The organism is Devosia sp. LjRoot16, assembly GCF_964252795.1.
Taxonomy (GTDB): domain Bacteria; phylum Pseudomonadota; class Alphaproteobacteria; order Rhizobiales; family Devosiaceae; genus Devosia_A.
This window is the reverse complement of sequence record NZ_CAXUPH020000004.1, coordinates 112625-225207: the sequence shown is the minus strand read 5'-3', so window position 1 is coordinate 225207 and position 112583 is coordinate 112625. Positions and strand designations below refer to the sequence as shown.

At 65.1% G+C, this 112583-nt stretch carries 110 protein-coding genes and 1 pseudogene (2 of these 111 running past the window's edge); 61 read left to right on the top strand and 50 right to left on the bottom strand.

Annotation, left to right across the window (positions count from 1 at the left end; all coding sequences use genetic code 11):
- Positions 1 to 587 carry the 5' end (the start) of an aminopeptidase N gene (gene pepN, locus ACSQ23_RS19035; RefSeq protein ID WP_436091542.1) on the bottom strand. It extends 2053 nt beyond the left edge of the window, so 587 of the gene's 2640 nt are visible here — the first part of the coding sequence; it begins with the start codon at positions 585 to 587; its stop codon lies beyond the left edge, outside the window.
- Positions 588 to 910: 323 nt separating this feature from the next.
- Between pepN and ACSQ23_RS19030 the strand changes: the two genes are divergently transcribed.
- From ACSQ23_RS19030 to ACSQ23_RS19015, 4 genes are all read left to right on the top strand, one after another.
- On the top strand, positions 911 to 2761 hold the full coding sequence (locus ACSQ23_RS19030; protein WP_055879959.1) for an ABC transporter ATP-binding protein: 1851 nt from the start codon (positions 911 to 913) through the stop codon (positions 2759 to 2761).
- A 187-nt stretch (positions 2762 to 2948) separates the two neighbouring features.
- Positions 2949 to 4817: an ABC transporter ATP-binding protein gene (locus tag ACSQ23_RS19025; protein ID WP_436091541.1), complete on the top strand. Its 1869-nt coding sequence runs from the start codon at positions 2949 to 2951 to the stop codon at positions 4815 to 4817.
- 126 nt (positions 4818 to 4943) lie between these two features.
- Complete coding sequence (locus tag ACSQ23_RS19020) at positions 4944 to 5357, top strand: cupin domain-containing protein (protein WP_055879702.1); 414 nt, start codon at positions 4944 to 4946, stop codon at positions 5355 to 5357.
- Positions 5358 to 5478: 121 nt separating this feature from the next.
- A complete protein-coding gene (locus ACSQ23_RS19015; RefSeq protein ID WP_436091540.1) occupies positions 5479 to 7347 on the top strand; it encodes an ABC transporter ATP-binding protein in 1869 nt (622 codons plus the stop codon).
- Positions 7348 to 7351: 4 nt separating this feature from the next.
- Here the strand turns inward: ACSQ23_RS19015 and ACSQ23_RS19010 are convergent, their stop codons facing one another.
- From ACSQ23_RS19010 to ACSQ23_RS18995, 4 genes are all read right to left on the bottom strand, one after another.
- Positions 7352 to 7957 carry a dihydrofolate reductase family protein gene (locus ACSQ23_RS19010; protein WP_436091539.1) on the bottom strand — a complete coding sequence of 202 codons (606 nt, stop codon included), beginning with the start codon at positions 7955 to 7957 and terminating at the stop codon, positions 7352 to 7354.
- Between the two features lie 77 nt (positions 7958 to 8034).
- On the bottom strand, positions 8035 to 8592 hold the full coding sequence (locus tag ACSQ23_RS19005) for a TetR/AcrR family transcriptional regulator (RefSeq protein ID WP_436091538.1): 558 nt from the start codon (positions 8590 to 8592) through the stop codon (positions 8035 to 8037).
- The gene (locus tag ACSQ23_RS19000) at positions 8576 to 8992 is read right to left on the bottom strand and encodes a DUF4260 domain-containing protein (RefSeq protein ID WP_436091537.1); all 417 of its coding nucleotides are present in this window, start codon (positions 8990 to 8992) and stop codon (positions 8576 to 8578) included. The genes ACSQ23_RS19005 and ACSQ23_RS19000 overlap by 17 nt, the downstream gene beginning before the upstream one ends.
- A 229-nt stretch (positions 8993 to 9221) precedes the next feature.
- Complete coding sequence (locus tag ACSQ23_RS18995) at positions 9222 to 9788, bottom strand: TetR/AcrR family transcriptional regulator (RefSeq protein WP_055879689.1); 567 nt, start codon at positions 9786 to 9788, stop codon at positions 9222 to 9224.
- 112 nt (positions 9789 to 9900) lie between these two features.
- Between ACSQ23_RS18995 and ACSQ23_RS18990 the strand changes: the two genes are divergently transcribed.
- Positions 9901 to 11073 carry an FAD-dependent monooxygenase gene (locus ACSQ23_RS18990; RefSeq protein ID WP_436091536.1) on the top strand — a complete coding sequence of 391 codons (1173 nt, stop codon included), beginning with the start codon at positions 9901 to 9903 and terminating at the stop codon, positions 11071 to 11073.
- A gap of 38 nt (positions 11074 to 11111) precedes the next feature.
- Here the strand turns inward: ACSQ23_RS18990 and ACSQ23_RS18985 are convergent, their stop codons facing one another.
- Both ACSQ23_RS18985 and ACSQ23_RS18980 read right to left on the bottom strand, forming a co-directional pair.
- Positions 11112 to 11420 (bottom strand): YciI family protein, encoded by a 309-nt coding sequence (locus ACSQ23_RS18985; protein WP_055879687.1) that lies wholly within the window; start codon positions 11418 to 11420, stop codon positions 11112 to 11114.
- Positions 11421 to 11453: 33 nt separating this feature from the next.
- Positions 11454 to 12200, bottom strand: a complete 747-nt coding sequence (locus ACSQ23_RS18980; RefSeq protein WP_055879684.1) for an ArsR/SmtB family transcription factor — start codon at positions 12198 to 12200, stop codon at positions 11454 to 11456.
- Positions 12201 to 12360: 160 nt separating this feature from the next.
- Here ACSQ23_RS18980 and ACSQ23_RS18975 point away from each other — a divergent pair, with 160 nt between their 5' ends.
- A complete protein-coding gene (locus tag ACSQ23_RS18975) occupies positions 12361 to 14853 on the top strand; it encodes a beta-mannosidase (RefSeq protein WP_436091535.1) in 2493 nt (830 codons plus the stop codon).
- 140 nt (positions 14854 to 14993) lie between these two features.
- Here the strand turns inward: ACSQ23_RS18975 and ACSQ23_RS18970 are convergent, their stop codons facing one another.
- Entirely contained in the window at positions 14994 to 15983 is a 990-nt protein-coding gene (locus tag ACSQ23_RS18970) for a quinone oxidoreductase family protein (protein WP_436091534.1), read from the bottom strand.
- A 105-nt stretch (positions 15984 to 16088) separates the two neighbouring features.
- On the opposite strand from ACSQ23_RS18970, the gene ACSQ23_RS18965 reads away from it, so the two are divergent.
- The 4 genes and pseudogenes from ACSQ23_RS18965 to ACSQ23_RS18950 all read left to right on the top strand — a co-directional run bounded on the left by ACSQ23_RS18965 (position 16089) and on the right by ACSQ23_RS18950 (position 18836).
- Positions 16089 to 16469: a winged helix-turn-helix transcriptional regulator gene (locus ACSQ23_RS18965; protein WP_436091533.1), complete on the top strand. Its 381-nt coding sequence runs from the start codon at positions 16089 to 16091 to the stop codon at positions 16467 to 16469.
- A gap of 26 nt (positions 16470 to 16495) precedes the next feature.
- A pseudogene (locus ACSQ23_RS18960) lies at positions 16496 to 16867 on the top strand (DUF6580 family putative transport protein); the annotation flags it as partial.
- A gap of 137 nt (positions 16868 to 17004) precedes the next feature.
- Positions 17005 to 17916, top strand: a complete 912-nt coding sequence (locus ACSQ23_RS18955; protein ID WP_436091532.1) for a DMT family transporter — start codon at positions 17005 to 17007, stop codon at positions 17914 to 17916.
- A 2-nt stretch (positions 17917 to 17918) separates the two neighbouring features.
- The gene (locus tag ACSQ23_RS18950; RefSeq protein ID WP_436091531.1) at positions 17919 to 18836 is read left to right on the top strand and encodes a DMT family transporter; all 918 of its coding nucleotides are present in this window, start codon (positions 17919 to 17921) and stop codon (positions 18834 to 18836) included.
- Here the strand turns inward: ACSQ23_RS18950 and ACSQ23_RS18945 are convergent.
- The 6 genes from ACSQ23_RS18945 to ACSQ23_RS18920 are packed head-to-tail and all read right to left on the bottom strand — an operon-like array spanning position 18833 to position 22871.
- Positions 18833 to 19126: a CcdB family protein gene (locus ACSQ23_RS18945; protein ID WP_436091530.1), complete on the bottom strand. Its 294-nt coding sequence runs from the start codon at positions 19124 to 19126 to the stop codon at positions 18833 to 18835. The two genes, ACSQ23_RS18950 and ACSQ23_RS18945, sit on opposite strands and share 4 nt — an antisense overlap.
- Complete coding sequence (locus tag ACSQ23_RS18940) at positions 19127 to 19306, bottom strand: type II toxin-antitoxin system CcdA family antitoxin (protein ID WP_436091529.1); 180 nt, start codon at positions 19304 to 19306, stop codon at positions 19127 to 19129.
- Between the two features lie 52 nt (positions 19307 to 19358).
- Positions 19359 to 20201: a metal ABC transporter permease gene (locus tag ACSQ23_RS18935; RefSeq protein ID WP_436091528.1), complete on the bottom strand. Its 843-nt coding sequence runs from the start codon at positions 20199 to 20201 to the stop codon at positions 19359 to 19361.
- Positions 20201 to 21058, bottom strand: a complete 858-nt coding sequence (locus tag ACSQ23_RS18930; RefSeq protein WP_436091527.1) for a metal ABC transporter permease — start codon at positions 21056 to 21058, stop codon at positions 20201 to 20203. Before ACSQ23_RS18930 ends, ACSQ23_RS18935 begins: the two co-directional genes overlap by 1 nt.
- On the bottom strand, positions 21055 to 21978 hold the full coding sequence (locus tag ACSQ23_RS18925) for a manganese/iron ABC transporter ATP-binding protein (protein ID WP_436091526.1): 924 nt from the start codon (positions 21976 to 21978) through the stop codon (positions 21055 to 21057). The genes ACSQ23_RS18930 and ACSQ23_RS18925 overlap by 4 nt, the downstream gene beginning before the upstream one ends.
- Positions 21975 to 22871 carry a metal ABC transporter substrate-binding protein gene (locus ACSQ23_RS18920; RefSeq protein WP_436091525.1) on the bottom strand — a complete coding sequence of 299 codons (897 nt, stop codon included), beginning with the start codon at positions 22869 to 22871 and terminating at the stop codon, positions 21975 to 21977. Before ACSQ23_RS18920 ends, ACSQ23_RS18925 begins: the two co-directional genes overlap by 4 nt.
- A 192-nt stretch (positions 22872 to 23063) precedes the next feature.
- Here ACSQ23_RS18920 and ACSQ23_RS18915 point away from each other — a divergent pair, with 192 nt between their 5' ends.
- Both ACSQ23_RS18915 and ACSQ23_RS18910 read left to right on the top strand, forming a co-directional pair.
- Entirely contained in the window at positions 23064 to 24452 is a 1389-nt protein-coding gene (locus tag ACSQ23_RS18915; RefSeq protein WP_436091524.1) for a M24 family metallopeptidase, read from the top strand.
- A gap of 194 nt (positions 24453 to 24646) precedes the next feature.
- Positions 24647 to 24856 carry a cold-shock protein gene (locus tag ACSQ23_RS18910; protein ID WP_055879654.1) on the top strand — a complete coding sequence of 70 codons (210 nt, stop codon included), beginning with the start codon at positions 24647 to 24649 and terminating at the stop codon, positions 24854 to 24856.
- Positions 24857 to 24914: 58 nt separating this feature from the next.
- On the opposite strand, the gene ACSQ23_RS18905 is transcribed toward ACSQ23_RS18910, so the two are convergent.
- The 7 genes from ACSQ23_RS18905 to ACSQ23_RS18875 all read right to left on the bottom strand — a co-directional run bounded on the left by ACSQ23_RS18905 (position 24915) and on the right by ACSQ23_RS18875 (position 31365).
- On the bottom strand, positions 24915 to 25325 hold the full coding sequence (locus ACSQ23_RS18905) for a VOC family protein (protein ID WP_436091523.1): 411 nt from the start codon (positions 25323 to 25325) through the stop codon (positions 24915 to 24917).
- 60 nt (positions 25326 to 25385) lie between these two features.
- On the bottom strand, positions 25386 to 26255 hold the full coding sequence (locus ACSQ23_RS18900) for a helix-turn-helix domain-containing protein (RefSeq protein WP_436091522.1): 870 nt from the start codon (positions 26253 to 26255) through the stop codon (positions 25386 to 25388).
- Positions 26256 to 26292: 37 nt separating this feature from the next.
- Positions 26293 to 27567, bottom strand: a complete 1275-nt coding sequence (locus ACSQ23_RS18895; RefSeq protein WP_436091521.1) for an NAD(P)/FAD-dependent oxidoreductase — start codon at positions 27565 to 27567, stop codon at positions 26293 to 26295.
- Between the two features lie 218 nt (positions 27568 to 27785).
- Entirely contained in the window at positions 27786 to 28133 is a 348-nt protein-coding gene (locus tag ACSQ23_RS18890; protein WP_055879643.1) for a winged helix-turn-helix transcriptional regulator, read from the bottom strand.
- Between the two features lie 58 nt (positions 28134 to 28191).
- Positions 28192 to 29745 carry a DHA2 family efflux MFS transporter permease subunit gene (locus ACSQ23_RS18885; protein ID WP_436091520.1) on the bottom strand — a complete coding sequence of 518 codons (1554 nt, stop codon included), beginning with the start codon at positions 29743 to 29745 and terminating at the stop codon, positions 28192 to 28194.
- A 1-nt stretch (position 29746) separates the two neighbouring features.
- Positions 29747 to 30898, bottom strand: coding sequence for an HlyD family secretion protein (locus tag ACSQ23_RS18880; protein ID WP_436091519.1), 1152 nt, complete (start codon positions 30896 to 30898; stop codon positions 29747 to 29749).
- 2 nt (positions 30899 to 30900) lie between these two features.
- A complete protein-coding gene (locus ACSQ23_RS18875; protein WP_162247929.1) occupies positions 30901 to 31365 on the bottom strand; it encodes a MarR family winged helix-turn-helix transcriptional regulator in 465 nt (154 codons plus the stop codon).
- Between the two features lie 91 nt (positions 31366 to 31456).
- On the opposite strand from ACSQ23_RS18875, the gene dusA reads away from it, so the two are divergent.
- Positions 31457 to 32473: a tRNA dihydrouridine(20/20a) synthase DusA gene (gene dusA / locus ACSQ23_RS18870; protein ID WP_436091518.1), complete on the top strand. Its 1017-nt coding sequence runs from the start codon at positions 31457 to 31459 to the stop codon at positions 32471 to 32473.
- 157 nt (positions 32474 to 32630) lie between these two features.
- Here the strand turns inward: dusA and ACSQ23_RS18865 are convergent, their stop codons facing one another.
- Genes ACSQ23_RS18865 through ACSQ23_RS18855 form a run of 3 tightly spaced genes read right to left on the bottom strand, consistent with a single transcriptional unit; the run spans position 32631 to position 34788 of the window.
- A complete protein-coding gene (locus ACSQ23_RS18865; protein WP_055997326.1) occupies positions 32631 to 33122 on the bottom strand; it encodes a nucleoside deaminase in 492 nt (163 codons plus the stop codon).
- A gap of 41 nt (positions 33123 to 33163) precedes the next feature.
- Positions 33164 to 33850 carry a retropepsin-like aspartic protease family protein gene (locus tag ACSQ23_RS18860; RefSeq protein ID WP_055879630.1) on the bottom strand — a complete coding sequence of 229 codons (687 nt, stop codon included), beginning with the start codon at positions 33848 to 33850 and terminating at the stop codon, positions 33164 to 33166.
- Positions 33851 to 33900: 50 nt separating this feature from the next.
- Positions 33901 to 34788 (bottom strand): LysR family transcriptional regulator, encoded by an 888-nt coding sequence (locus ACSQ23_RS18855; RefSeq protein WP_436091517.1) that lies wholly within the window; start codon positions 34786 to 34788, stop codon positions 33901 to 33903.
- Positions 34789 to 34906: 118 nt separating this feature from the next.
- Here ACSQ23_RS18855 and ACSQ23_RS18850 point away from each other — a divergent pair, with 118 nt between their 5' ends.
- On the top strand, positions 34907 to 35536 hold the full coding sequence (locus tag ACSQ23_RS18850) for a glutathione binding-like protein (RefSeq protein ID WP_436091516.1): 630 nt from the start codon (positions 34907 to 34909) through the stop codon (positions 35534 to 35536).
- 50 nt (positions 35537 to 35586) lie between these two features.
- Here the strand turns inward: ACSQ23_RS18850 and ACSQ23_RS18845 are convergent, their stop codons facing one another.
- A complete protein-coding gene (locus tag ACSQ23_RS18845) occupies positions 35587 to 36441 on the bottom strand; it encodes an adenosylcobinamide-GDP ribazoletransferase (RefSeq protein WP_436091515.1) in 855 nt (284 codons plus the stop codon).
- A gap of 61 nt (positions 36442 to 36502) precedes the next feature.
- Between ACSQ23_RS18845 and ACSQ23_RS18840 the strand changes: the two genes are divergently transcribed.
- Genes ACSQ23_RS18840 through ACSQ23_RS18830 form a run of 3 tightly spaced genes read left to right on the top strand, consistent with a single transcriptional unit; the run spans position 36503 to position 38904 of the window.
- Positions 36503 to 36967 (top strand): SRPBCC family protein, encoded by a 465-nt coding sequence (locus ACSQ23_RS18840; RefSeq protein ID WP_436091514.1) that lies wholly within the window; start codon positions 36503 to 36505, stop codon positions 36965 to 36967.
- Positions 36968 to 37025: 58 nt separating this feature from the next.
- Positions 37026 to 38066 carry a nicotinate-nucleotide--dimethylbenzimidazole phosphoribosyltransferase gene (gene cobT, locus ACSQ23_RS18835; protein WP_436091513.1) on the top strand — a complete coding sequence of 347 codons (1041 nt, stop codon included), beginning with the start codon at positions 37026 to 37028 and terminating at the stop codon, positions 38064 to 38066.
- A gap of 55 nt (positions 38067 to 38121) precedes the next feature.
- A complete protein-coding gene (locus ACSQ23_RS18830) occupies positions 38122 to 38904 on the top strand; it encodes an aminoglycoside adenylyltransferase domain-containing protein (RefSeq protein WP_436091512.1) in 783 nt (260 codons plus the stop codon).
- 69 nt (positions 38905 to 38973) lie between these two features.
- Here ACSQ23_RS18830 and ACSQ23_RS18825 read toward each other — a convergent pair whose 3' ends face one another.
- Entirely contained in the window at positions 38974 to 40506 is a 1533-nt protein-coding gene (locus tag ACSQ23_RS18825; protein ID WP_082528124.1) for a sensor histidine kinase, read from the bottom strand.
- Positions 40507 to 40614: 108 nt separating this feature from the next.
- Here ACSQ23_RS18825 and ACSQ23_RS18820 point away from each other — a divergent pair, with 108 nt between their 5' ends.
- The 3 genes from ACSQ23_RS18820 to ACSQ23_RS18810 all read left to right on the top strand — a co-directional run bounded on the left by ACSQ23_RS18820 (position 40615) and on the right by ACSQ23_RS18810 (position 42761).
- Positions 40615 to 41289: a thermonuclease family protein gene (locus ACSQ23_RS18820; protein WP_082528123.1), complete on the top strand. Its 675-nt coding sequence runs from the start codon at positions 40615 to 40617 to the stop codon at positions 41287 to 41289.
- 109 nt (positions 41290 to 41398) lie between these two features.
- On the top strand, positions 41399 to 41878 hold the full coding sequence (locus ACSQ23_RS18815; protein WP_055879605.1) for an Lrp/AsnC family transcriptional regulator: 480 nt from the start codon (positions 41399 to 41401) through the stop codon (positions 41876 to 41878).
- Between the two features lies 1 nt (position 41879).
- Positions 41880 to 42761 carry an alpha/beta hydrolase family protein gene (locus ACSQ23_RS18810; RefSeq protein WP_436091511.1) on the top strand — a complete coding sequence of 294 codons (882 nt, stop codon included), beginning with the start codon at positions 41880 to 41882 and terminating at the stop codon, positions 42759 to 42761.
- A 247-nt stretch (positions 42762 to 43008) separates the two neighbouring features.
- Here ACSQ23_RS18810 and ACSQ23_RS18805 read toward each other — a convergent pair whose 3' ends face one another.
- Positions 43009 to 43290 (bottom strand): helix-turn-helix domain-containing protein, encoded by a 282-nt coding sequence (locus tag ACSQ23_RS18805; RefSeq protein ID WP_156384565.1) that lies wholly within the window; start codon positions 43288 to 43290, stop codon positions 43009 to 43011.
- A 547-nt stretch (positions 43291 to 43837) separates the two neighbouring features.
- On the opposite strand from ACSQ23_RS18805, the gene ACSQ23_RS18800 reads away from it, so the two are divergent.
- Together ACSQ23_RS18800 and ACSQ23_RS18795 are read left to right on the top strand one after the other, a co-directional pair.
- Positions 43838 to 45484 carry a GMC family oxidoreductase gene (locus ACSQ23_RS18800; protein ID WP_055997349.1) on the top strand — a complete coding sequence of 549 codons (1647 nt, stop codon included), beginning with the start codon at positions 43838 to 43840 and terminating at the stop codon, positions 45482 to 45484.
- 72 nt (positions 45485 to 45556) lie between these two features.
- Entirely contained in the window at positions 45557 to 46324 is a 768-nt protein-coding gene (locus ACSQ23_RS18795) for an SDR family NAD(P)-dependent oxidoreductase (protein ID WP_055879593.1), read from the top strand.
- A 177-nt stretch (positions 46325 to 46501) separates the two neighbouring features.
- Here the strand turns inward: ACSQ23_RS18795 and moaA are convergent, their stop codons facing one another.
- Both moaA and ACSQ23_RS18785 read right to left on the bottom strand, forming a co-directional pair.
- The gene (moaA, locus tag ACSQ23_RS18790) at positions 46502 to 47542 is read right to left on the bottom strand and encodes a GTP 3',8-cyclase MoaA (RefSeq protein ID WP_436091510.1); all 1041 of its coding nucleotides are present in this window, start codon (positions 47540 to 47542) and stop codon (positions 46502 to 46504) included.
- Between the two features lie 91 nt (positions 47543 to 47633).
- On the bottom strand, positions 47634 to 48230 hold the full coding sequence (locus ACSQ23_RS18785; RefSeq protein WP_055879950.1) for a L,D-transpeptidase: 597 nt from the start codon (positions 48228 to 48230) through the stop codon (positions 47634 to 47636).
- A gap of 238 nt (positions 48231 to 48468) precedes the next feature.
- Between ACSQ23_RS18785 and rpiA the strand changes: the two genes are divergently transcribed.
- From rpiA to ACSQ23_RS18760, 5 genes are all read left to right on the top strand, one after another.
- Entirely contained in the window at positions 48469 to 49161 is a 693-nt protein-coding gene (rpiA, locus tag ACSQ23_RS18780; protein ID WP_436091509.1) for a ribose-5-phosphate isomerase RpiA, read from the top strand.
- 140 nt (positions 49162 to 49301) lie between these two features.
- Complete coding sequence (locus ACSQ23_RS18775; RefSeq protein WP_055879584.1) at positions 49302 to 49841, top strand: DUF2059 domain-containing protein; 540 nt, start codon at positions 49302 to 49304, stop codon at positions 49839 to 49841.
- A gap of 114 nt (positions 49842 to 49955) precedes the next feature.
- On the top strand, positions 49956 to 51329 hold the full coding sequence (gene gorA, locus ACSQ23_RS18770; RefSeq protein ID WP_055997357.1) for a glutathione-disulfide reductase: 1374 nt from the start codon (positions 49956 to 49958) through the stop codon (positions 51327 to 51329).
- 65 nt (positions 51330 to 51394) lie between these two features.
- Positions 51395 to 52777: a class II 3-deoxy-7-phosphoheptulonate synthase gene (locus tag ACSQ23_RS18765; RefSeq protein WP_055879580.1), complete on the top strand. Its 1383-nt coding sequence runs from the start codon at positions 51395 to 51397 to the stop codon at positions 52775 to 52777.
- Positions 52778 to 52935: 158 nt separating this feature from the next.
- A complete protein-coding gene (locus ACSQ23_RS18760) occupies positions 52936 to 54801 on the top strand; it encodes a PAS domain-containing sensor histidine kinase (protein ID WP_055879577.1) in 1866 nt (621 codons plus the stop codon).
- On the opposite strand, the gene ACSQ23_RS18755 is transcribed toward ACSQ23_RS18760, so the two are convergent.
- Positions 54758 to 55186 (bottom strand): response regulator, encoded by a 429-nt coding sequence (locus ACSQ23_RS18755; RefSeq protein ID WP_055879573.1) that lies wholly within the window; start codon positions 55184 to 55186, stop codon positions 54758 to 54760. The genes ACSQ23_RS18760 and ACSQ23_RS18755 overlap by 44 nt on opposite strands.
- Positions 55187 to 55421: 235 nt before the next feature.
- Here ACSQ23_RS18755 and ACSQ23_RS18750 point away from each other — a divergent pair, with 235 nt between their 5' ends.
- From ACSQ23_RS18750 to gltX, 3 genes are all read left to right on the top strand, one after another.
- A complete protein-coding gene (locus tag ACSQ23_RS18750; protein WP_055997363.1) occupies positions 55422 to 56555 on the top strand; it encodes a hypothetical protein in 1134 nt (377 codons plus the stop codon).
- Positions 56556 to 56663: 108 nt separating this feature from the next.
- A complete protein-coding gene (locus ACSQ23_RS18745) occupies positions 56664 to 58388 on the top strand; it encodes an NAD+ synthase (protein ID WP_436091788.1) in 1725 nt (574 codons plus the stop codon).
- A gap of 157 nt (positions 58389 to 58545) precedes the next feature.
- Complete coding sequence (gene gltX / locus ACSQ23_RS18740; protein WP_436091508.1) at positions 58546 to 59871, top strand: glutamate--tRNA ligase; 1326 nt, start codon at positions 58546 to 58548, stop codon at positions 59869 to 59871.
- On the opposite strand, the gene ACSQ23_RS18735 is transcribed toward gltX, so the two are convergent.
- Entirely contained in the window at positions 59816 to 60979 is a 1164-nt protein-coding gene (locus ACSQ23_RS18735) for a DUF2865 domain-containing protein (RefSeq protein WP_055879562.1), read from the bottom strand. The two genes, gltX and ACSQ23_RS18735, sit on opposite strands and share 56 nt — an antisense overlap.
- A 407-nt stretch (positions 60980 to 61386) precedes the next feature.
- On the opposite strand from ACSQ23_RS18735, the gene ACSQ23_RS18730 reads away from it, so the two are divergent.
- The 17 genes from ACSQ23_RS18730 (at position 61387) to ACSQ23_RS18650 (ending at position 75853) form a co-directional block, all read left to right on the top strand.
- Positions 61387 to 61860 carry a cytochrome c gene (locus tag ACSQ23_RS18730; RefSeq protein WP_055997377.1) on the top strand — a complete coding sequence of 158 codons (474 nt, stop codon included), beginning with the start codon at positions 61387 to 61389 and terminating at the stop codon, positions 61858 to 61860.
- A 127-nt stretch (positions 61861 to 61987) separates the two neighbouring features.
- Positions 61988 to 62434, top strand: a complete 447-nt coding sequence (locus tag ACSQ23_RS18725) for a hypothetical protein (RefSeq protein WP_055879557.1) — start codon at positions 61988 to 61990, stop codon at positions 62432 to 62434.
- Between the two features lie 209 nt (positions 62435 to 62643).
- Positions 62644 to 64044, top strand: coding sequence for a cysteine--tRNA ligase (gene cysS / locus ACSQ23_RS18720; protein WP_436091507.1), 1401 nt, complete (start codon positions 62644 to 62646; stop codon positions 64042 to 64044).
- A gap of 149 nt (positions 64045 to 64193) precedes the next feature.
- Positions 64194 to 64646 (top strand): endonuclease domain-containing protein, encoded by a 453-nt coding sequence (locus ACSQ23_RS18715; RefSeq protein WP_349236241.1) that lies wholly within the window; start codon positions 64194 to 64196, stop codon positions 64644 to 64646.
- Positions 64647 to 64651: 5 nt separating this feature from the next.
- Positions 64652 to 65041, top strand: coding sequence for a VOC family protein (locus ACSQ23_RS18710; protein ID WP_436091787.1), 390 nt, complete (start codon positions 64652 to 64654; stop codon positions 65039 to 65041).
- Positions 65038 to 65421 carry a VOC family protein gene (locus ACSQ23_RS18705; RefSeq protein ID WP_069908490.1) on the top strand — a complete coding sequence of 128 codons (384 nt, stop codon included), beginning with the start codon at positions 65038 to 65040 and terminating at the stop codon, positions 65419 to 65421. The genes ACSQ23_RS18710 and ACSQ23_RS18705 overlap by 4 nt, the downstream gene beginning before the upstream one ends.
- Complete coding sequence (locus ACSQ23_RS18700; RefSeq protein ID WP_436091506.1) at positions 65408 to 65917, top strand: GFA family protein; 510 nt, start codon at positions 65408 to 65410, stop codon at positions 65915 to 65917. Before ACSQ23_RS18705 ends, ACSQ23_RS18700 begins: the two co-directional genes overlap by 14 nt.
- A complete protein-coding gene (pip, locus tag ACSQ23_RS18695; RefSeq protein WP_436091505.1) occupies positions 65887 to 66870 on the top strand; it encodes a prolyl aminopeptidase in 984 nt (327 codons plus the stop codon). The genes ACSQ23_RS18700 and pip overlap by 31 nt, the downstream gene beginning before the upstream one ends.
- The gene (locus ACSQ23_RS18690) at positions 66867 to 67379 is read left to right on the top strand and encodes a GFA family protein (RefSeq protein WP_055879547.1); all 513 of its coding nucleotides are present in this window, start codon (positions 66867 to 66869) and stop codon (positions 67377 to 67379) included. The genes pip and ACSQ23_RS18690 overlap by 4 nt, the downstream gene beginning before the upstream one ends.
- On the top strand, positions 67372 to 67860 hold the full coding sequence (locus ACSQ23_RS18685; protein ID WP_436091504.1) for a GFA family protein: 489 nt from the start codon (positions 67372 to 67374) through the stop codon (positions 67858 to 67860). Before ACSQ23_RS18690 ends, ACSQ23_RS18685 begins: the two co-directional genes overlap by 8 nt.
- Positions 67853 to 68341, top strand: coding sequence for a GFA family protein (locus ACSQ23_RS18680; RefSeq protein ID WP_436091503.1), 489 nt, complete (start codon positions 67853 to 67855; stop codon positions 68339 to 68341). The genes ACSQ23_RS18685 and ACSQ23_RS18680 overlap by 8 nt, the downstream gene beginning before the upstream one ends.
- Positions 68342 to 68351: 10 nt before the next feature.
- Complete coding sequence (gene cimA, locus ACSQ23_RS18675) at positions 68352 to 69959, top strand: citramalate synthase (protein ID WP_436091502.1); 1608 nt, start codon at positions 68352 to 68354, stop codon at positions 69957 to 69959.
- 23 nt (positions 69960 to 69982) lie between these two features.
- On the top strand, positions 69983 to 71836 hold the full coding sequence (locus ACSQ23_RS18670; RefSeq protein ID WP_436091501.1) for a LysM peptidoglycan-binding domain-containing protein: 1854 nt from the start codon (positions 69983 to 69985) through the stop codon (positions 71834 to 71836).
- 112 nt (positions 71837 to 71948) lie between these two features.
- Complete coding sequence (locus ACSQ23_RS18665; RefSeq protein WP_244488434.1) at positions 71949 to 72260, top strand: ArsR/SmtB family transcription factor; 312 nt, start codon at positions 71949 to 71951, stop codon at positions 72258 to 72260.
- Positions 72260 to 74158: an ABCB family ABC transporter ATP-binding protein/permease gene (locus tag ACSQ23_RS18660; RefSeq protein WP_436091500.1), complete on the top strand. Its 1899-nt coding sequence runs from the start codon at positions 72260 to 72262 to the stop codon at positions 74156 to 74158. Before ACSQ23_RS18665 ends, ACSQ23_RS18660 begins: the two co-directional genes overlap by 1 nt.
- 4 nt (positions 74159 to 74162) lie before the next feature.
- The gene (locus tag ACSQ23_RS18655; protein WP_436091499.1) at positions 74163 to 74630 is read left to right on the top strand and encodes a GNAT family N-acetyltransferase; all 468 of its coding nucleotides are present in this window, start codon (positions 74163 to 74165) and stop codon (positions 74628 to 74630) included.
- Positions 74631 to 74866: 236 nt separating this feature from the next.
- Positions 74867 to 75853: an acyltransferase family protein gene (locus ACSQ23_RS18650; RefSeq protein ID WP_436091498.1), complete on the top strand. Its 987-nt coding sequence runs from the start codon at positions 74867 to 74869 to the stop codon at positions 75851 to 75853.
- Positions 75854 to 76134: 281 nt separating this feature from the next.
- On the opposite strand, the gene ACSQ23_RS18645 is transcribed toward ACSQ23_RS18650, so the two are convergent.
- The 5 genes from ACSQ23_RS18645 to nadC all read right to left on the bottom strand — a co-directional run bounded on the left by ACSQ23_RS18645 (position 76135) and on the right by nadC (position 83086).
- The gene (locus ACSQ23_RS18645) at positions 76135 to 79488 is read right to left on the bottom strand and encodes an efflux RND transporter permease subunit (protein WP_436091497.1); all 3354 of its coding nucleotides are present in this window, start codon (positions 79486 to 79488) and stop codon (positions 76135 to 76137) included.
- Entirely contained in the window at positions 79485 to 80711 is a 1227-nt protein-coding gene (locus ACSQ23_RS18640) for an efflux RND transporter periplasmic adaptor subunit (RefSeq protein WP_436091496.1), read from the bottom strand. Before ACSQ23_RS18640 ends, ACSQ23_RS18645 begins: the two co-directional genes overlap by 4 nt.
- A gap of 11 nt (positions 80712 to 80722) precedes the next feature.
- Entirely contained in the window at positions 80723 to 81271 is a 549-nt protein-coding gene (locus ACSQ23_RS18635) for a PadR family transcriptional regulator (RefSeq protein WP_055997409.1), read from the bottom strand.
- A 142-nt stretch (positions 81272 to 81413) separates the two neighbouring features.
- The gene (cysQ, locus tag ACSQ23_RS18630; RefSeq protein WP_436091495.1) at positions 81414 to 82226 is read right to left on the bottom strand and encodes a 3'(2'),5'-bisphosphate nucleotidase CysQ; all 813 of its coding nucleotides are present in this window, start codon (positions 82224 to 82226) and stop codon (positions 81414 to 81416) included.
- On the bottom strand, positions 82223 to 83086 hold the full coding sequence (gene nadC / locus ACSQ23_RS18625; protein WP_055879518.1) for a carboxylating nicotinate-nucleotide diphosphorylase: 864 nt from the start codon (positions 83084 to 83086) through the stop codon (positions 82223 to 82225). The genes cysQ and nadC overlap by 4 nt, the downstream gene beginning before the upstream one ends.
- Before the next feature lie 221 nt (positions 83087 to 83307).
- Here nadC and ACSQ23_RS18620 point away from each other — a divergent pair, with 221 nt between their 5' ends.
- The 4 genes from ACSQ23_RS18620 (at position 83308) to ACSQ23_RS18605 (ending at position 87277) form a co-directional block, all read left to right on the top strand.
- Complete coding sequence (locus ACSQ23_RS18620; protein ID WP_436091494.1) at positions 83308 to 85122, top strand: OmpA family protein; 1815 nt, start codon at positions 83308 to 83310, stop codon at positions 85120 to 85122.
- A 150-nt stretch (positions 85123 to 85272) separates the two neighbouring features.
- A complete protein-coding gene (locus ACSQ23_RS18615; protein ID WP_436091493.1) occupies positions 85273 to 85878 on the top strand; it encodes a TetR/AcrR family transcriptional regulator in 606 nt (201 codons plus the stop codon).
- A 409-nt stretch (positions 85879 to 86287) separates the two neighbouring features.
- Positions 86288 to 86968, top strand: a complete 681-nt coding sequence (locus ACSQ23_RS18610) for a PspA/IM30 family protein (RefSeq protein WP_436091492.1) — start codon at positions 86288 to 86290, stop codon at positions 86966 to 86968.
- A 42-nt stretch (positions 86969 to 87010) separates the two neighbouring features.
- On the top strand, positions 87011 to 87277 hold the full coding sequence (locus ACSQ23_RS18605; RefSeq protein WP_436091491.1) for a YiaA/YiaB family inner membrane protein: 267 nt from the start codon (positions 87011 to 87013) through the stop codon (positions 87275 to 87277).
- 216 nt (positions 87278 to 87493) lie between these two features.
- Here ACSQ23_RS18605 and ACSQ23_RS18600 read toward each other — a convergent pair whose 3' ends face one another.
- A complete protein-coding gene (locus tag ACSQ23_RS18600; protein WP_436091490.1) occupies positions 87494 to 88900 on the bottom strand; it encodes a helix-turn-helix domain-containing protein in 1407 nt (468 codons plus the stop codon).
- Between the two features lie 119 nt (positions 88901 to 89019).
- Between ACSQ23_RS18600 and ACSQ23_RS18595 the strand changes: the two genes are divergently transcribed.
- The 5 genes from ACSQ23_RS18595 (at position 89020) to mce (ending at position 95782) form a co-directional block, all read left to right on the top strand.
- Positions 89020 to 90552 (top strand): acyl-CoA carboxylase subunit beta, encoded by a 1533-nt coding sequence (locus ACSQ23_RS18595; protein ID WP_436091489.1) that lies wholly within the window; start codon positions 89020 to 89022, stop codon positions 90550 to 90552.
- A gap of 112 nt (positions 90553 to 90664) precedes the next feature.
- Positions 90665 to 91108, top strand: coding sequence for an endonuclease domain-containing protein (locus tag ACSQ23_RS18590; RefSeq protein WP_436091488.1), 444 nt, complete (start codon positions 90665 to 90667; stop codon positions 91106 to 91108).
- Complete coding sequence (locus ACSQ23_RS18585; protein ID WP_436091487.1) at positions 91109 to 93085, top strand: acetyl-CoA carboxylase biotin carboxylase subunit; 1977 nt, start codon at positions 91109 to 91111, stop codon at positions 93083 to 93085.
- 145 nt (positions 93086 to 93230) lie between these two features.
- Complete coding sequence (gene scpA / locus ACSQ23_RS18580) at positions 93231 to 95360, top strand: methylmalonyl-CoA mutase (RefSeq protein ID WP_436091486.1); 2130 nt, start codon at positions 93231 to 93233, stop codon at positions 95358 to 95360.
- A complete protein-coding gene (mce, locus tag ACSQ23_RS18575) occupies positions 95357 to 95782 on the top strand; it encodes a methylmalonyl-CoA epimerase (protein ID WP_055879493.1) in 426 nt (141 codons plus the stop codon). Before scpA ends, mce begins: the two co-directional genes overlap by 4 nt.
- A gap of 21 nt (positions 95783 to 95803) precedes the next feature.
- Here the strand turns inward: mce and rfbC are convergent, their stop codons facing one another.
- The 4 genes from rfbC to rfbB are packed head-to-tail and all read right to left on the bottom strand — an operon-like array spanning position 95804 to position 99181.
- Positions 95804 to 96352 carry a dTDP-4-dehydrorhamnose 3,5-epimerase gene (gene rfbC, locus ACSQ23_RS18570; protein ID WP_436091485.1) on the bottom strand — a complete coding sequence of 183 codons (549 nt, stop codon included), beginning with the start codon at positions 96350 to 96352 and terminating at the stop codon, positions 95804 to 95806.
- Positions 96352 to 97233, bottom strand: a complete 882-nt coding sequence (gene rfbA, locus ACSQ23_RS18565) for a glucose-1-phosphate thymidylyltransferase RfbA (protein ID WP_055879487.1) — start codon at positions 97231 to 97233, stop codon at positions 96352 to 96354. Before rfbA ends, rfbC begins: the two co-directional genes overlap by 1 nt.
- The gene (rfbD, locus tag ACSQ23_RS18560; protein WP_436091484.1) at positions 97230 to 98126 is read right to left on the bottom strand and encodes a dTDP-4-dehydrorhamnose reductase; all 897 of its coding nucleotides are present in this window, start codon (positions 98124 to 98126) and stop codon (positions 97230 to 97232) included. The genes rfbA and rfbD overlap by 4 nt, the downstream gene beginning before the upstream one ends.
- Positions 98123 to 99181, bottom strand: a complete 1059-nt coding sequence (gene rfbB, locus ACSQ23_RS18555; protein ID WP_436091483.1) for a dTDP-glucose 4,6-dehydratase — start codon at positions 99179 to 99181, stop codon at positions 98123 to 98125. The genes rfbD and rfbB overlap by 4 nt, the downstream gene beginning before the upstream one ends.
- Positions 99182 to 99327: 146 nt before the next feature.
- Here rfbB and ACSQ23_RS18550 point away from each other — a divergent pair, with 146 nt between their 5' ends.
- From ACSQ23_RS18550 to ACSQ23_RS18535, 4 genes are all read left to right on the top strand, one after another.
- A complete protein-coding gene (locus ACSQ23_RS18550; protein ID WP_055997456.1) occupies positions 99328 to 99780 on the top strand; it encodes an RbsD/FucU family protein in 453 nt (150 codons plus the stop codon).
- Between the two features lie 455 nt (positions 99781 to 100235).
- A complete protein-coding gene (locus tag ACSQ23_RS18545) occupies positions 100236 to 101813 on the top strand; it encodes an extracellular solute-binding protein (RefSeq protein ID WP_407065066.1) in 1578 nt (525 codons plus the stop codon).
- A gap of 91 nt (positions 101814 to 101904) precedes the next feature.
- Positions 101905 to 102999: a carbohydrate ABC transporter permease gene (locus tag ACSQ23_RS18540; RefSeq protein WP_055879474.1), complete on the top strand. Its 1095-nt coding sequence runs from the start codon at positions 101905 to 101907 to the stop codon at positions 102997 to 102999.
- A complete protein-coding gene (locus ACSQ23_RS18535; protein WP_055879472.1) occupies positions 102999 to 103934 on the top strand; it encodes a carbohydrate ABC transporter permease in 936 nt (311 codons plus the stop codon). Before ACSQ23_RS18540 ends, ACSQ23_RS18535 begins: the two co-directional genes overlap by 1 nt.
- Before the next feature lie 198 nt (positions 103935 to 104132).
- Here ACSQ23_RS18535 and ACSQ23_RS18530 read toward each other — a convergent pair whose 3' ends face one another.
- The 3 genes from ACSQ23_RS18530 to ACSQ23_RS18520 are packed head-to-tail and all read right to left on the bottom strand — an operon-like array spanning position 104133 to position 107529.
- Positions 104133 to 105623: an FGGY-family carbohydrate kinase gene (locus ACSQ23_RS18530; protein WP_436091482.1), complete on the bottom strand. Its 1491-nt coding sequence runs from the start codon at positions 105621 to 105623 to the stop codon at positions 104133 to 104135.
- Positions 105620 to 106717: a M42 family metallopeptidase gene (locus ACSQ23_RS18525; protein ID WP_436091481.1), complete on the bottom strand. Its 1098-nt coding sequence runs from the start codon at positions 106715 to 106717 to the stop codon at positions 105620 to 105622. The genes ACSQ23_RS18530 and ACSQ23_RS18525 overlap by 4 nt, the downstream gene beginning before the upstream one ends.
- Positions 106717 to 107529, bottom strand: a complete 813-nt coding sequence (locus ACSQ23_RS18520) for a BtpA/SgcQ family protein (protein WP_055879463.1) — start codon at positions 107527 to 107529, stop codon at positions 106717 to 106719. Before ACSQ23_RS18520 ends, ACSQ23_RS18525 begins: the two co-directional genes overlap by 1 nt.
- A 129-nt stretch (positions 107530 to 107658) precedes the next feature.
- On the opposite strand from ACSQ23_RS18520, the gene ACSQ23_RS18515 reads away from it, so the two are divergent.
- On the top strand, positions 107659 to 107937 hold the full coding sequence (locus ACSQ23_RS18515; protein ID WP_156387325.1) for a hypothetical protein: 279 nt from the start codon (positions 107659 to 107661) through the stop codon (positions 107935 to 107937).
- A 182-nt stretch (positions 107938 to 108119) separates the two neighbouring features.
- Here ACSQ23_RS18515 and nagA read toward each other — a convergent pair whose 3' ends face one another.
- The 6 genes in view from nagA to ACSQ23_RS18485 are tightly spaced (at most 52 nt apart) and all read right to left on the bottom strand, a layout consistent with a single transcriptional unit that may run on beyond the window.
- Positions 108120 to 109247, bottom strand: coding sequence for an N-acetylglucosamine-6-phosphate deacetylase (gene nagA, locus ACSQ23_RS18510; RefSeq protein WP_436091480.1), 1128 nt, complete (start codon positions 109245 to 109247; stop codon positions 108120 to 108122).
- Between the two features lie 52 nt (positions 109248 to 109299).
- Entirely contained in the window at positions 109300 to 110094 is a 795-nt protein-coding gene (locus ACSQ23_RS18505) for a sugar isomerase domain-containing protein (RefSeq protein ID WP_436091479.1), read from the bottom strand.
- Between the two features lie 24 nt (positions 110095 to 110118).
- On the bottom strand, positions 110119 to 110865 hold the full coding sequence (locus ACSQ23_RS18500) for a GntR family transcriptional regulator (protein WP_436091478.1): 747 nt from the start codon (positions 110863 to 110865) through the stop codon (positions 110119 to 110121).
- Positions 110858 to 111739 (bottom strand): ROK family protein, encoded by an 882-nt coding sequence (locus ACSQ23_RS18495; RefSeq protein WP_436091477.1) that lies wholly within the window; start codon positions 111737 to 111739, stop codon positions 110858 to 110860. Before ACSQ23_RS18495 ends, ACSQ23_RS18500 begins: the two co-directional genes overlap by 8 nt.
- Positions 111736 to 112473 (bottom strand): PIG-L deacetylase family protein, encoded by a 738-nt coding sequence (locus ACSQ23_RS18490; RefSeq protein ID WP_436091476.1) that lies wholly within the window; start codon positions 112471 to 112473, stop codon positions 111736 to 111738. Before ACSQ23_RS18490 ends, ACSQ23_RS18495 begins: the two co-directional genes overlap by 4 nt.
- A protein-coding gene (locus ACSQ23_RS18485; RefSeq protein WP_436091475.1) for a carbohydrate ABC transporter permease crosses the window boundary here: on the bottom strand, positions 112470 to 112583 show its final stretch. 717 nt of this gene lie beyond the right edge of the window; the window shows 114 of its 831 coding nt (coding positions 718-831); the start codon falls outside the window, past its right edge; the stop codon is at positions 112470 to 112472. Before ACSQ23_RS18485 ends, ACSQ23_RS18490 begins: the two co-directional genes overlap by 4 nt.

Below are 112583 nucleotides of genomic sequence, written 5' to 3'. Positions count from 1 at the left end.
ACCATGGCGAAGAGGTAGGCCGGCTTCGGAAACGGATCCTCCCACACCGCGAAATGCTTGCCGTCGGGCAGGGCGCCCTTCTCGACCAGATTACCGTTGGAGAGCAGGATCGGCGCCAGCACCTGGTCGGCGGTCATCCGCACCTTGAAGGGCGCCAGCACGTCGGGGCGATCGAGATAATAGGTGATGCGGCGGAAGCCCTCGGGCTCGCACTGCGTGCACCAGGTGCCGCTGGAGCGGTAAAAGCCCATCAGCCGAATGTTCTTTTCCGGCTCGACCGCCACCTCGGTCTCAAGCACGAAGCGCTTGTTCGGTGGCTGGTGGATGGTGAGCCCCGTGGCAGTCGCCTCATAGGCGGTGAGCGCCTGCGGCAGCCCGTCGATGGCGACGCTGCGCAGCGTCAGTTCCTCGCCATCCAGCACCAGCGGCGTGCCGGGCGCGGTGTTGGGACGCGGCACCAGCGTCAGCAGGGCACGGATCACCGAGGTGTCGGGGGCGATCCGGACGTCCAGTTCGACCTTCTCGATGGCGTAGGGGGTCTCGGCATAATCCTTGAGGAAGACCGTCTCTTCGTTCTCGCCGCGCATTAAATTCTCCGCAACATCAACTCGTTAACCAACTGTGGCGCAGGCGCAACAGCCGAATCCCATGGTTAGTGTATTCTATGCGGCTGACAACCAGCCAATTTGGACACGATCCTTGCCGATTCCGGCGGTATTGGGATTGGCGCTTGGCTGGCCCGCCAGCACGCACCTCCGTCACGCTATTGGCGTGGCGTGTGCGTAATCCAAAATACAGAAGAGGGCAAAGCCCTCGGATGGCAAGAGCCGCTTGACCTCAACCTATGTTGAGGTCGTAGCCGTGCCGCCATCCTGACGATGGGACGAGGGAGACGGCCGTGTTCGACAGAGTGTTCAAGTGGTTCGAGGATCGGCTCAACCCCTATCCGCTCGGTGAGCCGCAGCAGCCGCCCAAGGGGCTGGTGGCGTTCTGCCTGCACTACTGCAAGGGCGCCAAGCGCTGGCTGATCGCTATGGCGGTGCTGGGCGCGTGCATCGCGCTGGGCGAGATTCTGCTGTTCAGCTTCATGGGCTCGATCATCGATTGGCTCGGCACGGCGGACCGCGCCACGTTCTTACAGACTGAAGGCTGGAAGCTCATCCTGATGGCGGTGGTGCTGCTCGCTATCCTGCCGTCATTGCAGATCTTCGACACGCTGATCATCCACCAGACGCTGATTGGTAACCTGCCGCAGCGCATCCGCTGGATGGCGCATCGCTACCTGCTGCGCCAGTCGATGAGCTATTTCCAGGACGAGTTCGCCGGCCGCATCGGCGCCAAGCTGATGCAGACCTCGCTGGCCGTGCGCGAAGTGGTGATGAAGCTGCTCGACGTGACGGTGTTCGTGGTCGTCTACTTCGCCGGCGCCGTGGTGCTGGCGGCGATGAGCGACCTGTGGCTGGCCGTGCCGTTCCTGGTCTGGCTCGCCATCTACGTTTCGCTGCTCTGCTACTATGTGCCCAAGCTCGGCAAGGTCGCCGAGGCGCAGGCCGATGCGCGCTCGCTGATGACTGGGCGCATCGTCGACAGCTACACCAATATCGCGACAGTAAAGCTGTTCTCGCATTCGCACCGCGAGGAAGCCTACGCGCACGAGGCCATGGATCAGTTCATGGGCACCGTGCACAAGCAGATGCGGATGTTCGCCCTCTTACAGATCGTCATCCCGCTGATGAACAACCTGCTGCTGTTCGCGGTCATGGCGGTCGGCATCAACCAGTGGCTCAACGGTTCGATGACCCCTGGGGCGATTGCCGTCGCCACGGCGCTGGTGCTGCGCTTCCAGGGCATGAGCCAGTGGGTGATGTGGGAGATGTCGCAGCTGTTCGAAAATATCGGCATCGTGCGGGACGGCATCAACTCGATCTCGCTGCCGCGCGTCGTCGCCGATCAGCCCGGCGCCAAGCCGATCGGCCCGGTGAAGGGCGACGTGCGCTTCGACGATGTCGGGTTCCACTACGGCAAGGCGTCCGGCGTCATCGACCATCTCGAGCTCGCCATCAAGCCGGGTGAGAAGATCGGTCTCGTCGGCCGCTCCGGCGCCGGCAAATCGACCATCGTCAACCTGTTGCTGCGCTTCTACGACCGCGAGAGCGGCAGGATCACCATCGACGGCATCGACATCGCCACCGTGCAGCAGGATACGCTGCGCGAGCAGATTGGCGTGGTGACGCAGGATACCTCGCTCCTGCATCGCTCGGTGCGCGAGAACATCCTCTATGGCCGCCCCGACGCAACCGAGGCGGAGATGCTTGCCGCCGCCCGCCTCGCCGAAGCCGACGTGTTCATCGACGGGCTGGTCGATTTCAAGGGCCGCAAGGGCTACGACGCCCATGTCGGCGAGCGTGGCGTGAAGCTCTCGGGCGGCCAGCGGCAGCGCATCGCCATCGCCCGGGTGCTGCTCAAGAACGCGCCGATCCTGGTGCTCGACGAAGCCACCTCGGCCCTCGACAGCGAGGTCGAAGCGGCGATCCAGGGCCAGTTGCAGCTCCTGATGCAGAACAAGACGGTGATCGCCATCGCGCACCGGCTCTCGACCATCGCCATGATGGACCGCCTCGTGGTGCTGGAGCAGGGCAAGATCGTCGAGCAGGGCACCCATGCCGAGCTGATCACGCTGGGCGGAGTCTACGCCAAGCTCTGGGCCCGCCAGTCCGGCGGGTTCCTCGAGATGGACGTACAGGAGGAGGCGGCCGAGTAGGCCGCCTCGCAACACATAATTTCAACCACCCCAAGGAGGGGACAAATGGAAACTCGCAATCAACCCGGATTCATCGACCTCAGCGCGGGCCCCAACGCCAGCCGGTCCAAAGTGAAGCGAAAACAATCCGTTAGAGCCCTGACCTGACTCGGATAGTCAGTTACCGGGCTCGGAAAATGAGTTCAAAATGCTCAACCGAGTCATTGCCTGGTTCGATGCCCGCTACTCCCCTGTAGCGCTGGCCAAGGACACCCAGCCCCCCATGGGGGTGACCAAATTCACCATGTATTTCGTCAACCAGTTCCGCGGCGCGTTCCTGCTCCGCATGGTGCTGGTGGCCATCGGCTCGATTGCCGATGCGATGATGCCGGTGTTCGTCGGCGTCGTCGTCGGCCTGCTCGCCACCACCCCGCCGGGGCAGATGTTCGAGCTGCACTGGCAGACCTTCCTCTGGATGATCCTGGTGATCGCCGTGATCCGGCCGATCACCTTCCTGCTCGATACGCTGGTGCGTAACCACGCGATCGTGCCCAACCTCGTCGACATTGTCCGCTGGCAGAGCCATTGGCACGTCATCCGGCAGACCTGGAGCTATTTCCAGAACGACTTCGCCGGGCGCATCGCCAACAAGATCATGCAGGCCGGGGAATCGATCGAGACCTCGGTCAACATGACCATCGATGCCGTCTGGTACGCCGGCATCTTCGTCATCGTGGCGGTGGTCGTGCTGGCCCGGCTCGATTGGGTGCTGCTGGTGCCGATTGCCGTCTGGCTGGTGCTCTACGGCATGCTGTTCACCATCGTCATGCCGCTGATCGCCAAGCATTCCGAGGATCTCTCGGAAGCCAAGTCCGTGATGACCGGCCGCGTCGTCGACAGCTACACCAATATCCACACGCTGAAGACGTTCTCGACCGACGGTCACGAGGACGCCTATGTGGCGGACTCGGTGAACGAGCACGCGGTGGAGTTCCGCAAACTCATGCGGGTGTTCACCTACATGTGGTCGACGCTGTTCCTGCTCAACGCCGGCCTCGTGATCTCGATCGCCTGGATCGCGCTCAGCAGCTGGAACGCCGGAACGCTGAATGCCGCCGCAGTGGCAACGGCCATCCCGTTCGCGTTGCAGATCATGAACATGAGTGGCTGGATCCTCGATGTCGGCTCCAACATCTTCCGTCAGATCGGCACCACGCGGGATTCGATGATCACCATCGCCCAGCCGATCACCATGCTCGACAAGCCTGAGGCCAAGCACCTGGTGGTGAAGGAAGGCGGCATCGCCTTCGACAACGTCACCTTCAACTACTGGCGCGGCAAGGAAGGCACTGTGATGGAGGGGTTCAACCTCACCATCAAGCCGGGCGAGAAGGTGGGTCTGGTCGGTCGTTCCGGCGCCGGCAAGTCGACGCTGGTCAACCTGATGCTGCGTCTGTTCGACGTGGAATCCGGTTCGATCCGCATCGATGGGCAGGACGTTCGCGACGTCACGCAGGAAAGCGTGCGCGCCGCGATTGGCCTGGTCAGCCAGGACACCTCGCTGCTGCACCGTTCGGTGCGCGAGAACATCAAGTACGGCCGCCAGACCGCGACCGACGAGGAGATGATCCGCGCTGCCGAGCACGCCAAGGTGGCCGACGTGATTGCCGGGTTGATGGACCCCAAGGAACGACGGGGCTACGACGCCCATGTCGGCGAACGGGGGGTCAAGCTCTCGGGTGGGCAGCGCCAGCGCGTCGCCATTGCCCGGGTGCTGCTGAAGAACGCCCCGATCCTGGTGCTCGACGAGGCGACCTCGGCGCTCGACAGCGAAGTCGAGGCGGCGATCCAGGAACAGCTGGTGTCGCTGATGCAGGGCAAGACCGTGATTGCCATCGCCCACCGCCTCTCGACCATCGCCGCGATGGACCGGCTGGTGGTGCTCGAAAAGGGGCAGATCGTCGAAGAGGGCACCCATGCCGAGCTGCTCGCCGGCGGTGGGCACTATGCCCAGCTCTGGGAGCGCCAGTCCGGCGGGTTCCTCGACATGAAAGCCGAGGCAGAAGCCGCGGAGTAAATTAGGGGGCGGCGGACACCAGTCCGCCGCCCTTGCTCTTCCCTTGGGAATATCGTTACTACCGGTATCAATATCGGAACTGTCTTGTCTGCGGCAATGATGCAAGCCGTCAACAGGGAGTAGTCGATGAGCGCTACCGATGAGGGTCGAGCGTCTATTGTTAAGGGGCAGAAGAGCGAAGCTGCTGTGCAGGGCTCGATATATGCTGCCGGCGTCAGCGCAGAGACCGTCGGAGCGAGATCTCTGTTCCTGGGCGTCGTGACACTGCCGCCCGGCAAACGCACGAAGGCTCACGTGCATGAGTTCCACGAAACGGCCATGTACATGCTGTCCGGCGAGGCGGTGGACATGTACTCGGGCCCCAATCTCGAACACCACGAGCAGCTCAACATTGGCGACTACGTCTATATCCCCGCCAACGTTCTGCATGTCGCCGTCAATCGCAGCTCGACGCCCGCCGTTTTCGTCGGATCTCGCAACGAGGCGACCGTGAACGAGAGCGTGGTCCTGTTCCCCGAGATGGATGGAGTCGTTCCCTAGGCCCGTCCTTCACAATGGCGGCAATTTTTCGTTCACGCGAAAACCCTCGAGAACACCCTTTCCGCGATTTCACGTTCCCTTCGTTAGGACTCAAGCTATTGAGTGTTCAACGAGAACACCCATGAAGCTCCTCGAGCCCATTCACCGCTTCTTCGAGCGCTGGACTGACCCATTCGGGAAGTCCGGCGATCTGCAGCCGCCGGCGGTGACCTGGCGGTTTTTCTGGTTCTACATCTCGCAGGCGAAGCTGGCATTCGCCTCTCTGCTGGTGCTCGGCGGGGCGGTGGCGCTGGTCGAGGCGGCGCTGTTCTACTATGTCGGCCGCATCGTCGACATTCTTGATAACTCCAGCCAGGCCGAGGGCTGGGCCGGGCTGATCACCGGGTTCGGGCCGGAGCTGGTCTGGATGCTGGTGGTGACCCTGGGCGTGCGCTTCATCATCACCTGGCTGTCGGCCACGGTGGAAGAGCAGACCGTCAACCTCGGCTTCTACAACCTGGTGCGCTGGCAGGCCTACGCCCATGTGATCCGGCAGAACCTTACCTTCTTCCAGAACGATTTCGCCGGCTCGATCGCCAGCAAGGTCTGGCAGTCCGGCGGCGCAGTGGGCGACTTCATGGTCAGCCTGCTGCAGGTGGTGTGGTTCATCGGCATCTACACCGTGACCACCGTGGTGCTGGTCGGCCAGCTCGACTGGCGGCTGGCCGCGGCAGTGCTGTTATGGGTCGCGGCCTTTGCTGGACTGGCGCGCTACTACGTGCCGCGCATGCGAAAATACTCGGCCGGCGCCGCAGAGCAGGCCTCGGTGCTGACCGGGCGCATCGTCGACAGCTTCTCCAACATCCAGACGCTGAAACTGTTCGGCACGGCCGAGGCGGACGACAAGTTCGTCAAGTCGGGTTTCGAAAGCTTCATCGCCGCCATGACCAGGTTGGCGCGGACGCTGGTCGGCGTGCGCACCGCCATGGGCATGCTGTCCGGCGTGGCGATTGCCGGCATTGCGGCGCTCTCGGTGCACCTGTGGACCGAAGGGCTGGTGAGTGTCGGCGGCGTCGCCTTCACCACCGGGCTGGTGCTGCGGCTCTATAACCTCCTCGGTCGGCTGATGAACCAGCTCAACGGCCTGATGCGCAATTATGGCACCGCGCAGAACTCGGCCGAGCTGATCGCCCGGCCGCTCGGGCTGGTCGATGCACCGGACGCAAAACCGCTGCGGGTGACCGAGGCGGCCATCAGCTTCGACCATGTCAGCTTCAAGTACGACAATGCCCTGCCGGTAATCGATAACCTGCAGTTGCAGATCAAGGCAGGCGAGCGCGTCGGGCTGATCGGCCGATCCGGGGCGGGCAAGTCGACCATCGTCAACCTGCTGCTGCGCTTTTACGACGTGCAGGGCGGCAGCATCACAATCGACGGTCAGGACATCGCGCATGTCACGCAGGAGTCGCTGCGCGCCAATATCGGCGTGGTGACGCAGGATACCTCGCTGCTGCACCGCTCGATCCGCGCCAACCTGACTTACGGCCGGCCCGATGCCACCGACGACGAGATGTTCGCCGCGGCGGCCTCGGCCGAGGCCGACGATTTCATCGAGCAGTTGATCGACCAGAAGGGCCGCACCGCCTACGACGCCTTTGTCGGCGAGCGCGGCGTCAAGCTCTCGGGCGGCCAGCGGCAGCGCGTCGCCATTGCCCGCGTGCTGTTGAAGAACGCCCCGATCCTGGTGCTCGACGAAGCCACCTCGGCGCTCGACAGCGAGGTGGAGGCAGCGATCCAGGGCCAGCTGAAGACGCTGATGCAGGGCAAGACCGTGCTCGCCATCGCCCACCGGCTCTCCACCATTGCCGAGATGGACCGGCTGATCGTGCTCGAAGCGGGGCGGATCGTCGAACAGGGCACCCATGCCGAGTTGCTGGCGGCCGGCGGCCACTATGCGACGCTCTGGGCCCGCCAGTCAGGCGGCTTCCTTGATTTGAGGGCGGCGGAGTAGGGGGCTACTTACGCACCCGGTAGTGCAGGTGCGTGACGCCTTCGCCCTCGAGCACCCGCAGCCGCTCCAGGTTGCCCAGGCCAAACCCCAGCGTGTCGAACAGTCGCGTGCCGTCGCCGAGCAGGAACGGCACCTGGTGGAGCATCAGTTCGTCGAGCAAGCCGGCCTTCAGCGCCATCGGCACCAGCGTGCCGCCGCCATGCATCATCACGTTCCGCTCGCCAGCTGCCACCTTGGCTTCGCGCATCGCGACACCGAGATCGTCGACATAGTGCACGTTCGGCCATTTGCGCACCCACTCCGGCGCCTCGTGCCGGCTGACGATGAAGATCTCGACGCCGTCGTGATGATCGCCGTTCCAGCCGCCGGCGGGCTCGAACGTATGGCGCCCGGCGACCACCGCGCCGGTCGCCATCATCTCGTCCCAGATCTGCCGGTTGACGCCTTTGAGCTGCGCGACCGCGGCATCGAAATCGCCGCCTTCGGCATCGCCGAACACCCAGTCGTGGAGGTGCTGGCCCTCGTCGCCGAGACCGTTGTCCGGCCGGACGTTCGGCCCGGTGATGAAGCCATCCACCGATATCGACATGTACAATACGCTCGAACCCATCGTCTTTCTCCTCGGTTGGGCGGCGTTGGCCGCTCTCACCATCCCGACGAGTGAACGCAGCCGGGATCGACAGGCTGCTAGGCTATTTCTCGCAGGATCGTCTCGAGGCTCGATTCGAACGCCTCCTCGATGCTGCCGCCGAGATTGAAGGCGTTGCCGATCTCCATCAGAACGAAGCCGTGCAGGAACGCCACCAGCGTGCGCGACAGCGGCAGGATGCGTGCCTCGGCAATGCCCGCGGCTTTCAGTTCCTCGAATAACGGTTGCGCCGAGAACAGGCAGGCGGCGCGGATCTCGGGGTCGGTGAAGGCGTTGCCGCTGTAGATCGCCTTGTAGCGATTGGGCGCGGCAAGGCCGAAGCGGCGATAGGCAGTGGCCATGGCGATCAGCCGCGCCTTGGGCGCCACCCCCTTCGTCTCGCGCCGGAGATAGGCCTCGAGCTCGTGGAGGATCCCGATCTCGACCACCTTGAGGATCGCCGCACGGTCGGCGAAGTGCTTGTAGAGCGAAGGCGGCTTGATGCCGGCGCTCGCCGCTACGGCGCCCATGGTGAGGGCGTCGGGACCCGCGGTTTCGACCAGCGTCCGAGCTATGCTCGCCAACTGGGCAGGGGAGGTCTTAGCGGGCGTCGGCACTGCGTGCGGCCTTCTTTGCCGGGCCAATGAGGCCGAGATGGGTGTGGTGGGCGACGCCCGGATATTTGAGGCCATAGCCGACAGCCCGGTCCATGCCGATATGGGCGGCCCAGATCAGTGCGACTTCCGTCAGCCAGAAGATGCCGCCGAACCAGCCGATGGCGCCGAGCACGGCGGGGACCGCATAGGTATGGGCGAGGTTGTAGATTTTCGCCCCGGCCGTTTCGCCGGCATAGAGCCCGAAGAAGCTGAGATCGGGCGCCAGCAGCAGCACCGCGAACAGCCACCAGTTGCCGCCGAGGAACCAGTAGGCGGTGACGGCCGCAATGAGCGCCACCAGCCCTTCGACGCGCAGCGTGGTCGCGACGGACTTCGGCGGGAAACCGGCAGTGGTGGGCATGGATAACCTCAATGGCTAACGTATGTAGCGATGATAGCTATATTCGTTAGCTATGAGAGTCAAGCAGTCGTGTTGTTGCTCTGCCGTCGCACCGAACTCGATGTCATCTCAGCGAAAGCTGGGACCCAACTCGCCGCAGCGCAAGTGGATGAATGGGTCCCAGCTTTCGCTGGGATGACAGCCGGTGGCTATGGGACCTGGTAGCCTGTCATCACCACTGAAGACGCCCTCACTTCCGCACAAACGCCTCGCCGATGGCGTGGAAGGCCTTCACGATGTCGTCGGGGGTAGGGGAACGCTCGGGATCGACCAGCCACTGCGCGATGACGCCGGTGGTGACGGCCAGCATCAGCGAGCCGACGGCGCGTTTCGTTTCGACATCGGCATCCGTTTCGGCGAAATCGTCGCCGAGCCCGACTCGCGCGTCTTCCTGGCCGGCCGCTATGATGTGGATGAGCTCGGGCATGCGGATGGCGGTGGCGGCGTTTTCAAAACTGGCAGCCGACAACTGGCGATCGCCTGATACGGCAGCGGCGAGGTCGCGCCAGTGCCTTGCGAAGCGCTCGCCATAATCGGCAATCGATGCCGCCGGCTCACTACCGAACTGGTCGCCCCACTCCCCAAGCATCTCGACGATCGCCTGGGTCATCAGCGCGTCTTTCGAGCCGAAATGGTAGCCGATGGAGGCGAGATTGGTGCCCGACGCGGCGACGATGTCGCGTGCCGTGGTGTTGGCGTAGCCCTTCTCGCGCAGGCATTTTTTGGCGCCGGCGAGCAGATCTTCCTTGTGTCCCATGATCCTTCCTAGCGGCTGCGACGAGTCGTTTCTATACGATCGTATGAAATTCATCTAGACAGATGTTTTATACATACGTATGAATATCGACATCGCAACAGGAGATGCCGTGATGACCCACCACCCGATCCGTACCGTGCTGATCTCCGGGGCCAGCGTCGCCGGCCCGTCCCTCGCCTTCTGGCTCAGCCGCTATGGCTTCCAGCCGACCATCGTCGAGCGGGCCAGGCAGCTGCGCGAGGGCGGCTACGCGGTGGATTTCCGTGGCACCTCGATGGAGGCGCTGCGCCGCATGGAGCTGCTCGATGCGGTGAAGGCCGAGGCGACCAATATGGGCGACATGTACTATGTCGATCGCCACGACCGCGAAGTCGCCACCATGCCGGCCGCCGCCTTCAGCGGCGAACTCGAGATCATGCGCGGCGACCTGGCGCGCATTCTCTACGATGCCACCAAGGCCGGCACCGAATACATCTTCGGCGACTCGATCGCCGAACTCACCGACCTGGGCGACGGCGTCGAAGTCCGTTTCGAGAGCGGCAGGGTCCGGAGCTTCGACCTGGTGATCGGCGCCGATGGGCTGCATTCAAATGTGCGCCGATTGGCCTTCGGTCCGGAGGAGCAGTTCGTCCGCGATCTAGGGCTCTATGCCTCGATCTTCACCGTGCCCAACCGGCTGAACCTCGACTATTCCGGCCGGCTGTTCAGCGCCCCCGGCACCATCGCTGGCGTCTACAGCGCCCGGCAGAACCGCGAGGCGCGGGCGCTGATGTTCTTCGACGGCGATTTCGGCGATTGCGACTATCGCGATGTCGGGGCGCAGAAGCAGTTCGTACGGCAGCGCTTTGCCGGGCAGGGCTGGCACGTGCCGCAGATCCTCGCGGACATGGAGTTCGCCCCGGATTTCTACTTCGACACCATCAGCCAGGTGGTGATCGAGCGCTGGTCGCGGGGCCGCGTCGCATTGCTGGGCGACGCCGCGCATTGCGCTTCGCCGCTCTCCGGCATGGGCACCGGGATGGCGGTGGTGGGGGCGTATGTCCTCGCCCAGGAGCTGAACGCCTCGCCCGACAATCGCCAGGCGGCGTTCGCGAACTACCAGCGCAGGCTGCAGCCGTTCGTCGATGCCAGCCAGACGCTGGCGCATAAGGCCGTCGGCGGCTTCGTGCCGAAAAGCAAGTTCAGCATCTGGATGCGCAACCTGATGATGAAGCTGCTGCCGCTGCTGCCGGTAGAGGCGATGCTGAAGGAGACCTACGCCGCGGCCAACGCCATCAGCATCTGAGGGAAGGGGGCGGCGTCGCGGGGGCGCCGCCCTTCGTATTACATCGGCATCAACTCGGCGACTTCAACCGAGCCGCCGGCGGCATAGATCGGGCAGCCGCGCGCCAGGGAGATCGCGTCGTCGAGGCTTTTGGCCTCGAGGATGGAATAGCCGGTCAGCGCGTTGCCGTTGGTGCTGGCCACACGACCGTCGGCGCCGATGGTCTTGCTCGGCCCAGCCGGGTTGCCCATGTCGGCGACGGCGCTGCCCATGCCCTGGTACCAGGCGACCCATTTCTCCATTGAGCCTTCGAGGTCTGCCGGTGAGGTGGCGGGCGATCCGTGAAAGCCCAGAATGTATTTCGCCATTTTCTGTTTCCCTGTTTTGCCGCTGCTTGATGGTCACATGCTGGTCGGCAGGTTCAGCGGTTTGCCTGTCTCGAGCAGCGTCTTCAGACCCGCGACAACCACCGGCCAGCCGGTGTCGATGCCGGCATTGGCCTTCTCGTAGTCGTGGTGGGTGATGGTGAACTTGACGACCTCGCCCATCGGCTCGATCGCGAAGGTGACGAGGGTCGGCTGCGAATTTTCGGCCCAGCTCGGAATGAAGCTCGAGACGATCTTCTTCAGCGGCTCGACCTCGATGACTTCGCCATCGAGCATCACCTGGCCGTCGCCGGTGAGGTAACGGAACGGCCCCCCGCGCTTCAGCGCGCTGTCGATCCGGGTGCCGTAATAGTAGAGCGCCGTCAGCTCGGGCCGGGTGAGGGCATCCCACAGCGCCTGCGGCGTCGTCCGGATATAGGTCTCGAGCACGAAATTCGGTTTGTCGGCCATCGGTACTGAACTCTCCAACTGGTTCTTCAAATCGAGTGCGAAGCGCGCGAACGGCTTCTGGTAGGGCGCGATCCACCGGTCCGCGACTTCCTGGATCGGGGAGGCGTTGAGGTAGTGGTACTTGAACCGCCCCTCCTTGCGGCTCGTCACCAGCTTCGCCTCTTCCAGCACCTTGAGGTGCTTCATCACCCCGAACCGCGTCATCCCGAGCCCGCTTTCGAGCTCGGTCAGGGTCTGTCCGGCCTTGTCGCGCAGGCTGTCGAGCAGCTGCCTTCGGGTCGGATCGGCCAGGGCTTTGAAGACGGCATCCACAGTCACCACAATAGGTGACCAAATGGTCACATGTCAAGAGTGGGAGGTTGCCGGAGCTACGGGGAGGGGGATTGGCAGCTGGAATGGCAGCGGCTACATCAGTCGCCTGCCGGCGCTGCAATCGATTGCGCGTCGGGCATCTATCGGAGGAACTCCCCACATGGCGAAGACCAGGACCGCGGCTGTGCCTGCCACGACCGGCTACGGCGAACTCGATCTCGCGGGGCAGTTCCAGCTGACGTCGCCGAAGCTGAAGCTCAAGGCGCCGATCACGCTTCCCGGCGACGTGCATACTGCGCTGCTCGACGCCAATGAGATCCCCGACCCGTATTTCGGCCAGAACGAAGTCGACGTCATGTGGGTCAACAAGACCCCGTGGACGGTGGAGCGTAAGTTCGAGGCGAGCGCCGCCGACATCGACGGCTACCTGACGCTGACCCTCGACAACGTCGATACCATCGCCACGGTGATCCTCAACGGCGAGGCGATCGCCGAGACGCAGAACCAGTTCATCCGCTACGACATCGACGTCACCGGCAAGGTGAAGGTAGGGGTCAACACGCTACGCATCGAGTTCGCAGTGACCCGCGATGTGGCCAAGGCCCGCTCCGACGCCCACCCGTTCCCGATCCCCTTCACCTACAACTATCTCTCGAACGGCCTCGAAGGCGTGCACATGAACTTCGTGCGCAAGGCCGCCTGCCACGCCGGCTGGGATTGGGGCATCTGCCTGATGCCGACAGGTGTCTACGGCAAGATGGCGATCCGCCGCTCGCGCCTCGCCCGCCAGGAGAGCGTCACGGTCGAGCAGGCGCACGGCAAGAAATCCGTCGAGCTCTCGATCACGACTCGGGTTTTCGCCTTCGCCGAGGGTTCGGTTGAGCTGATGCACGAGGTCGATGGGCAGAAGCTTGCCGACAAGGTGGTGGTGCGGCCGGGCGAGAACGTCTTCACCCACAACGTCACCATCAAGAACCCAAAGCTCTGGTGGCCGAACGGGCAGGGCCAGCAGCCGCTCTACGAGCTCTGGACCACACTCGACGGCGAAGTGACGAAGCGCAAGCTGGGTCTGCGGAAGCTCGAATGGCTGGTCGAGAAGGACGAGATCGACCACAGCTTCAAGGTGCGGATCAACGGCCGCGACATCTCGATGTTCGGCGCCAACTGGATCCCGGCCGACGCCATCCCGTCGCGTATCACTCCCGACACCGTTCGCGACCTGCTCGAAAGCGCCCGGGCGGTAAACATGAACATGCTCCGCATCTGGGGCGGCGGGCAGTACGAGCCGGACTATTTCTACGAGATGTGCGACGAGCTCGGCATCCTCATCTGGCACGACTTCATGTTCGCCTGCATGAGCTACCCATCCGATCGGGCCTTCCTCGCCGATGTGCGCACCGAGATCACCCAACAGATCCGCCGCCTCAGCCACCACGCCTCGATCGCGCTCTGGTGCGGCGACAACGAGGTGATCGGCTCGCTCCACTGGTACCCCGAGACCAAGGCGGCGCCGGAGCGCTACGTCGCCAACTACGACCGGCTCAACTCGATGCTCGGCTATATCGTCGAGGACGAGGATCCGACCCGCCGCTTCTGGCCGTCCTCGCCCTCGCTCGGCTACATGGATTATTCCGACGGCTGGCTGATGGATACGCGCGGCGACACGCACTACTGGAGCGTCTGGCACTCGGCCAAGGACTTTTCCGCCTATCGCGAGGTGAACCCGCGCTTCGCCTCGGAGTTCGGCTTCCAGAGCTTCACCTCGCTGAATGTGATCGAGAGCTTCACCAAACCCGAGGATCGCAACCCGACCTCGCCGGTGATGGAAGCGCACCAGCGCAATACCGGCGGCAACTCGCGCATCCTCGAGACCATGACGCGCTATTTCCGCTTCCCCTCGGGCTTCGAGAACATGGTGTTCCTGAGCCAGATCCAGCAGGGCCTCGCCATCAAGACCGCCATCGAATACTGGCGCTCGACCAAGCCGCGCTGCATGGGCACGCTCTACTGGCAGATCAACGACGTCTACCCCGTCGCCAGCTGGTCGAGCCTCGACTATGGCGGGCAGTGGAAGCTGCTGCATTACATGGCGAAGCGCTTCTACAATCCCATCAACGTCGTGGCCGTGCCGGACGGCGACACCATCCTCCTCAAAGCCATCAACGATACCGCCGAAAAGGCTGAAATCGCTGTGGAAGTTCAGGCGGTAGATGCCAATGGCAAGGCCCGCGTCATCGCCACGGCGAAAGTGAAGAGCAACCCCGACAAGGCAGTGGTGGCAACCAAGCTGAAGCTTGCCGATCTGGGGCCCAACGAGTTCCTGTTCTTCTCCTGGACCGCCGAGGACGGCAAGCTGCTGGGCGAGAACGACTACTTCCCCAAGGCCTACAAAGCGTACGAACTGGCCGAAGCCAAGGTGAAGGCGAGCTGGTCGGGTGGCGACAAGGCGCCGGTGCTGACCCTCACCGCCGACAAGGCGGCAGTGTTCGTCACGGCGACGGTGGATGTGCCCGGCTACTTCTCGGACAACGCCGTGACGCTGCTGCCGGGGCGGGAGGTGAAGCTAAGCTTCACGCCGCGCAAGGGGGCGGCGGTGACGAAGGATGCACTGGCCAACAGCCTCAAGGTTGGGCACCTCAGGCAGACGTACTGAGAAGCCGGCGAGGGCAGCCCCCCACCCTTAATCCCTCCCCGCAAGGGGGAGGGAGACGCGAACTGAGATGGTGGTGAGAGGGTCTCCCTCCCCCTTGCGGGGAGGGGGCAGGGGTGGGGGTCCACAGCCACCGGCCTCGCCTACGGCACCAGCACAATCTTCCCCACCGACCCCCGGCTTTCGATCAGCCGATGCGCCTCGGCAGCGTCGGCCAAAGCAAAGCGGTGACCGATCTCGACCGTCAACGAACCGTCCGCCACCGCGCCGAACAGCCGCTCGTACGATGCCGCGAGGGCAGGGCCCCGCCGCATGGGATCACCGAGCAGCGACCACAGCGAGAACCCTGCAATGGTCTGCGCTGCGGCGGTGACACCGGCCATCTGCGCCGGGCTGAAGCCCGGGTAGACCCCGCTCGCCCCGCCATAGACCGCATAGCGCCCCTCCGGCGCGAGCAGGGGCAGGCTCGCCGCGGTGATCTCGCCGCCGGCCGCATCGAAGATCACATCGTAGGGACCGGGCGCTTCCGTGCTCCAGTCCGGCGTCGCCGACAGCACTACGTGATCCGCACCTGCCGCCATCGCCGCGTCCCGCTTCGCCGCACTGCCGACCGTGCCGACAATCCTGCCAACGCCACCAAGCCGGGCCAGCCGCACCAACAACTGCCCGACGCCGCCGGCTGCCGAATGCACCAGCACCGACTTGCCCGCGACCGGGTTGCGCGCCAGCAGCTGCTCCGCCGTCAGCCCCTGCACGGCCAGCGCTGCAGCGACGTCGAACGACACCGCGTCGGGCAATTTGAACGCCACGTCCGACGAGAGCGCCACGAACTCGGCATAGCCGCCATCGAGCCGCGGCTCGGCGAAGATCGCACCCAGTGCCCGGTCGCCGATGCTCAGCCCGTTGACGCCGTCGCCTACTGCGGCCACCGTTCCGGCCACCTCGCCGCCGGGGATGTACGGCATCGGCAACTCGAGCCCCGAGCGGCCGGAGCGGATGATGGCATCGCCGAGGTTGAGCCCGATCGCCTCCACCTTGATCAGCACCTGGCCGGGCCCGGCGGCGGGCGTCGGCACCTCGTCGACCTGCAATGCCTCGGGCCCGCCGAACGCCGAAATCGAAACAACCTTCATGGGAAATCTCCTTGTTCAGGGCGTCCCTTGTTCCGATATCGTCCTCTGCCCGCTACAGACTTTCTGGTGTCATACGCACCATCAGGTGCGCTTGGAGAACCCGCGATGAACCGCCTTTCGACCTGGCCGCTCGAACGCACCCTGCAGATCATCGGCGGGCGCTGGAAACTCTACATCCTGTTCCATGTGCTGGGCGGCCCGCAGCGGCTCTCGCAGTTGCAGCGCGGCATTCCCGGCATCTCGCAGAAGGTGCTGGTGCAGCAGCTGCGCGAGATGGAGGAGCACGGGCTGATCGTGAGGACGGTGTTCGCGGCAGCGCCTCCGCATGTCGAATACAGCGCCACCGAGCTCGGCCTGTCGCTGGCGCCGCTGATGGATACCCTGCAGAACTGGGGTATCCATCACGCCAAGGCCTCTGGCGACCACGGCCGCATGGTCTATTGCGACGGCTTCGCCGCACAGAACCGGGCATCAACCGCCGCCTGAACGGTTGATGCTGGCTCGGCGCCTACGCCATCCGCAGCCCCTGGCCGGCGGCGTTCGTCCCTGTTGCAGTGATGGCGCTGGCCGACATCGTGCTCGGCTGGCACAGCTCGGCGCTGTTCACCTATGCCGGCATGCTGGCTGGCGCGCTGATCGGGCGCGGACTGCTGCGGCAGCTCTCGGTGCTCCGGCTCGGCGGCGCTGCCATCATCGCCAGCCTCGCCTTCTTCCTCATCTCGAACTTCGGCGTCTATCTCGGCGGCTATTACGGTCTCGGCCTCGACGGGCTGGTCGCCTGCTACATCGCTGCCCTCCCGTTCTGGGGCCTGAGCCTGATCGGTGATCTCGGCTCCACGGCGATCCTCTTCGCGCTGTTCGTCCTCGCCCGCCGGCACTGTTGAGCGTGACACCGGCGCAGCAGGCTCCAGACTTTAGTTCAACTGAACCGATTGCCGCCGCCCTGCCATTGACAGGCCGGGGCGGCGCGCCCTTTGGTGGATCGGCGCCCGCATCCCTCAGCGGCGCACCGGACCTGTCAATGACCTCCACCATCGCCCCCGTCGAGGAGCGCCGCAATTTCGGCATCGGCATCCTGCTGATCTCGCAGCTGTTCTTCGCCACGCTCGATACCTCGGCGAAATACCTCTCCTTCATCGGCCTGCCGTTGGGTGAGATCGTCTTCGTGCGCTACGCCATCCACGTCGTGCTGGCGATTGCACTGTTCCTGCCGCTGCAGCGCGACCTCTTCGTCACCCGCAACTGGCCGTTGCAGCTGCTGCGCGGCCTCTGCCTCCTGGGCGTGACGGGCGCCAACTTCCTCGCCATGCGCTTCCTGCCGCTGACCGTCACCGGCGCACTGATGTTCACCATGCCGCTGATGGTGACAGCGCTCTCCGGCCCGTTCCTTGGTGAAAAGATCGGCTGGCGCCGCTGGGCCGCGGTGGGCGCGGGCTTTGTCGGCATCCTGATCATCGTGCGCCCCGGCACCGAGGCCTTCCATCCGGCCTCGCTGATCTGCCTCGCCGGCGCGCTTTCCGCCGCCTTCTACAGCATCATCACCCGCAAGCTCGCCGGCGTCGATTCCGCCGCGACGCAGCAGGTCTATTCGGGGCTGATCGCTCTCACCTGCATCACCCCGTTTGCCTTCAACGAATGGGTCTGGCCCTCGACCGGCGCCGGCTGGTTCGCCTTCATTGCCATCGGCGTCACCGGCATGATCGCCCACCAGCTCAACACCATCGCCCACCGCTATGCACCGCCCTCGGCGCTGGCGCCGTTCAGCTACACCGAACTGCTGCTGCTGGCGCTGGCGAGCTGGCTGATCTTCTCCGAGCCGCCGGACGTCTGGTTCTATGTCGGTGCGCCGATCATCATCGGCTCCGGCGTCTACATCTGGTTCCGCGAGCGCCAGCTTAACCGCACCGTCACCGTTGCGCCGGTGGAGGACTGAGCGTGGCCGGCCTGGTGAAACCCGTCGAGGATCGCCGACCCTTCGCCATTGGCCTGATGGTCGCGGCGCTATTCTGTTACACGGTGATCGACAGCTGCGCCAAACTCATGGTGCAGGCCGGGTTGCCGCCCATGGAGGTGGTGTTCGTCCGCTATGCCGGCCAGTTCATCCTGGTGCTCGCCTTCTTCCTGCCGCGCGAACGCAAGGCGCTGGCAAGAACGCGGAACCTGAAGCTCGAGGTGGCGCGCGGGCTGTTCCTGCTGGGCTCGACCATCTTCAACTTCATTGCCGTGGTCTACCTGCCGCTGACCATCACCTCGGCGATCTCCTTCACCATGCCGCTGATCCTGTGCGCCCTGTCGATCCCGCTGCTGGGGGAGACGGTGGGCTGGCGGCGCTGGCTGGCGATCGGCGTCGGCTTCCTCGGCGTGATGATCATCGTGCGGCCGGGCACTGAGGCCTTCCATCCGGCCGTATTGCTCTCGCTCGGCACTGCCGTCTGCGCCGCCCTCTACAACCTCTCGACCCGCCGCCTGGCTGGCGTCGATAGCACCTCGACGCAGCAGTTCTATGCCGCCGGCGTGGCGACAGTCTGCGTGCTGCCCTTTTCACTGGGCGGCTGGACCTGGCCGACCGATCCGGTGATCTGGGGTTGCTTTGCCGGCATCGGCGTCGCGGCGCTGATCGGCCACCTGTTCGTCACCACAGCACACCGCTATGCGCCGGCCTCGGTGTTGGCGCCGTTCGGCTACCTGCAGATCTTCTTCATGACCGGCGCCAGCTGGCTCGTTTTCAACCAGCCGCCGGACATCTGGATTTACATCGGCGCGCCGATCGTCATGGCCTCCGGCCTCTACATCTGGCTGCGCGAGCGCCAACTGTCGAAGAGTGTGGTCACCGAAGTGGCGGTGCAGGACTAGAAGCCGTTGAAGATCATGTCGATCGCGGCGACGATCTGATCGTATTGAGGCATCAGACTCTTGCTCGGCTTACCCAACGCGACTCGTGGGACCGCCACCATGAGGTGGGTAGCCATAACCAGCCGAACGCCCTCCACCACCACGATGGGATGCAACCTGGGTAAGGGGCGAGGAACGTCGTCCAGGGGAACCAGCGGCACAACCAACCGCGTGTTCATCGTCGGGAGCAAGTTACTCTGAACGTCGAGATAGTAGACGCCGTTGACCCGGTGGACGTCAAACCTTGCCATCTAGAACGGACGATACTCGGCCAAAGGCAGTCCGTTTTTGTCCACCCAGTCATTCCACGCCTTGATCGCTTCCGCGTTCTCTTCCAGCCAGCGCTTGCCTTCCTCGGAGATGCGATCCCGCTCTTCCGGCGGTTGCCAGAATGTCCCACGCTGTTCTTTTGGCTTCTTGGAATCCGACATCTTACCGTTCTCCGCTCTGCCAATCCTACAACGGGCGTTGACCACTATCCAGTCAAGCCGCCCGCCGCCGCAGCAAGCCGTTGCCCGGCGCGAACAGCAGCGCCATGAGGAACACCCCGGCCTGGATCAGCACGATGCACGGGCCCGTGGCGCCGTTGATGCTGAAGCTGATCAGCGTACCCAGTACGCCCGAGGCGATGGCGACGGTCATGGCGATGGCGAGCATTGCCTCGAAGCGCTTGGCCAGCAGGAACCCGATGGCGCCTGGCGCGATCAGCATGGCGACGACCAGGATGATGCCGACCGCCTTGAGCGAGGCGACGATGGTGATCGAGAGCAGCGCCAACAGGCCGTAATGCAGCAGCTTCACCGGCAGGCCGATGGCGCGGGCGTGTTGCGGATCAAAGGCATAGAGCAGGAAGTCGCGACGCTTGGCGAGGACGATGAGGAGCGTCCCGAGCGCGATGATCGCCGTCTCGATCAGGTCCTGCCAGGTGACGCCGAGCATGTCGCCGAACAGGATGTGGCTCAAATGCTGGTCGGTCTCGATGCGCGAGAACAGCACCAGGCCAACCGCGAACATGCCGGTGAAGACAATGCCCATGGCGGTGTCTTCCTTGATCCGGCTGTTGTCCTTGAGGTACCCCGTGCTCACCGCCGCGAACAGCCCGGCGACGAACGCTCCGATGGCGATCGGCAGGCCGATCACATAGGCGATGACAATGCCCGGCAGCACGGCATGCGAGATGGCGTCGCCCATCAGCGACCAGCCCTTCAGTACCAGGAAGCACGACAGCACCGCCGAGACCGCGCCGACGAGGATGGCGACGAGCAGCGCGCGCTGCATGAAGTCGTAAGTCAGCGGCTCGACGAAGAAGGCGTAGAGCGCGTCCATCAGTTCACTCCCGCTTCGCGCAACGCCCGGCGCCGGGCGGCGAGCCGCCCGTGCTTGGGGGCAAAGAAGAAGGCGAGGAGGAACAGCGCTGTCTGCAAGGAGACGATGACGCCGCCGGTCGCGCCGTCGAGGAAGAAGCTGATATAGGCGCCCACCGCCGCCGTGGCCGAGCCCAGGATCACCGCGATGATGAGGAGGTTCCGGAACCGGTCGGTCAGGAGATAGGCCGTGGCGCCCGGCGTCACCACCATGGCGATGACGAGGATGGCGCCGACCGTCTGTAGGGCGGCAACGGTGCAGGCGGCGAGCAAAGCGAAGAACAGCACCTGCAGGGCGCGCGGGTGGAGCCCGACGGTACGCGCATGGTTTTCGTCGAAGAACACCAGCATCAGGTCCTTCCACTTGAGGATGAGGATCGCCAGCGACACCAGCGAGATGATCACCACCTGGATGACATCGCCGTCCGAGATGCCGAGGATGTTGCCCATGACGATCGCCTGCACGTCGACGGCGGTGGGGTTGAGCGACACGATGAGCAGGCCCAGGGCGAAGAACGAGGTGAAGATGATGCCGATGACGGCGTCCTCCCTGAGCCGGGTGCGCGCCCGCACCAGCACCATCGAGGCGGCGGCGAGGCCACCGGCAACGAATGCGCCGGCGGAGTAGGGGAGGCCGAGCAGGTACGCCGTGGCAACGCCGGGGACGACGGCGTGCCCCAGTGCGTCACCGATCAGCGACCAGCCCTTCAGCATCAGGTAGGCCGACAGGAAGGCGCAGACGGCGCCGACCAGTGCCGACACCCACATGGCCTTGACCATGTAGTCATAGGTGAAGGGGACGAGCAGTTCCTCGATCATTTCTCGTCCCGCTGCGTCTCTTTGCTCGGCGAAGCCGGCTTGCTGCCGCCATTCTCGCCGTAGAACACCACCGGGCGCTCGTCGTCGGTCAAGACGGTGACGCGGCGCTGATCCTTGTCGTCGTGGAGATCTTCGCCGGCGAGATGGAAGTGGCGCAGCACGCCGCCGAACGCCTTCTCGAGATTGGTCTGGGTGAACACTTCGGCGGTGGGGCCGAAGGCCAGCACCGTGCGGTTGACCAGCACCACCTGGTCGCAGAAATCCGGCACACTGCCGAGGTTATGGGTCGAAACCAGCATCAGGTGTCCCTGGCTGCGCAACTCCTGCATCAGCGTAATGATCGCCGCTTCGGTCTGTACGTCGACGCCGGTGAACGGCTCGTCGAGGAGGATAATCCGGCCTTCCTGGGCCAGTGCGCGGGCGAGGAACACGCGTTTCTTCTGCCCGCCGGAGAGTTCGCCGATCTGGCGTTTGCGATAGTCGCTCATGCCGACCCGGGCCAGCGACTGCTCGACCAGCTCGCGGTCGCGTGCCGAAGGCATGCGGAAAAAGCCCATATGGCCCTGCCGCCCCATCATCACCACGTCCTCGACCAGGACGGGGAAATTCCAGTCGACCTCTTCGGCCTGCGGCACATAGGCGACGATGTTGCGCTTCAGCGCTTCGCGCACCGGCAGGCCGGCAATGCGAACCTCGCCGGCGATGGGCTGCACGAAACCCATAATCGCCTTGAACAAAGTGGATTTGCCGCTGCCATTGACGCCGACGAGGCCGGCAATGGTGCCAGCCCCGAGCCCGAAAGTTGCATCATGCAGCGCCACGTTGCCATTGGGGTAGGCGACCGTCACGCCCTCGACCTCGAGGCTCGGTTGCGGCGCCGGATTCCATGCCTCGTGCGGCACGTTGGCGGTAAGGCTCACTTCCCAAATCCCTTGGCGATGGTGTCGACGGTGACTTCGAGCAGCTTGAGGTAGGTGGGCGTCGGGCCGTCGGCCTCGCTCAGCGAGTCGACGTAGAGGATGCCACCATAAGCGGCGCCGGTTTCCTTGGCGACTTGCTTGGCCGGTTTGTCCGACACCGTGCTCTCGGAGAACACCACCGGGACCTTGTTGGCGCGCACCGCGTCGATGACCTTCCGCACCTGCTGCGGCGTCCCCTGCTGGTCGGCATTGATCGGCCAGAGATAGAGTTCCTTCATGTCGTAGTCGCGGGTCAGATAGCTGAAGGCGCCTTCGCTGGTGACCAGCCAGCGCTGCTCGACGGGTATCTGCTCGAGACGAGCCCGCAACGGCGCGTCGAGCGCCTTGATCTGCTCCGAATAGGCCGCGGCGTTCGCGTCGTAAGTTGCAGCGTTCGCCGGGTCGTACTGCACCAGCGCCTTGCGGATGTTCTCGACATAGATCAGCGCATTGTTCGGTGACATCCAGGCATGCGGGTTGGGCTTGCCGGTATAGGGCCCTTCGCCGATGCTCATCGGCTCGACCCCATCGCTCACCACCACCTGCGGCACGTCCTTCACGTTGTCGAAGAATTTCACGAACCACTGCTCGAGGTTCATGCCGTTCCACAGCACCAGGTTCGCGCCCTGCGCCCTGACGATATCGCGCGGCCCCGGCTGGTAGCCGTGGATCTCGGCGCCCGGCTTGGTGATCGACTCGACCACTGCCGCGTCGCCCGCGACGTTCCGGGCGATATCGGCAATGATGGTGAAGGTCGTCACCACCTTGAACTTGTCCTGGGCGAGAGCGGGCAAGGCCGTCATCCCGGCCAACAGTGCGAGGGCCAGGACGGTGAGGCGGCGGCGCGTAATCATCGGTCGGAGCAATCTCTTGTTGCGAATGGTTCTTAATAGCATCTAGTTTTCGACGCTTGTCAACTCTCTCCAGCATTCCGGCGGTGGGGCAGGGAAGGCACCGCGCGGTTGCTTTCGCGGGCGGTTTCTTCCACGATTGCGAAAAACACCGAGCCGCGAACAAATCGCCTCGGGTTTGGGGGAATCCGTCCTATGCCTGCCTTCCGCCTGATCGACGCCAAGCTGCCTGACTTCGGCATTCCAGCAACGCGTCCGGAACTCGACCGTTCCGTCTATCTTGCCCGCTTCGCCGCCCTCGGCCGGGCACGTCGTGCCGCCGGGCTCGATGCGCTGGTCGTCTATGCCGACCGCGAGCACTCGGCGAACCTCTGCTACATCACCGGTTTCGATCCGCGCTTCGAGGAAGCGCTGCTGCTGATCGCTCCTGACGCCACCCCGACCCTGCTGGCTGGCCCCGAGAATCTCGGTCGCGCCGCCAATGCCGCGATCGAGGTCGAGGCGCGTCTCTACCCCCCTTTCGGGCTGCTTGGGCAGGACCGCACCAAGACCCCCGCGCTGGCCGAGGTGCTGCGCAACGCCGGCATCGCAGCGAACCAGCGTGTCGGCGTGCTCGGCTGGAAGTACTTTGGGCCCGATGAGGCGGCCAAGCCCGAGGCCTGGCTCGAGACGCCATCCTACATCGTCGACACGTTGCGCCAGATCGTCGGCGCCGACGGCCGAGTGGTGAATGCCAATGCCTTGCTGATGCACTCCGTGACTGGCCTCCGCGCCGTCAACGAGATCGTACAGCTCGCCCAGTTCGAGTTCGGCGCCGTCGCCTGTTCCGAAGCGGTCAAGGCGGTGATTGCCAATGTGCAGCCCGGGATGAGCGAGTTCGAAGCGGTGCAGCAGATGCGCCTTGGCGTGCTGCCGCACTCCTGCCACACCATGTTCTCGTCGGGCGACAAGCTGGTCGGACTTAACAGTCCGTCGGGCAAGAAGCTCAAGAAGGGCGACCCGATGACCTCGGCGGTCGGCTACTGGGGTGGCCTGTCGAGCCGCATGGGCTGGCTGGTCGAGGATGAGTCGGAGCTTCCAGCCAATGTCCGCGACTATGTCGACCGCCTCGCCGGCCCATACTTCGCCTGCGCTGCGGAATGGTACGAGACCATCGGCATCGGCGTCACCGGCGGCGAACTCGACGCGCTGGCGCGCCGGCACCTCGATACGCCGTTCTTCAAGCTGGTGCTCAACCCGGGCCACCTGATTCACCTCGACGAGTGGATGAACACTCAGGTCTATCCCGGCTCGAAGGAACCCTTCCTGTCGGGTCAGGCGGTGCAGTGCGATATCATCCCGGCGGCCGGTCCGCCCTATTGCGGCGCCAACATCGAGGATGGCATCGCGCTGCTCGACGAGCGGGGCAGGGCCGAGCTGAAGGTGGATTTCCCCGATGTCTGGGGCCGCATCGAAGCGCGCCGGGCCTTCATGGGCGACGTGCTCGGCATTCGGCTGAAGCCGGAGGTGTTGCCGCTCTCCAACCTCGCCGGCGCGATGCCACCCTACTGGCTGTCACCGAACCGTATCGTTTCCAAAGCGTGATGTGATCGTGCGCGCTCACTTGCCAATCTTGCGCGCGCCGATTATCTCGTTTGCCATCGACATTTGGCTGACTTCCGGCCGTATGCCCCCGCTCTCGGTCAGGCGCACGATAGGACTTCCAAAATTCGACTGACCGGGCAGGGTGATCGCATGTCGTTCTGTCCACCACATCACTGCGAAGAGGGACTCCCCCGATGGAAAAGGGCACCGTCAAATTCTACAACGATCAGAAGGGCTACGGCTTCATTCAGCCTGACAGCGGCGCGAAGGACGTGTTCGTGCACGCCACCGCTCTGCAGCGCGCTGGCCTGACTGGCCTGAGCGAAGGCCAGAAGGTCTCGTTCGAGACCGGCGAAGACCGCCGCACCGGCAAGATCGCCGTCACCGAGATTTCGGCCGCCTGATCTGGCGTAGAAATTGAGTTGAAAGGCCGGGTACCGCAAGGTGCCCGGCCTTTCTCTTTCAGGCCGCCGCCCACGGGCTGTAGCTGCCGACGCTCCACAGGTGCCCCTCGGGGTCGAGGCAGGCGAAGCCCCGGCCGCCGTAACTCTCGGTGCGAATCTCGCGGACGATCTCGGCGCCGTTTGCCTTGGCCTTCTCATAGACCCCGTCCACATCGTCGACGATCACGTAAGGACTCTGCGTCGTGCCGCCCAGCTTGTCGGGTGTCGAGATGGCGCGGCCGAACTCGGTGTGCGGATGCGGCGAGCCCAGCATGATCATGCCGTCGCCGAGCCGCAGTTCGGCATGCGAGATGCCGCCATTGCCGTCGCTGTTGATCTCGTGCCGGACGAAGCCGAAATTCTCGCACAGCCAGTCGATCATGGCGGGTGCGTCCTCATAGGTGAGGCAGGGGATAACGGTGGAAGCCATTTTCATCTCCGTTGCTCCGGTGAGTCTGGCCCCTGCGCCTGCGTCGGTCTTGGAGATTTGTTACCTCGGCGGCGCCAGCACGCTTCCATCCGGCAGGCTGGCGCGCAGCAGGGCGGTTGGCGATTGGCCGCTCATCGAGCGGAACTCGCCGTTGAAGTGCGACTGGTCGGCATAGCCGCAGGCATAAGCGAGATCGGCCAGCGACTGCACCCGGCCGGAGCGCAGGCCCGCGAGCGCGGACTCGAACCTGAGCAGCCGTGCCACCGTCTTCGGTGCCATACCGATCTCTCGCTGGAACAGCGTGCCGAGGTGCTTGCGGCTGATATCGAGCCTCGCCGCCAGCGCGCTGATATCGAGGTTTCCACCGGCCGCGACGAGTTGCGCATAGCCGGCCTCGACCAGCGGTGTCGGCGACGCGTTGCGGTCGAGCCGCTCGAGCAGGTAGCGCTCGATGATGGCGAAGCGCTGCGACCAGCCGACGGCATGCGCCAGCCGATCCTCGAGCCTACGGAACGCCGCCCCGAGCACCGCGTCGGCCGGCACCACCAATCCGGCGATCTCGTAGAGATCGAGGCCGAGGATGCGGCGGGCGCCGAGCGGGGTGAAGTTGACCTGCATGCAGAAGGCGTGGCCCGGCGAGCCGACCAGCGTCGGCTGATCAGTGAGGCCGGCGATAAACCCCTGTCCCAGCCGCACGCTTTCCGCGCCATCATCAGCGAAGACGCTGAAGTGATGCTCGAACACCAGGATTAGCGGGATGCCCGAGAATGGCAGCTCACGCCGCACCAGCGGCGCGCCGCCGGTCTCGACATAGCCCTCGAGTTCGATGACGTGTGGTTGCAACAGCGCGGCAGGCCGCTTGCGCCACAGCGTCCAGCGGCCATGTTCCGATGCGTGATCGAACCTGTCGATGCCGGCCAGCTCGTCCATCCGGCAACTCTAGCTCTTCAGATCGTGAGGCAAAACCTCACTTCTTGCCGCTGCCGGCCTCGCCCCAGGTGATCAGCCGGGCGCTGCGATGGCCGGTGAGGTAGATCCACAGCCAGCTGATCGCCACCGAGATGCGGTTCTTGAGCCCGATCAGGAAGTAGATATGGGCAAGTCCCCAGGTCCACCAGCCGATCCAGCCGGTGAGCTGGAGCCAGCCGAAGTCGATCAGCGCGGCGCTCTTGCCCACCGTGGCGATGTCGCCCAGATGCTTGTAGCGGAACGGGCCGACCGTCTGTCCCGAGAGTCGGGCGCGGATCACCGAGGCTGCATATTTGCCGCCTTGCTTGGCCGCGTCGCCGATCCCCGGCACCGGCTTGCCGTTCGGCGCCAATACCGTGACCGTGTCACCGATGGCGAAGATATTCGGGCTGCCGGGAACGGTGAGGTCGGGTTCGACCTTGATCCGTCCGGCGCGATCCGCCTCGACCCCCAGCCACTTGGCCGCCGGCGAGGCCAGCACGCCAGCCGCCCAGATGATGGTGTTGGCTCGCAGCTCCTGAGCGTCGAAACGCACCGTGTCGGCCGTCACCTCGGTGACCGGCTGGCCCAGCATCACCTCGACGCCGAGCTTTTCCAGGGCCGATTTGGCATAGGCCGAGAGGTTTTCGCGGAAGTTGGCCAAGACTCGCGGCCCCGCCTCGATCAGGACGACGCGAGCCTCTTCCGGCTTGATCGAGCGGAATTCGTGCTTCAGCGAGGTGTGCGCCAGCTCGATCACTGCGCCGGCCAGTTCCACGCCCGTCGGGCCAGCGCCGATGATGGCGAAGGTCAGCAGCGCCTTGCGCTTGTCCGCATCGGTCTCGCGCTCCGCCGCCTCGAAGGCCAGCAGCAGCCGGCGCCGCATCGCGGTCGCGTCTTCGAGTGTCTTGAGGCCAGGGGCGAACGGCTCCCAGTCGTCATGGCCGAAATAGGCATGCCGGGCGCCGGTGGCGATGATCAGGCTGTCATACGGCACCCGCCCGCCATCTTCGAGCTCGACCAGCTGCGCCGCCTTGTCGATGCCGGTGACATTGCCGAGCAGCGTCGTCACCTCCGGCCGATGCTTGACCAGCATGCGGATCGGCCAGGCGATCTCCGATGGGCTGAGGGCCGTCGTCGCCACCTGGTAGAGTAGCGGCTGGAACAGGTGATGGTTGCGCCGGTCGATGACGGTGATGTCGACATCGGCGCCCTTGAGCCTCTGGATGGCAGCCAGGCCGCCAAACCCGCCGCCGATCACGACGACCCGATGTCGTTGAGCCGAGTTGGTCATTTCAAACCCCACTTGCAGTGCCCGCACTGCATGTAGGTCTTTGATCCGTAATGCTCAATGAACGGCGGCCGCGCCGGGCGCAGGCCTCACATGCGTTGAGGGCACACAAGCGGGATAAGAGAGAACGGAGGGAGCCTTGCACGGTCATGCATGGGGTAAGGCTCCCTCCGGCCGGCGCTCTTCGCGCCATGCCCCGCCGCAAACGGCGGGGGAGTCTGCTAAGCCACTGAGCCGTCGAAATCGCGGCGCGCCGCCTCGATGCTCTGCTGGTTGCGCACCGCGAACGAGCCGAGCGGACGGACGCTGGCGGCGAAGTCGCGGCCGAGTTCGGTCAGCTCGTACTCCACCCGCGGCGGGATGGTGGCGAAGGCGGCGCGCGCCGCAAAGCCGTGACGCTGCAGGTTCCGCAGTGTCTGCGTCAGCTGCTTTTGCGAGATGCCGTCAACGGCACGCGAAATCTCGTTGAACCGCAGCTTGCCGTCCCGCATCACCGACAGCACGTCGACGGTCCAGCGGGCGCCGGCGAGATCGAGGAGGTCGTGAACAATCTCAAACTGGTTGGCCATGTCGTAATACCCTGTAGTTGTGGTGGTCCACCCGGCCGCGTACGGCCGGGCTTGGTCGTTACTCGCCCATGGCGTGGGCGCGCTCTTCCGCCGTCATCGGCTTGGCTGCCTTCGGCCGGCGGAGCAGGAAGACGATCGGCAGCGACACGAAGGTCAGGATCATCATCAGGTGGAAGTCGTCGAGGAAGGCGAGCATCGCCGCCTGCTGCGTGATCATCCCGTGGATCGTGCCGACGACATTGGCGAAGCCGCCATAGGCCGCCGCGAAGTCGCGCAGCGGGCCGGAGTCCAGCGTGATCCGTTCTGCCAGTTCGCCATAGTTCACCACCTGCATCTGCGCGAGGATGGTGGTCACCACCGAGATGCCGACACCCTGGCCGACATTGCGGATCAGGCTGAACATCGCCGTCGCATCGACCCGGTACTTCGCATTGATGGTGGCGAAGGCCAGCGAGTTGAGCGGCACGAACACAAAGCCCATGCCGATGCCCTGCAGGAACCCTGAGATGAGGATCGGCCCCGAGCCCATGACGATGTCGAACTCGGTCATCATGTAGAGCGAGTAGCCCATCAGCAGGGTGCCGCCGACCACCAGGAGGCGCGGGTCGTACTTCGACACCAGCCGGCCGACGACGATCATCGACACCATCGTGCCGATGCCGCGCGGCCCCATTAAGAGGCCTGTCTCGATCACCGGAAAGCCCATCAGGTTCTGCAACATCGGCGGCAGCAGCGCGAGGCCCGAGAACAGCGTGATGCCGGTAATGAAGATCAGCACCAGCCCGGTGACCAGGTTCCTGTCCTTGAACATGGCCATGTCCATGAACGGGTTCTCGGCCGTCAGGCAATGGACGATGAACACCCACAGGCCCGAAATGGCGAGCAGCAAATAGAGCCAGATCTCGGCCGAGTCGAACCAGCCGACGCCCTGGCCGCGATCGAGCAGCATCTGCAGCGATGCCACCGCCAGCGCCAGCATGCCGAAGCCGAAGAAATCGAACTTGCGGATCTTGATCACGGTGTTCGGCATCAGCGCCGCCAGCATGAAGAAGGCGACGATCCCGACCGGCAGGTTGACGAGGAACACGGCGCGCCAGTTGAACGTCTCGGTCAGCCAGCCACCCAGCGTCGGCCCGATGATTGGCCCGAACATGATGCCGGCGCCGAAGATCGCCATCGCCTGCCCGAGCTGTTCGCGCGGGTTGATGTCCATCATCGTCGCCTGGGCCAGCGGCACCAGCATGGCGCCGCAGACGCCCTGGATGACGCGGAACGCCACCATCTGCGCGAGGTTGGTGGCAATACCGCAGAGCAGCGACGCCGCGGTAAAGCCGACCACCGCCGCGAGCAGCAGGTTGCGCCGACCGAAGCGGTCGGAGAACCAGCCGGTCAGCGGCGTCGCGATGGCCGCGGCGACGATATAGGAGGTCAGTACCCAGTTGATCTCGTCCTGCGACGCGCCGAGGCTGGCGCGCATATGGGGCAGGGCGACGTTGGCAATCGTGGTGTCGAGCACCTGCATGATCACCGCCACCATGATGGCGGCGGTGAGCAGGCCCTTGTTCTTGACGACGACCGTAGGGACTGAAACGGCGGCAGCGGCGGCGGCCATGTTAGAGCGCCTTCTGGCTTTCGGCAGCCTCTGCCCCGGCGGGCTTGGTGTCGACGTTGACAGTGGCGCTCATGCCGGCCCGGAGCAGGTCGGTGCCCGTATCGCAGGCGATGTTGACCGGCACGCGCTGCGTGACCTTCACCCAGTTGCCGGTGGCGTTCTGCGCCGGGATCAGCGCGAACTCTGCGCCGGTCGCCGCACCGATCGAGGCGACCTGGCATTCGATCGCGAGACCCGGATAGGCGTCGACCTTCACCTCGGCCGGCATGCCGACGGCCAGCGTGGTCAGCTGCGTTTCCTTGAAGTTGGCTTCGACCCAGGTGTCGCCGGTCTCGACCAGCGTCGCGATGGTCGATCCCGTATTGATGAACTGGCCGACATTGAGGCTCGCGACCTGGCTGACGATCCCATTCGCCGGCGCGAGCACCGTGCTCTTGTCGAGGTTGCGCTGGGCGTTGTCGCGCGCCGCGAGGGCCGCACGCACCGCCGGGTGGTCGTCGGTCTTGATGCTGGGGTCGCCGCCGAGCGCTGCCGTGGCATTGGCCACGTCCTGCTGCTCGAGCGCCACATTGCTTTGGGCCTGCTGCAGCGCCAGCCGTGAGTCATCGAGCGCCGACTCGGCCGAAATTCCTTGCTTCTGCAGGTTGGAAGCGCGGTCCCATTCCTTCTGCCGGATGGCGAGCGTAGCGTTGGCGGCGTCGAGTTTGGCGCTGGCGATCGAGTAGCCGACGCGCAACTGTTCGACATTCACCCGTGCCGTGGCGAGCGCCGCGTCGGCCTGGCTGAGCGCGATGCGATAGGGCTCGGGGTCGATGGCGAACAGCGCGTCGCCGGCCTTCACCGACTGGTTGTCCTTGACTGCCACCGAGACGATGCGGCCCGCCACGTCCGACGAGATCGACACCTTGGGCTGCTGCACATAGGCATTGTCGGTTTCGACATAGCGCCCGCCCGTCAGCCAGAAATAGCCGCCACCCACCGCAAGCACCACCGGCACGGCCAGCATCAGCGCCAGCCGTCGACCGGAGCGCTTCTTCTTGGCCGGAGCTTCAGGCGCCGCGGCAGCTGTGGCCTCGGGCTTGCTGGCTTCAACGGCTGACGTGGTGACGGGCTTGGCTTCGCCGGGAGCAGGGGGCGTGACACGGGCGTTCATAATCAGACTTCCTCCAGATCGGCCGTCTGGCCGGAAAGGTTTTCGCGCATCTTCGAGAGCGCAGTGATCACTGTCTGCCGTTCCTCGGGGGAGACCCCCTCGAGCGCGGCCTCATACATCGCCAGCCCGACTTTCCGGGCGGTGGTGAAAATCTCCTCGCCCTCGGCGGTCAGCCGGGCGAGCTTGGCGCGGCTGTCGGTGGGGTCGGGATAGCGGTCGAGCAGGCCGCGCTTTTCCAGCCGGTCGAGCACGCCCGATACCGTCATCGGGTCGGTGTCGGTTGCCGCCGCGAGCGCCACCTGGGTGATGCCCTCGTTGATCGCCACCTGCGCCAGCACCCGCCACTGCGGCAGCGTAATGCCGTGGACGCGCGCCTCTTCCTCGAAGCGCCGCTTCATCAGCCGGGCTACTTCGTGGATCAGGTAGCCCATCGGGGCCTGGTGCTTGTACGTCTGGTTGGATTTCATAAGCGCACATATAATAAGCGCACATACGAAGTCAACGAACGGAACTATTAGAAACCAAGCTAAATCTGCATGGCTGGCATTTTTGCGCCGCATGCCCTATCTCCCGGCCATGGCACACGACCTCGCAACCGCCCGCCGCTTCTCGGTGGCCCCGATGATGGATTGGACTGACCGTCACTGTCGGGTCCTGCATCGGCTGCTCACCTCCGAGGCGCTGCTGTTCACCGAGATGGTGACCAGCGCGGCAGTGGTGCACGGCCCGCGCGAGCGGCTGCTGGGCTTCGACCAGGTCGAGCAGCCGGTGGCGCTGCAGCTCGGCGGTTCCGATCCGAAGGAGCTGGCCGAAGCCACCCGTATCGCCAGCGAGTTCGGCTATCGCGAGATCAACCTCAATGTCGGCTGCCCGTCCGATCGGGTGCAGTCGGGCCGTTTCGGTGCCTGCCTGATGGCCGAGCCGGAACTCGTCGCCGAGTGCGTCCGCGCGATGCGCGATGCCACCGACCTGCCGGTAACGGTCAAATGCCGTATCGGCATCGACGACCAGGACACCGAGGAGAGCCTCGATCGCTTTGCTGACGTCATGGTGGCGGCCGGGGTCGATGCGCTCTATGTGCACGCCCGCAAGGCCTGGCTCAAGGGCCTCAGCCCCAAGGAAAACCGCGAGATCCCGCCGCTCGACTACCCGCGGGTCTATCGCCTCGCCCAGCGTCTCGGGCCGCTTCCAGTAATGATCAACGGCGGCATCAAGACCATCAAGGAAGCCGAAGCGCATATGGCGCACATGTCCGGCGTCATGCTCGGCCGCGTCGCCTACCATGAGCCGATGCTGCTGAGCCTGGTCGACGAGCGCTTCTTCGGCGCGCCGAAGAAATCGATCGAGCTGCGCGATGTGATGGTCGCGATGGCCGACTACGCCGAGCGCGAGATCGGCAAGGGGGCGCGGCTCAACAACATCACCCGCCACATGCTGGGCCTCGCCAACGCCCGCGCCGGCGCCCGCACCTTCCGTCAGATCTTGAGCGTCGACGCGGCGAAGCGCGGCGCTGGTCCGGAAGTGATCATGCGGGCGTTCGACGCGCTCGAGCCGGAACTGCAGCTGGCGGTTTAGTGGCGATTGTCCCCGTGGGGCGACCCCTCATCCGGGCTTCGCCCACCTTCTCCCACAAGGGGAGAAGGCCATCCCACCGACATCGCAGTCGGGCCTTCTCCCTTGATGGGAGAAGGTGCCCGAAAGGGCGGATGAAGGTGGGGTCGCTTGCTCAGCTTCACCCCTTCTCCTTCCAGAAATCCGCTTGCAGCTGCGCCGCTTCCTCCGCCAGCAACGGTCCGACGATCTCGGTCGGCCGCTGCCCGGCCTCGAACACGATATGGCACGGCAGATCCAGCGTCGGGTTTTCCTCGTGCGCACCAGTCTGCGCCTTCAGGTCGCGCTCGGTCTGGCCGAACACCACCCGGCCAATGCCGGCCCAATAGATGGCGCCGGAGCACATGGCGCAGGGCTCGGCCGAGGTGTAGAGCGTGCAGTCCTTCAGCTCTTCGAGGCTGAGGTTCTTGGCCGCCCACGAAGCCAGCAGCTTTTCGGCATGCGCGGTGCGGTCGCCACCTTCCGAACTGTAGCCGTTCCCCTGTTCACGCAGCACCTTGCCGGCTTTGTCCGCCAGGAGGGAGCCGAACGGATGGTCGCCGCCATCGCGCGAGCGTTTGGCGACGGCAAAGGATTGGCGCAGCAGGGCTTCGTCATAGCTACGTTGTGGCATCGAGGTCTCCGTGATCCGAGGAGACTATGCCCCAGCGCTGCTCAGTCGACCAGTTCCAGCGCGTTGCCGCTCACCGCATAGCGGCTGAGCGTGCCGAGGAAGGTCATGCCGAGCAGACTCTGCTCCAGAGCGCCCTGTTCGGCGATGAAGGCGCGCACATTGTTGCGCACGATCCCACCCACCTCGACCTGGTCGAGCGTCACCGCCGCCGCCTTGCCGGTGCCGTTGGCGGTGGAGACCGAGATATCGTAGCGCAGTGTCTCCGTGGCGTAGCCGGCCTTCTGCGCGTCATCATGCGTCAGCACCACGGCGCTCGCGCCGGTGTCGAAGATGGTCCGGATGTCCGAGCCGTTGATGGTGGCGTTGATCTGGAAGTGCCCGTCGCGACCGCCGCGGAAGGTGGCGCTGCCACGTTCGCCGTCGACCACCGCGATCCCCGGCATCAGCTCGCCGAACACGCGTGATGCCACCAGGGTCAGGTCGTCGCGATAGGTGTAGCCGACCAGCACCACGCCGAAGATACCGGCCCACAGCACCAGGTTGCCGAACAGCTCGGAAAACTTGTAGCGCCGCGAGAACAGCCCGCCGGCGATAAAGATCAGGATCACCACCAGCGGCAGCAACTGCCCGAGCTGGTTCTGCGTGAGGCCAACCATCGACCCGGCGTCGGCGCTGACCAGCAGGGCCAGGCCGATGGCGATGACGAGGGCGAAACCGATGAACAGCATGCAGATCCCTTAGCTGACGCACTCCACGAATGGGGAGCCCCAGTCGCAATTCAAGCACCGCGCCGGCCGGAGAACAGTGAACTCTGCTCGACCAGCCCGTCGCCGACGATATCGAAGAAGGCCCTGACTCGCGCCGTCTTCCTGAGGTCAGCATGGGTGACGATCCACAGCTCGCGTGTCAACTCGATGACCGGCCCGGCGGCGGCGCGCATGAGGTCCGGCTCGATGTCGCCGAGGTAGCAGGGCAGCATCGCATAGCCGATTCCGGCCTTGGCGGCGGTGAACTGGTTGATCAGGCTGTTGGCGCGATAGACGATATGACGCGGCTCGATGTTCTCTCCCAGCCAGTCGGCCGCCGCGATTCCCGTCACCTCGGCGCCCCAGCCGATGAAGTTGCGCCCGGCAATATCGTCCAGCGGCCCGAGCGATGGCGCGCCATAAATGGCCCAGGCAATGTCGGCGAGCTTGCGTCCGAACAGGTCCGGCTCCTTGGGCCGCGTCACCCTGAGGGCAATGTCCGCCTCGCGCCGGCTGAGGCTCAGCACCCGGTTGTCGACGACGAGTTCGACCACGATCCCCGGATGCGCCACGCGGAACTGCGCCAGCTGCTCGGTCAACACGCTATAGGCCAGCGTTTCGGACGAGGTGACGCGCAGCGCCCCAACCAGCCGCTGGTCCCGGCCCCCGACCTCGCGGCTCAGGGCATCCGCCTCGGTCTCCACCCGCTCGGCGGTGGTGGCGACCCGCTCGCCCTCGGTCGTTGTCTGGTAGACGCCGCCCGGCAGTCGCTCGAACAGCCGCACCCCGAGCTTTTCCTCCAGCGTATTGAGACGCCGGAAGGCGGTGGAATGGTTGACGCCGAGCGCCGTGGCGCCGCCGCCGAGGGTGCCGGCCCGCGCGATGGCGAGCACCAGCTTCAGGTCGTTCCAGTTTTCCATCTCGCCGACATAGCAGCTTTCGTGTTTGCAATCATGCAAATGCTGATGGCGAAATCACCATTCGCCTTTCGCAGGTGCGGCGACTAGCTCTTCGGCATCACCAACCGGAGAGACTGAAATGCAGCTCTACTACCACCCCTACGGATGCTCGCTCGCCCCGGCAATTGCCGCGGCCGAAGCCGGGATCGCGCTGGACCTCGTCTATGTCGACATCATCGGCGAACCGCACACCCTGGCCGATGGCCTGCTCTATACCGAGATCAACGCCCGCAACTATGTGCCGCTGCTCGGGCTCGACGACGGCACCGAGGTCAGCGAGGCCGGGATCATCCTGCAATATCTCGCCGACCTGAATCCGGCGGCCGGGCTGGCGCCCGCACAGGGTACGACCGAGCGGCGGGAACTCAACCAGTGGCTGACCTTCCTCGGCACCGAACTGCACAAGACCTACTCGCCCTGGTTGTTCCACCCCGAGGTCGGGGAACTGGCGCAGGACTATGCCCGCAAGCGCGTCGCCGCCCGCTACGCCATTGTCGAGCACCAGCTCGAGGGCAGAGCGTGGCTCCTGGGCGACTACACCGTCGCCGACGCTTACCTGTTCGTGATGGCCAACTGGGCCGCGGCGGCGAAGACACCGCTGACCGACTTCCCCAACATCCGCGCCTGGTTCGAGCGGATGAAGGCTCGCCCGCAGGTTCGCGCCGCGCTGAAGATGCATTCGGCCAGCCCGGCTGCGCAGGCCGCGTAACGCCGCCTCGCACGGAGACTTCGCTCCCCTCCCCTCAAGGGGGAGGGGAGCTAGACGAACACCAGCAGCACGGTCAGCACGGCGACCTCGATCAGCGCCTGCAGCGCCCCGATCAGGTCGCCGGTCTGTCCGCCGATCAGTTTGCGGCAGACCCACACCCACGCCGCCGCGACGCCTGCCGCCGCGGCGAGCGACAGGATCACCGCGACGACGCTGGTGAACGGTGCGGCGAGGACGAATGCCAGCAGCACCGCAAATCCCATGCCCCCGAAGAACGCTTTCCGCGACACCCGTCCGACTGAGGCCGACGCCCCACCCTCGCGGGCATTGGGCAGCGCGACGCTTACCCACAACGACGCCGAGCGCCCGATCACCGTCGAAGCCAGCCAGATCGCACCGGCGGCGAGCGGATTGTACGCCGCTACCGCGCCGATCGCCGTCACCCGCAGCAGCAGGTAAAGCCCGATCGCCGCCACTCCATAAGTGCCGTGCCGGCTGTCCTTCATGATCTCGAGCCGCCGCTCGATCGTCGCTCCGCCGATCAGCCCGTCGGCGCTGTCGGCCAACGCGTCGTCGGCCATTGCGCCGGTGGCGACCAGCATCGCGGCGACCCCCAGCGTCGCTGCGAAATAGCTCGGCACCCCGAGCCAGGCGGCAATCATCATCAGCAATGCCGGCAGGAACCCGATGGCGACGCTGGTGAAGCTGAGCCCCACCGCGATGCGGTTGAGGTTCGGTTTCTCGAACGGGCTGTCGCCGGTCGGCAGCCGCGAGAAGAACCTGAGCCCCATGATTAGGTCATCCGCCAGGCGCCAGCCATAGGCTTCGGGCTGCGGCGGCTGAGGCTCCGCGCCCGGGCGATGGTTGTCCTGCCGCGGGGGCGTCCGAGGCGCGTCGTCGCTCACTTGCAGTTCCCTTGCCATGGGTCGATGCTCGCTTGTCCTTCAGCCGAGGGGGCAATGCAAGGTGAGTGCCACTGAGTTCGAACTGGTGTCGCATTGGCGGATTGCTGCGCCGTTGGATCGAGTCTGGCCCGAGATTGTCGATGTCGATGCCTGGCCCTCGTGGTGGCGCGCCGTCCGCAAGGTGGAGCGGCTCCGCGACGGCGATGCCGGTGGTGTCGGGGCGCTCCGCCGTCTGACCTGGGCGACGGCGCTGCCCTACAGCATCACCTTCGATGTCCTTTCGACCCGTATCGAGCCGATGCATCTGATCGAGGGCCGGGCCAGCGGCGAGCTCAGCGGCGTGGGCCTCTGGACCCTGCTTGCCGACGGAGCAGGAACGGCAGTGCGCTACGATTGGCGCGTCGACCTGGGCAAGCCCTGGATGCGAACCCTGGCGCCGGTGCTGCGTCCGGTCTTTGCCTGGAACCACAACGTCCTGATGGGCTGGGGCGAGGCCGATCTCAAGGCCCGGCTGGGCATCGGCTGAGCTCCGGGTCAGTATTGCTGATCCCGATCGCGCTGGACTCTTGGGGCCGGACTCGCCCATGAGTGGCGTCCCCGAGCCGGAGCCGAAATTGCCGTCCCCCTTCGCCGATATCATTGACCTCCTGCACATCGCACCCTCGGGTGATGAAAGCGCGGTCGCTGCCATCCGCCAGCGTGATCGCCAGCTTACCAAGCCGCCCGGCTCGCTCGGCGAACTCGAGCAACTGGTCGAGTTCCTCGGCCGCTGGCAGGGTAAGTCGAAGCCCACCCTGGACAACCCGATGGTCGCGATCTTCGCCGCCAATCACGGCGTCACCGACCAGGGCGTCTCCGCCTTTCCGCGCGAAGTGACGGCGCAGATGGTCGCCAACTTCACCGCCGGCGGCGCTGCCATCAGCCAGATCTGCGCGCTGCATGAGCTGAACCTGCGCATCTTCGAGCTGGCGCTGGAACTGCCCACCGGCGACATCACCCGTACCGCCGCAATGGACGATCGCATGTGCGCCGCCACCGTCGCCTATGGCATGGAAGCGGTAGCCGGTAAGCCCGATCTGCTCGCCATTGGCGAGATGGGCATTGGCAACACCACCGTTGCCGCCGCCATCTACGCTGCACTGTTCGGCGGCACCGGTGCCGATTGGGTCGGCCGCGGCACCGGCGTCGACGATGCCGGCCTCGCCCGCAAGGCCGATGCCGTCGATCGCGCCCTGGCGCTGCACCGTGACGCGCTGACCGATCCGCTCGCCATCCTCGCCCGGCTCGGCGGCCGTGAGATTGCCGCCATGCTCGGCGCCATCATCTCGACCCGCCAGCAGAAGATCCCGGTGATCGTCGATGGCTTCGTCGCCACCGCCGCAGCCGCCATCGCGCAGGCGGTGAACCCGGAGGCGATCGAGCACTGTATCTTCGGGCACCTGTCGGGCGAGCACGCCCACGCCCGTGCACTCGAGGCGATGGGCAAGCGCCCGTTGCTCAACCTCGGCATGCGGCTGGGGGAGGGGAGCGGCGCAGCGCTGGCCGCCGTGCTTGCTAAGACCGCGCTCCACCTCCACAACAACATGGCCACTTTCGGCAGCGCCGGGGTCAGCGACAAGAACTGACCCGGGGTCAGCGACAAGAACTGACCCCGGGGGCAGCGACAAGGAGAGCTAGGCGATGATCGTGGCCGGTGCGGAGGCAACCATTGACCTCGCTACTGGCCATTTCGTCAGCCTGCTGCAGCGCAACACCGCCGACCTGATCACCGGCCTCCATCTCATCGGCTCCATCGCCGACGGCGACTTCCGTCCGGCCATGAGCGACCTTGATTTCGTTGCCGTGCTGTCGCGCCCGCTGACCGACGAGGATGCCGAGGCGCTGGTGCTGGTTCACCGCAGCTACCGCACCGATCCGACCCTGCCGAACCTTGACGGCATCTGGCTCACCGAAGCCGAGCTCGGCGCCGGCCCCGACCCCATTGACGATGGCCCGACCTCGCAGCAGGGCGATTTCGTCATCGCGGCCCGGGGCAACCGCAACCCGGTCACCTGGCACGCGCTGCCTGGTGCGGTGACCCTGGTCGGCGAACTTGATCGCTCGGCCCTGTGGCAGGATCGCGCGCACCTGGTGAGCTGGGTCCGCGACAATGCGGCCACCTACTGGCGCCGTTGGCTGGCGCGGGCTTCCGGGATCTCGCCCGCCATGCTCGGCCGCGCCGCCCCGATGTGGGGCGTGCTCGGCATCAGCCGGCTGGCCTACACTGGGGTCACCGGCGAGATCGCTTCGAAGTCCGCCGCCGGCGAATGGGCGCTGACAGCGTTCGAGCCGCGCTGGCGCCCGATCATCGAGGAAGCATTGGCTTATCGCCGCGGCCAGCCGTCGAACTACGGCAATCCGTTCGCCAGGCGCAGAGATACGTTGGCCTTCGTCGAGATGGCGATCGGCGAGACCGTGGCCTGACGAAGCTGCATGCTCGATGCCTCATCTCCCCCGCAAGGAGGGAGATGAGGCCGGTACCTGCAGCCACCCTCAGCTCGCTTCGGAGTAGATCCGCAACCGCGGCTTCTTTTCCACCACCGGCGCCAGCGCGTCCATGACACGGGCCCGCGGGAATGTCGCGATCACTTCGGTGCCGAAGCGGAGTTTTGAGAACAGGTCGAACCGGCCCTGGTGCAATTCCATGATCTTCTGCACGATGGGCAGGCCGAGGCCCGCCCCCTGTTCCGCCGTCTTCTGCGCCAGCGAACCCTGGCCGAACGAGCTCAGCACCGTCTCGATCTCGCTCTCCGGGATGCCCGGGCCGTTGTCGCGCACGCTGATCAATTGGCCGCCATCGCCCGAACGCGTCACCATCAGGTGCACCTTGCCCGATTGGGGGGTGAACTTGATGGCATTGGAGAGCAGGTTCAATACCACCTGGCGGATCGCCCGCTCATCGCCCCACAGCTTGGGCAGGTTGTGTGCATAGCTGACACTGAGTTCGATGCCCTTGCCCTTGGCGCGGATCTCGACCATACGCCGGCAATCTTCGGCGATGTCGATCAGCGACACCGCTTCCTCGTTGAGGTCGTACTTGCCCGCCTCGATGCGGCTCAGATCCAGCAACTCGTTGATCAGGTTGAGCAGGTGCTGGCCCGAGGAGTGAATGTCCCCGGCATATTCCTTGTATTGCGGCACGTTGTGCGCCCCGAGCAGCTCGGACTGCAGCACCTCCGAAAAGCCGATGATGGCGTTGAGCGGCGTGCGCAGCTCGTGGCTCATCGTGGCGAGGAACTGCGACTTGGCGATGTTCGCCTGCTCGGCATGCCGCCGGGCTTCATCGCTCATCTCGCGCGCTTCCTCGAGTTCGTTGATCAGCGCGTCCTTCTCCGACTGGTGCTCGATGGTCTCGAGCTCCGAGGCGTAGAGCTGCTTGGCGAGGTAGACAAAGAACATCTCGCCGCCCACCACCACCGCGGCCAGCGCCCAATTGAGCGTTCCTCCCGCCAGCAGCAAGGTGATGGTCACGGTGGCCGCTGCGGGGAGGGTGCTCATCAGCGTTGCACCGGGCAGGGTGCGTGTCGCCACCGCATTGGCGGCGATGCCAACCAGCGCGATTGCAAACATCGCCACCAGCAGCGCCATCCGATCTTCAGCCACCAGGGTGAACAGCGCCAGCAGCGCCCACGCGATGCCGTTGACCAGCTCTGCCGCGATGAACGTCGTGGTCCAGCGGCCGGCATTGAACTTGGCGGGGTCCTCGGTCTTCAGCCGCCGGCACAGCCAGATCACTGCGAGATTGGCGACGATCACCAGCGCTGCCCATCCGGCCGCCGCCAATGGCGGAACCCACAGGCTCGAGAACAGCGCGAGAATGAGAACCAGCGCCGGTACTGCGAGGAGCCCGCCGAGCCGCGAGCTGGCATATTCGTCGAGCAGTTCGAAATCGAAGGAAGCGCGGGTGCCGGAACTGGAGGTGAGGCGCTGTCGCGCGTCGAACACCGCCCGCTGCGAGTTGCGACGAAGCTCGCGGCCCATCTGGGCGCGCACGTCCTGATCGTGCATCGCGGGCTTCAACGACATTTACGCAGTACTCGACTAAACACTACGAACAGGAAACGCGTTCGTTACGCTTGTGCAAAAACCCTTAGCCTCGCATGGTTAAGTTAGGGTGAAGGGCGGGGGCTCGGGATGGGAAAAGCCCGTGGCGAGAAGCAGTTGCAGCCGACCCTCCACCGGGCCATGCCCGCCTGGGCGAACGGCCGCCGCAACCCGCTGCCTCGCCGTCGCAGGTTTCGTTGGCGCAGCTGGCTGGTCATTCTCGCCGGGCTGGGGATCGTCGCCTATCTGCTGCTCGCTGATGCTCCATTCACGCTCGATGGCCCGCTGCTGACCGGTCAGGTCGAGCGGGTGAGCGACGGCGACACCATCGACATCAGCGGGCAGCGCATTCGGCTGCCAGGGATCGATGCGCCGGAATGGAACCAGACCTGCCGGACGGCCGATGGCGGCTCGTGGGATTGCGGCAAGGCCGCGGCCACCCGCATGCGGGAATTGACCCGTAACCGCACGCTGTCCTGCCGACCGGAGGGCCACGATCGCTACCGCCGGCTGCTGGCCGTCTGCCGCGCCGGCAAGGTGGATATCGCCGAGACCATGGTCACGGACGGACTTGCAACTGCAACGGACCGCTACGCGGGGGCCGAGAGCCAGGCGAGGCGGGCCAGGCGCGGGCTGTGGCAGGGGCAATTCGATACCCCGGCGGATTGGCGTCGGCGCGAGGCCGAGGGTGGTGCCGGCGAGGCCGGGAATCCCAGCCGCTTCGAGCGCTTTTTGGCCTGGCTTTGGGGGCTTCTACCCAGTTGACAGGCGCAAGATATTTGCGTTGTATGGCCACCTTATCCGACCATCTTTGCGTCGTGGCGCTGATTTTCTCACAGTCACGCAATCTGATTTCTAGGGGGCTGCCATAGCTTTGGACAAGATCGACCGCAAGATTCTGGCGCTCCTGCAGAAGGACGCGACGACTCCGGTTGCCGAAATCGGCCGCAAGGTTGGGCTGTCGACGACGCCGTGCTGGCGCCGCATCCAGAAGATGGAAGAGGACGGGATCATCAAGGGCCGCGTCGCGGTGCTGGACCCCACCAAGATCAATGCCGGCGTCACGGTGTTCGTGTCGATCCGCACCAACGAGCACAATGATGCGTGGATGCGGAAGTTCGCTGCTGTGGTGGAGGATTTCACCGAGGTGGTCGAGTTCTATCGGATGAGCGGCGAGGTGGACTACCTGCTGCGTGTCGTCGTTCCCGATATCGCGGCCTATGACTCGTTCTACAAGAAGCTGATTTCGAAGATCAATCTGACCGACGTCAGCTCGTCCTTCGCCATGGGCCAGATCAAGTACACCACGGCATTGCCGCTTGAGTTCGCCATCGTCTCCGACGACGACAAGTAACATGGCCATTACCCGTGAGAGGCTGCGCCAGCTCGTCGGGCTGGTGGAACCGGTTGTGTCGCTCAGCGCTGCCCGCATCCAAGAGCGCAACGGCTACGAGGTCGAACACCTGACCTTGCTGCTCGGCGACACCGAGGTACGTGGCATTCTGACCCGGCCGTTGCATGCTGAGGGCAGGCTGCCCGCGATCCTCTACGGGCACTCGCATGGCGGACGCTATGATATCGGCGCCGATGAGCTGCTCGATGGCCGCGAATATCTGCTCGATCCGCTCGGTCCGGTCTTCGCCCGTGCAGGCTATGTGACCCTCTCGATCGACATGCCGGTGTTCGGCAAGCGTTCCACCATCACCGAGAGCGCGGCGGCCAAGGCGCTGCTCTGGTACGGCAAGGGCCTGTTCGGGCAGATGCTCTGCGACCACTCGGCGGCGCTGACCTACCTCGCCTCGCGCCCGGATGTCGATCCTGCCCGCATCGGCGCCTTTGGCATCTCGATGGGCTGCACGTTGAGCTACTGGCTCGCCGCGATGGACGAGCGCATCAAGGCTGTCACCCACCTCTGTTGCTTTGCCGACCTCCGCAAGATGATCGAGCTCGGCAACCATGATGGTCACGGCGTTTACCTGATCGTACCGGGGCTGCTGAACGAGGCGGATGCCGGCGCCATCGGCGCACTGGTGGCGCCGCGCCCGCAGCTCATCTGCATCGGCGAGGCCGACTCCCTGACCCCGCCGGCCGCCGTGGCGCTGGCATGGGAAGAAACCAGCGCCGCCTATGCGAACACGCCCAGCCGGCTGCAACTGGTGTCGGAGCCGGGTGTGAAGCACCAGGAGACGCCGCGCATGCGCGAAGCCGCGCTGAGGTTCTTCGCCGAGAACCTTTAGATTCGGCTGGCTAGGTCGTTTCATGATTGGGCAGCACTATTGCTCCACCAACTCGATGTCATCCCAGCGAAAGCTGGGACCCATCTGTCCGCTGGTGCAGGTGGCGAGTTGGGTCCCAGCTTTCGCTGGGATGACATCCGGTGGGGAGGTGAAGCAGTGGGCCTACCTCGTCCGCCGCATCGCCGCAGGTAAGTGATCCGGTCGTACTGCTCCTGCGTCCCGTGGTTCAACTCACCCGTAAAACACGCTAGCTGCGCCCGGCGATCCCCAGACTGCCATCGGAGTGGGTGACGAAGCGGACGCCATGACGGGTGAATGCTTGGCGGATCGCCGCGACATTCTCGTCGCGCACGGCTCGGTGCCCGGGCATCTCGACCCGGCGAACCGTGGAGAACGACACCCCGGACTCCTCGGCAAGTTCGAGCGCCGTCCAACCCAGATAGGCGCGCGCGGCGCGGATCTGAGCGTGTGACAGGGTATCTGTCGGAGTTTCAATCAGCCCCGGCTGCATGTGCGAATGCTGGTTCACGGGCGGGATCCCTCCCACCACAGATTCGTCCGGTCCTTCGCCTCGCAGTCGCTATGCCCAGTAATGCCTGGTCGCGTATTTATTATTGTCATTTCCCCCACATCAGAACGCTGGTTTGTTGCCCCCCAACGCCTGAAGTCACGCTATCGCCTTCATCACGCACCCTATGCGGCGAAATTGGATCGGGACAGTGCCGGCCACAATCACATTTTGCCGATGAGCAAAAATCGCTCAGTCGATGCAGTGTGTTGATCAAAAAAGAACAAAAACTGCTCTGGATGTATAGTTGCAGTAACTGGACACAATCGGCAGTCCAGTCCGTTGCAACAGAAAATGTAACTTGAGCCCGACTGTCAATGATCAATTGACCACAGGCCCGCCGGGCGCGGCGGTTTCCGTGTATCGGCGTGACGGACGCCAGGAGCAGGTGCGAAAAGTTCGGCGCCTGACCGTTCGACATTTCCCGCGCGCCGTCTATTGTGCTCTGCCAGCAAGGACGAAAACGTCCGTCTGGCGCCGGTCGGCGCAGTCCTGGAGGGGGCGAGAGATGCGGGAGGAATTCGATCACATCGTGATCGGAGGGGGAGCGTCGGGCTGCGTTGCGGCGGCCCGGCTGGTGACCGATGGTGGGCGCCGCGTGCTGCTGCTCGAGGCGGGCCACTCGCACCACCACCCGCTCCTCGACATGCCGCCTGGCATCTTCAAGCTGATCAACGGCTCGAAATACATGACCTATCACCACACGGTGCCGCAGCAGCACCTGAATGGTCGCGTCCACGATATCCCGCAGGGCAATGTGCTCGGCGGCGGCACCTCGGTAAACGCCCAGGTCTATATGCGCGGCCGGCCATCGGACTATGACGAGTGGGACCAGATCCTGCGCGGCAGCAACGATGGCGCGGCCTGGGACTGGTCGACCGTGCTGCAGCACTTCCGCCGCATCGAAGGCAACAACAGGCTCAGCAATGATTTCCACGGCAACGATGGTCCGCTGCTCGTCTCCGATCCTGGCCATGTCGACGATGTGTCGCGCTGGTTCGTGCAGAGCGTGCAGCAGAAGGGCGAACCCTTCACCAATGATTTCAACGGTGTGACGCAGCGCGGGGTCGGCTTCTACCAGTTCATGAACAGGAAGGGGAAACGCTCCAGCGCCGCCTACGCCTATATCGAGCCGCTGAAAGACGACCCGCGCCTGACCGTGCGGCTCCGCGCCGCCGTGCAGAAAATCAACATCGAGAACGGCCGTGCCGTCAGCGTCACCTATCGCGATGGCAGAGGGGCCGAGCATACCGTCCATTCGTCCGGCGATATCGTGCTCAGTTCCGGCGCCTTGGTGACGCCCAAGCTGTTGATGCTCTCGGGCCTCGGTCCCGCCGAACAGCTCGACAGCCACGGCATCAAGACGCTGGTCGATCTGCCCGGCGTCGGGCGCAACCTGATCGACCACCCGGAGGTCCCGGTGATCTCTGTGGCCAACGGCCCCTACGGCTACTTCAGGCAGGGCGTCGGCTGGCGCATGCTGAAGAACGGCCTCAACTTCAAGCTGTTCGGCAACGGCCCGATCCTCTCCGCCGGCTTCGAGGCAGGCGCCTTCATCAACCCCGTCGACCGCGACGCACCGCCGTCCATCCAGGCCTTCTGCGTGCCCATCGTCTATCTCGACCGCGACCTGCTCAAGGTGTTCGACGACACCTATGGGGTCACCATCACTACGGTGCTGGTGAAACCCAAGTCGCGCGGCTATGTCGAACTCCGCTCCGCTAACCCGGCCGATATGCCGCTGGTTTCGCCGCACCTGCTGCAACACCCCGACGATATGCGGATGATGGTCGAGGGCCAGCGCTTCTTCCGCGACGTGCTGCTGTCGGGCGCACTTGGCAAGCGTATCGAGAAGGTCATCGCGCCACCCGGTCCCGATCTCAGCGACGAAGTGATGGCCGAACATTGCCGACGCTTCGTCAAGACCAATTACCACCCGGCCAGCACTGCGAAGATGGGCGCCGACGGCGATCCGATGGCGGTGCTCGACGCGCGCCTGCGCGTCCGCGGCGTCGACAACCTCAGGGTCTCCGATATGTCGGCGGTGCCCAACATCAATGCCGGCAATACGACGGCGCCCGCCATGATGCTGGGCGACCGCTGTGCCGATTTCATCCTCGGCCTCGATCGGCCGCCGCACGCCGCAACGCACTGAAGTCTTGGTTGTCGCGTGGTCGAGCTGGAAAGGTCTGCAACTTTTCCTGACCACGCCTTGGAGGGAAATACGATGATTTTCGATCTGTTTCGTCTGGACGGCAAAGTCGCGCTGGTCACCGGCGCCACCCGTGGCATCGGCCTCGGCATCGTCGAAGCGCTGAGCGATGCCGGCGCCCACGTCATTCTCTCGTCCAGGGTGCCCAAGCCCGATGTGGTGCAGCGCTTCAAGGACCTGGGCCGCCAGGTGGACTACCTGCAGGGCGACGTGCAGGATCCGGCAGTGCCGGCGCAACTGGTGGCCGAGGCCGTAAAGCTCGGCGGCGGCAGGCTCGATATCCTCGTCAACAATGCCGGCGTTGCCCAGCACGGCGACACCCACAGCTTCCCCGAAGAGCAGTACCGCCGGCTGATGGATATCAACGTCGACAGTGTCTTCCGCGCCTGCCAGGCGGCGCTCGGCCCGATGCGGGCCCAGAAGAGCGGCGTGATGCTGAACATCGGCTCGATCTCCGGCCTCATCTCCAACATCCCGCAGCCGCAGGCCGCCTACAATGCGTCAAAGGCCGCGGTGCACATGCTGACCAAGAGTCTCGCCTCCGACTATGCCGATGACGGCATCCGCGTGAACGCCATCGCCCCCGGCTACATTACCACCGACATGACCAATGGCGGCCTCGCCGACCCGGTCTGGGGCCCGGTGTGGCGTGACATGACGCCGATGAAGCGCCCGGGCTCGGCCATCGATATCGGCGCCGCGGCGCTCTACCTTTGCTCGCCGGCGTCCGGTTACGTGACCGGCGAAGTGCTGGTGGTGGATGGCGGGTACACGGTTCGCTAGTTGGGGCTGACGGAAACAGACGGCCCCCTCCCATCCTCCCCCATGAAGGGGGAGGTGCCGCATCCAGTGCTGGGCACGATTGAAGACAGAGCCTCAACTCTTCACCTCCCCCTTCATGGGGGAGGCCGGGAGGGGGCCGTCTCTATCAGTAAGGCACTACTCCCCGCGGGCGAGACGCTACCCCCCCGTGACACTCATGTGCCGGCTCAAGGCCGGTGCAGTGTGGTCGCGATCCAGCACGAAATCGTGCCCTTTGGGCTTCAGCAGCATCGCCCGATCCAGCGCCGTGTCCAACGCTTCCGGGCCGCCCTCGCGGATCGCCGCGCGCAGGTCGACCATGTCGTCCTGTCCCAGGCACATATAGAGCTGACCGGTTGCGGTCAGCCGGACCCGGTTGCAGCTCTCGCAGAAATTGTGGCTCATCGGCGTGATGAAGCCGACCAGCCCGTTGGTCTCAGCCACGTAGTCGTAGCGCGCCGGCCCGCCGGTGCGGTGACCGGTGGGCTCCAGCGTGTACTTGGCCTGCAGCCGCTCGCGCATTTCCTTGAGCGGCAGGTAGGTGTCGACCCGGTCGATGCCGACCTCGCCCAGCGGCATGCCTTCGATCAGCGTCAGCCCGAAACCGCGGCCATGCGCCCAGTGCAGCATCGGCTCGATCTCGTCTTCATTGACGCCGCGCATCGCCACCATGTTGATCTTGATCTTGAGCCCGGCATCATCAGCCGCGTCGATCCCATCGAGCACATCGGCGATCCGACCGCGACGGGTGATCTCGGCGAAGCGCTGCTCGTCGAGCGTGTCGAGCGATACGTTGAGCCGCTTCACTCCGGCGCGCGCCAGGCCCTCGGCATGACGGCGCAGCTGGCTGCCGTTGGTGGTGAGCGTCAGTTCCTCGAGCCCGTGCCCGATATGGGTGCCGATCTTCTCCACCAGTTCCATGATGTCGCGTCGCACCAGCGGTTCGCCGCCGGTCAGCCGCACCTTCCTCACCCCGCGGGCGATGAAGGCGTTCACGATGGTGTCGATCTCCTCGAAGCTCAGCACGTCCTTTTTGGGCAGGAACGTCATGTGCTCCGACATGCAGTAGACGCAGCGGAAGTCGCAGCGGTCGGTCACCGATACCCTGAGGTAGGTGATCCGCCGGCCATAGCGGTCGACGAGCGGGCGCTCCGCACCGGTCGGAGCGAGGTTCGGCTGTTCGAGAAGCGTCAGGGACATTCCCCTTTTTACCGCACGTTTGCCCGGACAGCAAAACAAGAAAGGGCCGGCTCCGTGGAGCCAGCCCTTCCGAATTCGCAGTGCTCTGCCGTTACTGGTGCACGACCACCAGGGCGCCGACCTTCACACGCTCGTAGAGATCGGTGACATCTTCGTTGGTGAGCCGGATGCAGCCCGAAGATACGGCCTGGCCGATGGTCCAAGGCTCCGACGTGCCGTGGATACGGTACAGCGTCGAGCCGATGTAGAGCGCACGAGCGCCGAGCGGATTGTCCGGGCCACCCGGCATATAGGCCGGCAGGTCGGGAACACGCTTGCGCATCTGCGCCGGCGGCGTCCAGCCCGGCCACTCGGCGGTGCGGGTAATGCGGTGCTGGCCCGACCAGCGGAAGCCGTCACGGCCGACGCCGATGCCATACTTCATCGCCTTGCCGTCCTGGAGCACAAGGTAGAGCCGGCGCTCGGACGTCTCGACGACGATCGTGCCCGGCTTGAACTTGCTGTCGTAGTCGACGATCTGCTTCGCGATCGCACTGCCGCGCCTGGAGCCGGCCTTGACCGCGCCAGCTTCCGACCAGGTGTCGGTGGCGGGATCGTAGACACGCCTCGCTGCCGTGGCCGGAGCGGCTAGTGACAGCGACAGGATCGCCGACAAAAGAGCGGCGACCACAATCTTGGTCTTGGAGATTTTCTTCAAACTGCGCCTCTTGACGTAATCGACCCTGATTCTGAGCCAGTTCCGGATGGTTGATAAACTGTTCCTAACAGGCAGTGAACGGGCCATGCCACGATTCGGACAAACTCAGAACACCACAGCCACAATGTGTTGCCTCGATGTGACATTTCCATTCACCTCTGCGTGAAAAGGCTAGGTTGACAGGCCCTCGCGCCTCTCCTAGGTCCGGCCGGAAGGGGAGGACTGCTTGATGAGCGATGACCAGAAGTACCGCGCCGCCGAGGCGGCAATGGCCGAAGTCACGAGCGGCATGCGATTGGGCCTGGGCACCGGTTCAACGGCCAAACACTTCGTCGATATCGTCGGCCGTGCCGTGCAGAACGGGCTGGATGTGATCTGCATCCCGACCTCTGAAGTCACTGCGGCTCAGGCAAAGGGCCTCGGCATCCCGCTCACCGACCTCGAAAAGACGCCCGAACTCGATCTCACGGTCGATGGTGCCGATGAACTCGGCCCCGGCCTGGCGCTGATCAAGGGTGGCGGCGGCGCCCTGCTGCGCGAAAAGATCGTCGCTGCGGCCTCCAAGCGGATGATCGTCATTGCCGACCAGAGTAAGCGGGTCGAAATGCTCGGCCGATACCCCCTGCCGATCGAGGTCAATCATTTTGGTCTCGGCGCCACCGCGGCCGCCATTGGCGCCGTAATGGCCGATTTCAATGCCGAAGGTGACCTGCGTCGCCGCCTGAAGCCCGATGGAACGCCCTTCGTCACCGACGGCGGACACGCCATCCTCGACGCTTTTTTTGGCCGTATTCCTCAGCCAGAAGCACTGGCGAAAGCCTTGGCCGACATTCCGGGCGTGGTCGAGCATGGCCTGTTCATCGGGCTCTGCAAGCGGGCCTACGTGGCTGGTTCCGCGGGTGTCGACGTTCTGGACGGCTGATTGCCGCTCGGATAGAGGCTAAGAGAGCTTCCGGGAAAAGTGCAGACTTTTCCGGTTCGGAAGCGCGACAAACAACGACTTGGGGATGTCGGCGTTTCACGGAAACGGCGATCAGCTCCAGCAGGGGAAACAAGAACCAGATGGGCACCAAGCTGATGACGTCCACCTTCAAACGCGCGCCGATGCTTGTCGCCGCATTGCTGTCTCTGATCCTGTCGAGCTTCGCGGCGCTGCCCGCCCTGGGGCAGGGAGCCTCGGAAATCTCGCCCGAGCACCTCGCCCTGGCGCGCAAGTACGTCGATCTGACCGACACCGGCGGCCTCTACGAAGCCACCATCGTGCAGGCAGGCATCAACACCTATAAGCAGCTGCTGCCGCAGAACCCGGAGATCGCCGAGCCGCTGAACTCGGCGATCGAAAAGGTGATCGCGACCTACAAGGGCCGCAAGGGCGAGCTGTTCGACCAGTTCGCGCGGGTCTATGCGCTCTCCTTCACCCAGGAAGAGCTGCAGCAGATCGTCGATTTCTATTCGACTCCGACCGGCATCAAGCTGGCCAAGTCGAACTCGGCGATGAGCGGCACCATCAACCGGATCATGGACGTCTACTCGGGCAACCTGAACACCGAATTCTTCACGGCCGTTCGCGCCGAACTGAAGGCCAAGGGTATCGACAGCTGAGCTTAGGCACCCTATCTGATTGAAGGCCCCGCCATCGCGCGGGGCTTTTTTACGTCCGGGGTAGGCCCCTAAGGCCCTGCCACCGCGCGAGGTTTTTTGGGTTCGGGGTAGGCAATGAGCGACAGTTACGATCTCGTGGTGATCGGCGCCGGTTCGGGCGGCGTGCGGGCGGCGCGGATCGCCGCGACCTATGGCGCAAAGGTCGCCATCATCGAGGAGTACCGGGTCGGCGGCACCTGCGTCATCCGCGGCTGCGTGCCCAAGAAGCTCTTCGTCTACGCCTCGCGCTACAAGGACCTGTTCGAGATCGCGCCCAGCTTCGGCTGGGATGTCGGCACGCCAAGCTTCGACTGGGCAACCCTCGTTGCCAACAAGGACAAGGAGATCGCCCGGCTCGAGGCGGCCTATGTGGCGGGGCTCGAAAAGCCTGGCGCCGAGATCATCCGCGACCGCGCGACGGTGACCGGGCCGAACAGCGTGAAGCTGAGGTCGGGCCGGGAGCTGACCGCCAAGACCATCCTGATTGCCACGGGCGCGCATCCCTTCATCCCGGATATCCCGGGCAAGGAACTGGGCATCACCTCCAACGAGGCGTTCCATCTCGAAAAGCTCCCGCACTCCATCCTCATCGAGGGCGGTGGCTTCATTTCGGTGGAGTTCGCGACCATTTTCTCCGGTCTGGGGGTGCACACCACCATCGTCTATCGCGGCGACCGGCTGCTGCGCGGCTTCGATGAGGACCTGCGGGTCGGGCTCGAGGCCGGGCTCGCAGCGCGCGGCGTCAAGATCATCCACCAGACCAACGTGCTCGGCCTGCGCCAGACCGGCAAGGACATTACCGTCAGCTTCTCCGATGGCGTCGATGCCCCGTTCGGCGCGGTGATGTTCGCCACCGGCCGTTCGCCCAACACCGCCGGGCTCGGGCTCGAAACTGCCGGGGTCGAGCTGGCCTGGGACGGCGCGGTGGTGGTCGATGCCTATTCGCGCTCCAGCGTGCCCTCTATCTATGCCGTGGGCGACGTCACCAACCGCGCCCAGCTGACCCCGGTCGCCATCCGTGAAGGGCACGCCTTCGCCGACACTGTATTCGGCGATAAGCCAACTGCCGTCGATCACTCGCTCATCGGCGAGGCGGTGTTCGCTGAACCCGAGGTCGGCACTGTCGGGCTCCCCGAGCATGACGCCGCCACGCATGGCGATATCGACGTTTACGTCACCCGCTTCCGCCCGATGATCAACACGCTGTCGCTGAAGTCCGACCGCATGATGATCAAGCTCATCACCAGGCCTGACGGCGGCGAGGTGCTGGGTGTCCACATCCTTGGCCCCGGCGCTGCCGAGATTATCCAGATGGCTGCGATCCCACTGGGCATGAAGGCGACGAAGGCCGATTTCGACCGCGCCATGGCCATGCACCCGACCGCCGCCGAGGAGCTCGTGACCTTCAAGAAGCCGAGCTACGTCTATCGCGGCGGCCAAAAGCAGTAGTGGGCGGCGGCTTCACACCGCCGCAATCCCCTGCTATTCCGCCCGCCGACTGGGAGATACGCGTGATGCCGACGACTTGGACGCCGCAAAGCTGGAGACAGAAACCGATTTCGCAGGTGCCGGCCTATCCGGATCCGGCGAAGCTGGAAGCGGCCGAAGCGCAGCTGCGCAAGTTCCCTCCGCTGGTTTTCGCTGGCGAGGCGCGCGAGCTGAAGCATCAGCTGGCTGAGGTTGCCGAGGGCAGGGCTTTCCTGCTGCAGGGCGGCGATTGCGCCGAGAGCTTTGCCGAGCATGGCGCCGACCACATCCGCGATTTCTTCCGCGTCTTCCTGCAGATGGCAGTGGTGCTGACTCACGGTGCTTCGAAGCCCGTGGTGAAGGTTGGCCGCATCGCCGGCCAGTTCGCCAAGCCCCGCTCGTCCGACACCGAGACCATTGATGGCCTGACGCTGCCGAGCTATCGCGGCGACATCATCAACGACATCGGCTTCACCGAAGCCGCTCGGGTTCCCGATCCTGAACGCCTGCTGCTCGCCTACCGCCAGTCGGCTGCGACGCTCAACCTGCTGCGCGCCTTCGCCTCGGGCGGCTATGCCGACCTGACCCGCGTCCATGAGTGGACCATGGGCTTCATGAAGGACTCGAACGCCTATCCGCGCTTCGAGGAACTGGCCCAGAAGATCGACGATGCCATCGATTTCATGCGCGCCCTCGGCCTCACCCCCGACAATACCCCGTCGCTGCGCGAGACCAAGTTCTACACCTCGCATGAAGCGCTGCTGCTCGGCTTCGAGGAAGCGCTGACCCGCCGGGACTCGATCACCGGCGACTATTACGCCACCTCCGGTCACATGTTGTGGATCGGCGACCGCACACGCCAGGTCGACGCGGCACATGTCGAATACTTCTCGGGTATCCGCAATCCGGTTGGCGTAAAGTGTGGCCCGAGCCTCGTGGCCGACGACCTGCTGCGCATCATCGACAAGCTGAACCCCAGCAACGAGGCCGGTCGCATCACGCTGATCGGCCGCTTCGGCTCCGACAAGATCGCCGATCACCTGCCGCGCCTCATCGAAGCGGTGAAGGCCGAGGGTAAGGTGGTGGTCTGGTGCTCCGATCCGATGCACGGCAACACCGTCAAGGCGTCCAATGGCTACAAGACCCGGCCGTTCGAGCGCGTGCTCAGCGAAGTGAAGAGCTTTTTCGAGATCCACCGCACCATGGGCACCTATGCCGGCGGCATCCATATCGAGATGACCGGTGACGACGTCACCGAGTGCACCGGCGGTGGCGTAGCGGCGATCACTGAAGCGGGCCTGCAGGATCGCTACCACACCTATTGCGACCCGCGGCTCAATGCCAGCCAGGCGCTCGAGCTCGCCTTCCTCGTCGCCGAGGAACTGCGCCTGCAGCGCCCGGCCCGCGAAAGAATTGTGGCGGCCGAGTGAACTAAACGGCAGCTGGCGGCGTTCCTGGGTTTCACGGATCCGCGCCCGCGGCCGGTGATTTCTCGCGCCTCACGCGCCAGTCTCGGTGATCGATGCCACGTTCTTTCTTCCCGCGGGCCGATGCCGCGACCAAAGCCCGGCTGGACCGTGATCCAGTCATGCTTCTCGCCAACAACTTCGACTGGTCCGCCACCGATCTTGGACCGATCGCCGCGTGGCCGGTCGCCGTGCGCTCCGCCGCCCGCCTGATCATGACCTCTGCCGCACCGATGGCCCTGCTGATCGGACCGCGCGGCATCATGCTCTACAACGCCGCCTACGCGCCGATTGCCGGTGCCAGACACCCCAGCGCCTTTGGCAGTTCCGTGTTTGACAGCTGGCCCGAGGTTGCCGATTTTAATCGCGACGTAATACAGCGCGTGCTGAACGGCGAGTCTCTGGTGTTCACCAGCCAGCCCTTTGTCTTCAACCGCAATGGCGAGCCTGAGGACGTCTGGCTCAACCTCGACTACTCCCCGGTGCTTGATGATGACGGCAGTGGCCTGGCCGCGCTGGCCATCGTGCAGGAAACCACCATGGGTGTGGTGGCCGAGCAGGCCCTCGAGGAAAGTCGCGAAAAGCTCGATCTGGCCCTCAGCGCCTCGGGCCTGGTCGGTACCTGGGACTGGAATATTGCCGACAACGTCGTCACCGCGGATGAGCGTTTCGCCGCGCTCTATTCGGTCAGTCCGGGCGCCGCCGCCGTGGGCCTGCCGATTGAAAAGTTTCTCGCCGGGATTCACCAGGACGATCGCCAACGGGTCATCTCCGAGATCGGCGATGCACTGAAGCATGCCGGGCCGGTACGCTTCGAGTACCGGCTGGCGGGCACTGGCGCGGCCCCCGAGCGCTGGGTCGTTGCCTCCGGACGCGTCATCACCGATGCGCATGGCAGGGCCGTTCGACTGCCGGGCATTGTGGTCGATGTCACCGATGAGCGCCGCATCGCGGAGCAGCTGGCGGAAAGCGAGATGCGGTTTCGCACCCTCGCCGACACCATGCCGCAGATGGTCTGGTCCACCCTGCCGGACGGCTACCACGACTACTATAACGCGCGCTGGTACGAGTTCACCGGCGTGCCGGCCGGAACCACCGACGGCGAGGGCTGGAACGGCATGTTTCATCCTGACGACCAGGAGCGCGCCTGGACCGTCTGGCGCCATTCACTCGAAACCGGCGATCCTTACCGCATCGAGTACCGCCTGAAGCACCACACCGGCGCCTATCGCTGGGTGTTGGGGCAGGCGCTGCCGATGCGCGACGGGTCCGGCCGCCTTACCCGCTGGTTCGGCACCTGCACCGACATTCACGAAGAGCGCCTGGCCCAGGAGGAGCGCGAGGTCATCGCGCAGGAACTCAGCCACCGCATCAAGAACATTTTCGCGGTCATCAGCAGCATTGTCAGCCTTGCGTCGCGATCGCATCCCGAGGCCAAGGACTTTGCCGACCGCCTGCGCGGGCGCATTCTGGCTCTCGGTCGCGCGCACGATTTCGTCCGCCCGCATTCGCGTGAGTCGGCGCCGAGGTCCAACCCATCCTCGCTTCAGGCGCTGGTCCGCGATCTGCTGCAGCCGTACCGTGACGGCGATCTTGAACGGGTGAGCTTCACTGGGGTCGACGCCTCTATCGATGACGGTACGGCGACGCCGCTGGCATTGCTCTTCCACGAACTGGCGACCAACGCCGCCAAGTATGGCGCCCTGTCGCGGGATGATGGTCGTGTCGAGATCCGCGGCGAGCTGATCGGCGACAACTATCGGCTGCACTGGCGCGAGATCGGCGGCCCGCCGCCGCAGCCCGGCAGTGCCGGCTTCGGCTCGAGGCTGATATCGCTGAGTGTGGAAGGGCAGCTGCGCGGCACGCTTGAGCGTCGCTATGGGGAAGGCGGTCTCGAGGTCGACCTCAGTATTCCCCTGGCATCACTAAGTCAGCGAGCTGAACTCAAGCCAGCGCCGGGCTCGCATCGAGCGAGCCAAACAGCCTGAGGCGCCGCGGCGGGTTGGGCTTGGGCTGAGACTTGCGTCGCACCGAAACGGCGAAGTCCACCGCCTGGCGCAGCTCGTTGTTGTCGACCGGCTTGGGGATGACACCAACCGTTCCCGGCACGCCGTCACCCAGTTGGGCCGGATTTGCGGTCATGTAGACCACCGTTACGCCGCGTTCCGCGAGCGAGCGGCCCACTTCGATCCCCGTGGGACCATCGATGAGATTGAGGTCGACAAAGGCCAGCTCGGCCTCGTCGGCGAGCGCCATTGCCTGTCGGCTGTCCGAAGCAATGCCTACCGGCTCGTGGCCGAGATCGTAGAGAAGGCTTTCAAACTCGATGGCCACGAAGATCTCGTCTTCCACCACCAGAACCTTGCAACTCATAATCATATCCAAAGTCAGATTACGTCTCGCCAGCCAAACTCACGGCTACGGTGAAGGTTGCAGCCTAAATACGCATGCCTCACCTGTGGCGGTGGAAAACCTGTTGATGCTTATCAACTCGTGGACGGTAGCGGCCTTGTCGCCCAAACCGTTGCATTCTGCCAGTTCATTTAGCGGAACATTAACCCTAACCGGTCATGAATAGCTCACGTACGCGTTTGTTGCGGAGCATCCGATGTCCATCCGTCTGGCAACCAGTCTCGCCGTTCTCGCTGCCGCTATCGGCAGTCCGGCCTTGGCCGCCGACTGGGGCGAGGACTGGTCGCCCGAAGAGGTCTATCGCGGCGCCTACTCGACCGAGCCCAAGGACTGGAGCGAGATGGGCGACGAGAGTGACGGCATCCACATCGAGACTGGCCTGCGCTACTGGTATTCGTGGGGTAGTCAGAACTATGAAGTGGGCGGCCAGAGCTTCGAGAGCACCGACAACGCTCACACGGTCGAGGCGCACATCCGCGTAGAGGAGGATGCGACCCGCACCTACGCCAAGGGGTGGGCCGGATACTCGGCGGCCATTACGGGGGGATACTCCGACCCGTCGGGTAGCGGCGATGTCACCGACGGCGTCCTCGGCTACGCAGGTGCCGATTTCGGCTGGAACGCGCTGGGCGATGGCAAGGGTACCGGCGTTGGTGGCTTTGTTGGCTACAACTACTGGAACAATTCGCCCCGGACCTCTCGCTACAATTTCACCACGGCAACCAGCGCAGCCGACGTCACCTACAGCAATGCCAGCGGCAACTGGTCGGTCCCAGGCGACAGCGTTGACGACAAAATCGAGTTGCACATGCTCCGATTGGGGCTGAGCGGCAAGGCGGAATTCAACGAGTTTCTGGACATCAGCGCCGAGGTTGCAGCTGTCCCGTTCAGTACAATCTCGGGCGTTCTCGGCGGTCATGCCGCTGGTGGCGGCGCCTTTGGCGGGCCGGGCTGCAATGTCCTCCCACCCGACAGCTGCGCACCCGAGATCCTCAAGGGATCGGCCACCGAGATCAACGGCTGGGGCTACGGCGCCATGGGCGAGATCATGGCGGGCATCAAGCCGATGGAGAACCTGACGCTGCGTGTCGGCGGGCGGGCCTGGTATGTCAACGGCACCTACGACGCCACCTGGACCCAGGTCAGTGTGACGGCGCCGCAGATCCGGCCGCCCGTACCCAATCCAGATACGCCCGATCCAAATGACACAATGCCGCCGGATCCGCTTTACAGTGCGCCGACCGTGTCGACCCAGCAGGTCATCTCCACCGAGAATCCCTTCTCGCTGTTCCGCTATGGCCTGCTGGCCGAGCTGACCTACTCGTTCTGATCTCCTGCTGATCTCCTGATCAGGCTGATCAGTTCCTGCATGACCGGCTGTCCGCTTGCCCCGACCGGGGTGAGCGGATAAGTCTTGCCGCGTTTTCAAACGGCTCGGATTTCTCACGTGACCGATCGTCTCCGCATCGCCCTCGCGCAGCTCAATCCGACGGTCGGCGCCATCGCGCAGAACCTGGCGCTGGCCAAAGAGGCGCTGGCCGATGCAGCCGGGCAGGGTGCCGACATCCTGCTGTTCTCCGAGCTGTTCCTTACCGGTTACTTCCCCGACGACCTGCTGTTCAAGCCGCGGTTCATTGCCGACGCAATGGCGGCCGCCGAGGATTTCGCCCGCGCCACCGCCGGCACCTCGGTCACCGCCATCATGCCGACCATCTGGCGCGAAGGCGGCAAGCTGTTCAACGCCGTGGTCGTCTGCGAAGCGGGTGCCATCACCGCCAGGCGCTACAAGCGTGAGCTGCCCAACGACGACATCTTCTACGAGAAGCGCTATTTCGAGCGCGCCGACCTGCAGGAACCGGTGACCATCAAGGGCGTCTCCATCGGTATCCCGATCTGCGAGGACATCTGGCACCCGGAAGTCTGCGCTCATCTCGTCGATCACGGCGCCCGCATTCTGCTCTGCCCCAACGGTTCGCCCTATTGGCGCAACAAGCAGGCCACTCGCTACAAGCTGGTCACCGATCGCGTCGCCGAAGACAATGTGCCGCTGCTCTATCTCAACCAGGTCGGTGGCCAGGATGAGCTGGTCTATGACGGCGCCAGCTTTGCCATCGAGCCCGGCGGCCGCCTGGTCGTGCAGGCCAAGAGCTTCGAGCCCGAAATCCTGATGTCGAACTGGGCCCGCACCGAGGATGGCTGGCGCTGCACTGACCCGCACGTCACCCCGCTGTCGAGCGTCGACGAAGCGCCGTGGCGCGCCTGCGTGCTCGGCCTGCGCGACTACGTCAAAAAGAACGGCTTCAAGTCCGTGCTGCTCGGTCTTTCGGGCGGCATCGACAGCGCCATAGTCGCCGCCATGGCGGTCGATGCCATCGGCGCCGAGAACGTCCACTGCCTGATGCTGCCCTATCGCTACACCTCGGAGGAGAGCCTCGCCGACGCACGCGACTGCGCCCAGCGTCTGGGTGTCCGCTACGATGTCGTGTCGATCGGCGATCCGGTCGAAGCCGCGCTCAACGAGCTGCAGCCGGTGTTCGGCAACCGCCCGCAGGACCTCACCGAGGAAAATATCCAGTCGCGCATGCGCGGCGTCTACCTGATGGCGGTCTCCAACAAGCTCGGCTCGCTCCTGCTCACCACTGGCAACAAGTCCGAGATGGCGGTCGGCTACGCCACCATCTATGGCGACATGAACGGTGGCTTCAATCCGATCAAGGACATGCTCAAGATGCGTGTCTACGAGCTGGCCGACTGGCGCAACAAGCACCGCCCGGCCGATTGCCTTGGCCCGGATGGGCTGGTGATCACCCAGAACATCATCGACAAGGCGCCCTCGGCGGAGCTTCGTCCCAACCAGACCGACCAGGACTCGCTGCCGCCCTATCCGATCCTCGATGAGATCCTCGTCGGGCTGGTCGAGCTCGAGCTCAGCGTCGCCGAGGTCGTGCAGCGCGGCGAAGGCCGCTTCGACCGTGCGTTGGTCAAACGGATCGAAAGGCTGCTGAACATCGCCGAATACAAGCGCCGCCAGTCCGCTCCCGGCGTGAAGATCTCCCGCAAGGCCTTCGGGCTGGGGCGCCGCTACCCGATCACCAACGGCTACCGCGACGAGAACCTGATCGCCGAGCCGATCGGCCGGCTGGACAGCAAGGGGCTGGAATGAGGGACGACTGTTTGCCGGGCGGCCCCTTCCCATCCTCCCCCATAATGGGGGAGGTGCCGCATCCAGTGTTTGGCGCGATCGAGCCCCAAACTCGACTCTTCACCTCCCCCCTTGTGGGGGAGGCCGGGAGGGGGCCGTCTGCCTCAGTCAGTACCCCATGACCACCGTCCGCTACGCGCCATCCCCCACCGGTCGGCTGCATCTCGGCAATGCCCGTCCGGCGCTGATGAACTGGCTGTTCGCCAAATCGACCGGCGGTCGCTACATCCTGCGTCTCGACGATACCGACGCCGCCCGCTCCACCGAGGCCTTCGCCGAGGGCATCCACACTGACCTGAGCTGGCTGGGTATCGCCCCTGACCTGAAGGTCCGCCAGTCCGATCGCACCGCGCTCTATGACGCGGCGCGCGACAAGCTGATCGCCGCCGGCCGCCTTTACCCGGCCTACGAGACTGAGGAAGAGCTCGAAAGCAAGCGCGGCCGGGCCCGTCTGCTCGGTCGTCCGCCGATCTATGATCGCGCTGCGCTGCAGCTTACGCCGGAGCAGAAGGCGAAGTACGAGGCCGAGGGCAGAAAGCCCCACTGGCGCTTCAAACTCGATGGCCGTCCGGTCGCGTTCAATGACCTGATCAAGGGCCCGCAGACCGTCAATACGGCCTCGATGTCCGATCCGGTGCTGCTGCGCGCCGACGGCTCCTACCTCTACACGCTGCCCTCGGTGGTCGACGATATCGAGCTGGGCATCACCCATGTGATCCGCGGTGAGGACCATGTCAGCAATACCGGCACGCAGATCGAGATTTTCGAGGCCTTGGGCGGCAAGGTCCCGGCCTTCGCCCACCACAACCTCCTGACCGGCGCCGATGGTGAAGGCCTGTCCAAGCGCCTGGGATCCCTGTCGCTGGCGGAGCTGCGCGAGGTCGGTTACGAACCGATGGCCGTCGCCATGGCCGCAGTGCTCACCGGCACCAGCCTGCCGCTCGAGCCCTATGCGGATTTGTCGGCGCTCGGCCAGATCTTTACGCTCGAAGCCGTGTCGCACGGCTCCGCCCGCTTCGATCCGGCAGAACTCTCGAGCCTCAACGCCCGCATCCTGCACCAGATGCCCTATGAGACCGCCAAAGCGCGCCTCGAGCCGCTCGGCCTCGCGTCCGAGCCGCTTTGGCTGGCACTCCGCGGCAACCTCGCGGTGTTCGCCGATATCGCCGACCTCGCGACGCTCGTCTCCGGTCCGGTTACCCCGGTGGTGGCCGACGAGGATCGCGAGTTTCTGCGCGCGGCGCGTGAACTGCTGCCCGTCGAGCCTTGGGACGAAACCACCTGGTCGAAATGGACCGAGGCCCTGAAAGCCGCCACCGGCCGCAAAGGCAGGGCGCTGTTCCACCCGCTGCGCCTGGCCGTCACCGGCCGGGAGCAGGGGCCCGAACTCAAGTCCCTGCTGCCACTTGTGGGGCGTACGGCGTGTCTGGCCCGACTACCCTGACCCGCTTGTCGCCGAACTGAACGATCCGTCCGGGCTGATTGGCCGCCGCCGGTGCGACCACGGTGACCACTGGCTTCGGCGTCTCGCCGGGCGCCGCGGGACGCGGGCGCGGCAGCGGCACGTCGACGAACTGGGTCAACTCGGCAACCTGCGTCACGGTCGTGGCGACCGTCGGAGAGATCCGCCGCCCGTCCCGCAGCGGCAGCGGGAACGTCGCGCCGCGGAATGTCACCATGGCTCGCGTGCCGCCGGTCGATAGCTCGGCGAGGGTGATGGCGCCCTGGTCCTGCGTCGAGGTGCACTTGTTGGTGGTGTCGAACTCGGTGCGGAACTTGAAGGCGTTAGGGAGCGACGAATAGGGCTCGCCCCACTCGTTGATCATCTGTTCCGGTTCCTGCCCCGGGTTGTCGTAGTAGTAGAGATCGACATCCAGCCCCGGGCACATCGCCCGGCATTGCTGTGCATCGTTGGCGACGTAGTCGACCAGCGTCGAATAGCTGATCGGCCACCAGAAGCCGTCGGTCTTGCGCACGCACAGCGTCCGCACCGTGTGGTAATCGCCATACGGGTTGAACTCTTCGCCGCGGATGCCACCGGCGCCGTCATCGCCGTCGGTGAACACGCCGAACAGCCGCTCGAACAGGTTATCGCGATTGCCGCGTTCCAGGTTCACCCGCGAACGGCCGTCGCAATCGAAGCGCGCCATTTCCTGCAGGATCGCCTCGCGCTGCTGCGCCACCGCTTCGCCGGTGCTGACGCTCTGTGACAGCTGCTGCACTTCTTCCCGCCCGCGCAGCACCTCGCGCGCCAGAGCCCGGCATTCGGGGGTGAGCCGCCGGCCGGCCTTGGCGTCGTCGTTGCAGCCCTGGCGCACATAGGCGCTTTCAGAGCGCTGCACTTCGCGCTGCAGTCGCTTCAGCGCGCCGCCCTGCGAATTCTGGAAGTCGGAGTTCCGGTCGAGCGAGCGCAGCGTCGCCTGCAGGCGGGCGCAGCTGTCGGCCTGCGCATAGGCAGTCGACACATCGATCAACAGCCCAACCCACGCCACCAGGAAAAGCAGGGCGAAGCGCAGGAGGAGGCCGGAAGCGCGTAGGTGGGCGCGGGTCATCAGTTCGAACCGGATAGTGTGGCCCTCCGCCAGAGCGCTTTCAGAAAGTTGCAGACTTTTCCCCCCTCGAAAGCGCGGAAAACCAAAACCTGGAGCATTTCGGCGCTTCATGGAAGCGATGAAATGCCTAGTCGGCCAATACGCCCAAAGCGAGACAGCGCCGTGAGATTCGTTTGAAGCAATAACACAGCATCGGCGCCGGTTAACGCCTCGTGATGGCCCACGCAACGTCGCACGGAGGTCGTCACGCAGCCGTGACCGCAGCCCCCGGGGTTTGTGAGGATCGGCCGGCTGCCAAACCGCGAAATTCACGGCTACGCTCCCTCGCAGATTCTGCCAAGCAGCCGTGCCTGCTTCAGAATTCAGCGTCACCAGGCCCGTTCCCAGGACCTCCAGGAGTTGCCGATATGCCGTCGAATAGGTTCACAGCGTTCGCGCTGACGATTGTCGTGGCTGCCGTCGCCACCCTCTCATTCGCCCAGGACATCACCATCACCGCTGATCCGGCGCTCGCCGCGCTCAGCGCCGAGGAAATGGTGGCCAAGCGCCAGGCCATCATGAAGGAGGACGGCGGGATCCTGAAGGGCGCCGATGCCCTGAGCGGAGCCGATGCCGTTTCCGCCGCCGGTCACCTGATCACCAACCTCTCCAATCTCACCGTGCTGTTTCCCGAGGGTTCGGCGGTTGGCGATACCGAAGCGCTGCCGGTCATCTGGGAGAAGAACGCCGAGTTCCAGGCGCTTCTCGCTGCCGCCGTTACGGCCGCCACCGCCATGAAGACGGCGGCCGAAGCGGGCGATGCCACCGCCTACGCTGCTGCGATCAAGGCAGTTGGGGCGACTTGCGGCCAGTGTCACGAGACCTTCCGGCTCAAGAGCTGAGACTCGGCGAATAGGGCGACAGAAGGGCGGTAAGCCGCCCTTCCGTTGCATTTCTATCGGTGGTCGGGACGGTCGTTCTGTGCTTAGGTATTTTCCAATCGTGCCTTGAGCCGTTGGAGTATCACCCTTGCAAGTTCGTATCGTCATCGCCGCCATCGCCGGCCTGCTTAGCTTTTCCGCCGGCCCTGCCGCGCTGGCTCAGACCCCGGCAGATTTCACCAAGTTCAACGAGACCTGCCTCGCCGCAGAGGCCTTCCTGCTCGGAGAGGTGCCCGCCGGTGTCGATTCATCGCTGATCCTCACGCCGCTGTGCGGCTGCCTGACCGGCGCCTTCAAGGACATGCCGCAAAAGGACGTCGACATCCTTGCTGCCGATCTGCGCGGCGAGGGTACCGATGAGGCGCATACCGCGCACGGCAGCTACGAACAGGTCACCAACCTCGCCCGCGAGGGCCTGACCACCTGCTTCGCCAGCCCCGAGGTCACCGCCGCCATGCAGGCCGTTACCCCGCCTGCCGCCGATCCGGCAGCGCCGGCGCCGGCCGATCCCGCGGCTCCGGCAACGCCGCAATAACCTATCGATGAGGGGGGCGCTTCGGCGCCCCTTGCTTTTTGCCGGCGCTGCAGTCAGATTGCGCGCCATGAAAACCGGCACCGCGACCTGCATTACCGGCTGCATTATTATCCGCTAAGCATTGCTGGCGGCGCGGTTTTCTTCATCCTCTGATCTCTAGTCCGAAGAACCCGTCCGCGAGCGTCTTATCGTGCGCGAGGAACTGTGACTTGGGCCAAACCACACTGAAGCTCCACAACACGCTGACCCGGGCGAAGGAGGACTTTGTCCCCATCGATCCCAACAACGTCCGCATGTATGTGTGCGGGCCGACGGTCTACGACTATGCCCATATCGGCAATGCCCGTCCGGTGATCGTCTTCGATCTGCTCTACCGGCTGCTGCGCCACGTCTATGGCGCCGCTCACGTCACCTATGTCCGGAACATCACCGACGTCGATGACAAGATCAACGCGCGCGCCGTGCGCGACTACCCGGGCCTGCCGCTCAACGAGGCGATCCGCAAAGTCACCGAGAAGACCGCCAACCAGTACTTCAAGGATGTCGCCGCCCTCGGCACGCTCGAGCCCGACCACCAGCCGCGCGCTACCGACCACATCCCCGGCATGCAGTCGCTGATCACCTCGCTGATCGGCAGCCGACACGCCTACGAGGCGGCCGGTGAGGTGCTGTTCGACGTCGGCTCCATGCCCGATTACGGCAAGCTCAGCGGCCGCAACCTCGACGACAACCTCGCCGGCGCCCGCATCGCCGTCGAAGCGCACAAGAAGAACCCGGCCGACTTCGTACTCTGGAAGCAGTCGAGCCCCGAGGAGCCCGGCTGGGAGAGCCCGTGGGGCAGGGGGCGTCCGGGTTGGCATATCGAGTGCTCGGCGATGAGCGAGCGCTACCTCGGCCAGCTCTTCGATATCCACGCCGGCGGCCTCGACCTGATCTTCCCGCACCACGAGAACGAGATCGCCCAGTCGCGCTGCGCCCATGGCACGCCTGCCATGGCCAACTACTGGTTGCACAACGGCTTCCTGCAGGTCGAAGGCCAGAAGATGTCGAAGAGCCTCGGCAACTTCATCACCATCTCCGAGCTGCTGGAGACCGAGAAGTTCGGCGGCCGCAAATGGCCGGGCGAAGTGCTGCGCCTCGCCATGCTGATGACGCACTACCGCGAGCCCATCGACTTCTCGGTGAAGCGGCTGGAGGAAGCCGAGCAGAAGCTCCGCGACTGGCAGCGCGCCGCGCAAGCCAGGCCCGGCACTCCGCCGGAGCCGTCAGTCATCGCCGAGCTCACCGACGACCTCAACTTCCACCGCGCTTCGGTGGCGCTGGATGCCATCGCCCGCAAGGCCAACCGCGGCACCGAAACCGCCGCCAACTGCCTCGCCGCCACGCTGGAGTTCCTCGGCTTCACCACCGACGGCCTGCTGACCGCCGCTGCCGCCGACGCGCCGGACGGCGTCGCCGAAGCCGTCGCCGCTCGCCTTGCCGCCCTCAATGCCAAGGATTTCGCAAAGGCTGACACCATCCGCGCGCAATTGCTGACACAGGGTGTCCAACTGATGGACTACAAAGACGAAGCCGGCCAACGCCAGACCAAGTGGGAGGTGGTGAGGTGAGTGCAGATCGCGACACACGCCCCAGCCTTCCCTCTCCCCTTGAGGGAGAGGGTGCCTCGCGCAGCGAGGCGGGTGAGGGGCAGTACCACCGCCGTCACGACGAGTGGCGTACCAGCCTGACGCCAACGTTACGCCTGCGTGCAAAATCGATGCGAGCCAACGCCACTGAGGCCGAAGCGCTAATGTGGAAGTTGCTTCGCGATCGGCGCTTTGTTGGCTTCAAGTTTCGCAGGCAGTTGCCGATCGGACGTTTCATCGTGGATTTCGTCTGCCCGTCGGCCATGCTCATCGTCGAGCTCGACGGTAGCCAGCACGCCGAGGACAAACGTGATCTGATACGCGACGCCTGGCTGACGTCACGCGGATATCGCGTGCTCCGCGTGTGGAACAACGAGCTCGTCACCGATCGTACTAGCGTGCTTGACGCGATCTGGCATGCCTTGCATCCGGCCCCTCACCCGCCCTTCGGGCACCCTCTCCCTCAAGGGGAGAGGGGCGATGTGGCACGATCTCGCCCCAGCCCACCCTCTCCCCTTGAGGGAGAGGGTGCCTCGCGTAGCGAGGCGGGTGAGGGGCAGTTTAGCCGGGACGAACACCCATGACCGTCATCATCGACCACGTCGGCCTCAAGGTTACCGACTTCGTCCTGTCGCGGGACTTTTACACTGCCGCGCTCGGCGCCCTCGGCATCAAGCTGCTTGCCGAGTTCGAGTATGACGGCGTGAAGTCGGCCGGTTACGGCGTCGATCGTCCGACCTTCTGGCTCGGCACCGGCAAGACGCTGCGCGGGGGCGATACGCATGTCGCCTTCGTCGCCTCGAGCCGCCCTGCGGTCGAGGCTTTCTACACCGTGGCGCTTGCCGCGGGCGGCCGCGACAACGGTCCGCCCGGCCTTCGCCAGCACTACGCGCCTGACTACTACGCCGCCTTCGTATTCGACCCGGATGGAAACAACATCGAGGCCGTTTATGTCGGCCCGGAGGGAGGACGCCTATGAGCGCTTTGGATCACGTAGCCATTTCGACCGCCGATTATCCCACCTCGCTCGCCTTTTACGAGAAGGCGCTGGCCCCGCTCGGCATCAAGACGCACATGAAGTTCGAGGGCGAGGAAGGGAACGTCGCCGGTCTCGGCTCCGAGCAGCCGTTCTTGTGGATCGGCGACGGCGGCAAGCTCACCGGTGGCCGGGTGCATCTGGCGTTCAGCGCCCCCAATCGGGCTGCGGTCGATGCCTTCTACGCCGCTGCGATCGCTGCCGGCGGCAAGGACAATGGTCCGCCGGGTCTGCGCCCGCACTATCACGCCACCTACTACGCCGCCTTCGTCTACGATCCGGACGGGCACAATATCGAAGCTGTGTGTCATGCCCCGGAGTGAGGCGACCGGCAGCCCGCCGTTCACCGGCGGCTGCCAGTGCGGCGCGGTGCGCTTCGCCGTCGGCCGGCTCGGCCGCGGCTCGATCTGTCATTGCCGCATGTGCCAGAAGGCCTTCGGCGCCTTTTTCGGTCCGCTGGTCACCTCGTTCGAGGTGACCTGGACCCGCGGCGCGCCGAAATATTTCGAGAGCTCGGACAAGATCAAGCGCGGCTTCTGTGCCGAGTGCGGCACGCCGCTGACCTATGAGGAGATTGGCCGTCCAGCCGATCAGCAGGTCGAGATCGCCATCGGCGCCTTCGATGATCCGACGGTCGCCGCGCCGGCGATCCAGGTCAATCTGGCCGACAAGCTGCCGTTCTTCGATGGCCTCGCCGCCCTGCCGGTGCGCACCGAATACGCGGCCGGGTGGCACGAATTCATGGCGAGCCTCGTCAGCCACCAGCACCCCGACCACGACACGGCCGAATGGCCACCGAAACAAGGTTTCCCGGCGTGACTCTGCGCAGCTATTACCCCGAGATCGAGCCCTACGCCTTCGGCCATCTCGACGTCGGCAACGGCCACCAGGTCTACTGGGAGCGCATCGGCACGCCTGGCGCCAAGCCGGCGGTGTTTCTGCATGGCGGCCCCGGTGGCGGGTTGAGCGCTAACCAGCGTCGCGTCTTCGATCCGGCGCGCTACGATGTGCTGCTGTTCGATCAGCGCGGCTGCGGCAAATCGCGTCCCTTCGCCGAGCTCGAGCACAACACGACCTGGGATCTGGTCGCCGATATCGAGCGGCTAAGGCAGATGGTCGGCGTCGAGCAGTGGCTGGTGTTCGGCGGCTCCTGGGGCTCCTCGCTGGCGCTGGCCTATGCGCAGAAGCATCCCGAGCGCGTTACCGAGCTGGTGCTGCGCGGCATCTTCACGCTGCGCCGCTGGGAGCTGCTCTGGTACTACCAGCACGGCGCCTCGCTGCTCTTCCCCGACAAGTGGGAGCGCTTCATCGCCCCGATCCCGCCAGCCGAACGGGGCGATATGATCGCCGCCTACCGGCAGCGGCTGACCAGCCCGGATCGCGATGTCCGGCTTGGCGCCGCGCGGGAATGGGCGCGCTGGGAAGGCGAAACCATCACCCTGCTGCCCGATCCGCAGGTCAGCGACGCGTTCTACGGCGAGGAATATGCGCTGGCCTTCGCCCGCATCGAGAACCACTATTTCGTCCATGCCGGCTGGATGGACGAGGGCCAGCTGATCCGCGATGCCGAAAAGCTTCGCGACATCCCCGGGGTCATCGTCCAGGGCCGCTACGACATCGCCTGTCCGCCGCAGACCGCTTGGGACCTGCATCAGGCCTGGCCGGAAGCGGAGTTCATTATGGTGGAAGGGCAGGGGCATGCGCTGAGCCAGCCCGGCATTCTGCACCATCTGATCGAAACCACGGATCGCTTTGCGGGAGGCGGAATGTGACTGACGACAGCTATCGTTTTCGCGAGTATTCGGGCGGCTGCCAGTGCGGCGCGGTGCGCTGGCATGCCACCGAGCTCCGGGACAATCCCCATTTCTGCCACTGCCGCATGTGCCAGAAAGCCGCCGGCAACGTGTTCATCGATCTCGTCGGCATCCGCCACGAGCACCTGACCTGGACGCGCGGCAAGCCCAGCGAGTTCAATAGCTCTGATGTGGCGGCGCGGGGCTTCTGCAGCAATTGCGGCACGCCGCTCTACTATCGCTCTCTCGGCGGACCGCATGTCTCGATGACCATCGGCTCGTTCGACACCCCGCACCTGGTGCCCATCCTGTACGAGATGGGCCTCGAGGGCCGCCACCCGAACCTCCGACCCGTCCCCGGCGCCGAGCAGATCGGCACCACCGAGGAGGGGGACGGCGTCGAAGCCGTGGCCCGCGTCCGCGCCTCCAACCATCAGCACCCCGACCACGACACCGACAAGTGGGTCATGGGAGGTGCCGATGGCTGAAGCACTCGCTACCGGCGGCTGCCAGTGCGGCGCCATCCGCTATCGGTTCACGGCGCCGTTCGACGACGTGAGCCTTTGTCATTGCCGCATGTGCCAGAAGGCGACGGGCGGGCTGTTCGGCGCTTTCGCCGGCGCGCCGGCTGAAAGCTTCGAACTCACTCGGGGCAGCCTCGGGGTGTTCCGCTCGTCCGATACGGTCGAACGCGGCTTTTGCCCTGCCTGTGGTACGCCGCTGACGTTCCGCCGTCCCGGCGGCAGCTATGTCAGCGTCACCATCGGCTCGCTCGATCACCCTGAAGCCGTGTCACCGACCGAGCAGACCTGTACCAACAGTCGCCTCCACTATGTGGGGGCGTTTGCCGAGGTTCCCGACCTGCCACCGATCGAGGAGGTTGCCCCCGATCTCGCGCGACGCATCCGCGCGACCAATCATCAGCACCCCGACCATGACACCACCGACTGGGTCCCGCGCTATGTCTGAAGTCCATCTGTCCGGCGGCTGCCAGTGCGGCGCAGTCCGCTTTCGCGTCGACCAGCAGCCCGACAACGTCCATGTCTGCCACTGCCGTATGTGCCAGAAGGCGGTAGGCGGGCCGTTCGCCGTGATCTGCCCGGTCGACAAGGTGAACTTCCACGTCACCCGCGGCGAGATCAGCTGGTTCAAGAGCTCCGAGCTCGCCAATCGCGGTTTCTGTCGCGAGTGCGGCACGCCGCTGATTTTCGACTACCCCTGGGCCCCTGATATCGGCGTGCTCTCCGGCGCCTTCGACGAGCCCGACCGCGTGCCGCCGGTGATCCAGTACGGTAACGAAAGCCGCGTCAGCTGGTATGCCCATATCGGCGAGCTGCCGGGCAGCACGCCGACCTATTCCGTCGACCCCGAAGGCCGCCTCGCCCGAATTAGTAGCTCCAACCGGCAACACCCTGACCACGACACGGCCGAATGGCCGCCCCGTAACTGAGTACCCTGTGATGACTGCCCAAGCGCCTGCCAAGGAACGGCTCTACCTCTTCGACACCACGCTGCGTGACGGCGCGCAGACGGCTGGGATCGAGTTTTCGCTCGAGGACAAGATCTCGGTCACCGCGCTGCTCGAGCGCCTCGGCGTCGATTACATCGAGGGCGGCTATCCCGGCGCCAATGTCATCGACGACCAGTTCTTCACCGAGAGCCGCACCCGCGACGCCGTCTTCACCGCCTTCGGCATGACCAAGCGGGCAGGGCGCTCGGTCGGCAACGATCCCGGCGTGCAGGCGACGCTCAACGCCGTATCCGATGCCGCCTGCTTCGTCGGCAAGTCGTCGTCGCACCAGGTAAAGGTGGCGCTCGGCATCTCGCTCGAGGAGAATCTCGACAACCTGCGCGAAACCGTCGAGGCCACTGTCGCCGCCGGCAAGGAAGCGCTGGTCGATTGCGAGCACTTCTTCGATGGCTACAAATCCGATCCCGACTACGCCTTGCGCTTTGTGCGCACCGCCCTCGATGCCGGCGCCCGCTGGGTGGTGCTGTGCGACACCAATGGCGGCACCATGCCGTCGGAAGTCGCCGCTATCGTCGACGAGGTCACCAAGGTCGCCCCTGGCGATCACCTCGGCATCCACGCCCATGACGATACCGGCCAGGCCGTCGCCAACACGCTCGCCGCCGTCTCGGCTGGCGTCCGCCAGATCCAGGGCACGCTCAACGGTATCGGCGAGCGCTGCGGTAACGCCAACCTCATCACCCTCATCCCGACCCTGGCGCTGAAGCCCGGCTTCGCCGACCGCTTCGAGATCGGCGTTACCAGCGAACAACTGGCCGATCTCACCTCGATCTCGCGCGCCTTCGACGACCTGCTGAACCGCGCCCCGGCTCGGCAGTCGCCCTATGTCGGCACCTCGGCCTTCGCCACCAAAGCCGGCATTCACGCCTCGGCGCTGGCCAAGGATTTTTCGACCTACGAGCACGTGCCGCCTGAAACTGTCGGCAACGAACGCAACATCATGGTCAGCCAGCAGGCCGGTAAGTCCAACCTGCTTGCTGCCCTGAAGCGCCATGGCATCGAGCTCGGCAAGGACGATCCGCGCCTAGAGCGGCTGCTGCGCACCGTCAAGGAGCGCGAAGCCCGCGGCTACTCCTATGACGGCGCCGACGCCTCTTTCTTCATTCTCGCCCACGGCGTGCTCGGCACCTTGCCCGAGTTCTTCGACGTCGAGAGTTACCGGACCAGCGTCGAGCGCCGCCACAACGCGCGCGGCGAACAGGTCGTCGTCACCGAGGCGGTGGTGAAAATCCGCATCGGCGACGAGCTGCTGATGTCGGTGGCCGAGGGCAACGGCCCGGTCAACGCCCTCGACCTTGCCATGCGCAAGGATCTCGGAGTGTTCTCGACCCGCATCGCCGACCTCGAACTGGTCGACTTCAAGGTGCGTATCCTCGACGGCGGCACGGGCGCGGTCACCCGTGTGCTGGTCGAGAGCCGCGATGGCACCGGCGAGCGCTGGTACACCATCGGGGTCAACACCAACATCATCGACGCCTCATTTGAGGCGCTTTACGAGTCGATTACCTATAAGTTGATGAAATCAGAGGCAGCCTGAGACGCCGGAACGGTAGGGACAGGTTGCCCCATGTTCCCCCGGAGGCCCTGCTGAGCCGGACCGACGACCGCCGTACTTTGCTGCTCGCCCTCGGCGCCGCCGGGGTGACGCTGGCTGTTGTCCTCGGCGTCATCGGCCTCCCCGTGGTCAACGCCTGCTCGGCCGATCCGCGCGGCGTCGTCACCTGCCTCCGCGACATGGCCGACCGCAAGTTCGACCTCCCCGGCACCGTCCCGGGGCAGGTCGCCGAGACGGCGCCCGGCGAATCCCCGGCTCCACCGGCAACCGTGGTGGCCGAGACCGAAGCTCCGGCCGCAGCGGGAGGGCCGCTTGAAGCGCCGACGGTCGAGCCTGCGGTCGTCCCGGCCCAACCCATCGAGGCTCCGGCTCCGGCCGCCAAACCTGCGCAGCCTGTCGCGGCGGCTCCCGCCGAACCTGCCCCGACGGCAACGCAGCCCGCTGCCGCTGCCCCCGCGCCTCTCGAAATGGCAGCCGCCGAACCGGAGCCCGATGTACCCACGCCGTTCAAGCCGAAAGTCCCCGCCACCGAGTCTGTGCCATTGAGGCCCGACGACACCGCCCTGAACTGGAGCGTCCCGTCCGAGCCGCAGGACACTGAGGCGCTTCCGCTCGAGGCGGAAGCGTCGGCGACACAGGTCGAAACGCCGGACCAGATCGAGGAGCCCGCAACCGGCGCCGCTGATCTCTCGGCTCAGCCGGAGCCAGCCGCACCGGCAGCCACGCCGTCCGAGCCCGCCACGCCGCCAGTTGCGGCTTCACAGCCTGAGCCGGCCGTGCCTGCCGCTACCTCCCCGCCCGGGGCGCCCGTTGTCGTCGCCAACGCCGAGCCGGCCGGCTCGCGACCTCCCGCGCCGACCATCGCTGCTCCGGTCGTCCTTGCTCCCACCATCGACGCCATTGAGCTCGATGGCATCAGGAGCTTCGTTTCCGGCTCCGGCCCGGCTGGCGCGCTGATGCGCCTCTATGCCGATGGCGAGCTGATCGGTGAGAGCCCGGTCGAAGCCGGCAGGTGGCTGGTCGAAGGCAGCAACCTGCTCGACAGCCCCCGACGCGAGCTGCGCGTCGAAGCCATCGAACCTGACACCGGCAAGCTGCTGGGCGTCGCCGCCATCACCGTCGAGATCGAGCTGCCCGACGGCGGCGCCCCGCCCGACGAGCGCCCGGAGGAAACCCCGGACCTCGGTAGCGGCGTCGCCCCGGCGCCACAACCCGAACCAGCCCCTGCCACCCTGGCCGCCGCGCCGCCCGGTAGCTCCGCACCTGCGGAATTCGCCGACAACAAGCCATCGGTCACCGCTGCTGTTCCGGCGAGCGAGCCCGTCGCCGAGCCGGCGCTGGTGATCGATCCGGCGCCCACAGCAGCGGTTGCGCCGGAGCCCGACATTGCGGCCATCGAACCCCAGGCCGAACCCGAGCCGCTGCCGCCCCTGGCGGCCGTGGTTCCGCGGGGAGAGTCCGCCTCAGTCGAAATTCTGGCCCCATCCACCCTGCAGCCGACCACTCTGCCACCAACCGAGGCAGGCGCCGATGAGCCGTCGACGATCACCCTCCTGACGCCCGAGGCGCCCGCCCTGATCGCTGAGTTCGAGGTTCGCACGGCGGAACCGGCTCAGCCTCCGGGTCAGCCCGTCACCATCCTCCGCCTGCTGCCTTTCGGCGATCCGGATGAGGGTCGCTACAATGTCGGCAAGGCCATCATCCGCCATGGCGATACGCTCTGGAGCATCGCCCGCCGCTACTACGGCCACGGCATCCACTACCGCACCATCTTTCACGCCAATCGCGAGCTGATCCGCCGCCCCTCGCGGATCTTCCCCGGCCAGATCTTCGATCTGCCACTGGTCACCGACGACTGACCATTCCCTGACAAGGTATTGCCGCAAATCCCGTTCAACTGCCCAGTCAGGCAGGTGGTTTCGCCTTGCCTTGGCGAGGCCGATCTTTTATCGCTGAATAACGATGAACCCGATGCATGACGACGACATCGCCAATGTGATGCGGGCCCTCGGACACCCTGTCCGGCTCAACATCCTGCGCATCCTCGCCGCCCAGCGTGCGGGCGATTGCTGCTGCACCGATGTCACGCAGAACCTGTCGCTGGCCCAGTCCACCGTCAGCCAGCACATCAAGGTGCTGCTCGACGCCGGACTGGTCGAGCGCCACCCAAAGGGCACGCGCAACTGCTACTCGCTGCGCGCCGATCGCCTGGCCGATTTCGGCATCGCCTGCACCGGCTTGTTCACCGGCCTAACCGATCACCCGGTCAAAGAGCTCGCCTGATGTCATCCGCCGATGAGGCAACCAAGCGCCCCACCGTTAGCGCGGAGGAGGGTGGCCTGCTTGCCACTGTACGAAACCTCTGGGGCTACATGTGGCCCGAGGGCCGTCCCGACCTGAAGTGGCGCGTCATTCTCGCCATCGGCGCCCTGCTGGTGTCGAAGGTCGCGACCACGATGATCCCCTTCGTTTACAAGTGGATCATCGACAGTCTCGATGGCACCACACCCGACACGGCGCTGGTCATGGGCGTCGCCATCCCCATCGTGCTGGTCGTCGCCTTCGGCGTCGGCAACATCATCGATGCCGGCTTCCAGCAATTGCGCGACGTGCTGTTCGCCTCGGTTGGCCAGCACGCCGTGCGCAAGCTGGCGCTCCAGACTTTCGAGCACCTGCACAGACTGTCGCTGCGCTTCCATCTCGCCCGCCGCACCGGCGGCTTGAGCCGGGTCATCGAGCGCGGCACCAAGGGCATCGAGACCATCGTGCGCTTCACGATGCTCAACACCGCCCCGACGCTGGTCGAGTTCGTCATCACCGGCGTCATCTTCATCGTCATGTTCGGCGTCAGCTATCTGAGCGTGCTGGTCGTCACCGTCTGGCTCTACCTGTGGTTCACCATCAAGGCCTCGAACTGGCGCATCGCCATTCGCCGCGACATGAACGACAGCGACACCGACGCCAATGGCAAGGCCATCGACAGCCTGCTCAACTTCGAGACGGTGAAGTACTTCGCCAACGAGAAGATGGAGGCCCAGCGCTTCGATGCCTCGATGGAAAAGTACGAGCGCTCAGCCGTCCGCATCTGGACCTCGCTCGGCTTCCTCAATTTCGGCCAGGCGCTGATCTTTTATTCCGGCACGGTGATCATCCTGATCATGGCGGTGCTCGGGGTGATGAACCGCACGCTGACGCTGGGCGATTTCGTGCTGCTCAACACCTTCCTGATGCAGATCTACCGGCCGCTCAACTTCATCGGCTTCGTCTATCGCGAAATCCGCCAGGGCCTCACCGACATCGAAGAGATGTTCAAGCTGCTCGATCGCGCGCCCGAGATTCAGGACAAGCCGGGCGCCAAGCCGCTCAATGTCACCGGTCCGGTGGTGAAGTTCGACGACGTGAAGTTCCACTACGATGCCGATCGCCCGATCTTGAAGGGTATCAGCTTCGAGGTCCCGGCTGGCCAGACCATCGCGGTGGTCGGACCCTCGGGCGCCGGCAAATCCACCATCTCGCGGCTGCTCTATCGCTTCTACGATGTCATCGAGGGCAAGATCACCATCGACGGGCAGGACCTGCGCGACGTCACGCAGGAGAGTCTGCGCGCCGCCATCGGCATGGTCCCGCAGGATACCGTGCTGTTCAACGACACCATCGCCTACAACATCCGCTACGGCCGTCCCGACGCGACCGAAGCCGAGGTGCGAAAGGCGGCGGAGCTGGCGCAGATCGGCCATTTCATCGAGAGCCTGCCCAAGGGCTACGACACCCCCGTCGGCGAACGCGGCCTGAAGCTTTCGGGTGGCGAGAAGCAGCGCGTCGCCATCGCCCGCACCATCCTGAAGGGCCCACCGATCCTCATCCTCGACGAGGCCACCTCGGCGCTCGATTCAAAGACCGAGGAAGACATCAAGTCCGCCCTCGACGTGGTCTCGGCCAACCGCACCACGCTGGTCATCGCTCACCGGCTCTCAACCGTCGTCAATGCCGACGAGATCATCGTGCTGCGCGACGGCCAGATCGCTGAGCGCGGCACCCATCATCGCCTGCTGGTCAAGCAGGGGCTCTACGCCCAGATGTGGAACCGCCAGCGCGAAGCCAGCGAGGCCGAAGAACGCATGCAGCGCGTCGCCAACGACCCCGAAGGCTTCGTCAAGCGCGGCCTGCCCGCGGCGGAGTAGGAGAGTGGCGCGAGAGGTTCGCAAGGCAGCCGATAGCGAGCGCCCCATCATCGAGCGGCTAATCCAGCTTTATCTCTACGATATGGCGTCGGAGCATCCCTGGCCGCTCGAGCCCGATGGCCGCTACACCTACGATTTCCTAGATCGCTTCTGGCAGCATCCGTATTTGCTCTACGCGAACGGAGAGCTTGCCGGCTTTGTTCTCGTCATCCGGGGTTGCCCGATCACCGGACGCGCCGATTGCTGGTTCATGGCCGAGTTCTTCGTGCTCCGCCCCTATCGTCGACAAGGCCTCGGCGCCGAGGCTACCAGGCAGTTGTTCGTCCGGCATTCCGGCCCGTGGCACGTGGCGGTTCTGCAGTCGAACTGGACGGCGCTGGCGTTCTGGGGCAGGGCGCTGTCCGCCTACGAGCCTGCCGTCGCGCCGACGGCGTTCGACGGCGACAATTGGCTAGTGCACGCGTTCCGGTAGCGCCCGATGCATCGAGGCTGCGGCCACCCCCACCGTTGATCTCTCCCCACAAGGGAGACGACAACCTCCACATCGCGGCACCGGCATTCTCCCTCCCCCTTGTGGGGAGGGTAGCGAAGCAGGTTCGGGCGAAGCCGGAACCGTCGCGCACCTGGGTGGGGTAGGCCCTACGCTCCGGCGCAAATGCAACCTCCCCTTGACCAATTCGTTGCGTCCCACCATCACAGCGTCGGCCAATGACCTCAGCATCCTCCCGCAACGCCTCGCTCGACGCCCTGCGCGTCCTCAGCCTGTTCGGCATCGTGACATTGCATGTCGCCGGTGGCGGCTTTGCCGACAACAAGCCCTTCGGCTTCGTGGTCGACGAACTGAGTCGCTTCGCCGTGCCGGTGTTTTTCCTGATGTCGGCCTATTTCTGGAAGGATGCCGACCTTGCCGCCCCGCTGCGGCTGGGCGGCAAGGTGGCGCGTCGGGTGATGCCGGCCTTCGCCATCATCCTCGCCCTCACCATCGCGCTGCGCCTGTTCGAGGGGGGTCGCCTTGGCTTCGAGCCGACGCCCGCTGGTCTGATTCTGCTGTTGTGGTCCGGCGGGCCGGCCTTCCACCTGTGGTTCCTGCCCGCCCTGGTGCTCGGCACCGTCATCGTTGCGATACTGATCAGGTTCACCGGCCTGCGCTGGACGATAGTCATCGTGCTGGCACTCTACATTGCCGGCACGATCATCGGCGCCTACTCAAAACCGCTGTTCGGCCACGGCTTCCCGTTCTGGATGGATCGCAACGGGCTGTTCTTCGCCCCGGTCTTCCTCGTCGCCGGCATCGTGCTGCGCCGCCACCGCGCCGCGCTTGTTGGCTGGCCGATCCCGGCCATCATCGCAGCTTTGGTCGCCTTCGCAGTCCTCCATCTCGCCGAAGGCTATTTTGTCGTCGGCCGCTACGCCCTCGGCCACGACTACTCGCTCGCCACCCTCGGTTACGCCCTCTCGGTCGCCGTCCTGTTCATGCGCATCGAGCTGACGAACCCCATCTGGTCTACCCTAGGCCAGGCCACCTTCGGCGCCTACCTGATTCACCTGCTGGTGCTGAAACTCCTCGCCGGCAATCTCGGCCTCGGCCGCCACTCCCTGCTGATGATCGCCCTCGGCTTCAGCGTCAGCCTCGGTCTGGCCGTGGCCTGGAGGGCAGGGCGGGCCGCGATTGGCCAGCGTGGTGCCAGGGCGTAGTGCGGCCCAGGGGCGTTCAGCCGATCCGTCGGCAGGGGCCCGACCCACGAGCTGATGGCCAGAGCTCCGCCGACAGAACAATGGCGGCAGGGCTGCCCGCTTTGCGGACGAGCACCGGTTCCTCCTGCACGCTTTTCATGAAGCCTCCCACTTCCGGCGAGCCTTCGTCGCGGTGGTCTCTTTCATGGCGCACGCTTCCACTGTCGGTCTGAACCTGTGCGGCCCAAACGAAAAGGCCCGGATCGCTCCGGGCCTTCTCAATTCTTGTCGTGTCGTTCGGCTTACTCGGCGGCCTGGCGGCTCACCACCGTGACACCGTCCTGCTCGGTTTCGACGAGGCCCGAACCTTCGGTCTTGATGAACCGCTTCGAGCTGTCGATGTCGGCCGGGATCTCGACCGTCTCGCCTTCCGGCGTAACGGCGGTGTGCTTGCGCCCACCGAAGATCGCCCGGAACGGCCAGGCGATGGCGTTGCCGATCGCTCCGAACACCGCACCGAACAGCCGGCCGATCCAGCCCTGGCGGATGACGCTCGGCGCGGTGATCATCACCGGCACCATCACCAGGGTGAGGGCGGTCGAGACGAACAGGCCCGAAACCAGGGCTGCCGACAGGTGGGTGAACCACGAACCAGCAAGGCCGCCCCAGACGATCTCGCGCCGGATGAAGTCGAACTCGACGTTCACCGCCATCGGGATCACGCCAAGCGCCGTCACCGTAGCGGTGAGCAGCACCGGCCGCACGCGCTGGGCAGCAGTGATCAGCATCGCCTTGGTCGGCTCCACCCCATCACCACGGTTGTAGTGGTTGTAGGTGTCGATCAGCACGATACCGTTCTTCACCACGATGCCTGCCAGCGCCACGATGCCGAGGCCGGTCATGATCGCCGAGAAGCTCATCCCGGTGATGGTCATGCCCAGCATCACGCCGGCGAGCGACATGACCACGGTCGAGAGCGTCACCAGCACCTGGTAGAAGCTGTTGTACTCGAGCAGCAGCACCAGGAAGATGATGAACAGCGCGGCTGCCAGTGCCTGCATGATGAAGGCATTGGTATCGCCGATCTGCTCGTCGGCACCGCCGAAGGCGATCTTGGTCGTCGCCGGGATGTCCTGCGTCGCCACCCATTCCTTGAGCTGGGCGATTTTGGCATCTGCCGCCACGCCCGGTGCAAGGTTCGCCGCCACGCCCATGACGTAGACGCCGTTCTTGCGGCTGATATTGGCGACCTTCGGCACAGCTTCGCGCTTGATGAAGTTCGACACCGGCACCAGACCCTGGGCCGTGACGATCCGCAGCGAGTCGAGGCTGTCGAAGCTGCGCTCATCGAGCGGCAGGCGGACGCGGATATCCAGTTCGTCATCGGCGTCATCCGGCCGGTACGAGCCGAGCTTCACACCCGAGGTGACGAGCTGCACATAGGGCGATAGTTCACGCACGCCGATGCCGTACTTGGCTGCGGCCACACGGTCGATCGTCACTTCCCAGTCGATACCGGGGGAGGGACGGCCGTCTTCCACGTCGATGGTGTCGCCGAGCTGGTTCTCCACATAGTCGCGCAGCTTGGTGACCACCGGCGTCAAGTCGGAATAGACAGTGCTTTCGACCGTCAGGTTGATCGCCTTGCCGGCCGGAGGGCCGTTTTCCTGCGCCGCGATCTGCACTTCAAGGCCAGAGATATCCTTCACCCGGTCACGGATGTTCTGGAAGATCTCAGTCGCCTTGACGCGCTCGTTCCACGGCTGCAGCTGCAGATTGAACTGCCCGATGGTGTCCGGCGGACCGCCGCTCGAGAAGCCGTCGCCGCCACCACCCGAGAAGGTCATGATCGAGTCCTGCACGCCCTGCACCTGCAGGATCTGCGTCTCCACCTCGGCCAGCATGTCGCGGATCTCGACCGGCGAATAGTTGCCGCGGGCGATCACATTGACCGTGCCGAACTCGGCCTCGGAAGCGGGGAAAGCTTCCATGCCGGTCGGGTTGGCGATGTAGGCATAGAACATGAAGCCGACGACGGTGAAGCCTGCCAGCAGCGACAGGATCGGATGCCGGATCAGGTGCTGCAGCGTGCGCACATAGACGCCCGTCGGCCCCTTCACCTTCTTCACATCGAACTTGTCCGGGTACATGACGACGTCAGCGGCTTCCTTGGCCTTGGGGTCGACATGGCTCGAGGCGATAATGGCACCGATCACCGGCATGAACACCAGCGCCGAAAGCAGCGAGGCGCACATCACCACGATCACGATGATCGGCAGGTAGCTCATGAACTTGCCGATGATGCCCGGCCAGAACAGCAGCGGCACGAACGCACCCAGCGTCGTGAAGGTGGCCGAAACCACCGGCACGAACATCTTGCGCGCCGCGAGGATGAATGCCTCCTTCTTTGAGACACCCTCCTGCAGCTTTCGTTCGGCGTACTCCACCACAACGATTGGATCGTCGACGAGCACGCCCACCGCCAGCACCAGGCCGAACATGATCATCATGTTGATGGTCATGCCGAGCATCTGCACGATGAGGAACGCGATCATGAACGAGATCGGGATCGACGTACCGATCATCAGGGCAGGGCGGACACCCAGCGTCGCGACGCAGGTGACCATCACCAGCGCCACAGCAGTCAGCACCGCGGCTTCGAGCGAGCGGAACAGGTTCTTGGTGGTGTCGGCCTGATCGATCAGGAAGCTATGCTGGATACCGGCCGGCCAGTCCTTGACGAACTCGGTCGTGACGGCGCGCACCTGGTCGGAAACGTCGATGACGTTGGTCCCGAGCTCCTTGATCACCCCCAGGGTGATCGCCGGCTGTCCGTTGACATGCGCGTACTGGGTCGCATCCTGGAACGTGCGGGTGATCGTTGCCACGTCGCCGAAGGTGACGACGTTGTCGCCGTCGGCTTTGATCGGCAACGAGTAGACGTCCTGCGCGTTGGTGATGAGGCCCGGCACTTCGACGTTGAACGAACCGCGGCCGGTGTCGAGCGTACCGCCGGGCACCACCATGTTGTTCTTGGCCAGTGCATCCAGCAGTTCGCCGGCCGTGAGGTTATAGGCCTCGAGGCGGCTCATATCGATGGTCACCGCCAGCATCTCGTCGCGCGACCCGGAAATGGTCACGCTCTGCACGGTCGGGATTTCTTCGAGACGGTCCTGCAGATCCTTGGCGCTCTGCACCAGGGCCCGCTCCGGCACGTTGCCGTAGAGCGCCACCGAGATCGAAGGCTGGTTGGTGAACGAGATCTCCGTCACCGACGGCTCGGTCGCGTCCTCGGGAAGTTCCGAGGCGACGCCGTCGAGCTTGGCGCGGATGTCCGCCAGCGCCTTGTCGCTATTGGCGTTCACGTCGAACTCGAGGAACACCGAAGCATGACCGGTCGTTGCGGTCGAGGTGTAGTTCTTGAGCCCGTCGATGTCCTTGACGCGATCCTCGATCGGCTTGGCCAGCAGCCGCTCCGCGTCACGCGGAGAGACGCCGGTCTGGCTGGTCGAGACGTAGAAATACGGGATGTCGATGGCCGGGAAGCTCTCCTTGGGCAACGACATGTACGCGCTGAAACCGGCGAACAGCAGCAAAGCCATCACCGTCAACACGACCCGCGGCATGCGCAGGACGCGTTCGAGGAAATTCATCATGAGTGCACCCCTTCAGCGGCGGTCTCGGCCTCAACCGATTCCGGCTTGCCCGTAACGTTGGTCGCGTTGACCTTCTGACCCGGCACGACATATTCCTGACCCATCGTGATCACATCGACCGTCGGGGGCAGGCCCGTGACCCAGACGCCCTCGCGGGAGTCCGAGATGATCGTCACGGGGTAGAACTCAACGACGCCGTCCTTGACCGAGCGGATACCAAGCGTGCCCTCGTCATTCAGCGTCAGCACCGACTGCGGCAGCAGGTGCGCCGGCACCGTGCCCATGGTGACCGTGGCCGTCGCCGTCACTCCCGACAGCACCTTGCCGTCGGCGTTCGGGATCTCGATCTCGACCGGGAACGACCGCGTGGCTTCGTCGGCGAGCGAGGCGATGTAGCTCACCTTGCCCTCGACCTTCTGGCCGGTCACCGTCTCGACGCTTGCCGCCAGCCCCAGTTCGGCGCGCGCGATGCGGGCCTCCGGCACATTGGCGACGAACAGCATCGGGTCGAGTTCGACCACCGTGGCGCACGGCTGGCCGGGGCTCAGCACGCTGCCCACCGTCGCCACCGGATCCTGCACGATACCGGCAACCTTGGTGGTCACCTTGGCGCGGTCGAATTCCTGCTTGGCCTGATCGAACGCCGTCTGCGCCTGCCGCAGGGCGGCCTCCGCGACGATGCCCGTATTGTTGGCGGCGAGACCCTTGTCGCGCAGCGCCTTGTTGGAGTCGTAGGCATTCTGCGCTTGCGCCAGCGCGGCCTCTGCCTGCGCCACCGCGGCTGCCCGCGTACCTTCTTCAAGCGTGCAGATAATGTCGCCGGCCTTCACCGCCTGGCCCTTGGTGACGTTCACCGCTGTCACCACGCCCGAAGTCTCGGGGGTGATGCTGGTCACGGTCTTGGCCTTGGTGCGGCCGCGCAGCGGCACTTCCACCGGCATGGCCTGCATGTTGTAGGTCTCGGTGCGCACCGACTGGGCTGGCGCCGAAGCGCCGCTGCTCTCGGCTACGCGCTCGGCAATCGTCAGCGCCGGATCGATCTCGCCCTCGGCGACGTGATGCGTCGTCTCGGCGCCCTCGGCGTCCTTGCTGAAGAACGAGACAATCGGCTTTTCGCCGTTACCGGGGCCGTTGCCGCCGGCCACGAAAACGCCGCTGCCGAGCCACAAGGCCCCGGCAATGACAATGGCGCCGGCAACGCCGTAAGAAACGATCGCACGCATTCTGATACCCTCTATTCCGCTGCTGCAGCGTCGTCCCTATCGGGACGGGCCAGCGCTATCAGTTCATCCCCGTGCGCCTCGATGTAGTCACGAGCCGCTTGCATACAAGTCCGCCCGTAATCGATGACCCAGGCGTCTCCGGGGTGGTTGTGTTGTTGTTTGAGCCGGTCGAAGTCGGCGAGCGTCGCGTCGATCTCGACGATTCGTTCGTTTAGCCGCTGCTCGACCAGCGATTGCGGGAGTTCCGAGGCGAAGCGCAGGAACAGCAGAAACTCGCTGCGGAACTCGTCTTCGCCAAGCTTCTCGAACATCGACTGAATGAACGCAGCGCGGCCGGCCGGTGTGATCGAATAGATCTTCTTGGCGGGCTTGCCGTCCTGCTGTTCAACGCGCGCCGTGACCAGCTTTTCCTGTTCGAGGCGCGCAAGCGACGGATAGATCGCCCCATAGCTGGCGTCGATGAAATACGAATACTCCCCTTCAACGGAGAGCTTTCGGATCTCATATCCAGTCGCGTCGCCATCATAGAGGATGGCAAGGCAGATGGTTCTGACGTTCATTGGCTTCCTATCCGGCTGGCATATAACGGACCAGCATATGCCGGGCCTATATATGGAGCCGGAAAAAAGCGCAACAAGGGCTGGAAGAGGGGCTGCCATGCATTTTCTTCATGGCCAATCGTTTGAATACTAACGGTTTCCGTCAGGCGCCGGTAAACCGCAGCATCTCGGCAAGGGCCCGCAAGGCCAGTTTCTCGCTGGCTGCGGCCACGAACCAGGCATTGAGGAACTTGTCGCCCCGGTGTCCGCAGGTGAGCGGCAACCCGTCCATTCCCAGTACCACACCACCCGCAGCTTGCAGCACTGCCTGCCCCGCCGCCGTGTCCCATTCCGAAGTTGGGGTAAATCGCGGGTAAAGCTGCGCGGTGCCTTTGGCCAGCAGGCAGAACTTCAGCGACGAGCCGACCGAGACGTCCTCAGCCACCTCGAGTGTGTCGCAGAGTTCGGCCAGCGCAGCATGTCCATGGGAGCGGCTGGCGACGATGCGCAGCGGATGCTCGGCCTCGGCCACCTGCAGCGGCTCGACGCCCTCGACACTGCCGCCGACGACGCGCCCGGCAAACGCCCCATCCGGCCCGCCCCAGTAAATCTCGCCCGTTGCCGGCGCCAGCACCACGCCGCTGACCGGGTGCCCATCCTCGCAATAGGCGATGTTCACGGTGAACTCGCCGTTGCGCTTCAAGAACTCCTTGGTGCCGTCGAGTGGGTCGACCACGAAGTAGCGCGCCCCCAGCTCGGGGATCCGGCCCGCCGCCACGCTCTCCTCGGCCAGCACCGGCAGGCCGGTCTCAGCGAGGTACTCGAGGATGATCGTCTCGGCCCGCTGGTCGGCCTCCGTCACCGGCGAGCCGTCGGCTTTCTCCATTGCCACCACCGGGCGTTGGTAGACCTCGAGGATCACTTCGGCCGCGGCGATCGCGGCGCGGTTCATCAGTTCGGCAAGTGGCATGCTCATTGGATTTCGACATCCAGTCCGAGGTCCAGCGGCCTGGCGCCCATGGTGATCTGGCTCGATGAGATGTAGTCGACCCCGGTCTCGGCGATGCCGCGCACCCGCTCCAGCGTCACCCCGCCCGAAGCCTCGAGCCGCGCCCGTCCCTCGTTCAGCTTCACTGCTGCCCGCAGCAGCTGGTTATCCATATTGTCGAGCATGACGATCGTCGCGCCGGCCTCCAGCACCTCGGCCAGCTCGTCGAGGCTGGTCACCTCGATCTCGATCGCCACCAGATGCCCCGCGGCCGCCCGCGCCGCCCGATAGGCCTTGCCGGCCCCGCCCGCCACCGCGATGTGGTTGTCCTTGATCAGGATGGCGTCGCTCAATGCGTAACGGTGGTTCGCGCCGCCGCCGCAGCGCACCGCATATTTCTCGAATGCCCGGAGCCCCGGCGTGGTCTTGCGCGTGTCGCAGATGCGCGCCCCGGTCCCGGCCACTGCTTCTACAAACTGATGCGTATGTGCGGCGATGCCGCTGAGATGATTCAGGAAATTGAGCGCCGTGCGCTCGCCGGCCAGCAACTGCCGTGCATCGCCCGATACGACCGCGACGATATCGCCCTTGCTCACTGAGGACCCATCGGTCAGCTGCGGATCGAACGACACGGCGCCACCCAGTTGCCGGAACACCTCGAGCGCCACCGGCAACCCGGCGATTACCCCGGCCTCGCGGGCCGAAAGCGTGGCGGTCGCCTGTGCGCCCGCCGGGATCGTCGTCTGTGAGGTGAGATCGCCTGCAAGCCCCAGGTCTTCAGAAAGGGCGCGACGGACCGCATCCTCGACGAGGGCAGGGGGCAGGGCGCCGATAAGGGTGTCGCGCATGTCTGGGCTCTGGTGCTGGCGGCGAGCGGTTTACGCGACCGAGCCATCCCGCGCAATGCCGCCACGTCCCCGCGACCAATATCTCCGTGTCCGGAACAAATGGCGCTCGCACTCGTTGGGTCCCCTGCGCCAGTTCAGGGCGGGTTGGCTGTTGCATCACAAGAAGAATGGAGAAAACAATGCAGCTCAAGCGCTTATTGCTTACCACCACGAGCCTTTGCATGCTCTCGCTGCTCCCCCTCACTGCCCTGGGGCAGGATGCGGGGCTGACAGCGGCCTACAATGCCTATGTCGAAGCCCAGAGCGGCGATGACGCCGACGCCAAGGCTGCGGCCGAAGCAGCCTTCCTTGCCGAATGCCAACGCATCGGCGCACCCGACCTGCAACAATGTATCGCCATCGCCACTGGCGCCGCGAAAGTCGAGCAGCCTGCGCCGCCCGCCGAAGAAGCCGCGCCACCGGCTGAAGAGCCCGCGCCGCCAGCCGAGGAGCCAGCGGCTCCTGCTGAAGAACCGGCACCTCCCCCGGCTGAGGAACCGGCCGCTCCCGCTGAACAGCCTGCTCCAGCAGAGCCGGCCCCGGCTGCTGAACAACCCGCCGAGCCGCCTGCTGCCGAACAGCCCGCCGCTCCCGCGGAGCAGCCTGCAGCTCCCGCTGAACAGTCGCCGGCCAGCGATCCGGCACTGATCGCCGCGTTCGAGGCCTACGTCTCCGCCGGTTCCGGCGGTGATGCCAACGCCAAGGCTACCGCCGAGGCCGCCTTCCTCGCCGAATGCAACCGTCTCGGCATCCAGTCGCTCGACGAGTGCCTGGCGCTGATGGGCGGTGCGCCGGCTCCGGCCGCACCTGCCGAACCCGCAACGCCCGCCGAACCGGCCCAGCCGGGTGAGCCGGCGCAGCCGGGCGAGGCTCCGGCGACCGACCAGTCCGGTCAGCCGCTCGAAGTGGTTCCCGATCAGGAGACGCCTGACGCGCCGGCCGCCCCGGTGCTCGACAGCGCCAAGGATGCTGCGGAGGCCGGCGGCGAACAGCCCGCTCCTGCCCAGCCGCCTGCCGCCGAAGCTCCGCCGCCAGCCACCGATGCCGAGGCCCAGACCCAGGCACCGCCGCCGGCCGAGGAGGTTGAGGCGGCCGTCGCTACCGAGGGCAAGCGCGTCGACCAGCTCCCGGCACCGGAGGCCCCTCCTGCCGCTCAGGAGGCCAAGAAGGACGGTGACCGGCTGATCATCAACATCGGCATCAACATCAACATCTTCACCCCGTACAAGGATCGCGACCGCATCGGCCGCGGCGACGAGGTCTATTATGAAGAGCTCGACAACGGCCGCTATCGCCAGACCGTCATCCGGTCGGATGGCACGCGTGTTGTGACCGTATGGAACCGCTATGGCGAAATCATCCGCCGCGTGAAGGTGCTGCCCGACGGCACTCGCATCATCCTGGTCTTCTCCCCCGATGATCGTCGGGACGACGACTGGCGCGATCCGGGCGACGACCTGCCGCCGTTCTACCTGCCGATCCCGGTGGACGACTATGTGCTCTACAGCGAGCGCTCCGACGAGGCCGATATCGAGCGCTTCCTCAGCGAACCGCCGCTGGAAAAGGCCGCCCGCGTCTACACCGTCGATGAAGTGAAGCGTTCGGCCCGTATCCGCGACACCGTCCGCCGCGTCGAGATCGGTGACCTGACCTTCGAGACCGGCTCGGCCCAGCTCGGCCGCGATCAGGTCGGCTCGCTCGGCAAGGTGGCCGAAGCGATGAAGAAGATCCTTGCCCGCAACCCGGGCGAGACCTTCCTCATCGAGGGTCACACCGACGCGGTCGGCTCGGACGAATCCAACCTCGTCCTCTCCGACGAGCGCGCCGGCACCATCGCCGACCTGTTGACCGAGTTCTACGACATCCCGCCGGAGAACCTCACCACCCAGGGCTATGGCGAGCGCTACCTCAAGGTTGAGACCGACGGCGCCGAACGGGCCAACCGCCGCGCCACCGTCCGCCGCATCACCTCCCTGGTCTCCGGCGGCCAGAGCTGACCGAAGCACCTACGGTGAAAGCCTGGAACCCGCGCTCCGGCGCGGGTTCTTCTTTTGAGCGAGGCGGTAGAGAGGCAGGCTCTCGGTGTCCGCCATAGACAAGCCATGCTCCTAAGTCTAATTGAACGTCGTTCAGTTCTGGAGTTGCCCATGGCCCGCCGTGCCGACCATTCGAAGGAGGAGCTCGCGAGCCTCGTCGTCAACACCGCCGAGGAACTGATCGCCGAGGAGGGGATCGACGCCTTCTCGGCCCGCTCGCTGAGCCGCGCCATCGGCTACACCGCCGGCACGCTCTACCATCACTTCAAGGATCTCGACGACATCGTCACCCAGGTGAACACCCGCACCCTGGTGGGCCTTGCCCGCGCCTTCGCTGATGCGACGCCCTCCGACGATCCGCGGCAGATGCTGCATAATTACGCCGATGCCTTCCTCGGCTACATCACGTTGAAGCGAAATCTCTGGAATGCGCTGTTCGAGTTCCGCCGCAAGCCCGACCAGCCGGTGCCGCCCTGGTATGTCGAGGCCATTGCCTCGCTGATCCGCATCATCGCCCAGTGCTTTGCCGATATCCGCCCCGACCTCGACGACAAAGCCGCCCGCCAGTCCGGCCAACTGGTCTTCGCCTCGATCCACTCCGTCGTCTCGCTCGACAGTTCGGGCCGCCTCAACCTGATCATGGACCGCGACATCGGCAAGGTCGTGCACGAGCTCGTCGACATGCACATCCTCGCCTACACCCACCGCACGAAGTAGGCAGGTCTCCGCCAATGCCAGCGTCACCTCGGCGAAGGCCCAGGTGCCGGGCCTATCGGCGAACTTGCCACCAGACAGCGCCCCAAACTCGTGTCATCCCTGCCAAAGCAGGGATCCAACTCACCACCTGCACCAGCTGATGGATGGGTCCCAGCTTTCGCTGGGATGACAGCCGGTGGGTGGGCGCGACCATAACTTAGCGCATACGGGTGAAGGCCAGAAAACCCACTCCGCCATCCCCCTGTTTCTACACCAGAAGCCGCCGCAACCCATTGAATCCGTTTAATCTCATCTTTCGTCTAAACACCGTTCAATTTACAACTTGAACGCCGTTTAAAATCCTGTATGTTGATCATCGTGAACAGCGTTCAATTAAACGCCGACACCAACCGAAGGGAGACGTACTGCGATGTTGAACGTTCTGAAGACCCTGTTCCGGGGCGCCTCGGCCCGCGCCGAAGAGCAGCTTACCGATCATTTCGCCATCGACCTCATCGAACAGAAGATCCGTGAGTCCGAGGGGGCATTGTCGCTCGCCAAGTCGACCCTCGCGGCCCTGATCATCCGTCAGCGCAACGAGACCCAGACGCTCAGCCGCCTCGAGACGCAGATTGACGATCTCGAGACCCGGGCCCGTCAGGCGCTGGTCGCTGGCCGTGAGGATCTTGCCGCTGACGCCGCGACCGCCATTGCCAACCTCGAAAACGAGCGGGCCGTGCGCCGCGACACCCTCGATCAGCTCGCCAACCGTGTCGCCCGCACCCAGGCCTCGGTGGAGAAAGCGAACCGCCGCATCATCGACCTGCGCCAGGGCATGATCTCGGCCCGCGCCGCCGATGCTGAACGCAAGGCGCAGAAGTCGCTCAACCGCTCGATCGGCGCTACCAGTTCGATCCGCGAGGCGGAGGAGTTGATTGCCCGCGTCGTCAACGGCCCCGATCCCTTCGCCGAGAGCGAAGTGCTCGACGAGATCGACGCCGGCCTCAGCGAGAAGGGTATCCGCGACCGCCTCGGCGAGGCCGGCTTCGGCGACAAGACCAAGGTCCGCGCCGACGACGTGCTCGCCCGCCTCAAGTCCACCAGCCTCTAAGCCGCAACCACAAACGCATTCGAACCAAAGGGAACCACCGAAATGAACGCCGACAACAACCAGGTCTACATCATGTTCAACGCCGCCGGCGTCGCCGCCGCGCTGTTCCTCCTGTCGCTGTCGCTCTGGCTCGCGCCCGTCGACATCTCGACCAAGGGCTACTGGGGCATGGGCATCGTGCTGCTGATGGGAAGCCTCGTAAACCTCGTCAAGTATCGCACCGATGACCGCAACGCCCGGGACGTGGTGCGCCAGCTCGAGCAGGCCAAGGACGAGAAAATCCTCAAGGACTACGTCGGCAACCAGTGATCCCCAGGGTCATTGTAGTGATCCCAGTCACCGCCGATGAGAGAGCCCCGGGTCAGTGCCCGGGGCTTTTGTTTCGAGTGAGCAGCAGGATCAACCCCACGCCCCATCTCCCCCTTGGCGGGGGAGAAAGCGAAAACTTGGGCTTAGCGCAGCTAAGTCCTTAGTTTTTGCCAGAGAGGGGGTGCGGAGCCATCGTGCCTGAAGCCCCTTCCAGCTTCACCCCAGCCGATACGGCACCACTTCGCGTCGGTCGACATCGATCTCCAGCCGCGCGTCCATCGGGGGCACCGAGCGCTGGATGCAGTTGGTGCGCGGACAGATCCGGCAACTGATTCCGATCGGCTCGAACCCGCGCGTCAGGTCGAGGTCCGCCGCATAAGTGAGCTTGTTCGCATGCGCCACCTCGCAGCCAAGCGCGTAGGCATAGCGCCGCACCGGTCCGCGAAACCCGCCAGTGTGTTTCTCTTCAGACCAGGCGAGGCAGAGGTACCGATTGCCGTCCGGCGTCTCTGCCAGCTGCCGCGCGATCCGCCCATTATGCTCGCCGAATACCCGGTGCACGTTCCAGAGCGGGCACGCGCCGCCGAAGCGCGGGAACTGCAGTGGCGTTGCCGAGTGCCGCTTGGTGATCGTCCCCGCCGCGTCCACCCGCGCAAAAAAGAACGGCACGCCGCGCGCCCTGGGCCGCTGCATGGTCGAGAGCCGGTGCCCGACCTGCTCCATCGACGCGCCGAACTCGAACGCCAGTTCCTCGACGTCGTAGCCAGTGCGATCTGCCGCAGCGAGGAACGCTCCATACGGCATCTGCAATGCCCCGGCGAAGTAGTTAGCCAGTCCCAGCCGGCAGATATCGGCCGCCTGCCGGGTCTTGAACTCCGCCCCGGCGACGATCTCGTCGATCAGTTCCACCTGTTCGATCAGCGCCAGCTGCACGCCGAGCTGGAAATACTGCGTTGCCGGTGCCAGCCTCCCGTTCAGCACGATCGTCCGGCTCGCTCGCTCGAACCGCCGCAACTGATCCGGTGAGTTCGGTTCCTCGAACTCCACCGAAATCCGATGCCGTGTCGTGAGATAATTCGCCAGCCGCTCGAGCCGCCCATGCAATGCGAAGCCGATGCTCGCCGCGAGGTTCTCCGCCGCAAGATCAAGCGGATCGACATAGTTGTTGGCGTAGTGGAAGAAGTCGCGGACTTCCTCGTAGCTGGTTTGCAGGCCGGGGCCGCCGACCATCGCCGCGTCCGCCCCCATCAGCCGCTCGTTTGCCTTGCGATAGGCCTCGTAGAGCCGCAACATGGCCCGCGCCGTATCGGGTGCGCTGGCCGCCACCGACTTAAGCTCGATCAGCCCCGGCGCTGCCTCGCCGAACAGCGGGTCGGCCATCGCTTCACGCAGGTCGGCCAGCACCCGGTCGGCCCCTTCCGAGGTCAACTCCCCGAGGTCGAGCCCGAAATTCTCGGCCAGCGTCAGCATCAGCGAAGCCGTCAGCGGCCGCTGGTTGTTTTCGATCTGGTTGAGATACGACACCGAGATCTCGAGCCGCCGCGCCAGCTCGCGCTGCGTCAGCCCCGCCTTGGTGCGCGCCGCCCGCACCCGAGCTCCGGCGAAGATCTTACGGTCAGCCATTCGCAAGTTTGCAATTTCACAGTTTGCAACTTTGCAGAATTAGCAGGTCCGCACATTCCTGTCTCTCGTCGCTTCGTCGGACCGTGTAAGCTGGCGATGAGTTAAGCTCAGGGGACTCCATGCAAAAGATCATCGCCGCGCTCGATCAGCGGCGCAATGAGGCCCGTCTCGGCGGCGGCCAGAAGCGCATCGATGCTCAGCACGGCAAGGGCAAGCTCACCGCCCGTGAGCGCCTCGAGGTGCTGCTCGATCCCGGCTCGTTCGAGGAATACGACATGTTCGTCACCCACCGGGCGGTGGATTTCGGCATGGAGCAGAACATCATCCCCGGTGACGGCGTGGTCACCGGCTGGGGTACCATCAATGGCCGCCTCACTTACGTGTTCAGCCAGGATTTCACCGTCTTCGGCGGCTCGCTCAGCGAAACGCACGCCCAGAAGATCTGCAAGATCATGGACCTCGCCGTGCAGAACGGCGCGCCCGTTATCGGCCTTAACGATTCCGGCGGCGCTCGCATCCAGGAGGGCGTCGCGGCCCTTGGCGGCTATGCCGAAGTATTCTGGCGCAACGTCCAGGCCTCCGGCGCCATTCCGCAGATCTCGGTGGTGATGGGCCCGACGGCGGGCGGCGCGGTCTATTCGCCTGCCATGACCGACTTCATCTACATGGTGAAGGACACCTCCTACATGTACGTGACCGGCCCGGACGTGGTGAAAACCGTCACTTCCGAGATCGTTACCCACGAGGAGCTCGGCGGCGCCTCGACCCACACCAAGGTTTCGTCGGTCGCCGACGCCGCCTTCGACAATGACATCGAGACCCTGCTCGAAGTCCGCCGCCTGTTCGACTTCCTGCCGCTGAGCGCCGCCGACAAGCCGCCCGTGGTCGCCGTCAACGACAGCATCGACCGTGCAGAGCCCAGCCTCGACACCCTGATCCCCGACAGCGCCAACAAGCCATACGACATGCGAGAGGTGATCCTCAAAATCGCCGACGAAGGCGATTTCCTTGAGATCCAGAAGGACCATGCCGGCAATATCCTCGTCGGCTTCATCCGTCTCAACGGTGGGACGGTGGGCGTCGTCGCCAACCAGCCGCTGGTTCTCGCCGGCTGTCTCGACATCAACTCATCGAAGAAGGCGGCGCGGTTCATCCGCTTCTGCGACGCCTTCTCGATCCCAATCCTGACGCTGGTCGACGTTCCCGGCTTCCTCCCCGGTGTCGCCCAGGAATATGGCGGCATCATCAAGCACGGCGCCAAGCTCCTCTTCGCCTATGCCGAAGCCACCGTCCCCAAAGTCACCGTGATCACCCGCAAGGCCTATGGCGGCGCCTATGACGTGATGGCATCGAAACACATCCGCGCCGACGTCAACTACGCCTGGCCCACCGCCGAAATCGCCGTGATGGGCGCCAAGGGCGCGACGGAGATCCTGTACCGCTCCGAACTCAGCGACAAAGACAAGATCGCCAAACGCACGGCCGACTACGAAGCGAGGTTCGCCAACCCATTTGTCGCGGCGGAACGCGGCTTCATCGACGATGTGATCATGCCGCACGGGACGAGGCGAAGGGTGGCACGAGCGTTCGAAACGCTGAGGAACAAGAAGGCGGTGATCCCGCTGAAGAAGCACGGGAACATTCCGCTGTGAGGGGCTTGGTGCAGCCGAACGAGTGGAGCGGCACCCACGCCTCCCTCCCCCGTTGCGGGGAGGGATCAAGGGTGGGGGGAGCCGCACACTCGACGGCGGAGGCAAGGCACCCATGAGCACCGAGCTCGCCCAAAAGCTCCGCCGTAACCCTCCCGAACCCGAGCGCCGTATGTGGGCAATCCTCTTCCCGCTACGCAGCCAGGGTTACAACTTCCGCCGTCAGGCCCAGATCGGCGCCTACTATGCCGACTTCGCGTGCCGCCATCCGGCAATAGTGATCGAAGTCGATGGCGAAACGCACACGACCGACCTTGCCCAGACAAACGACGCGACACGCGACGACTATTTCGCTGGGCGCGGCTACCGCGTGCTGAGGTTCTGGAACAACGATGTTATGGAGAATGCAGAGGGTGTCTATCTGACCATCGCAGCGGCACTTGCCGAGATATCCAGCGTAGCTGCTCCCCCCACCCTTGATCCCTCCCCGCGACGGGGGAGGGAGTCGACTGCCAGCTCCGGCGCCAGGCAGTCGGATCCCGACAGGACCACCCCCTGAATGTTCTCCTCCCTCCTCATCGCCAATCGCGGCGAGATTGCCTGTCGCGTTATCCGCACCGCCAAGCGGCTGGGCATCCGCACCATCGCCGTCTATTCCGACGCCGATCGTGATGCCGTTCACGTCAAGCTCGCCGACGAGGCCGTGCATATCGGTGGCTCTGCCGCCCGCGACTCTTATCTCTCGATCGAGAAGATCGTTGCGGCCTGCAAGCAGAGCGGCGCCGAAGCGGTACACCCCGGCTATGGCTTCCTCTCGGAGAATCCCGCCTTCGCCGCTGCCCTCGAGGCCGAGAACATCATCTTCGTCGGCCCGCCGGTGAAAGCCATCGAGGCGATGGGCGACAAGATCACCAGTAAGAAGCTGGCTGCCGCGGCCGGTGTCTCCACCGTCCCCGGCCATATGGGCCTCATCGCCGATGCCGAGGAGGCCGTCACCATCTCGCGCTCCATCGGCTATCCGGTGATGATCAAGGCTTCTGCCGGCGGTGGTGGCAAGGGCATGCGCATCGCTCATAGCGATGCCGAAGCCCGCGAGGGTTTTGAGCGTTCGAAATCCGAGGCCGCGTCAAGCTTCGGCGACGACCGCATCTTCATCGAGAAATTCGTCACCGAGCCGCGCCACATCGAAATCCAGCTGATCGGCGATCAGCACGGCAATGTGCTGTGGCTCAATGAGCGCGAGTGCTCGATCCAGCGCCGTAACCAGAAGGTCATCGAGGAGGCGCCGTCGCCTTTCCTCGACGCCGCCACCCGCAAGGCCATGGGCGAGCAGTCTGTCGCCCTCGCCAAGGCGGTGGGCTACACCTCGGCCGGCACTGTCGAGTTCATCGTCGACAAGGATCGCAACTTCTACTTCCTCGAGATGAACACCCGGCTGCAGGTCGAGCACCCGGTCACCGAACTGATCACCGGCCTCGACCTGGTCGAGCTGATGTTCCTCGCCGCATCAGGCGAGAAGCTGCCGCTCACTCAGTCCGATATCGGCATCAATGGTTGGGCCATCGAGAGCCGCATCTACGCAGAGGATCCGTTCCGCAACTTCCTGCCCTCCACCGGTCGGCTCACCCGCTACAGCCCACCGGCCGAGGAGGCGTCGCTCGACCTGGTGGTCCGCAACGATACCGGCGTCGCCGAGGGCGGCGAGATCTCCACCTTCTACGACCCGATGATCGCCAAGCTCTGCACCTGGGCCCCGACTCGCAGCGAGGCGATCGACGCCATGGAAGTGGCGCTCGACGAGTTCGAGCTCGAAGGCGTGGGCAACAACATCCCGTTCCTGTCGGCTGTCATGGGGCAGGAGCGCTTCCGCTCCGGCCGCCTCACCACCGGCTACATCGCTGAGGAATTCCCCAACGGCTTCAGCGGTGTAGCGCCGGACGCGGAATCACTGACGCATCTGGCGGCGCTCGCCTGCTGCTCCGCCTTCGCCCTCGACAAGCGGCTCTATCCGACGACGCCCGAACCGCGCGCCGTGATCATTGGCGCCGAGCGCTGGGACTTCTCGGTGCGCGCCGATGGCATCGAGTATTGGCTGACCGCGCCGGACGGCAAGAAGCTGTTGGTCGAAAGCGGCTGGAAACCGGGCAACAGCCTCTGCATCGCCCGTGTCGATGGGCGGCTGCACCACGTCAAGCTCGATCGCGTCACCGGCGGCTTCCGCCTGCGCTGGCGCGGCGCCGATCTCGTCGCCAAGGTGCTGCTGCCGCACGTTGCCGACCTGATGCCGCTGATGCCGGTGAAGGTGCCCCCCGACCTTTCGAAGTTCCTGCTCTGCCCGATGCCCGGCCAGATCGTCCGCATCGACGTCGCTGAAGGCGATATCGTCGAAGACGGCCAGACCCTCGCCATTGTCGAGGCGATGAAGATGGAGAACGTACTGAAGGCGGAAAAGCGCGCACGGATCAGCAAGGTCCGCGTCAAACCCGGCAGCGTGCTGGCAGTGGACGAAGTTATCCTGGAGTTCGAGGCGGTATGAGCCAGGTGCTGACTGCTCCCTCCCTCCCAACCTCCCCCGCAAGGGGGGAGGTGCCGTTCAGCGCAACAGTCTCGATGGTGCCCCATGCATCAGCGGGCACCCTCCCCCTCGCGGGGAGGGGTGGGGAGGGGGGAGGTGAGCCCCGATGACTGGGAAACCCACCTTCGCCGACTGGTCAAAACTCGCCCGGAAGGACCTGCGCGATACCCCGGTGGAGTCGCTGAACCGTGACTACGGCGATCTCCCGATCAAGCCGGCTTACTTCCCGGAAGACGCCGCCGCCGATCCCGGCGTTCCCGGCGCGGCCCCGTTCACCCGCGGCGTTCGCGCCACCATGTACGCCAACCGCCCCTGGACCATCCGGCAATATGCCGGCTTCTCCACGGCGCGCGAGTCCAACGATTTCTATCGCAAGAACCTCGCGGCCGGCCAAAAGGGCCTGAGCGTCGCCTTCGACCTCGCCACCCACCGCGGCTATGACAGCGACCATCCACGGGTGACCGGTGATGTCGGCAAGGCCGGTGTCGCCATCGACAGCGTCGAGGACATGAAGGTGCTGTTCGACGGAATCCCGCTCGATCAGATGTCCGTCAGCATGACCATGAACGGCGCCGTACTGCCGGTGCTCGCGATGTTCATCGTCGCGGCAGAAGAGCAGGGGGTAAAACAAGCGCAGCTCGACGGGACCATTCAGAACGACATCCTCAAGGAGTTCATGGTCCGCAACACCTATATCTACCCGCCGGCGCCGAGCATGCGGATCGTCGGCGACATTATCGCCTATACCGCCGAGCATATGCCGAAGTTCAACTCGATCTCGATCTCGGGCTACCACATGCACGAGGCCGGGGCGACGGCGGTGCAGGAGCTGGCCTACACCATTGCCGACGGCATCGAGTATGTGCGCTCGGCGCAGGCGCGGGGTCTCGATATCGATGCCTTCGCGCCGCGGCTGAGCTTCTTTTTCGGCATCGGCATGAACTTTTTCCTCGAGGTGGCAAAGCTCCGTGCCGCCCGCACCCTTTGGCACAAGTTCATGACCCAACTGGGCGCCAAAGACGCAAAGTCATTGGTGCTGCGCACCCACTGCCAGACCTCCGGCGTGTCGCTGACCGAGCAGGACCCGCACAACAACATCGTCCGCACCACCATCGAGGCGCTCGCCGCCGTGCTCGGCGGCACCCAGAGCCTCCACACCAATTCCTTCGACGAAGCCATTGCGCTGCCGACGGAATTTTCAGCGCGCATCGCCCGTAACACCCAGTTGATTCTGCAGCACGAGAGCCGCGTCACCGACGTCGTCGACCCGCTCGGCGGTTCCTACTACATCGAAGCCCTCACCGCCGACCTGGTGGAGCGCGCCAGCGCCTTGATTGCCGAGGTGGAGGCTCAGGGCGGCATGACCGCCGCCGTCCAGGCCGGTACCCCGAAGCTGGAGATCGAGAAGGCCGCCGCCCTGCGCCAGGCCCGCGTCGATCGCGGCGAGGATGTCATCGTCGGCGTCAACCGCTACCGCCTCGAGAACGAAGCGCCGATCGCCATCCGCGAGATCGACAACAACAAGGTGCGCGACGAGCAGGTCGCCCGCCTCGCCGAAATCCGCCGCACCCGTGACTCGGACGCCGTGGTCGCTGCGCTGGCCTCACTGCAGAATCAGGCGAGATCGAACGGCAATCTGCTCGCGGCCAGCATCGCCGCCGCCCGCGCCCGCGCCACCCTGGGCGAGATTTCCGCTGCCCTCGAGCAGGTCTTCAACCGCCACTCGGCGATCACCCGCGTCATCTCCGGCGTTTATGCGGAAAGCTATGCCGCAGATCCACAGTACGCCCAGCTCACCAGCCGAATTGCCGCATTCAGAGACAAGGAAAAGCGCTCGCCGGCGCTGTTCATCGCCAAGATGGGGCAGGATGGGCATGATCGTGGCGCCAAGGTCATCGCCACCGCCTTCGCCGATCTCGGTTTCACCGTCCATATGGGCGACCTGTTCGAGACAGCCCCTGAGGTTGCCGACCACGTCGCCGAGCTGAAGGTCGACGCCGTCGGCGTTTCCTCCCTCGCCGCCGGCCACAAGACGCTGGTCCCCGAGCTGATCGGCGAACTCCGGGGCAGGGGGCTCGGCGACGTCACCGTCATCGTTGGCGGTGTCATTCCCGAACAGGACTATGACTTCCTGCGTGAGGCCGGTGTGGCGGAGATCTTCGGCCCCGGCACCAACGTGCTGGAAGCCGCGTTCTCGGTGCTGAACCAGATCGAGGGAAGGCTGAGTAATCGATGATCGGCAGGCTCAACCATGTCGCCATCGCCGTCCCGGATCTCGCCGCCGCTGCCGCGAAATACCGCGACCTGCTCGGCGCCGACGTGCATCATCCGCACGACCTGCCCGAGCACGGTGTTACCGTGGTTTTCGTCCAGCTCGAGAACACCAAGATCGAACTGATGACCCCTTTGGGCGAGAACTCGCCGGTCGCCAAGTTCCTCGCGAGTAATCCTTCGGGCGGCATGCATCACGTCTGCTACGAGGTGCCTGACATCGCCTCGTCTATCCGCACGCTGGTCGAAGCCGGCGCCCGTGTGCTCGGTGACGGCAAACCCAGGATCGGCGCCCACGGCCTGCCGGTGGTGTTCCTTCACCCCAAGGATTTCGACGGCACGCTGATCGAGCTCGAAGAGGTGAAGCCGGAGCTGCAGCCGGCGTAATCTGTCGCAGGCTCGCCTGCCTCAGTCGCCTCGAGTGGCGGCCGCCAGACTCGGCGCCGCCGCATCCTTTCGCGAAACCACCGGAGCCCCGGTCAATGGCCACGCCACGGCGATCTCCGGATCATCCCAGCGGATGCTGCGGTCGCTCGCCGCGTGCCAGAAATCGGTGGTCTTGTACAAGAACTCGGTCCCATGCTCGAGCGCCAGGAACCCGTGCGCGAACCCGGCTGGGATCCAGAGCTGCTTGCGGTTCGCCGCGCTGAGTTCCACCCCCGCCCATTTGCCGAACGTGGGCGAACCCTCGCGAATATCCACGGCGACGTCGAACGCGGCGCCGGCGAGCACGCGCACCAGCTTGCCCTGGGCGTGCGGCGGCAGCTGGTAGTGCAGCCCGCGCAGCACGCCCTTGTGGCTGATCGAGTGGTTGTCCTGCACGAAGTTGGCGTCGAAACCAGTCGCCTCGCGGAACCTGGCCTCGTTGAAGCTCTCGAAGAAGGCGCCGCGCTCGTCCTCGAATACGCGCGGCTCGAACACCATCAACCCATCGATGTCCAGTCGCTCGACGTCCATCAGCCTCGCCCTTCGCGCAGCAGCGCCATGAGATACATGCCGTAGCCGCTCTTTCTAAGTGGCTGTGCGAGTCGCGCCAGCGCTTCATCGTCGATCCAGCCGTTACGCCAGGCGATTTCCTCCGGGCAGGCGACCTTGAAGCCCTGCCGCTTCTCCAGCGTTGCGATGAACTGCCCAGCCTCGAGCAGTGAGTCATGTGTACCGGTGTCGAGCCAGGCAAAGCCGCGGCCCATCCGCTGTACATTGAGGGTGCCACGCTCCAGATAGAGGCGGTTGAGGTCGGTGATCTCAAGCTCACCGCGCGCCGATGGTTTCAGGCTCCGCACCAGCTCGACCACTTCGGCGTCGTAGAAATAGAGCCCGGTCACGGCGTAGTTCGATTTGGGGAGCTCAGGCTTCTCCTCGATCGAGATCGCCGCACCGGCATGGTCGAACTCCACCACGCCATAACGCTCGGGGTCGTTCACGTGATAGGCGAACACCGTCGAGCCCTGCGCCTGCCGGTCGGCGACTTGCAGCAGTTTTGTCAGGTCATGGCCGAAGAAGATGTTGTCGCCGAGGATCAGCGCCGAGGGGCCGCCGCGGACGAAATCCGCGCCGAGGATGAACGCCTGCGCCAGCCCGTCCGGGCTCGGCTGCACCACGTAGCTCAGTTCCATCCCCCATTGCCGGCCGTCGCCGAGCAGGGTGCGGAACCGCGGCAGGTCCTCCGGCGTCGAGATCACCAGCACTTCGCGCATGCCGCCGCTCATCAGCGTCGACAGCGGATAGTAGATCATCGGCTTGTCGTAGACCGGCAGCAGCTGCTTGGAGACCGTCAGTGTCGCGGGGTGGAGGCGCGTCCCGGCGCCGCCGGCGAGAATGATGCCGCGGCGCGTCATCGGATGGTCTCCGGAAGCAGGGTGTCGAGCGTTCCCAGCACGTCGGCTTGCCAGTCGGGCAGCTCGATGCCGAGCGCGCTGCGCAGCTTGTGCGTGGAAAGGCGCGAATTGTGCGGCCGCCTGGCTGGCGAGGGGAAGGCGCTGGAAGGCACCGGCAACACCCGCTCCGGGCGCAGCTTAAGTGGTACGCCCCGCCGAACAGCTTCGCCGATGATGTAGCTTGCATAGCCGTGCCAGCTCGTCTCGCCTGCCGCGGCAAGGTGGTAGATGCCGCGGGCGAGCGGGCGGTCGTGGGCGATCTGCGCCACGGCGCGGGCCGTTACCTCGGCAATCAGCCGGGCGCTGGTCGGCGCCCCAACCTGGTCGTCGATCACCCTGAGCTCGTCACGGCTTTGCGCCAGCCCCAGAATTTTGGCGACGAAGTTGCTGCGACCCGGCGCGTGCACCCAGCTGGTCCGAAAGATCAGGTGCTTGCCGTCCGCCTTGCCGATCGCCTGCTCGCCGGCGCGTTTGCTTGCGCCATAGACGTTGAGCGGCGCCGTCGCATCATCCTCGACATAGGGTCCTGGCTTCTCGCCGTCGAACACGTAATCGGTGGAGTAGTGGATCAGCCAGGCATCGCGTTCCGCCGCCGCGCGGGCCAGTGCAGCCGGCCCATCGGCATTCACCAGCTGCGCCAGCTCGGGTTCGCTCTCGGCCTGGTCGACGGCGGTGTAGGCGCCGGCATTGACGATCACGTCCGGCTGCTCGCGGTCGACTATCTTCGCCAGCCCTTCCGGGTGTGCCAGGTCCGCGCCCTCGCGGCCGAACGCAACGATCGTACCGAGCGGGGCCAGCAATTGCGTCAGCGCCGTGCCGACCTGGCCGTCGCGTCCCAGGATCAGCAGTCTCATCCGTACTGCCTCGCCACCCATTCGCGATAGGCGCCATTGGTCACGTCGGTAACCCAGGCTTCGTTGCCAAGATACCAGTCGACGGTCTTCGCCAGGCCCTCCTCGAACACCACTGCGGGGCGCCACCCGAGCTCGCCGGCAAGCTTGGTAGGGTCGATGGCGTAGCGCCGGTCATGCCCCGGCCTGTCGGCCACATGAGTGATCTGCGCTGCGTAGCTCGCGCCATCGGGCCGCGGTCGCCTGGCATCGAGCAACGCGCAGATGGTCCGTACCACCGCGATATTGGTCTTCTGGTTGTCGCCGCCGATATTGTAGGTCTCGCCCGGCGCGCCGGCCTCGAGCACTCGGCGCAGCGCCGAGCAGTGGTCGCCGACATACAGCCAGTCACGCACCTGCAGCCCATCGCCATAGAGCGGCAAAGCCTTGCCGCTCAATGCGTTATGGACGATCAGCGGAATCAGTTTCTCAGGAAATTGCAGCGGCCCGTAATTGTTCGAGCAGTTGGTAACGATGGTCGCGAGCCCATAGGTTTCGCGATAGGCCCGCACCAGATGGTCGGATGAGGCCTTCGACGCCGCATAGGGACTGTTCGGCTTGTACGGGTTGGTCTCGGCGAACGGCGCCTCGTCGCGCGCCAGCGTGCCATAGACCTCGTCGGTCGAGACGTGGAGGAAGCGGAAATCCCGCCGCTTCGTCTCCTCGAGCCCGGTGACATAGGCCTTCACTGCCTCGAGCAGGTGCAGCGTCCCCATTACATTGGTCTCGAAGAACGGCGCAGGGCCGGAGATCGACCGGTCGACATGGCTCTCCGCAGCCAAATTGATGACGGCCCGCACGTCGTGTCCGCGCAGCAATCGGCCGACCAGGGCGCTGTCGCCGATCGAGCCGCGCACGAACTGGTGTCGGCTGTCGCCGGCGAGCGACGTGAGGTTGGCGAGGTTGCCGGCATAGGTCAGAGCGTCAAGCGTCACCACCGGCTCATCGTTGGCCGCCAGCCAATCGAGCACAAAGTTTGAGCCGATGAAGCCCGCGCCGCCCGTCACCAGGATCGTCATCGTTTGGTCGTCCCCTTTCGCTGGCGGACCTTAGCCGCAATGCCCATGATCTGCTACCGCGGTGCGCTGGGGAGATCGGGGCGGCAGTCGGGGATGCACACCTGGTGTCCGCATGCTAATCAGCCTCATCCTTGGAGGAGGAAACCATGCTCAAGGGGCTCGATCCCGTTCTGAATGCCGACGTGCTGCATGCGCTCAAGTCCATGGGCCACGGCGACGATTTGATCATCGCCGACATGAATTTTCCCTCGGATTCGATTGCCCGCCAGACCGTCTACGGCAAGCTGCTGAAGCTCGAGAATGTCACTGCCGGCCGTGCGGCCGAGGCGATTCTGTCGCTGATGCCGCTCGACAGCTTCGTGCCGCACCCGGCTTTGCGCATGGAGATCGTCGGTAAGCCCGACGAGGTGCCGCCGGTGCAGCTCGAAGTACAGGCGGCGATCGACAAGGCCGAGGGCAAGCCCTCGCCGATGGGCTCGATCGAGCGCTTTGCCTTCTACGAGGCAGCCAAGCACTCCTACGTGGTGATTCAGACCGGCGAGCGCCGCTTCTACGGCTGTTTCATCCTCAAAAAGGGTGTGCTGCCACCCGAGGCCTAAAGCGCTTTCAGGAAAAGTTGCAGACTTTTCCGGTTCGAAAGCGTGACCAGCAAAACACCTGGAGCGCCCACCGAGCGAGCAAGGCCGGGAGGCGCTCCTGCCGAAATTGTGCATTCACTGGTGAAAGCACTCACTACTCACTGATGAATGCAACCCCCACTTTGTGCGCTGCAGGGGCTCCGGGGTCTCGCCAACATGTTGACTTCTAACATGTTAGCTCCATACCATTCCTCAGCATCCCGCACATAAGGGAGCGCTCCCTGGGGAGGGACGTCGGCAGGGGTTGAGGGACTTGGGTTGCGCCGTGGCGCGGCCCGACCTGCACGTTCAGTTTCCCATCGAGCGCCGGCGCGGAGGCGACAACGCCGCTGGAAGCGGCGCTTTGAGGGAGAACAGACGTGAAACTCGAACTCTACAACCGGATTGCGGCCATCCAGGCCAGCCGCCGCAGCTTCATGAAGGGCGCGGCCGCGCTCGCCGCCGGCACTGCGCTCAGCAGCACCTTCGCCGGCCGCGCCTTCGCCCAGGACAGCGTGCGCGCCCAGATCCTGCAGATCCCCGGCGTCGGCAAGGGCTCGCCCACCGATGCCGACTGGCAGAAGGTCGGTGAACTCTGCCTCGCCGCCACCAAGGCCAACGTCGCCGAGGGCGAGTTTGCCGGCGTCGAGCTGACCTTCATGGGGCTCAACAACCAGAACCTGCATAACTTCCTGTTCCGCGGCTTCCTGAAGCCGTGGGAGGCCTATACCGGCGCCAAGATCAACTGGATCGATCTGGCCCAGGCCGACTACAATCCGCGCCTGCAGCAGTCGATCGCCACCGGCACCGTCGATTTCGACATCGTCGAGATGGGCGCGCCCTTCGAGGGCGACACCGCTGGCAAGGGCCTGCTCGACGAGATGCCCGACTGGGTCGCGACCCAGATCGAGGCGGACGATCTGGTGAACTATCTCAAGGCGCCGGTCGGCACCTGGGACGGCAAGACCTACCGCATCAACATCGACGGCGACTGCCACACCTTCGCCTACCGCAAGGACTATTTCGGCGATGGCTCGATCAGTGGCATGGCCGACGTGCCGACGCACTGGGAAGATTTCCCGGCGCTGGCCACCGCTCTTACCGGCAAGAACGATCCGATCACCGGAACCCCGGCCTACGGCTTCATCGATCCGCTGAAGTATCAGTGGGGTGGCTTCGGCTTCTATTTCCTCGAGGACCGCGCGGCCGCTTATGCCAAGCATCCGGATGATCCGGCCTGGCTGTTCGACCCCGACACCATGAAGCCGCGGGTCAACAACCCGGCCTGGGTGCAGGCCATCCAGGATGTGCTCGATCTGGTGAAGGCCAACGCCTATCCGCCTGATCAGCTGAATGCCGACCCGAACGCCACTGCCTTCTCGCAGTTCCTCGGCGGCACCGGCGCGGCTCTCACCTGGTGGGGCGATGTCGGCTCCAACGCCCGCACCTCCGATACCTCGGTGGTCGGCGATGTGGTCGGCTTCTCCATCAACCCCGGCGCCAAGAAGGTCTACAACTCCAAGACCAGCGCCTGGGAGGAGAAAGAGAACTTCGCTCCCAACATGGCCTATATCGGCTGGGGCGTGTACGTCACGAGCCGCGTCTCCGGCGACGAGAAGAAGCGCAAGGCCGCCTGGTCCGCCGCCGCACATCTGGGCGGCAAGGACATCTCGCTGTGGACCGCAGCTTACCCGTCCGGCTTCCAGCCCTACCGCAACTCGCACTTCCAGTACGATGAGTGGGTGGCTGCCGGCTATGATCGCGCCTTCGTCGAGGATTACCTCGGCTCGAACCTCGACAGCTACAACCACCCGAACGCTGCCATCGAGCCCCGTATCCCCGGCATCTTCCAGTACTACTCGATCGCCGAGGACGAACTGGTGAAGGGCATCAACGGCCAGTACGCCGGCGCCCAGGAAACCGCCGACGCCATCGCCGCCGCCTGGGAGAAGATCACCGACCAGATCGGTCGCGACAACCAGATCAAGCTCTACAAGGCGTCGCTCGGCATGTAGTGCCGCGTATGGCGTGATTGACAATCCACGGCTGGTGGCGGACCGTCACCAGCCGATTTAGTTCGGAACGAGAACTGTCCAAGAGGCGTGGATGGCGTTGACTGAATCACCGAGCTACGGCGCCATCTCGCGTCGCCGCAAAGACGGGGGCAGGGCGCTCATTGCCGCTGCCAGCGTTCTCTTCCTCGCCGTCGGCCTGCTCCAGGCGCTTAACTCCGCCGGCATATTGCCACTCGGTCTCAAGGATTGGCGCCCCACGCTTTACGCCTACCTGCTCTGGGCAGTGGCGCTCGGGGTCGGCATGGTGATGGCGCGCGGCGAGGCCGGGCTCAAGGCGCTGTTCATTCTGCCGGCGGCTTTGTTCACCGTGGCCATGGCGATCTTTCCGACCCTGTTCGGCCTGTCCATCGCCTTCACCGACTGGAACCTCGCCTCGCTGACCGGCCAGAAGTTCAACGGCTTCGACAACCTGGTGCAGCTGGTCCGCGACCCGTTCTACTGGAACGCCATGCGCAACATGGTGATCTATGTGCTGTTCGTGCTCGTCGAGTACGCCGTCGCTTTTGGCCTCGCCCTGCTGCTCAACGCCGAGATCCGCGCCCGGAAATTCTGGCGCGTCGTCTTCCTCATCCCGTTGATGCTGTCGCCGGTCGCCGTCAGCTGGATGGTCGGCAAGTCGATGCTCGAATACCGCTTCGGCCCGGTGGCGCGCTTCGCTCGGTGGCTGGGCTTCAACAACCCGAGCTTTTTCACCGATCCCTGGGTCGCGCGGCTGTGGATCGAGGCGATGGATGCCTGGGTGTCGATCCCGTTCGTGATGATCCTCTTGCTGGCGGGCCTCCAGGCCATGCCCAAGGAGGTCATCGAGGCCGCCAAGGTCGATGGTGCTTCGCCCTGGCAGCGCTTCTGGCAGGTGATCTTCCCGCTGATGCTGCCGGTCTCGATCACCGCGATCGTGTTGCGCATCATCTTCAAGCTCAAGCTCGCCGATATCATCATCACCGTCACCTCGGGCGGTCCCGGCGGCGCCACCGACAGCGTCTCGAGCTTCATCTATCGCGAGTACCGTGACCGCTCGAACGTCGGCTACGGCACCATGCTCGCGATGTTCTATCTGGTGCTGATCGTGATCTTCATCACCCTGCTGCTGAAGTTCCTGCGCAGGCACATGCAGAGGATGACCTGATGGCCGCCGAAGCAACACTCTCCGCCGCGACCGCGGCCGATGCCGGTGCTGGTGCCCGGCGCCTGAAGCATATCGCCGGCAAGGTCGGCATCTATGCCGCGCTGGTGGCCTGGGCCTTCGTGTCGCTGTTCCCGGTCTACTGGACCATCACCACCTCGATGAAGGTGGCCAAGGATGTGCAGCTCGGCCACCTGATCCCGTGGGTGGATTTCCAGCCCAACTGGCTGGGCTGGCGCTCGCTCGGCCTCTCGCCCGACACCATCGGGCAGGTCTCGACCGTCCGCGACGAGTTCCTCGGCCGCTTCCTTAATTCGGTCTACACCGCCTTCGGCGCCTCGTTCCTCGCCGTGCTGATCGGCTCGCTCGCCGCCTACGGCCTCAGCCGCTTCCAGTACAAGTTCCTCTGGATGAAGAACCAGGATCTGAGCTTCTTCTTCCTCAGTCAGCTGATCCTGCCGCCGGTCGTCCTGGCGCTGCCCTTCCTCGTGCTCTACCGCGAGCTGGCGCTGCTCGACAGCATCATCGGCCTCGTCCTGCTCTACACCCTGACGGTCCTGCCGATCGTCATCTGGATCATGAAGGACCAGTTCGACACCATCCCGATCGAGCTCGATGAAGCCGCGCAGGTCGATGGCCTCGGCCCCTGGGGCACCTTCTTCCGCATCATCCTGCCGATGGCGCTCCCCGGCATGGTCGCCGCCTTCATTCTCAGCCTGATCCTCTGCTGGAACGAGTATTTCTTCGCCGCGCTTCTCACCGGTTCCAGCGCGAAAACGCTCCCCGTGATGGTCGCCAGCCAGACTGGTTCACAGGGCATCAACTGGTGGAGCATGGCCGCCCTCTCCACCGCCGCCATCGCTCCGCTGGTTGTCGTCGGCGTGCTGCTCGAACGCTACATCATCCGCGGGCTGACGGCCGGCAGCGTGAAGGGGTAGGGCCCGGAAACGCCGGCGTCACACTCGCACCCCTCCCCAGCCCTCCCCGTCAAGGGGAGGGTGCTGGCCGGTAGCTGGGGCACCATCCGGCCCAGCATACCGGCCCCACCTCCCCCTTGATGGGGGAGGCAAGCGAAGCTTGAGAGCGAAGCGATCTAGCGAAGCTCGGAGGGGGTGAGCCGAGAGCTCGATGCGGGGCTAAAGCTCCCGCATCAAATCCTTGTTTCGCTCATAGAGCTCCCGGAACACCCGGTAGCGCCGCTCGTAGAGTTCGCGGAGGGTCTCGTCCGGAGTGATCTGGTGGTCCACCGGGTTCCAGGTCCGGATATCGTCCGGCTGCACATCGCCGATCGCCAGCGCCGCGATGAACGCATCGCCATAGGACGCTCCCACCGTCTTCTGCCGCACGATCTGCGTTCGGCCCGACACGTCCGAGGTCGCCTGCGCCCAAACCCGGTTCTTGGTGCCGCCGCCGGCCGCGAGGATCGCCTTGGGTGGCTGTCCCACATCGGCATAGGTCTCGAACACATGGTGCGTGCCGAAGGCGATGCCCTCGAACAGCGCCCGGTAGATATCGCCGCGGGTGTGCGTCAGGTTCATGCCGAACAGCACGCCCTTGGCCTCGGTGTCGTGGATGGGTGTCCGCTCGCCCGAGAAATAGGGCAGCATCACCAGCCCGTTGGCGCCGGGCGGCGAGCCCTCCGCCTCGAGCGCCAGCGCCATCACTGCTGTGGCCGGATCCAACTCCTTGCCGAACTGCTCGCGGAACCAGTGGCTGAGCGTCCCCGAAGTCGCGAGCCCCGACATCGCCGCATGCTTACCGGGAAAGAACCACGGCGCGTACCAGAGCCGCGCATCCGGTACCCGCACCGGCGTGATCTCGATGATGAAGATGGTCGAGCCGTACATCAGCAGCATGTCGCCGCTGTCGAGCACCCCGACGCTCAGCGCCTCGGCGCCCGCATCGATCGTCCCCGTCGTCACCGGCGTCCCCACTGCGAGACCCGTCTCGGCCGCAGCTGCCTCCGTCACCGTGCCGGCAATGTCGGTGGTCCAGATCGCCTCGGGGAGTTTCTCCAGCCCGATGATGTCGTCGGCCAGCTCGTCGGTCCACTCGAGCTTCTCGACATCGTAGAGCGGCGAGAAGTTGGCCGCCGAATAGTGGTCGATCACATAGCGGCCGGTGAGCTTGTGGACGATGTAGGTGGTCGAGGTCAGGATCTTGGCGGTCTTGGCGTAGAGCTCCGGCCGGTTCCGCTTCAGCCACAGGATCTTGGGGCCGATCGACTGGCTGGTCAGCGCGTTGCCGCAGCGGCTCAGCAGTACATCCTCGCCGATCCGTGCCGTCAGCTCCTCGATCTCCTTGGCCGCCCGGGTGTCGACCCCATAGAGCACGCCGTTCATCAGCGGCTCGCCTTCTGCATCCACCGGCAGCATGCAGGGGCCGATGGCGCTTGCCGCCACCGCGACGATGTCTGAGGGCGCCACACCGCTGTCGGCGATCAGCTTCTGGCTCAGAAAGCAGAAGTCGCCCCACCAGTCCTCGCGCGGCCGGTGCTCGGCCCAACCAGGCTGCGGCACCAGCATCTTGTGCGGCCGGGCGGCGCTCGCGACGATCCGCCCCTCCGCATCCACCAGCACGCCCTTCGATTCAAACGTCCCGATATCGATGCCGAGATAGTGCCTCATCCGATGTAATCGTCCCTGTCGAGACTGAATTTGCTGTCGATCCGCGGTAGCGCTTCCACCAGCAGCGTCGTCAGCTGCTCGAGGTCGGCCATGTCGCAGACTTCCAGCGACGAATGCGAGTAGCGCATCGGAAAGCCCACATCGATCGAGGCGACGCCCTGGCCGACCAATTGCACATAGCTGAGGTCGGTCAGCGCCCCGATATGGGCGCTGCGCTGCAGCGGCAGCTTTTTCGCCATGGCGCTGTCTTCGAACAGTTTCACCATCGCCGGATGCGGCAGCGTGCCGTTGAGCGTGCCGCGCCCGTGGAACGAGTAGAGCGACATCGCCGGCCCGCCGCCGAGCTTCACGTCGCCACGCGCCGCCATGTCGGGGGTATCGGTCGCAAGGATCAGGTCGAGCTGGATGGCAACATCGGGCATCAGCACCTGCGCCGCCGTCACCGCGCCGCGGAGGTTGAACTCCTCCTGCACGGAAAAGACGAAATGCACCGTCGGCCGCTTCTTCACGTCGATCAGCGCCTTCGCCACCTCGATCATCACCGCGCAGGCGGCGCGGTCGTCTACTGCCGTACCGGCGATCCGCCCATTGGCGAGTTCGGTCACCTTGGGCGCATAGACGATGGGCGTTCCCACATCGATCCCCGCCGCCAGCACCTCGGCCGCCGACTTGAACCCGGCATCGATATAGAGCTCGGGGTAGGGCAGCACCTTGTACTTTTCGTCCTGCGACGTCGCGTGGTGGCTCTTATGCGCGATCAGCCCAGGCACATCGGCGCCTTCGCCGATGCAGAACAGCACCTCCGTCGACGGCAGGGCCCGTTCCGGTACGCCGCCCAGCCGCTCGACGCGAACCATCCCGTTCGGCTCGATCTTCCTCACGATCAGGCCGAGCTGGTCCATATGCGCGAACAGCATGACGCTGGGCGCACCCTTGTCGCCCGGCAGCGTCGCGATCAGGTTGCCCAGCCGGTCGGTCGTGGAGGTGATCCCCAGCCCCGCCATCGCTGCCTTCAGATATTTCCTGACCCGTCCCTCATAGCCCGAGAGCCCGGGAATGAGCATCAGGTCGATTGCCCATTGCTTGAGGCTCATCAGTACCCCCGCGCCGCGCGGACCAGCCGCATAAACTCGGCGGCCCGGTCGGCATCCACGGCCTTCCAGGTGTCGCCATCGACCTTCAGCGACGAGCCGACAATGCAGCCGTCGGCGACGTTGAGCACCTCGGCCACCGTCGCGTGCTTCACGCCGGTATTGGCCAGTACCGGCGTGGTCGGCAGCGCCTTCTTCACCGCTTCGAGGTCGACCATCTTGGCCGCCTCACCGGTGATCGCGCCCGAAACAAGGATCGCATCGGGGATCGACGAGAACACCGCGCTGCGGGCCCGGTCGCTCAGCGGCCGCTGGTCCAGCGAATAGGCGAACTCGGCCGAGACATTGTAGAGCAGCGCCAGGTCCTGCCGGCCCAGCCGGTCGCGATAGCGCATCGCCTTGCCGGCATCCGGCGTCCACGGCCCCATGTCTGAGGCATAGGTGCCGGTGAAGATCTCGCGCACGAAGCGCGCGCCGGTCGCCGCAGCCAATGCGATCGAACTCTCCGGATCCCACAAAACGTTGACGCCGAACGGCACGGTGATCTCCGAGCGCAGCCGCCCGATGACGTAGCCCATGGTCGCGGTCGAGGCGGTATCGACCTCGAATTCATACGGCCGGTCATTCTCGTTGCCGAACATCACGGCATCGAACCCGGCCGCTTGCAGCGCCACGAGGTCCTTGCGGGCCCCCTCGACGATGGCCTCCACGCCCCCCTCGTAGTCGTGCAGCGGCGCGCCCGGCAGCGCCCCCAGATGCACCATGGCAATCACCGGCTTCTTGTCGCCGAACACCGTCTTGAATTTGCTTGTCATTGTTTTTTGTAAACCGCTTTACTAGACGCCTATGCGTAGCAGCGGCAACGCCCGGCGTCTACGGCCCGCGGCGGGTCGAGAGGGTGCTCCACACCAATCCTTAACCACGATCCGGTAGAGTGCACGGGAATGAGTGCGAGGTTCCCCGAGATGGAACTGCTCTTTCTCCTCCTGCTGATCCCCGTGGTCTGGCTGCTGTTGCTGCCCGGACGGATCGCCAAGCGCGCCCGCAAATACCGCTTCACCGGCGCCGGCATTCTCGTCGGCGTGCTGGTCGCCGGCTGGATCGGGGTGCAGGCCATGTCGAAACCGCCGGCCGAGATGGTCGATTACGCGGCCGGCGACAGCGACCTGCGCGCCATCCTGCTGCAACCCGAAACCGCCCCGCGCTATAGTTTTCGGGAGTAGGTCGGGGCGCTAAGCAAGAGTTGCAGACTTTTGCGGTGCGAGGGCGCGAGAACGCGAAATGCTCCCGGTGATTACACACCCACCGGCTGTCATCCCAGCGAAAGCTGGGACCCATTTCACAACCCGCGCCAGCTGATAGTTGGGTCCCAGCTTTCGCTGGGATGACACCGAGTTGGAGGGGCTTATCGAGGCAAAACGCGAGGCTTCAGCTCGCTATCCAGCCACGCGAGATCAGCTTCGGCTCCGGGCACCAATCGCCCCAACCCCTTCGCCCCGATCGCCTGCGCGGGATAGAGTGACGCCATCCTCAGGCACTCACCTAGCTCCAGCCCGAACGTCAGGTGCATGTACCGCACCGCGGCATCGAGTGTCAGGTCGGCCCCGGCCAGTGTGCCGTCGCCGAGCCGCAATGCGCCGTCCTGGCGGTAGATCGTTCGTCCGTTGAGCGAGAAGCTCGTCAAGTCAGTACCGGCTTGCGACATCGAATCCGAGACGAGGAAGATGCGTCCCGGTCCGGTCTTGGCCCTGAGCGCCAGCCCCAGTGTCGCCGGGTGCACGTGAATGCCATCGGCGATCAGTCCGGCCCAGACGCTGCCATGGTGCAGCGCCGCGCCGACCACGCCAGGGTCGCGGTTGCCGATCTGGCTCATCGCGTTGAACAGGTGCGTCGCCATGCTCGCCCCGGCCCGCATCGCCGCCGAAGTCACCTCGAACGAAGCATCCGAATGCCCGATGCTGACGACGATGCCGGCGCGCACCAACCGGGCAATCTGCTCCGGCGTTACCGTCTCGGCGGCGACTGTCACCAGCAGGTGGGGCAGGGCGCCGCGCGCCCGCTCCAGCCGCACCAGGTCCGCCTCATCCATCGGCCGGATCAGCGCCGGATCGTGCGCCCCCTTTCGCGCGAGCGATAGATGCGGCCCCTCGAGATGCAGCCCAAGAAAACCCGGCACTTGCCGCCGCGCCGCCTCGGCCCCGGCCGCCAGCACCGCGTCGGTGACTTCGCCCGTGTCGGTGATCAGCGTCGGCAGCAGCCCGGTCACCCCGAATGCGCGGTGCGTGGCGCAGACCACGCCCAAGTCGTCCGCGGTGGTTCCCGGCCCCACCAGGTGCCCGCCACCGCCATTCACCTGCAGATCGATCAGCCCGGGCGCCAGCACCCCGCCATCGAGGGGCACGCGCGTGGCGCCAGTGGGAGCATCGCCGATGGTATGCATGACGCCGTCAGCGACGACGAGCGCGGCATCATCGTGCCACGTCTCGCCATCGAAGATGCGGGCGCCGGTATAGGCAGTGAGTGTCTGGGTCATGGTAGAGAAACGTCCCGGGCGTCAGGGTCAGCTTCCGCCCGGGACTCGTCCGTCAGCCTTCCTTGGCCATGGACTTCTTGAACTGCGGCAGGTGCTTCTGCTGCGCTTCCAGCATGCGCTCGCGGTACTGGCCGTAGATGATGTCGGTGTCGTGCAGCGTCACGCCCGGGATGGTCGGCGAAGCAAACACCGGCAGCTCGATGCCGCGGTCGGCGAGCTTCTGGGCGCTCTCGGCGAGGAGCTCGTGCATCATCATCATGGCAAGCACCGTCGAGGAACCGGCCACCGGACGCGACCAGCCCTTGATGTTGACGATCGCATCCTCGACCGGCGAGCCGGTGTCGATCACGATGTCGGCTGCGTGCGGCAGGCGCTTGCCCGAAGAGTGCGTTGCGGGCTTCCCGGCATTGGACTGCGCGGTGATGGCGATCACCGTCAGGCCGCGCTCCTTGGCGTAGAGCGCCGTATCGATGCCCGAGGCGTTCGAGCCGGAATGGCCGAAGATCACGATGGTGTCGCCGGCGTTCAGCGGCTGATGGTCGAGGAACTTCTCGGCGTACTTTTCGGTGCGCTCGAGCCAGAGCAGCTCTCGCACGCCGCCGGCGCCGAGGATGTTGTGCCACATGACGCGCGGGTCGGTCAGCGGGTTGAAGCCGACATAGGAGCCGTAGCGCGGGTAGGTTTCCTGCACCGGCAGCACCGAGTGGCCCGAACCGTAGAGATGCACCAGGCCCTTGTTAGCGAGGGTTTCCGCGACCGCGGACGAGGCCTTGTCGAAGGCGTCGGCATTCGCTGCGGCCGCCGCCTCGGCGATCTTCACGAGCTTGCTGATATAGAGGGTAGACATGAGTTTGCCTTTCAGAACAAAGCGTTACACGTAGAGGGTGGAGCGGATCTCGTAGCGGTCCGCCCGCATGGTGGAGAGGGCGTATTCGAACGGCCCCCTCGCGTCATAGGCGATGCGTTCGACCTCGAAGGCCGGCGTCCCCGCCGTAAGCTGCAGCAGTTCGGAATCCGCGGCGGCGACGCTGCCGACGCGGTAGACTTCCTTGGCCTTCACCGGGGTGATGCCGCAGCGCTCCTTCAGCCAGCCATAGAGCGACTGCACGTTGGTCGCGTCTTCCAGCAGCCCGGGCACTCGCGCCTCGGGCAGGTGGCTGGTCTGGATGCCGATCGGCATGCCGTTGCCGAGCCGAAGGCGCTTGAGCTGCACCACGGGATCGCCGATCGCGATCTCCAGCGCATCGGCCATCTCTTCATCGGCCGGCACGCGGTTGGCTTCGATCAGCCGGGTCCCGGCCTGCAGCGACAGCGATTTCATCTCGTCGGTGAAGCTGGTGAGCCCGCGCACGCCGGCGACGACCGTGGCCGAACGCACGAACGTGCCGCGCCCATGTTCGCGCCGTAAGAGCCCGGCTTCCTCGAGGTTGCGCAGGGCATGGCGCAGCGTGATGCGCGAAATCCCCAGCATCTCGCCGAGCCGATCCTCGTTGGGGATCTGCATGCCCGAGCTCCATTCGCCGCGCTCGACCAGCTCACGCAGCGCCATCTCGGCCTGATGCCACAGCGGCTCCGGCCGCCGCCGATCGGGCTTTATGAGACCGTGTGGTTCATCCATGCCCATTCCTCCAGTTCGGCCCATAGGCGCCGGCAAATGCCGCGCCCACCAGTCCCGCCTTCGGCCCGAACTGTCCGGGGCGGATATCGATTGCTCTCAAATGCGGCGGCAGTTGCCGGTGCAGCGCCGGTAGCAGCAGCGGCCTCAGCACATCCAGCGATGCCGCGACGCCGCCGGCGAAAATGATGGCCTCGGGCGCGAGGAGCGCAACGGCGCCCGCCAGCGCCGCACCGAGCGCCTGCATGGCAGGCGTCAGCGCCTCGATCGCTGCAGGGTCACGCCCGCGCGCCGCTCGCACCAGTGTCGCACCGTCAGCCAGCCCGATCGACCGCGCGGCCGCATCGAGCGCCCGGCCCGAGGCCTGCCGCTCCAGCCAGCCGCTGCGGTCCTCGCCGGGGTCATGGAGGTCAGCCACCGCCCAGCCGAACGAACAGGCCGCGCCGCCATTGCCGGCGACGATCCGCCCGCCGGCCAGCACGGAGGAGCCGATGCCGGTGCCGATGGCGAGCAGGATCGCATCCTCCAGCCCCTTGGCCGACCCGGCCGAAACCTCGGCGAGCAGCGCGAACTGCGCATCATTGCCGAGCCCCACCGAGACACCGGGCAACTCGGTCGCGAGGTCCAACCCGTCGAGATAGCCGAGGTTGGGCACCCAGCGGCACACCGTCCCCTGCGCCAGCCCGGGAATGCCAAGCCCCAGCCGCGTCGCCTGGTGCGCGCTCAGTTGCTGGGTCAGCAGTTCCATGAACGCCGCCAGGGTCTGCGGCGCGGCCCATTCGCCCACCGCGCGGACGGCCGCCGGATCGCCCATGTCGGCAATGCCGGCGCGGAATCGCGTGCCGCCGAGATCGATGGCGAGGATCGTCTCGGTCATCGCGCCCCCGATCCCACCGGTGGGGCAAACAGCCCGGCACCCGCATTCCACGAGTTCGAAGTGCTCATGAACGCCTGCGCATAGGTCGTGCCGCGGATGCAGCCGCGCAGCCGGTACAGCGAGGCGTAATAGTCCATGTAGGGGAACGAGCTCAGTCCGCGCGCCAGCTCATACTTCTCGGCCGCCTCGCGCCACGGTGCAAAGCCCTCGGTGACGTCGACGAGGTGGGTCGGCACGAACCCCTCGTCGTCCTCCCAGTTCTCGCCGAACAGCAGCAGGGCAGGGGAGTGCACCGGCAGCGCCCGCTCGAGCGTCGGCAGCGCCGCATAGAACACTGCCGTCTTGGTGAGTTCGCTTGCTGCCCGATGGTCCTTGTGCCAGCTGCCCTGCCAGTGGGTGATCACCACCTCGGGCTTCAACTCACGCAGCACGTCGCACACCGCCAGCGCCGTGGCGTCGTCATTGGGCAGGAACCCGTCCGGCAGGTCGAGACTGCGCCAGCTTATGCCCAGCCGCTCGGCTGCTGCGCTTGCTTCACCCCGCTTCTGCTCGGCATAGAGCGGTGGCGCGAGGCAACGGTGCCCCTGCTCACCCATGGTCAGGTGCAGGAATGTCACCTCGGCTCCACGCGCCGCTGCGACGAAGGCCAGCGGCCCGGCAATCACCTCGGCGTCGAAGGCATGCGCCCCGACCACGAGGATGCGCTTGGCGGCGTAGACCTGGGCTTCGATCATTTCACGGCTCCCGACGCTGCGGCGCCTTCGCGGATCTGGCGCGCCAACAGCAGATACATCGCCAGCACCGGGGCTAGCGAGATGCCCAGCGACGCAAACACCATGCCCCA

Coding starts and splice junctions, on each gene's coding strand:
- ACSQ23_RS19025 (WP_436091541.1), top strand. CDS start 2,949: ATGCTCAACCGAGTCATTGCCTGGTTCGATGCCCGCTACTCCCCTGTA.
- ACSQ23_RS19020 (WP_055879702.1), top strand. CDS start 4,944: ATGAGCGCTACCGATGAGGGTCGAGCGTCTATTGTTAAGGGGCAGAAG.
- ACSQ23_RS19015 (WP_436091540.1), top strand. CDS start 5,479: ATGAAGCTCCTCGAGCCCATTCACCGCTTCTTCGAGCGCTGGACTGAC.
- ACSQ23_RS19010 (WP_436091539.1), bottom strand. CDS start 7,957: ATGGGTTCGAGCGTATTGTACATGTCGATATCGGTGGATGGCTTCATC.
- ACSQ23_RS19000 (WP_436091537.1), bottom strand. CDS start 8,992: ATGCCCACCACTGCCGGTTTCCCGCCGAAGTCCGTCGCGACCACGCTG.
- ACSQ23_RS18995 (WP_055879689.1), bottom strand. CDS start 9,788: ATGGGACACAAGGAAGATCTGCTCGCCGGCGCCAAAAAATGCCTGCGC.
- ACSQ23_RS18990 (WP_436091536.1), top strand. CDS start 9,901: ATGACCCACCACCCGATCCGTACCGTGCTGATCTCCGGGGCCAGCGTC.
- ACSQ23_RS18985 (WP_055879687.1), bottom strand. CDS start 11,420: ATGGCGAAATACATTCTGGGCTTTCACGGATCGCCCGCCACCTCACCG.
- ACSQ23_RS18975 (WP_436091535.1), top strand. CDS start 12,361: ATGGCGAAGACCAGGACCGCGGCTGTGCCTGCCACGACCGGCTACGGC.
- ACSQ23_RS18970 (WP_436091534.1), bottom strand. CDS start 15,983: ATGAAGGTTGTTTCGATTTCGGCGTTCGGCGGGCCCGAGGCATTGCAG.
- ACSQ23_RS18965 (WP_436091533.1), top strand. CDS start 16,089: ATGAACCGCCTTTCGACCTGGCCGCTCGAACGCACCCTGCAGATCATC.
- ACSQ23_RS18955 (WP_436091532.1), top strand. CDS start 17,005: ATGACCTCCACCATCGCCCCCGTCGAGGAGCGCCGCAATTTCGGCATC.
- ACSQ23_RS18945 (WP_436091530.1), bottom strand. CDS start 19,126: ATGGCAAGGTTTGACGTCCACCGGGTCAACGGCGTCTACTATCTCGAC.
- ACSQ23_RS18940 (WP_436091529.1), bottom strand. CDS start 19,306: ATGTCGGATTCCAAGAAGCCAAAAGAACAGCGTGGGACATTCTGGCAA.
- ACSQ23_RS18935 (WP_436091528.1), bottom strand. CDS start 20,201: ATGGACGCGCTCTACGCCTTCTTCGTCGAGCCGCTGACTTACGACTTC.
- ACSQ23_RS18930 (WP_436091527.1), bottom strand. CDS start 21,058: ATGATCGAGGAACTGCTCGTCCCCTTCACCTATGACTACATGGTCAAG.
- ACSQ23_RS18920 (WP_436091525.1), bottom strand. CDS start 22,871: ATGATTACGCGCCGCCGCCTCACCGTCCTGGCCCTCGCACTGTTGGCC.
- ACSQ23_RS18915 (WP_436091524.1), top strand. CDS start 23,064: ATGCCTGCCTTCCGCCTGATCGACGCCAAGCTGCCTGACTTCGGCATT.
- ACSQ23_RS18910 (WP_055879654.1), top strand. CDS start 24,647: ATGGAAAAGGGCACCGTCAAATTCTACAACGATCAGAAGGGCTACGGC.
- ACSQ23_RS18905 (WP_436091523.1), bottom strand. CDS start 25,325: ATGGCTTCCACCGTTATCCCCTGCCTCACCTATGAGGACGCACCCGCC.
- ACSQ23_RS18900 (WP_436091522.1), bottom strand. CDS start 26,255: ATGGACGAGCTGGCCGGCATCGACAGGTTCGATCACGCATCGGAACAT.
- ACSQ23_RS18895 (WP_436091521.1), bottom strand. CDS start 27,567: ATGACCAACTCGGCTCAACGACATCGGGTCGTCGTGATCGGCGGCGGG.
- ACSQ23_RS18890 (WP_055879643.1), bottom strand. CDS start 28,133: ATGGCCAACCAGTTTGAGATTGTTCACGACCTCCTCGATCTCGCCGGC.
- ACSQ23_RS18885 (WP_436091520.1), bottom strand. CDS start 29,745: ATGGCCGCCGCCGCTGCCGCCGTTTCAGTCCCTACGGTCGTCGTCAAG.
- ACSQ23_RS18880 (WP_436091519.1), bottom strand. CDS start 30,898: ATGAACGCCCGTGTCACGCCCCCTGCTCCCGGCGAAGCCAAGCCCGTC.
- ACSQ23_RS18875 (WP_162247929.1), bottom strand. CDS start 31,365: ATGAAATCCAACCAGACGTACAAGCACCAGGCCCCGATGGGCTACCTG.
- dusA (WP_436091518.1), top strand. CDS start 31,457: ATGCCCTATCTCCCGGCCATGGCACACGACCTCGCAACCGCCCGCCGC.
- ACSQ23_RS18865 (WP_055997326.1), bottom strand. CDS start 33,122: ATGCCACAACGTAGCTATGACGAAGCCCTGCTGCGCCAATCCTTTGCC.
- ACSQ23_RS18860 (WP_055879630.1), bottom strand. CDS start 33,850: ATGCTGTTCATCGGTTTCGCCCTCGTCATCGCCATCGGCCTGGCCCTG.
- ACSQ23_RS18855 (WP_436091517.1), bottom strand. CDS start 34,788: ATGGAAAACTGGAACGACCTGAAGCTGGTGCTCGCCATCGCGCGGGCC.
- ACSQ23_RS18850 (WP_436091516.1), top strand. CDS start 34,907: ATGCAGCTCTACTACCACCCCTACGGATGCTCGCTCGCCCCGGCAATT.
- cobT (WP_436091513.1), top strand. CDS start 37,026: ATGAGTGGCGTCCCCGAGCCGGAGCCGAAATTGCCGTCCCCCTTCGCC.
- ACSQ23_RS18830 (WP_436091512.1), top strand. CDS start 38,122: ATGATCGTGGCCGGTGCGGAGGCAACCATTGACCTCGCTACTGGCCAT.
- ACSQ23_RS18825 (WP_082528124.1), bottom strand. CDS start 40,506: ATGTCGTTGAAGCCCGCGATGCACGATCAGGACGTGCGCGCCCAGATG.
- ACSQ23_RS18820 (WP_082528123.1), top strand. CDS start 40,615: ATGGGAAAAGCCCGTGGCGAGAAGCAGTTGCAGCCGACCCTCCACCGG.
- ACSQ23_RS18810 (WP_436091511.1), top strand. CDS start 41,880: ATGGCCATTACCCGTGAGAGGCTGCGCCAGCTCGTCGGGCTGGTGGAA.
- ACSQ23_RS18800 (WP_055997349.1), top strand. CDS start 43,838: ATGCGGGAGGAATTCGATCACATCGTGATCGGAGGGGGAGCGTCGGGC.
- ACSQ23_RS18795 (WP_055879593.1), top strand. CDS start 45,557: ATGATTTTCGATCTGTTTCGTCTGGACGGCAAAGTCGCGCTGGTCACC.
- moaA (WP_436091510.1), bottom strand. CDS start 47,542: ATGTCCCTGACGCTTCTCGAACAGCCGAACCTCGCTCCGACCGGTGCG.
- rpiA (WP_436091509.1), top strand. CDS start 48,469: ATGAGCGATGACCAGAAGTACCGCGCCGCCGAGGCGGCAATGGCCGAA.
- ACSQ23_RS18775 (WP_055879584.1), top strand. CDS start 49,302: ATGGGCACCAAGCTGATGACGTCCACCTTCAAACGCGCGCCGATGCTT.
- gorA (WP_055997357.1), top strand. CDS start 49,956: ATGAGCGACAGTTACGATCTCGTGGTGATCGGCGCCGGTTCGGGCGGC.
- ACSQ23_RS18765 (WP_055879580.1), top strand. CDS start 51,395: ATGCCGACGACTTGGACGCCGCAAAGCTGGAGACAGAAACCGATTTCG.
- ACSQ23_RS18760 (WP_055879577.1), top strand. CDS start 52,936: ATGCTTCTCGCCAACAACTTCGACTGGTCCGCCACCGATCTTGGACCG.
- ACSQ23_RS18755 (WP_055879573.1), bottom strand. CDS start 55,186: ATGAGTTGCAAGGTTCTGGTGGTGGAAGACGAGATCTTCGTGGCCATC.
- ACSQ23_RS18750 (WP_055997363.1), top strand. CDS start 55,422: ATGTCCATCCGTCTGGCAACCAGTCTCGCCGTTCTCGCTGCCGCTATC.
- gltX (WP_436091508.1), top strand. CDS start 58,546: ATGACCACCGTCCGCTACGCGCCATCCCCCACCGGTCGGCTGCATCTC.
- ACSQ23_RS18735 (WP_055879562.1), bottom strand. CDS start 60,979: ATGACCCGCGCCCACCTACGCGCTTCCGGCCTCCTCCTGCGCTTCGCC.
- ACSQ23_RS18730 (WP_055997377.1), top strand. CDS start 61,387: ATGCCGTCGAATAGGTTCACAGCGTTCGCGCTGACGATTGTCGTGGCT.
- ACSQ23_RS18715 (WP_349236241.1), top strand. CDS start 64,194: ATGCGAGCCAACGCCACTGAGGCCGAAGCGCTAATGTGGAAGTTGCTT.
- ACSQ23_RS18705 (WP_069908490.1), top strand. CDS start 65,038: ATGAGCGCTTTGGATCACGTAGCCATTTCGACCGCCGATTATCCCACC.
- ACSQ23_RS18700 (WP_436091506.1), top strand. CDS start 65,408: ATGCCCCGGAGTGAGGCGACCGGCAGCCCGCCGTTCACCGGCGGCTGC.
- pip (WP_436091505.1), top strand. CDS start 65,887: ATGGCCACCGAAACAAGGTTTCCCGGCGTGACTCTGCGCAGCTATTAC.
- ACSQ23_RS18685 (WP_436091504.1), top strand. CDS start 67,372: ATGGCTGAAGCACTCGCTACCGGCGGCTGCCAGTGCGGCGCCATCCGC.
- ACSQ23_RS18680 (WP_436091503.1), top strand. CDS start 67,853: ATGTCTGAAGTCCATCTGTCCGGCGGCTGCCAGTGCGGCGCAGTCCGC.
- cimA (WP_436091502.1), top strand. CDS start 68,352: ATGACTGCCCAAGCGCCTGCCAAGGAACGGCTCTACCTCTTCGACACC.
- ACSQ23_RS18665 (WP_244488434.1), top strand. CDS start 71,949: ATGCATGACGACGACATCGCCAATGTGATGCGGGCCCTCGGACACCCT.
- ACSQ23_RS18660 (WP_436091500.1), top strand. CDS start 72,260: ATGTCATCCGCCGATGAGGCAACCAAGCGCCCCACCGTTAGCGCGGAG.
- ACSQ23_RS18650 (WP_436091498.1), top strand. CDS start 74,867: ATGACCTCAGCATCCTCCCGCAACGCCTCGCTCGACGCCCTGCGCGTC.
- ACSQ23_RS18645 (WP_436091497.1), bottom strand. CDS start 79,488: ATGATGAATTTCCTCGAACGCGTCCTGCGCATGCCGCGGGTCGTGTTG.
- ACSQ23_RS18640 (WP_436091496.1), bottom strand. CDS start 80,711: ATGCGTGCGATCGTTTCTTACGGCGTTGCCGGCGCCATTGTCATTGCC.
- ACSQ23_RS18635 (WP_055997409.1), bottom strand. CDS start 81,271: ATGAACGTCAGAACCATCTGCCTTGCCATCCTCTATGATGGCGACGCG.
- cysQ (WP_436091495.1), bottom strand. CDS start 82,226: ATGAGCATGCCACTTGCCGAACTGATGAACCGCGCCGCGATCGCCGCG.
- nadC (WP_055879518.1), bottom strand. CDS start 83,086: ATGCGCGACACCCTTATCGGCGCCCTGCCCCCTGCCCTCGTCGAGGAT.
- ACSQ23_RS18620 (WP_436091494.1), top strand. CDS start 83,308: ATGCTCTCGCTGCTCCCCCTCACTGCCCTGGGGCAGGATGCGGGGCTG.
- ACSQ23_RS18615 (WP_436091493.1), top strand. CDS start 85,273: ATGGCCCGCCGTGCCGACCATTCGAAGGAGGAGCTCGCGAGCCTCGTC.
- ACSQ23_RS18610 (WP_436091492.1), top strand. CDS start 86,288: ATGTTGAACGTTCTGAAGACCCTGTTCCGGGGCGCCTCGGCCCGCGCC.
- ACSQ23_RS18605 (WP_436091491.1), top strand. CDS start 87,011: ATGAACGCCGACAACAACCAGGTCTACATCATGTTCAACGCCGCCGGC.
- ACSQ23_RS18600 (WP_436091490.1), bottom strand. CDS start 88,900: ATGGCTGACCGTAAGATCTTCGCCGGAGCTCGGGTGCGGGCGGCGCGC.
- ACSQ23_RS18595 (WP_436091489.1), top strand. CDS start 89,020: ATGCAAAAGATCATCGCCGCGCTCGATCAGCGGCGCAATGAGGCCCGT.
- ACSQ23_RS18590 (WP_436091488.1), top strand. CDS start 90,665: ATGAGCACCGAGCTCGCCCAAAAGCTCCGCCGTAACCCTCCCGAACCC.
- ACSQ23_RS18585 (WP_436091487.1), top strand. CDS start 91,109: ATGTTCTCCTCCCTCCTCATCGCCAATCGCGGCGAGATTGCCTGTCGC.
- scpA (WP_436091486.1), top strand. CDS start 93,231: ATGACTGGGAAACCCACCTTCGCCGACTGGTCAAAACTCGCCCGGAAG.
- mce (WP_055879493.1), top strand. CDS start 95,357: ATGATCGGCAGGCTCAACCATGTCGCCATCGCCGTCCCGGATCTCGCC.
- rfbC (WP_436091485.1), bottom strand. CDS start 96,352: ATGGACGTCGAGCGACTGGACATCGATGGGTTGATGGTGTTCGAGCCG.
- rfbA (WP_055879487.1), bottom strand. CDS start 97,233: ATGACGCGCCGCGGCATCATTCTCGCCGGCGGCGCCGGGACGCGCCTC.
- rfbD (WP_436091484.1), bottom strand. CDS start 98,126: ATGAGACTGCTGATCCTGGGACGCGACGGCCAGGTCGGCACGGCGCTG.
- rfbB (WP_436091483.1), bottom strand. CDS start 99,181: ATGACGATCCTGGTGACGGGCGGCGCGGGCTTCATCGGCTCAAACTTT.
- ACSQ23_RS18550 (WP_055997456.1), top strand. CDS start 99,328: ATGCTCAAGGGGCTCGATCCCGTTCTGAATGCCGACGTGCTGCATGCG.
- ACSQ23_RS18545 (WP_407065066.1), top strand. CDS start 100,236: ATGAAGGGCGCGGCCGCGCTCGCCGCCGGCACTGCGCTCAGCAGCACC.
- ACSQ23_RS18540 (WP_055879474.1), top strand. CDS start 101,905: ATGGCGTTGACTGAATCACCGAGCTACGGCGCCATCTCGCGTCGCCGC.
- ACSQ23_RS18535 (WP_055879472.1), top strand. CDS start 102,999: ATGGCCGCCGAAGCAACACTCTCCGCCGCGACCGCGGCCGATGCCGGT.
- ACSQ23_RS18530 (WP_436091482.1), bottom strand. CDS start 105,623: ATGAGGCACTATCTCGGCATCGATATCGGGACGTTTGAATCGAAGGGC.
- ACSQ23_RS18525 (WP_436091481.1), bottom strand. CDS start 106,717: ATGAGCCTCAAGCAATGGGCAATCGACCTGATGCTCATTCCCGGGCTC.
- ACSQ23_RS18520 (WP_055879463.1), bottom strand. CDS start 107,529: ATGACAAGCAAATTCAAGACGGTGTTCGGCGACAAGAAGCCGGTGATT.
- ACSQ23_RS18515 (WP_156387325.1), top strand. CDS start 107,659: ATGAGTGCGAGGTTCCCCGAGATGGAACTGCTCTTTCTCCTCCTGCTG.
- nagA (WP_436091480.1), bottom strand. CDS start 109,247: ATGACCCAGACACTCACTGCCTATACCGGCGCCCGCATCTTCGATGGC.
- ACSQ23_RS18505 (WP_436091479.1), bottom strand. CDS start 110,094: ATGTCTACCCTCTATATCAGCAAGCTCGTGAAGATCGCCGAGGCGGCG.
- ACSQ23_RS18500 (WP_436091478.1), bottom strand. CDS start 110,865: ATGGATGAACCACACGGTCTCATAAAGCCCGATCGGCGGCGGCCGGAG.
- ACSQ23_RS18495 (WP_436091477.1), bottom strand. CDS start 111,739: ATGACCGAGACGATCCTCGCCATCGATCTCGGCGGCACGCGATTCCGC.
- ACSQ23_RS18490 (WP_436091476.1), bottom strand. CDS start 112,473: ATGATCGAAGCCCAGGTCTACGCCGCCAAGCGCATCCTCGTGGTCGGG.